Here is a 115343-nt window from a genome sequence, read left to right on the forward strand (position 1 = left end):
CGGTTTCGAGGCATTCCCTGGCCGGTCGCGGCTCAGGGCCAGGTCGGGTCGCCCGAGGGGTCGACGGGGCCGGGAATGACGTCGAGGCGCTGGAGGAGGATGAGAAAGGTGGAGGCGTAGGGGGAGTCGCGCACGACGGCGGCGACGCGGTCCCAGTCGACCTGCTCGCGCAGGGCACGGACCTGGGGCAGCAGGGACCCGTAGTCGCAGCTGTGCTCGGAGAGCGGCAGCAGCCACGAGATGACCAGGTCGGTCGCCTCCAGGACGGGCAGGATCACCGCCGAGGCCTTCATCGGCTCCGCGCGCTTCAGCAGCTCGGGGGTGACCGGGTGGTCGCAGATCGAGAAGATCAGATCCACCAGCCTGCCCTCGTCGAAGGCCTTGACCAGCCAGTCCTCCGGCGGCTGCCTGGACGTCTCGAATCCCAGCTTGCCCAGCGCCTCAAGCGCGAGCGGCACGTCCTCCTGGGGGAGGACGAAGTCGACGTCGTGGAGAGAGGGGGCGGCTCCGCGCGCGTAGGCCGCACAGCCCCCGGCGAGCGCGAACCTGACATCCGCGTCCTTCAGCCCGCTGCTCGCCCGCTTCAGCGTTTCCAGGATCGCGTCGGTGACCTCGTGACTGTGGCTTCCCATAGCCCACGCGTACCCCATAGCTTCCCAGGTAGGCATGTGAAACCTTTACCCGGGTAAACGGAACGCATGATTCAGCCCGAACACGTACAAAAAGACCATCCTGAACCCGGAGAGACGCGCAAGGAACGGGTGGACCGCGAGCTCGGCGAGTTGTTACAGGGCCTGCGCGTCGCGGTCACCGGCGTGCAGGTGCTGTTCGCCTTCCTGTTCAGCCTGCCGTTCGCGGCGGGCTTCAACAAAGTGGACACCCTGGGGCACTGGCTGTTCTTCATCGCCCTCCTGAGCGCGGCCATCGCGTCCGTCTGCTTCATCACCCCCGCCGCCCAGCACCGCCTGCTGTTCAGAACCGGGCTGAAGGAGAAGATGCTGCACCGTGCCAACGCGCTCGGCATCGCGGGGGCCGCCGGGCTCGCGGTCGCGATGACGAGTTCGGTCGCACTGGTCGCGGAGACGGTTCTCAACGCCTGGCCCGCGGCGGTGTTCGCCGGGGTCGTGGCCCTGCTGAGCGCCTGGCTGTGGTTCATCCAGCCCATCGTTGATCTGTACAGAAGCAAGGATGACGAGGATGTTAAGTCGTGAATTGTGAGGGCAGAGGCCGGTTATGGCTACCTTGCTTTGGATCATCGCAGTTGTCCTCGTCATCTCCGGGATCTACGTCATCCTGGCCCGTCGCGACCTCCTCTGGGGGATCGTCCTGATCGTCCTCGGCTTCCTCGTCGGCCCCGGGGGCGTGAGCATCTTCAATGTGTGACGCGAGCCTCGCGCTCGCGGCAGCACACGACCGGTGCGAGTCCAGCGCTCGCACACCGTTCAGGTGCGGGCCACCCGACCCGCACGCGGTTCCCGTACGGCCTGATGACCGTACGCCGTCCGGTGCGGGCCTGAGGCCGGCACACATCTCGACGCGGGTTTCACACCCGTGAGAACGTAGCGGGTTTCACACCCGTGAGAACGTAAGCGCCCCGAACTCCCACAGAAGCCTCGCGGGCCGGGTATCCCCCGGCCCGCTTCTTCTGTGTCCGGGACATGCGTCGAGGCACGCTCCCCTTCCCCGGACCACGCCCCTCTTCCGCCGGGCAAAACCGAGCCCGGCACCGAACTCCCGTTACCGGGCCTCCGCCGCCGGGCTCCCGAACCTCAGGTCCCGCCTCAGATTCCGCCTCAGATTCCGACTCAGGTCCCGCCTCAAGTTCCGCCTCAAGTTCCGCCTCAGAGGAGATACACGCCGTACGCCCGGCCCAGCACCGGCAACGCCACGTTGCGCACCCTGATGCCTCCCGGCGTCACGCCCTTCTCCGTACCGGAGTGGGCGTGCCCGTGGATGATCAGGTCGGCGCCCTCGGCGTCGACCGCCTCGGCCAGCAGGTAGCTGCCGAGGAAGGGATAGATCTCCAGTGGTTCCCCGGCGAGGGTGTCCTTGACCGGCGAGTAGTGGGACAGCACGACCCTGCGGTCGGCCTGCAGTTCCTTCAGCGCCACCCGCCAGCGGTCGGCGATCCGCTTGGTGTGCCCGACGAACGCCTTGATCTCCGGCTCGCCGAAGTCGCTGGCGCACTTGCCCGCGTACCCCCCGCCGAAGCCCTTGCCGCCGGCAACGCCGAGCCGCACCCCGTCGATGTCGAGCACCGTCGCGTCGTCGTGCAGGACCTCGATCCCGGTGTCGCGCAGCAGGGCGGCGATCTCGGCGGGCCTGTCGGAGTGGTGGTCGTGGTTGCCGAGCACAGCCACCACCGGGATCGGCAGGTCGCGGAACTCGTCCGCCACCACCCGCCCCTCCTCCATGGTGCCGTGCCGGGTCAGATCGCCGGCGAGCAGCAGGACATCGGCCTTCTCCCCGATGTCGTGGAGCCGCTCGCGATAGCTCCCCCTGCGGCTCTCGTCCAGGTGCACGTCCCCGACCGCCGCGATCCGCACGTCTCTCACAGCCTCTCCTCCCCCAGCGGGTCCCGTACGTCCACGATGTCGATCTCGTTGTGGACGGCCAGCCCCGGGGCCGCCTCACCGGCCACCTTCGCGATCAGCTCGCGGCGCTCGGGGCCGATGACCTGGCCGCGCAGGTAGAGCTGATCACCCCGGATGTCCACCCGGATGCCGAGTTCCGTGGTTCTCTCGTCCTCGGCGAGCGCGCGCTGCACGCGCGCCGCGACGTACTGAGGAGCCTCCATCGTCGAACTCCTTTCCGTCGAAAACTCCTCGCCTTCCCGCGAATCCCAAGGTCAAACACGTTTAAAGTCTCCGCTCAGGGCAGGGGAGGCGGTCATGCCCAGGACGCAGGCACGCCTGCCCCGTACACCCGGTGGAGTCGTGTCCATGAAGATCGCGATGGTGTCAGAGCATGCCAGCCCCCTCGCCGCCGTCGGCGGAGCCGACGCCGGGGGCCAGAACGTCCATGTCGCCGCCCTGTCCCTCGCGCTCGCCTCGCGCGGGCACGAGGTGACCGTCTACACCCGCAGGGAGTGCCCCTCCCAGCCCGAGGAGACCTCCCTCGCCCCCGGGGTCACCGTGGTCCACGTACCGGCGGGACCGGCCATGACCCTGTGCAAGGACGACCTGCTCCCCTGGATCCCGGACTTCGGCCGATGGCTCGCCAGGCGGTGGAGCGCCGCGCCACCCGACATGGTCCACAGCCACTTCTGGATGAGCGGCCTGGCCGCCCTCGCCGCCGCGAGGGACGCCGCCGTCCCCATCGTGCACACCTTCCACGCCCTCGGCACGGTCAAGCGCCGGCACCAGGGCACGGCCGACTCCAGCCCGCGCGAGCGCCTCAAGATCGAGGCGATGGTCGCCTCCCAGGTGGACGCGGTCGTCGCGACCTGCGCCGACGAAGTGGCGGAACTGCGCCGGATGCGCATCCCCCGGAGCCGGACGAGGGTCGTGCCCTGCGGCGTCGACGTGCGATCCTTCACCCCCTCCGGCCCGAGGAGGGATCTCGGCCCGGGGCCCGTCCTGCTCGCCATCGGCCGTCCCGTCCGCCGCAAGGGCGTGGACACCACGATCCACGCCCTCGCCCGCATCCCCGGCGCCACCCTGGTCGTCGCCGGCGGCGACCTGGACGACCCGGAGGCGGACCGGCTCTCGCGCGTGGCCGCCAGATGCGGCGTCGCGGACCGCGTCAGGTTCCTCGGCAGGGTGGACAGGGAGAACGTCCCCACCCTGATGCGCTCGGCGGACGTCGTGGTCAGCATGCCCTGGTACGAGCCGTTCGGCATCGTGCCGCTGGAGGCCATGGCCTGCGGCGTACCGGTGGTCGCGTCCGCGGTGGGCGGGCACCTGGACACCGTCGTCCCCGAGGTCACCGGCCTGCTGGTCCCGCCGTGTGAGCCACACGCGCTGGGCGGCGCGCTGCGCCGGCTGCTCGCCGCGCCGTCCCTGTTGGCGGCCTACGGCGCCGCGGCCGTCGCGCGGGCACGGTCTCGCTACGACTGGAACCGGGTCGCCGCCCAGACCACCGCCGTGTACACGGAGGTGCTCTCCTCCCGCGTCCCGGCGCGTGTCCCCGCGCGGGCGGACGGCCCCCGCGAAGCCCACTCATGCCCCGGAGCCGCCTGACGGCTCCTCCCCCGGGGGCCATCCCGTCCCGGACCGCCGGGGCGGGAGAACTCGTCGGCCCTTCCCGCCCGGACCCCGCCCGGACCCCGCCGGGGCTGGAGCACTCATGCGATCCGCGCGGCCCGTCCGGCTCCGAACGCGACCTCGGACGCGACTCTGGACACGACCTCGGACACGGCTCCGGACGCGCGGCGGCCCCCGGTTCCGTGGACGGGATTCGGGGGCCGCCGCGTACGAGGTCGGTCGCCGGTGGCGACCTCACGGCCTACTTGCCGGTGGCTCTGTGGATGCTCCGGGACGCGGAACGGTCGATCGCGGCCTTGACCACGCCGAAGATGGCGCCCTGGATGGCCGACGCCACGAGGATCTCGCCCCAGCCGTACTCGTCCGACGTCGCCTGGGGGGCGTCGTCCTTGCCCGACGCGAGCTTCCACACCTGCTTGAAGATGACCCCGGCGATCGCGCCGCCGAGCATTCCGCTCACGGCACTCGCACCGCGGGATACGACTCTGCTCACGTCCTGCCCCCTCCGTTCGCGTTCACTGAAAGTTCGCGTTCACTGAGACGACACGCCTACCCGCGGGAACCGGTCCCTAACGGATCCGGACCGGCGGGCGGCGCGGCTCCCCCACGGGAGAGGCCTGTGGGTCACACCGCCGGAGGGTCGTTGTAGTGACGCTCCTGGTAGGTGCGGCGGTGGGTGACCGGGTCCTCGATCACCGTAGTGGCCGTGGTGGCCGTGCTGTCCGTCACCGCCCGGCGGGCGAGGCTGAGCCGGTACACGGCGAACAGGAGCCACGCGAGACCGCCGATCATCAGGATGACACCGACGACGTTGATGTCGAATCCGGCGATGTCGAATTCGACCGCCCACGTGAGAATGGCGCCGAGCATAATGAGAACGATGCCGCCTGCGATGGTCATGGGATCTCCTCCTTCGAGCCAACGCATCACCATCTATCCCCCACGCGGATCTCAAACGTCACCGGCGGAGGTAGATGCGGACCTCGGCCTCCCACTCGTCGTCACAGGCCCGACGGCCCCGGGAAAACCGCCGGCCGCGCCTGCCCGTGAGACGGGCGGGGCGCGGCCGAGGGTGTGTCGATCCCTTTTCCCTGGGCGGGGTCACCGGACGGTCTACTCGGCGGGCAGGACCGCGCCCTTGTACTTGTCCTCGATGAACTTCTTGACCTCGGGCCCGGCGAGGAGTTCGGCGAGCTTCTTGATCCGGGGGTCCTCCACCTTGGCCGGGACGGTGACCAGGCCGTTGGCGTACGGGTTGCCCTCGCCCTTCTCCAGGAGCAGGGAGTCGGTCGCAGGCTGCAGCCCGGCCTCCAGGGCGTAGTTGCCGTTGACGATCGCGGCGTCCACGTCCTCCAGGGAGCGGGGCAGCTGGGCGGCCTCGAGGGGCTTGAACTCCAGCTTCTTGGGGTTGTCCGCGACGTCGCGCTCGGTGGCCTTGACGCCGACGCCCTCCTTGAGGGTGATCAGGCCGTTGTCGGCGAGGAGCTTGAGTGAGCGGCCGAGGTTGCTCGCGTCGTTGGGCAGCGCCACCTGGGCGCCCTCGGCGAGCTCGGAGACGTTCTTGATCTTCTTGGAGTACAGGCCGAGCGGCTCGATGTGCACCGGGGCGACCCAGCTGAGCTTGATGTCCTTGCCCTTGGAGAACTCCTCCAGGTACGGGATGTGCTGGAAGTAGTTCGCGTCCAGGTTGCCCTCGTCGAGCTGGGTGTTGGGCTGGACGTAGTCGGTGAACTCGACGATCTCCAGGTTCAGCCCGGCCTTGGCGGCGAGGTTGTCCTTGACGTACTTGAGCACCTCGCCGTGGGGCACGGGGTTGACCCCGACCCTGAGCGGGGCGTCGGCCTTCGGCGTGCCGCCGGCGGGCTGGGCCGTGTCTGTGGACGTCCCCCCGCACGCGGCCAGGGTTCCGGCCAGGATCAATCCGGCCACGACCCCAAAGATCTTGCGCATGACTCTCCCCTTAATTCCCCTTATATCAAGTAGGAAATATATCTCACAAAAGGGAGTGTAAGGACAAATCCTTACTGGCCCCGCAGGGCGAGCATCTGCGCGATCTGCGCCGTACGCGAGACGTCGACGCGCTTCGCCATCTCCGTGACCTTGGAGTGCAGGCCGGTCGCGACCTCCACCTTGGCCATCTGGGTGGCATCGTCCTGATGGGCGATCAACATGTCGAGGAACCTCCGCTCGAACTCGGCCGGTGGCGCGGCGATCAGCGCCGCCATCTCCTCGTCGCTCACCCCGGGCATCCCGCCGTGGGCGGTGTGCTCGTCCTCCTTCGCGGTGGCGGGCTGGCCCCAGGCGCTCAGCAGGCCGGACATCGAGGCGGACTCGCGCTCCTGGGTCACGCCGATCGCCTCGGCGAGTTCCTTGACCTCGGGACGTACCGGCCGCTCGCGCACCAGCCGCACCAGCCGTACCCCCTGGGTGTTGTGGGGCACCATCATCTGCAGGAACATCACGTCGGGGGGGTTGAAGGCGACTCCCGCGGCGGTCCCCATCGGCGGGGCGGGCGAGGGGGTGGGCAGTCCCGCCCCGGCGCCGTGCGCCGAGTGATCGGAACCGTGGTCGGCGCCCTGACCCGAGCCCTGACCCGGGCCGCTGTCCGCGCCCTGATCGGAGGCGGACGGCGTCGTCACCTGAACGGGGGCGCCGGCGACGCCGGCGGCGCTGTGCGCCCCGTGACCGGCCGGGCCTCCGCGGAGTTCCTGGATGCTGTCGGCACCGCAGCCGGAGAGCAGGAGGAGTCCCAGGACGACCACCGGGACCACCGGAACCGCACGCTTCATGACGAACCCCTCGATTCTCGGGAGAGCGACGATCCCGGCCGGGGTGGCGGCGGCCACCCCGGCCGGATTTCACCGGATCAGACGCGCTGCCACAGGGCCGCGACGTTCGGCGGCTCCCAGCCGGCCAGCGCGGTGTGCGCCTGCAGGCACCGGTAGGTCACGCCGTTGTAGGTCACCGTGGCGCCCACCGCGTAGGCGGTGCCCGCCCTCCAGGTGCCACCCGGCTGGCTCGTCGGAGTCGGGGTGGGCGTCGGGGTCGGGGGCACCGTCGGAGTCACCGTCGGAGTCGGCGTGGGGCTGGGGTTGGGGTTGCCCCCGCCGAAGTTCACGTCGGAACAGGTGTAGAAGGCCTCGGTGCTGCCCACGATGCGCTGCCAGATCGAGAAGATGAGCTGGCGGCCACTCCGCTGCGGGAGGTTGATCGTCCAGTTGGTGAACTGGGTGGGGTTCTGGTTGTTGAAGGTCCTGATGTGCTCCAGATCCGACCAGCGCAGCGGCTGGGTGGGGTTCCAGCTCTGCTTGGTGATGTAGAACTCGAAGTTGCTGTTCGCGTGCGGCGCGGTCGCGTGGTACGTGACCGTGAGCGGTCCCGGGGAGACCGAGGTGGCGGGCCAGTCGTTCCTGGTGAGGTTGAGGCCGCGATACTTGTCACGCCCGGCGCCGCACAGCTGGCCGTCGGGGATGATCTGGCGGTGGTTGCCGCCGGCCTCAAGGCGGGACACCTCGTGCCAGTCATAGAACGCCTGGGTGCCCCCCGCCGCGACGGCCGCCTTGCACGCTTCCGACTTGGGGGTCTCCGGGCCTTCGTTCTTGCAGACGTACGCCCGGCTGGGCGGGTTCGACATGGACCCGTGGGCGACCGCCGCGGTGGACGGCAGCAGGGCGAACAGGGACCCTACGCTGATCGCGGCGGCGGTACCGGTGGCCAGCTTGTGTCGCAGATGCACGTGGACTCCTCCTGGAGCGGGAAATGGGAGGCAGAACTGTCCAACGAGCCGACGGATAGCACGTTATTAACAAGAAACCTTACTAAGGATTACGGTCATAAGGCCAGTGATACGGCCATATCAGTCCATGACCAGCACGACCTTGCCCCGCCCGTGCCCGGTGGCGACCTCGCGGTGGGCGTCCGCGGCCCGCTCCAGCGGGTAGGTCCGGCGCACCGGGAAGACGAGCCTGCCCTCGGCGTACAGGGCCGCGAGCTCGGCGAGGCGGGACGCCAGCCGCACCCCCCTGGTCAGCTGCACCCCCAGCTCGGCGGCCCTGCCGTGCTCGACGAGCGTGACGACACGCTCGCCCTTCACCAACTTCAGGGAGACCTCCAGCGCCTCGCCGCCCGCGCCGTCCAGGACCATGTCCACCCCGCCGGGGGCGAGGGCGCGCACCCGCTCCAGCAGGCCCTCGCCGTACGTGACGGGGATCGCGCCGAGCTCGCGCAGGTAGTCGTGGTTCTCCTCGCGGGCGGTGCCGATCACCGTGGTCGCCCCCCAGAGCCGGGCGAGCTGGACCGCCGCGGTGCCGACCGCGCCCGCGGCGGCGTGGACCAGGACCGTGTCGCCCTCCCCCACCCCGAGCTGCCGCAGCGCGATGTGGGCGGTCTGGGTCCCGGCGGTGAAACCGCCCGCCACGTCCCAGGGCATGTTCGCGGGCTTGGGCGTGACGTTCTCCGCGGGCACGACCACGTACTCGGCGTGGGAGTTCAGCAGGTTGAAGCCCAGCACCTCGGCACCGACGGAGATCCCGTCCACCCCCGCACCCACTTGGTCGACGACCCCGGAGAACTCGTTGCCCGGCACCCGGGGCAGCTCACCGCTCACCCCCGGCGGGCTCCACCCCTCCCGGACGGCCAGGTCGAACGGCTGCACGCCCGCGGCCCTGATCCGTACCCGCACCTGCCCCTCGCCCGCCTCGGGCGTCGGAAGCTCCGTCACCCGCAGCACCTCGGGACCGCCGAACTCGAAAAAAGCAGCTGCCTTCACAGGATTCCCCTCGCTCGTGTACACCGCCGCCCAGCCTGCGACCTCAAGCGCGATTGAGGTCAAATCACGCGCTCCGAGTCCAGGCGCGGAGAAGGCGCCGCCCGCCAGAGTCGGTCCTGAGCCGGGCCGGACTTACGGCTTCTGCCCGGCCTCGTTGACGATGCCCACCCGGGTACGGGTGAACACGCGCCAGGTCGTCCCCTTCTCGATGCTCCACTCCACATGCGGGGCCATCGGGACTCGCTTGCCGTCCTTCATGGTGAACTTCTTGACGCCCGGCTGCGGATAGCGCTCCTCGTAATCCCTGATCGCGATCTCGCGCCTGCCCCGGTAGGCGTAGGTCGCCGGATCCAGCAGGATCTCGAAGTCTCGCCACCCCTCGACGACACGGGAGACCGACAGCACGGCACGGCCGTCGGCGTCGACCGCCGACCCGTTCACCGTCACGCCGGGCAGTTCGGCGATCGCCCGGAAGATGGCGGCCTCCAGGTCCGGAGGGACGATGTTCTGGGACAGGGTGACGGCGAACCGCTCGAAGAGCCAGTCGTCCTGGTCGACGCCCTCGACCTCGTGGAACTTACGGAACTCGGCCAGCAGCGCGTCGGGGTCGGTCGGCAGAGCGGCCAGCAGGGCGTAGGTGTTCTCCGGTGCCCGCGATCCCGGGTCGGAGATCTGCAGCTCGCCGTCCACCTTGTAGCCGACCTGCTTGCCGTCGGCTCGCGTCCAGAACTCCTCGACCGTGTTCAGCGGCCGCGTCCGCGGGGTGAGGTGCTTGCCCAAGTACTCCTTGCCGAAGCTCTGCATCCACTGCTCGGTGTAAATCCACTGATCGTCGCGGGGCGGCGTGAAGGTCTTGTTCTGTACGGCCGTCGCGATCCTGATGAGCATCACCTGCGCGTTGGCGGCGGGGATCGCGGGCTCCCCCTCGCCTGTCGTCCGCACCAGGGTCGTCACCGTCGCGATCGCCACCGCCGACGCGGCCACCGCCAGCGCCCGCACCACCCACCTGCGCCTCGGGCGCCGCCTCGTGGCTCGCGCCAGGAGGGCGTCCCTGGCCGCCGACCGGGCGGCGGGGCCGGGAGGCTCCGGCCGGTCCCACGCCTCGCGCAGCATCTCCACGTCGTTCATCGCTCGCCCTCCCCAAGAAAAGCCTGGATCTTCTTACGGGCCCGGTGCAGCCGCGACCGGGCCGTACCCGCCGGAATGCCCAGCGCCCTGCCCGTCTCCTCCGAGGTGAGATCGGCCCAGGCGACCAGGAGCAGCACGTCCCTGTCACCGTCGGCGATCTCGGCCAGGGCCCGGGCGAGCCGCGGCTTGCGGGCGCCCGCGTCCACCTCGCCCGCGACGCGGTCGGCGTGGTCCTCGGCGGGATCCTCCGTCCCGGCCTTGGCCAGCGCCCGGTACTGGCGTACCTCGGCGCGGCGGTGCCGGGCGATCAGGTTGGAAGCTATGCCGTACAGCCAGGGCCGGGCGTCATCGCGTGAGACGTCGTAGCCGGTGCGCTTGTCGAAGGCGATCAGGAACGTCTCCGCGGTCACATCGTCGGCCAGGCCGGCGCCCAACCTGCGGGTGGCGTAGCCGTGGATCTCCGTGTAATAGCGGTCGAAGATGGCGGCGAAGCGCTCAGGCTCCCGCCAGGACTGCTCGATGATCACGGCGTCCGCGGATTGCGCGGGCAACGCCCTTGTCATCGCGGTCACCTCTCGGTCCTAGGGTTCACGCCTCTCCTTCACCGATCCACCCGTAGGTGTTCACGCCGGAACATGGTCAGGTGGAGGAGGATCGGGTCGTAGTCAATCCGGTGTCGCGAGCGTTCCAGAGCCTCCAGACCGCCCAAGGGCCGCATCTGGGCACGGCGCGGCGAATCATGGCCGGGCGAGGAACAGGTCACCTCGTCGAGGCTCCCCTGAACCGGGTCCTGAGGATGTGCTGATCCGGACCGTTGTGACCAGCATCAATCCCGTCGCTGCGTCGTACGGTGCCTCTGACCAATCTGAACGTTCGATACGGTCTTTTTGTCATTATTTGTCGCAATGAAGCGAAGGAATTCGGACTGTGCGAAAAGCGCTACTCATCGCCATCCTGGTAACGATCCTCGCCGGTTGCGGTTTCTTGCCCGACCCCTTGGCCCACCTGTCCGCCCCATCGGATACGCCCTCCTCGCCTCGGGCGATTCCCCCGTCCGCGGTGGCCCCCATCCCCACCCCCACGCCTTCGGTCGACAGCATCCGGCTCACCATCGCCGACGCCAAGAAGGAAGCAGTGTCCTGGTTTACCAGGAACAACAGAACGATCAAGGATCGCGACTGGTGGGACGATCCCTCCAAGCGGGACGAACTGTTCGCAGAGGGCACCAGGCACGAGGTGGTCGTCGACCAGGGTCATGTGGAGGACGGAGACAAGAGCAGGATCCGCAAGCCGATCCTGCTGACCGGCAGGCAGACGTACTACGTGCCCCGTGAGCAGCCGTCCGGCGGAGAGTGGTTCATCCTCCAGGCGACCTACAGGGGGCAGGACCGGTCGCACGTCCTGGCCTTCTGGCGGGAAAAGGGCGAGTCCTTCAAGCTGGCCGCGAAGACCCCGCTGCACTACGGCCAGCGGGTGCCGGCGCCGCGCCTGGACGCCGAGGGTTACGTCACCGCCGTGTCGGACGGCGAGGGCGCGGGCAAGGAGTATTTGGCCTTCTGGGACTACCCCAACAACAAGGCGGGAAAGAACGGCTACCGGCTGGCCAAGGACAACTTCAGCCGCCTCGCCTACCCCAAGGTCTCCAAGGGCATTTACATGGGGTACGAGTCCCACACCTACCCCTACGGCTTCCGCGTCAGAGGCGGCGGCTCTTTCTACCTCTTCAGCCTGATCAACAACCCGAAGATGATCACGCAGGTCTACACCGTGGGCTTGTCCGTGAGTCCGGAGCACGGAGGAATCAAGGAGATCCAGGAGATCGCCGGGGACTGGTACGCCTAGCGCAACGTTTCCGAATGAGGGTGTATACCCTCGTTGAACTGGGGTGATGATGGTCTCAGGGGGATTGTCGCGCCGAAGTCGTTGTTCGCGCGTCCGCCGGTGGACGCCGAGGAGAAACGGCAGACCCGGACACCCCTGCCCGTCTTCGCCGTCGCATCCCGGTCAGGCATCGCCACCTCCGTCTGTCGTGGACGCCGCGATCTGCTGCCGGTCGTCCTGGGGGCCGAACCGCAAGCACCGGGCCGGAAGGGTTCCGACTGGCCCGGGTGGGGAGATAGTCACGACGATCGATAAACGAACAAGATCGCTGACTGGTGAGAGCCGAAAGCCACCGTTCCCCTCTCGAAGATCATCCGCGTCTCGCTGGGCGACGCAGGACGATCGAAGCCGCCTCCTGTCGAGGCAACGACTTGATACTCGTTCCCGCTATCGCCGCCGTGCAGGCAGCAAGCACCGATATTTACTCCGCGCGAGGCACTGACAGCGGTCCGGCACCGCGGGGAGCCTCAGGAGGAGGTGTGGGCCGCGTAGTAGCGCCGCGCTGGCCGGCATCGGGGCCGAGGTGTGGGACGTGCGGACGGTGTTCGCCGTCGCCACCGGGCTCGCGGTCGTCACCCTGGCCGTCTTCGTGCCGTTCGCCCTGCGTACCGACCTGTCGGCGGACGTCCAGCCTGTCGCGGACCACCGCGCCTGAGCAGCCGCGAAGGGGGCGGAGTATTGCGCCGTCACCGGCCACCACGCTCGCCGGTGCCGTGGCGGTCCGCGTGATGGCCGGGCGGATTCCGGGCCCGCCGGAAAGCGGGCCCGGTCGCCGAGCCTGCCGACGGGTCACTCCGTGGTGAGGGCGGCCAGGTTGTTGTAGCTGAGCTGGGCGAACTGCAGTGACTGGCCCGGGTTCGCCGCACCACCCGGAGCGGTGTCCTGCTCGTACATCGGGTAGTGGTGCTGGCTGATCAGACCCCGGAAGAACGTCGTGTAGTCGATGTCGCCCGTACCGAAGGGCACCATGTCGTAGCCGTTGCCGGTCGCGGTGTTGATCTTTCCGTCCTTGGCGTGGAACAGCGGGTACCGGCCCTCCTGCGCCTGGACAAGCGCGAGAGGGTTGAAAACGTTGGTCTGGACGGAGCCGTCGGGGGCGGTGTAGGTCTGGAACCTGTACTGGGCGACGTGCGCCCAGTAGATGTCCATCTCCAGGTTCACGAACTTGGGATCGGTGATGCCCAGGAAGTACTCCAGCCTCCGGATCCCCGAGGAGCGCGTCGGACGGCCCTGGGCGTCCAGCGGCCCGCTGTCGAGAAGGAAGTTGTAGGCGGCATCGTGGTTGTGGGTGTACAGCTTGACGTAGCCGGAGTTCCGGGCGATCTCCCCGAGAACGTTCCACTTCTCGGCGGCGATGTCCCAGTCGGCCTTGTAGCTGCTGCCGGTGGGGTCGTTACCGGTGCCCATGTGGTCCATGCCGAGGATGTTGGCGATCTCCAGGCTGACCTTGAACCGGTCGAGGTCGGCCTGGGTGAGCGGCCAGGATCCCGGGATGAACCCGTGGTTGCCCTCGGCCCGCAGCCCGTTCTCGTCCAGCCACCCGCGCAGCAGCGCCGCCCCGGCGACGTTCTCCAGATTCGGCCCGCCCTCGGCGTTGGCGTGCTGCGTGAAGCCGGCGAACTCGATGCGCTCGTAGCCGATGTCGCTGAGCGCCTTGAACACCTCCTTGAACCCCGACGGCAGGGTCGTGGTGTTGGGGTCGCGGGAGATGGCGTCGCGGACGGTGTAGAGGATGATGCCGCGCTTACTGTCACGGATCAGGGGGGCACCCAGGGCGGTGGCCGAAACGGCGGCCGAAGCCCTGCCCGGTAGTGCGGTGACGGCCGCCGCCGCGGCCATACCCGTGGTCGCCGCGAACAACTGCCGACGGGTCAGTCCCAGCTTGCGCCCGAGGGCACCGCCTTCGACCTGGTCGTCATCGTGGGCATGGAAAGTATTCACACATATCCGTTCGGGGGGAAGGACGCGTGCGCTGAGCGACGTCACAAACGAAAAATGAACTACCCGGGAGGCTTCAGCGTGCCACCGATGCCGACAGCCGACGATGGGGGCTTTTGACGTGCCACCGCCGTATATCGTGCACCGCCAGCAATTGTTAACGCCAGAGCGTCACTTCGTCAACGAAAGTACGGATCCTTCCGACATAAACCCCTCTGAGAAGTTCAAACCTTTTCGGGCGAATCGAAACCTGGGCCCCTGAGCAGCGGAAACAGGGCGCCGCCCCTGGTACGCCCGGCTCCGTCGACCAGCGCCGGCGGCGGAGGCAGGAAGGACATGTGGGAGGTGGCCCGGCTTCGCCGCGGCCGACGCGGGCGCACCTCGGATCGGGCCCGGTCGTCACCGGAGGGCGGCACACACGTGCGACGGCGCTGCGCGGGGCCGGTCACCTGCTCCAGGCCGAAGCCGAGGAACACGTACTTCTTCGTCGAGACGGCCGCCGTCCTGTCGGCCCGCGCCCTGGCGAAGTCACCGGCGCCCGCCGAGCTGGTCAGTCCGGGACCACACAGCCGCATACGGTGCTCCCTGCCGGTACCGCTCGACCCCGGCCGCTGTGTACGGGTAGGTGTTGGGCGGAAGCCGATCGAGGGGAAACCACTCGATGCGCGCGCACTTGTGCGGCTCCGCGTTGACCGGCTCCCCCTCCCACGACGTGGCCTCGAAGAAAACACCCATCCGAGCCTGCCCCTCGGGGCTGCGGAAGTGGCACAGGTGCACGAACCGCAGATCCTCGACGCCCAGATTGATACCGATCTCCTCCAGCGCCTCCCGGGCGACGGCCTCGTCGATCGTCTCGCCCTCCTCCAGATGCCCGGATGGGAGGTTCCACTGGCCGTCGGCATAGCCGGTGTTCTGACGCTGAGCCAGGAGCACCTTGCCGTCGCGAACCAGGATCAGCATGGCGTCCACAACCGTCCGATACCGCGTCGTCATGGTGTTCCTCCTTTGAGGGTTGGCCGGCCTTTTGGCTGGTCACATTAACGCCGGGAGCAGCTTCCTCTCGTTCAGTCGCGCGAGATCCACTCCAGCGGCCCTCTGCGTCGACTACCTGGCTCCGGTCCATAAGCCGGTGATGCCGTCTTGGTACTTGCCGTAGAAGGTGTGCAGGGTGGTTCGGAAGCCCCACTCCCTCAGCATGTCCTGGCTGATGGGGGTGAGGTGGGTGGGGTCCATGGCCAGGACGTCCCAGACCTCGGGGTTCGGAGTGGTGATGACGACACCGCAGGTGGCGTTGTCCTGGAGCGCCTTGACCAGGCGGCCGGGGTCGCGCAGGTGCTCCAGGACCTCCAGGCAGGCGAACCAGTCGAAGGCTCGCGGCGGCTGCCAGGTCTCCAGATCCACTCCGTCGAGCCACCCGTCGACGGGCACGTACCGGCCGCGCCAGCCGTAGTCGACCCGCAGGCACACGTCCAGCTCGGTCAGGCCCGCGCCGACGTCCACGAGGATGTCGCGGTTGGAGATACGCGCGGAGAACAGCCGGTCGACTGCCGCGTCGTAGCGGGCCTTACGCGCTCTGTACGGGGTGCGCGGCCGGTGGATGTACTCCTCACACTGTCGGATGCGGTCGCCTGCGGTCGTCACGTCTCCTCCAGTCGGTCGCTACTCGGTGGGGGTGGGCCAGAGCAGGTCAGGCTCACTCGGCGCGCCGTAGTTCACGCCGGGCACGTCGAAGCCGTACAGGCGGTGCACCTCGGAGGTGAACCAGCCGATGTCGGCCAGGTCGCCGATGGTGTCGGGGGCGACGGCCCTCCACCGCTCGGTTACCTTCTCCTGGATGAGCGGGTCCAACTCCCACCCGTCAAGGCGGATACGCCCCTGGTCGTCGAGGTCGAGCGCCTGGGTGCCGGTGAGCCGGTCCCACAGCTCGACGGACTGCTGGAGCGGGGACTGCATGGCCTCGCCGAGGACGCCGCGCAGGAGGCTGACGTACAGGGCGATGCCGGGGATCGCGGTGGATGCCTGGGTGACGGCGGCGCCGTTGACCGACGTCATGGCTCGCCCGCCGACCTCGGCCAGGTCGCCGTTCAGCGTGAGCGCGGTCTCCTCCAAGTGGGCCTTGGCGGCGCCGATGGTTCCGTCCCGGTAGATCGGCGCGGTCAGGTGCGAGCCGATGTAGGACAGGGCCACAGTGGTGAAACCCGGGCGCAGCAGGCCACGGTCGCTCAGGGCGTCGGCCCACAGGGCCCAGTCCTCGCCACCCATGACCTTGATGGTGTCGGCCCGCTCGGCGTCGCTACCCGGTTCGACCCAGATCTCCTTCAGCGCCGGTTCGTCTCCGCTGACGTCGAGGGTCTTGGTGCTGTACCCCGCCCCGAGAGGCTGGATCACCGACTGGTGCGTCTGCCCGGTGACGGGGTCGACCCGCCGAGGCGCGGCGACGCTGTAGATCAGGTAGTCGATGCCGCCGAACCGCTCAGCGAGCAGGGCGAGCACCTGGGCCTTGGTGGTGTCGGCGAAGGCGTCGCCGTTGACGAATGACCAGTCGCGGCCGGCCTTGGCCGCGAGTTCGGCGGTCGCGATGGTGCGGTACCAGCCCGCGGTGGCCGTACGCCGCTCTGTGGGCGGGCGCTCGAAGCACAGGCCGACGCCGTTGAGGCCGTAGCGGCGAATCCCGGCGATCGTGGTCGCCATCCCGTAACCGGCGCTGGAGCCGATGACCAAGGCGACCGGGCGGCGCTCGGCCTTCGTGCCGGGGAGCGCGGGGGCGACGCGATCCCACATGTCGCCGACGATCTTCTCGCATCCGGCGGGGTGGGAGTCGAACAGCAGGAACCCGCGCCCGCGAGGTTCGATAAGTCGTTCCGTCATCGTTTGCCTATCTGGTCGGGCCCGCGGACTGGTTGGAGCCCGCGAGGCGCTGAACGATCGTGACGAGGTCGCCGACCGTGTTGGCCTGGCCGGTGTCCTCATCCGGGATGGTCACCTGAAACCGCTTTTCGAGGTCTCGAATCAACTCCAGCAGCGAGAGGCTATCGATGCCCAGGTCATTCCACAGGTCCAGACCCGGATCGGCGCAGTCGCGTGGCGTGCGCCGGGCGGCGTGGGCGATGGCGGCCACCACCCCCTCTTGCGGCGGGAGCTCGTCATCCACGGCGGCCACCGGCCGCGCCGGTGCGTGACCACAGAGCGTCGGCGGGCACGAACGGCAACGCCGGACCTCCGGGGCCGGTTTCGCCGGTGCGTTGCTCGAACTCGTCGATCAGCAGAGAGCAGGAACCGCAAAAACTGCCGCACGTCATCTGCGCGGTCTCGGCGCGGGGAATCACGTCGTGCAACCCCTTCAGGCCTCCGCCAGCACGAACCTGGGCGACGTAGACCGAGCGGTTGGTGCGGGCGATGATGTCGCGCAGCCGTTCGCGGAACAGGTTGCCGAAGCCGAGCTTTTCGGGCACGTTGAACGCCGCGCAGGCGTACAGGTTGCCGTCTGCTTTCAGCAGCGCGGTGGGCAGCACATAGGAGCCGACCGTGGGGGCGAAGCAGTCGTAGCAGGTGTCCATCCACTTGGATACGGGCGTCTGGCCGGGCCGGTTGATCGGCGCCTGATCCTCCAGGCGCTCGTTGTCGAGGTAGACGCGCATCGTGGAGTGGACACGATCGTGCGGGAAGTCGCCGTACGTTGCCTCGTACAGCCGCATGAGGGGGTAGATCTTGTGCTCGCGGTCGGCGGGGTCGGCGAGGCTGCTGATCGCGATGTTCAGGTCCCGCTCGGTGAACTCGGTGACCGTGTGGTGGATGATCCGGGCCACGTTCTCCAGCCGCGTGGTCTGCTCTCCGATCGACACCATCAGCAGCGGCACGAACAGCTCGTTGTCCAGCAGCCCGGCCTTCACGAGCTGCTCGAAGGTGCGGCCACAGCGTTTGGCCGACCCCCAGACGCCGTTCGTGGTGAGCTTGTTGACCTCCACGCCCGCGCCGCGCGCCCGCGACATGAAGCCCAGCAGCGCACGCATCGCGACGAACGGCTCCCCGCCGGTGATGGCCACACACGGCAGGCCCACGCTGGCGAACTCCCCGGTCAGGTGGTCCAGCTGCCAGTCGCTCAGAGACCGACCCGCTTGCAGCGACAGGGCTCCCATGCCGCAGCTCGGGCAGGAGTCGTTGCACTTCGTTGTCAGCTCGAACTCGACCCGCAGCGGCCGGTACGGCGCCTCAGCCAGGCCAACCCGGGCCCAGCGGTCGCGGATGCGGTCAAACACGTCGGCGGTTTTCACCGCGTACTTCCCGGTATACGGGACAACCGGGTCACGGCCGTCGATGTAGGTGTGCGCACCTTCTTTAATCATTTCTAGCCCTCACTTTTCGTGCGGGTAGGTGGGGCGCCGCGTTCTTCACGCAGCGTTTTGGTGTGGAGTTCCCGATAGGGCACGGCAACTGGGCCCGAACCGTCCGGGGAAGGGATATGCCCTACCGAGGGAGTCTTAGGAGTCGCGCCAGGAGTCCCGGCGCCGTGGCCGCCACCCCTGGGCCAGCCCCTCGCGAAGGAGTTGACGACGGCGGCCACGATGGCCAGCAGGATGGTCACGATGATGGTGTCGGCGGTTCGCCTGGCTTCTCCGATGACCATGGCTCTCAGTCCTGGACCGCAGGCTGGAGGTCCGTGACCCGGACGATGAGCTGGGTGGCCAGCGCCCGGTTCAGCAGGTGGGGCTCGTCCAGGCCGACGGGGATCTGATGACCGGTCTCCACCACCCGGCCGCCGTCATCCTCGCCGTACAGGTTGGCCAGCACCCCGACCGGGGAGTAGTCGCCGACCGTGCAGACGACCGGCACTTCTCTACGCAGGTACGGGCAGGCGGTCAGCGCCTCGCCGACGTGCGCCTTGCACGTGGGCGGGTGAGCCGTCGGCCAGGGCGACCGGAAGTCACCGGCCAACGCGGCGGGCATGATCCAGCTGATACGCCCGGTGTCGGGGTCGGTGGCCGACTTCCCGCACACCCGGCACAGCCCTCTCAGCATGCACCGACGTTGGCGCAGCGTATGCACCAGGTGCCACAGGATCTTTCCCGCACGCGCGGTGCCGCAGCGAGCCCACAGCACCTTGAACATGCGCTCCTGTGGGAGCGCATCACGGTAGGTCAGCCGGGGGCCTTCGGCCGCCCACTCGAAAGCCAGCGGCAGATCCAGGCTCTCCTCGGCGTACGGCGTGACGTAGGGCTTGCGAAGCTGTGTCGACACAGCGCCCGTCATGACCTGCCGCCTGGTCGAGCGGTGAGGATCAGGTCCGCGACCTGCTGCGGTTCCCGCACCGTCTGCGGGTCGGGGTCCCCTCGCAGGGATATCAGGTAGCAGCCGGAACGCGCCCCCATGGTCACCGTGGCCACCCGTCCGGCGTTGCCGTGAACAACCAGCTCGGGGGCGTACAGCTTGGGCTTCCCCAGCGGGATCGGTCGGCCGTCGTCACCGGACAACTTCAGGGCGATGGTGTGAATGGCATACGAGCGAACCCCGTGGACCTTCAGCAACCGCTGCACGACGGCCAACGCCCTGTCATGCCTCTCCGCCGTTGTATCGCTGCACTCTTCGACCACTGTTCTCGACGCATGTGCGGCGGGCAGACGGGCTCCCGCGGTTTCACCAGCCATCGTGGGCCTCCAGCAGTTCGTCGTCGCTGTCGAAACTACGGAGACCGAGGCGCCTGGAGTGTGGGGTCAGGGCCCGGAGGGTGGTCAAAGTGGTCAAAGATCGCGTTTAGCGATTTCAGAGCAGCGAGCTTGCGGCTATTCACGTTAAGGGACTCAGACCGGCGACTATGGTTATTCATACGAGCGGTAACTGGCTGTAGCGGAAACGCCGGCCGGTCAAAGTGATCAAAGATCCTTTTGGCACGCGGAGGTACGCGATGGTGCGCGAACGAAATGAGCGGCTTGCCGTACTCCTCCAAGAGGCGGGCTGGTCACGGGCGCAAACAGCGAGTGCTTTCAACCGCGTCGCCCAGGAAAGTAACCTCCTCGACTACACGTGCATCGGCCGCTCCCACATCAGCATGTGGGTGGCCGGGACCAAGCCCTCGGGTGCAGCACCCATAATCTTGTGTCAGGCACTGTCCCGTCGTCTGAAGCGTGCCATCACGCCAGATGAACTCGGGTTCACAGTCCCCAATGCACCAGCTCAGGAGGCATTGGGGTGGTGCGTCGACCCGTTGATCGCGCTGACCGACCTGGGGAGAACGGACTTGGACACGGAGCGGAGAAGCCTCCTGACGGGCGCGGTGTATTCGGTAGCCGCCCTTGCGCTGCCCGATGAGGTCTGGTGGAAGACCATGGCTGAAGAACACCCCACACCGACGAAACATCAGCGTGTAGGCCGCGGTGACGTCGCCACCGTCCAGGAACTCACCTATGCCTTCTCGCGGGTCGATCAGCGCCGTGGCGGTGGCCACGGAAGAAAGGCGCTGGCGCAATACCTGCGATCCGACGTCACAACCTTTTTGCAGGGGACATTTCCCAACGAGCAGGTGCGAAATAATATGTTCTCCGCAGCCGCAGAGCTGGCCTACCTGTCGGGCTGGATGGCCTTTGACAACAACGAGCAGGCCACCGCACAGAAGTACTTTGTCCTCGCGCTGAAGCTTGCCGCTCGTGCCGGAAATCCACCATTGAGTGGTCACATTCTGCGCGCCATGGCGCATCAGGCTCTCGACCTCGGCCACCTCAAGAAGGGCCTTGAGCTGTCAACGGCCTCCATGCACGGACAGCGCTACGCCTCAGCCACCCCCCGAGAGAGGGCGTTGCTCGGTGTCGTCCATGCTCGCGCTCTGGCCTCCAGCGACCAGAAGCAGTCGGCGGTCCAGGCCCTGCTGAAAGCTGAGGACGACCTCACATCGGCCAGGGAGGGCATCGAAGAACCACACCGGACCTTCTTCTTCGCGGAAGCCTCACTGGCTCACGAGACGGCATGCACCTTGCGCGACTGCGGGGATCGTCAGGGGGCACTGCGGCAGTTCAGGCACAGCGTACGGACACGAGGAGACGCCTTCCGCCGCACGCACGTGGTGACGCTCGGATACCTGGGGGCGATGCAGATCGCTACCGGTGGCGTGGAAGAGGCATGTGCCACCTGGAGTACCGCGCTGGACGCGATGGAGGAGGGCATCTACTCGGGCCGGGCACGGCAGGCAGTCGTGGACATGCGCAACCTCCTCTCCCCCTACCGGCGCCGCCGGATACCGGCGGTCGCCGAACTGGACGCGCGAGCCGCCGCATATCTGACCAACGTAGATTGATCACGTCGGATCGAAGGGATGAGGGCAGGCATATGACGAAGTCACTGGAGATCAAATCCATCGGCACCGTTGTCGGTGGACGCACCGAACCCACTGACGACCAGTGGAGCGGCACGGCGATCATTCGCTTGAACGCGGACTTCCCCGCCGAGGTCGTCCAGGGCCTTGAGGAGTTCTCCCACCTGCTGGTCGTCTGGCACTTCCACCGGGCCTCGCCCGAAGATGTCGCCCTGCACGCTCGCAGCCCGCGCAACAACCCCGCCTGGCCGGCCACCGGCACGTTCGTCCACCGCAACCACCGCCGGCCGAACCAGCTCGCGCAGTCCTTCCCACAGCTTCTGAAGATCGACGGCCTGGACCTGCACGTGACCGACCTCGACGCGATCGACGGCAGCCCCGTCTACGATCTCGCGCCGTACTTCAGGGAGATGGGCCCACGCGGCGAGGTACGCGAGCCCGGTTGGCCCGGCGAGATGCTCAAGGACTACTGGGACGACTCGCAGGACTGAACACAGCCTGGGCTTCTCCAGAAGGGCAGCGATCGTCACCTCTTCTGTGCTCCGCTAGGTGACGACTATCCGCTTTGGGAGAAGAGCCAGGAGACGCATCAGAAGCGGCGTTAGCGTGACGTCATGCCGATAGAGATCGTGTTCGAGACGCATTCATGGAGCCAGGACAACGATCGGGGGATCGCCACCGGATGGCTGCCTGGCAGCCTGTCCGAGCGGGGACGGCACCTGGCCAGGGAACTGGGCGAGCGACGGCACGAGGACGGCCTGGCAGCCGTCTTCACCTCCGACCTCACCCGGGCGGTCGAGACCGCTTCCCTGGCATTCGCCGACACCGGCATCCCGATCTTGCACGACTGGCGGCTTCGGGAGTGCGACTACGGCGCCGGCAACGGCATGCCCGCGATTCGGCTGCACCAGAACCGGTCCGAGCACCTCGACAAGCCATATCCGGGAGGAGAGAGCTGGCGGCAGGCAGTGCGTCGCGTAGGCCGCTTTCTCGGTGACCTGTCCTTGCGATGGTCCGATACGCGGGTCCTGGTGATCGGCCACGTCGCGACACGGTGGGCGTTCGATCACCTCATCGACGGCGTCCCCTTGGAGAAGTTGGTGGACGCCGACTTCGGTTGGCGCGAGGGATGGGAGTACCGGCTGGCCTGAGGACGGTCGAACCACGACCGACCGGGGCTGCGGCCGAAGCCCTGGGGGCCCGCGCCTACGCGCTGGCCCTCATGGGTGACCACGCCGGTGCACGCGACAGCATGGAGCGACAAGCCGACGTTTTCACCACGCTTCCCGACACGGTGACCCGCAACAAGATGAGCGCCGAGGGATGGTCGGAGTCTCGGCTCCTGCACACCCGATCTCTCGTGCAGACCATGACAGGCAACCCGGCTGCGGCCTCTGCCCAGCAGGAGGCGCTCGACTCCTACCCTCCCGGACGCACGCGACAGAAAGCGCAGATCCGCCTGCACCAGGCAACTTCAGCCGTCCGGGACGGCTCTGTTGACGACGGGCTCCAAAACGCTGCCTCAACCTTGGAGGGTCTCGGGCCTGAGAATATAACGCGGTTTGTGCTACATGTCGCTTACGGTGTGGCTGACGCCGCGCCAGCAGGGCATAACGCACAAAGCGCCATTGCGGAGTACCGGGAACACCTCGCCCTGACGGCAGCGAAAGAGGACAAGTGACTGATATCGAATACCAGTGCCTGACCGGCGAGGATGCCACCGAAGTGCTCAGCGATGAGTACGTCCGCCTGTACCTGAAGAATTACGCCGAACCCCCTTATCTGTCTGGCCCGCTCTCCAGCCGTGAGCGATTCCTTGAACGCACAGGCCGGCAGGTGAAGAATGACAGCTTCGTCCTGGTGTCGGCCCGAGACGGGTCAGAACTCGTGGGATTTTCCTTCGGCCTCGCATTCGGGGTGGACCGGTGGTGGGCAGGGGAGGCCGCTCCCGCTCCCGCCGAGCTGGCGGGCTCGCCAAGGTTCGCGGTGATCGAGCTGGACGTCCGTGAGGACTACCGGCGGCGTGGCATCGGTCGGCAGCTCCTGGAGACGCTGCTGGCCCAGCAGGACGCGCCGTACGCAACGTTGCTGGCCGATCCGGACGCTCCCGCCCACGCCATGTACCAGCGCTGGGGGTGGCGGCTGGTGGGCGCCGTTCGGGCCGCTCCCGACGCCAGAGCCAGCGACGCCCTGGTACTCGACCTGTCCAAGAAGTAGATGAGTCGAGGGCCGCAATGTCCCCTCAGCCGTTGACAGACGAGGAGAGCACCCGTCGGCTCGCCGACGAAGCAGAGCCTGTGTGATACGAGCGTGTCCGCGCCAATCCGCGCATTCGCGTGTTTCCGCCTTCGAGGTCCTCCGAGCGGATCAGCCGATGGTCAGGGGAAATGGTTGAACGCGATGCCGTTGGTGAGGGATGTGCTCCCGCTCTGCACCCCGTCGATTTTGACCGTTTGCCCCGACACATGTTTCACGTACACCCGCATGAGGAACGTCCGGGTGCCGCAGGCGGAGTCGATCGGGATGCCGGACAGTGCGGAGTAGCCGACGGAATGATGCGCGTCGTCGGTGACGGTCCGGCGGGCGGACGTGCTGTGGGTGCGACAGGTGTGTCCGGTCGTGTCGAGCTGGATGAACTCCAAGCGCGTGTCCACGACCGCGTTCCTGCCGCGCGGGTAGGCCTCCATCTCGTCGATACAGGAGGAGGTTCCCTGGTAGCACGTGGTCAGTTCGACGTTCGCCCGAGCCGAGACGGTGGCCGCGCCCGGGTGGGCCTGCCACTTGTGGACCGGGGTGCCGTCGTCGTAGAAGACCCAGGCGTCCCGGCGGGCCGGGCCGCCGCCGACATAGGTGCAGGAGCCGGTGGGGTCGGCGCTCTCGCAGGCGGGGTTCTGCCACCAGTGCGCGCCGGTCTGGCCGGTGTCGTCGGCCTCCAGCCAGGTGCTGCCCGCGACCGCCGTCAGGTGGTAGGTGCCCGGCAGGGTCGAGTAGGCCGTGCCCTGGAGCACGCAGGTGTAGAGGCCCGCCGCCGGGGCGGTGAGGAGCAGGTCGGCGTAGAGCGGCAGATGGCCCGGGATCGCGTACGCGGCGGTGTCGCTGCCCTCGTGGTTGCGGGCCGACGCCGCGACGACGGGCACCGTGGCCCCCGCCGCGTTCAGGCATCTGACGCGCTGGGTCAGGCCGACGATGCCGGTCGTGGTGCTGGTGGCTTCCAGCCGGCCCCGCAGATGCCGTTTCTCCCCGGCGGCCAGCGTCATCGTCCGCCGGACCAGGTCGACCGTGACGCCCCGGGGAATGTCCTTGTCAGCCGCCAGGGTGACACGGGTGACGCTCCCCGCCCCCGTACCACCCGTGCCGGCCGCGCCAGCCGGAGCGGACCCGAGCAGCGCCGGCGCCATCGCCAGAGCGGCCACGAGTACCCCGCGGAAGAAAGTCGTCGTGGTCATGGTCATACGCGCAGCGGCCCCCGCCTGTTCTGGGCGCCGCCCAGGACGGTCGGCGCGGTGGTGTGCGCCGGTCTGCTCACCCGGCACCCGGAGCCGTGCCCCCGCATGGAAACCGGGAGCACGGCGAGGAGAGAACGCGGACGCCCGGTCGGGAAACGCCCGCCGGGCGTCACTAGAGCGGGGACGCGTTCCCCATGCACAGCTTGGAACTGTAGCCCGCGCCCAGTCCGGAGACGCCGATGTTGCTGCTGAACCCGCCCTTCACCAGCGTGCGCGCCTCGTACCAGTTCCCGGTGGCTGCGCCAGTGTGCCAGACGATCGCGTTCACCGACAGGTTGTTGTCGTATGACTGGATCACGTCGAACGGGCCGTGAAATCTCAGCGTGAAACAGGCATTGGTGCTTCCGCTGATGATCCGGTCGCCGCCGAAGCCAGGCTGGTCCCAGATGCAGAGCCGGTTCGCCGGGCAAGGGCCGTCGGCGGCGGCGGGCGACGCCGTCACCAGCATGCCCCCCGCCGCGAAGAGCAGTGCCGATGCGGCGGTCGCTGCTTTCTTCGTCCACGTCACGTAGATTCTCCCCGTGTTTGTGATCTTGATGTGGTCGATCACTATTGCTGGTGGACAGTTCAGCCGTCAACCGCCGGTTTTCGGCGCCGAGCCGGCCACCGGTGGTGGTGATCCTGGTGTCGTCCACGTTGTCGGCGGGCGCTTCGACCTCCTCATGGGAAGCACCTCGACGCTCGTCCTGCCAGCGGTAGAAACAGTCCGTCATCGTCGTCACTTCGGACGCGCACCGTCATCTCGTTCGCTATGTGCAGCCTGGTCCCGTCGGAGTAGCTGATGGACGGGTAGATCCGGTGTCGATGCAGGACTTCGCGCAGGTGGTTGAGTGCGTCACCGGCCCGCCATGGTGTCCGACACCCTGGCGCTGGACCTGTCCAAGAAGTAGGTGATTGCCGGTGCATACCTGCTACACAAGCGGCGTTGATTCGGCGGAGCCGGAAGGATCACCTGTTGTTGTGATGTTATGTAGCCGACTGTCCGGAATGTACGGGCACCTCGGCCTGCCTGACATCAACCATGGCCATATGTTGGCGGTGATCTTACGGAGTCGCATCCGTCTCAGGGAAGCCGGCCGATCTCGAAGTCGTCGAAGTACACCCGGGTCTCCGTGGAATTCCCTGGAAACTTTCCCGCGGTGAGCCCGAACCGGGGTCTGCCTTTGGCCCCTCCCGCGTCCTCGTCCACGACCTCGGCCACGAGACGGTCGTCCACCCAGAGCGCCAGGCGCACCTCGCCCCCGTCCCGGGAGCACTCGGCCCGGAGCGTCGCCTTCTCCTTGGAGAAGGCGGGCGTAAGGAGGTCGGACGTCATGTCCCACGCGGTCGCGCTGGTGGTCTTGCGGATCCTCGCACGCCCGTCGGGACGGATCTCCAGGGTGTAGTAGTGAAGGTGCTCGTCGTCGAGTTTGTAGTCACAGGTGACCCCGGTCCAGGCGCCCCAGGACGTTCCGCCGGTGATGTTGATCCGGACGGTGACCAGCGCGCGCTCGGGAGGCTCCGCGTTGACAGGCGCATCAACCCAGCGGTTGCCGTTGGAGGTGTCGGTGGCCAGCGTGTAGCGGCCGTCCCCGGTGTAACCGCGGGACGTGTCCACCCGCGTTCCCTCGTTGAACCAGCCGGACCTGTCGTTGCCGAAGTCGTCCCGGTACAGCACGTCGGTGCTCACGGGCGGACCCTGGGGGAGCGTACGGATCCCGATCACGGCGGCCACCGCCAGCAGGAGAGCTCCGGCCGCCGCGCCGCCCACGACCACTGGACGCCGCCGGAACCACGGCGGCGTCCGGCCCGCTTCCCGCTCCGCCGGGTCCGTCACCCGCACGGTCGGCGGGAGCAGGCCGAAGAGGTTCAGCCGCAGCGTGTCCACCAGTTTGGCGGTGTCCTCCGCGTTGTTCCGTCCGGCCAGGCCGGACACCAGGTTCTGGGCGGTTGGCCGGGCCGCGGGGTCCTTGTCGAGCGCGGCCCTCACCAGATCACGCAGGCCCGGTTCGAGGTCCTCCAGGTCCGGGGTGTGGTTCATGACCCGGAAGAGCACCTCGGGCATGCTCCGGGCGGCGAAGGGGGATTTCCCCGTCGCGGCGGCGACCACCACGCAACCCCAGGCGAAGATGTCGGCGGGCGGGCCCGACGTTCCTCCGGAGAACCGCTCGGGAGCCATGTAGTCGGGGGTACCGATGACGCGGCCCGTCGAGGTCTGTCCGCCGTTCGCGTCCAGGGCACGGGCGATGCCGAAGTCGATCACCCTGGGGCCCAGCGGTGACAGCAGCACGTTGGCGGGCTTGAGGTCCCGGTGCACGATTCCCGCGCCGTGGATCGCGGTGAGCGCGAGCGCCACCCCGACGGCCAGCCCCTCCAGGTTGGCCCCGCTCAGCGTGCCGTGGTCGCGCAGCATGCGAGCGAGGTCGGGCCCGGCGACGTACTCCGTCACGACCCAGAGCGGTTCACCCTCCAGCCGGGCGTCCAGGACCGGAGCGGTGCAGAACCGGCTGACCTTCCGCGCCGCGGCCACCTCGTTCTTGAACCGCGCCACGAACTCCGGGTCGGCGGCCAGATTCGTGTTGATCACCTTGATCGCTACCGGCCCTGACGCCCCCTCGGCGAGGTAGACCGTGCCCATCCCGCCCTTGCCCAGGCGCCCGGCGATGCGATAGGGACCGAGCACGGTCGGGTCGGAGGGTTCGAGACCGAGCACGGGGGGAAGTCCGTATGCCGTCACAGCGAATGATCCTAGATCGCACGCGTTACCAGCGGAATATGATGTCCGGTCAGAACAATCGAAACCGGTCGGCTCGAAGGTCACCGGAGGACGCCGCGGCCGATCAGGTGATCGCCTTCCGGCCGTTCGCCCGGCGGGCGATCAGCACACCGGGGTTGAGAACGGCGCGCGGGTCGTGCTCCCACGAACCAAAGCCATCAGGTGAGCTCTCAGCGCATTGAGATGAACGCGGCTCCCACCTGGACCTGATGGCGAGACCAAATTGCCGGACTCCAGACTGTGAAGCCTTTTCGACATACTCAGGGACTGCTGGGACGACCCGCGGAGCTGAACGCGGCTGCGTGAACGACGTCGGCGGGACGCGCGGAGGCCGGGCGCCACGTGCGTGACGCCCGGCCTCACGATCCGATTACCGGTGGGACGACCCGGTTACCCGACCAGGTACTTCATGATCTTCTTGATGGTGGCGGCGCGCTCGGCCGGGTTGGCCACCTGCTCCAGGCCGAAGCCGAGGAACACGGAGTCCTTCGTCGAGACGGCCGCCGTCTTGTCGGCCTGGGCCCTGGCGAAGTCACCGGCGCCCGCCGGGCTGCCCGGGGGCGGTCCGGGGATCGCCCAGGCGCCGAGACCGGACTCGAAGCCCTCGGCGGCGAGCTGGCCACCGGTGGTGGTGATCCTGGTGTCGTCCACGAACGCGCCGACGCCGCCGGTACCGGGGTCGGTCACGTAGCTGATCGACACCTCGACCTGCTGGCCCGCGTACGCGGACAGGTCGAAGGCCACCTGCTGCCAGCCGTCGGAGTCGCCGGTGAAGGCGTTCCAGGCACCGGTGGTCCCGGTCGGCGTGCAGGGGTTGCCCGGCGTCAGGTAGCGCAGCAGCCACGGGTGCTCGTCCAGCAGGAAGCCGACCTCGCACTCGGCCGGGACGTCGGTCGCGGTGCCGCCGTTGAGGTCGGGCAGGGTCGTCCAGTTGTCCTGGCCGACCGTGTGCGCCTCGACGATGACGTTGTCATAGCTCTGCTCGGTGTTGTACGAGAGCTGGAACTGCAGCTTGGGCTGCTGCGCGGCGGGGACGGCCGCCAGGTCGATCGTGCGCGTCAGCCTCTTGTACGCGTCGTCGGTGTGCGGGCCCGCCACGTACCAGTCGCCCTCGGCCGGGTCGAACGGACCGGTCGCCCCGATGTAGTCGGCCGAGGCCTCGCTCCTGAACTGCGGGAACTGCGCGGGTGGCAGCGTGTCGCTGGTCACTTGCAGGGTGCCCGCCTCGTCCAGCGGGTTGTCGGCGAGCGCCTGGCCGCCGAAGGTGCCGCTCGTGCCGTTCATCGCGGAACCGCTGCCGGTGAACCCGGTCGGCCCGACGCGCGGGTTGCGGCCGTAGACGCCGAGGTAGTACTGGGCGAAGTCGTCGGCGAGGATGAGGCACTCCTCGAAGAAGCCGTCCTGGCTGGTGATGACGCAGTCGGAGTCCGGTGCGCCGTCCAGGCCGTAGTAGATGCCGCCGAGGCTGGTGCCGAAGAAACCGTAGTATCCGGCGGTCTCCCCGGTGTAGAGCAGTTTGCCTCCCTCGTTGAGGTAGTCGCGGACGGAGATGGTCAGGTCCTGCTGCTGCCGCTTGACGTCCATGTCGGGAAGCGGGCCGAACGGGGTGTCGGTCTCCACGTCCTGGGCGTCCATCGCGAGCCGGTCGTCACCGAGGTACCAGGCCACCGCCTTGAAGTGGCTGAGCACCCCGAGGTGGTGCGGCACGCCCTGGGCGTCGACGTCCCACGTCTCCGAGGAGTATCCGGCGGTCTGCAGCGCCTGCCTGTACTGCGCGGCGTACTTCGGCGCGGTCACCGACGCCGGGTAGTCGGGGTTGAAGCCGGTGTAGTCCTCGTTCGCCACGACGAGCACCTTGGCGTTGGACTTCTTCTCCAGCTTGTACGTGAAGCGCTGGCTCTCCACGGTCCCGGTGCCGGGTTTGTGGCCGGTGAACCAGACCTCGACCCTGTCCCCCGGTTTGGCGCCCTCGACCTTGGAGCGGTACTCGGCGAAGTACAGGTCGTTCTCGTCGCCGTACCGCTCGCCGCCGTCCCACTCCTTGAGGTCGCGCACGCGCACGGGGCCGCCGTTGATCCGGAAGCGCAGTTGCTTGGCCGACAGGGAGCGTCGCATGGTCACGGCCACCGGCTGCGGGTCGCCGTACGAGACGGTGAAGCTGTCGGGCCGGAAGTCGGGAACCGTGCGGTTCACCGGGGAGACCGGGCTGTCGGGGTTCTTCACGGACTTGGCGAGGTCGACCGCGAGCGGGACGTTCTTGGCGAACTCCGCCTGGATCAGGGCCTCGCTGTCGGGGAAGGTGAAGCCCGAGCCGCCCGCGCAGTCGGCGAGCGTCCACTCGTCGTCCGGCACGCTCTCGACCGCCACCTCGCAGGTGGTCATCTCCGGCGTGATCGTCAGTGCGCCGCGCTTGTTGGTCATGTGACCGTCGGTCTCGCCGTTGGTCGTGTAGAGCTCGGCGCCGATGTCGGGGTCGTAGCCGGGCACGGCGGGCGTCGCGTCGTCGCCGAGCAGCGCCTCGAAGATGAGGTCGTCGGGAGAGGGGGTGGCCTGCTGCCAGCCGACGCCGTACAGCAGCAGCTGGGCGGCCGAGTGGTAGTTGAGGATGTAGGTGAAGTCGACCTTCTTGGCGAGGGTGTCGACGGCCATGGTCTCCGGCTCGGACTGCGCCTTCGGGCCCCGGTAGGTCTGGCTGGCCGGGTTGTCGGAGGAGCCCTCGTTGTCGTAGCCCCACTTGTAGTCGAAGTTACGGTTCAGGTCGACGCCGTCGGCGCTGGTGAGCTGGCCGTCGCCGTTGTTGTCGCGGAGGTTCTTGCGCCAGAGGCGGTTGTCGCCGGTGAAGCTGTGGTCGTAGCCGTCGGGGTTGGACACCGGGATGAACCAGAGCTCGACGTTGTCGACCAGCTGGGTGATCTCGGGGTTGGTGCCGTAGCCGTTCAGATAGTGGAGCAGGAGCCTCCGGTTCATCTCCGGGGTGATCCACTCACGGGCGTGCTGGGCGGACATGTAGAGCACGGCCTTGCGCGCCCCGTCCCTGAGCTGCCGCGCGTTCTTGGTCACCTTGATCGCGGTGAGCGGCTGCCCCTTGACCGTGGTGCCGAGGTCGACGACCTTGGCGATGTTCGGCTTGGCGTTCGCCGCGTTGACGATCTGCTCGCGGATGCCTCCCGCGCCGCCGTACGGCTTGAAGACGCCGTCCCCCTTGGCCGCCTGCCTGCTGGCCGCCGCGGACCGCTGGACCTTCAGACCGAGTCCCACCTTGCGGAGCTGCTCCGCCTGGGCCGCGCCGAGGATCGCCTCGACGGTGACCTTCTTGCCGTCCGCGGACTTGGTGAACCGCAGTTCCTCGCGGTCGACGCCCGACTTCAGCAGCGCGTCCAGCTGCTGCGGGGTGAGCTCGCCGACGTAGACGCGTACTCCGTCGTCACCGGCGGGTGGATCGGGTACCGCCGCCGCGGGTGTGCTCACGATCAAGCCCAAGAGCAGGACCGCGATTGCGAGAATGGCTAATCTCGCACGTTTCATTGCAACCTCCGTACATCCCCCGAGAGACAGGAATGCCCGAAATCTGGGGGATAGACGGATCTGAGTCAACGTCAATCCTCGCCAGCATTTCGCGCTGACCGCATGTGGTCAGCGCGAGCCCCGGGCCTGCCGGAACCAGGAGGGGCTGCAGGGCGCGAGCGACCCGTCGTCCGTACAGCGCGTCACCGACGTGCCGGGCCGGTCGAGCGACCGCGTGGTGTGCGGCTTTACGGCCTTGAGCGGCAATGGCTGGACTAAGGTGATGGCGCCCATATCGCACAACCGACCCGCGGCATGAGGCGCTCCCCCCTCGTGGTGTGCAGGACAAGCTCGGGGAGAGGCCCATGTTCCGTCGACGTGCCGTTACCGCGGCATGCGTTCCAATGATCACCGTACTCAGCCTGACGGCCCACCCGGCTGTCGCCGACCGCCGGCCGTCGGACACCCCGGCGACTCCGCCCGGCTCGCAGCCACCGCCGCCGGGCATGATCCAGGCACTTCGGCGTGACCTCGGGCTCAGCCAGGAGCAGGCCGAGGCCCGCCTGCTCAACGAGGTCCGTCTGGCACCGATCGAGGCCAGGCTCCGCGGTGAGCTCGGGAACCGCTTCGCCGGTTCCTGGCTGTCGGGAACCATCGCGCAGACCCTCGTGGTGGCCACCACCAGCGCCGCGGACATCCCCTCGATCCTCGCCGCGGGCGCCCGTCCCGAGGTCGTCGTCCGATCGCTGGCGCAGCTCACTCCGATCAAGCAGAAGCTCGATCAGGCGCTGCCCGCCCGCCCGCGCGCGGGAAACGTGCGCTACATCGACGTGCGGAACAACATCGTCGTGGTGCTGTCCGCGGCACCCAAACAGGCCGAAACGATCATCGACGCCGTCGGGGTGGACAAGGCCTCGGTGAGCGTGGTGCCCTCCTCCGAGCCCCCGCGACTCCTCGGCGACGTGCGAGGCGGCGACGCCTACTACATCGGCGCCGCGAACCGCTGCTCGGTCGGTTTCGCCGTGACCAGGGGAGCCCGGAGGGGATTCGTCACCGCCGGTCACTGCGGCGAGCGGGGTGCCGCCACCAGTGGCGCCGACCTGACCCCTCAGGGCGTCTTCCAGGGATCGGCCTTCCCCGGCGGCGACCACGCCTGGATCGCGGTGAATCCCAGGTGGACGCTCACGCCGACGGTGAGCAACGGCGGCACCGGAGCCGCCGGCGCCGTACCCGTCGTCGGCGCCCGGGTCGCCATCGAGGGGGCCTCGGTCTGCCGGTCCGGCTCCACCACCGGCTGGCGCTGCGGCCTCGTCCAGCAGCGCGACGCCAGCGTCACCTACCCCCAGGGCACCGTCTTCGGGCTGACCCGCACCAACGTCTGCGGCGAACCCGGCGACTCCGGCGGCTCCTTCATCTCCATCGACCAGGCCCAGGGCGTCACCTCCGGTGGCTCCGGCGACTGCAGCCTGGGCGGCACCACCTACTTCCAGCCGGTCAACGAGATCCTCTCCGCCTACCGCCTGATCCTGCTGACCACCGCCCGCACGCCGTAGCCGCCGGTCACGGGCACAACCGCGACGTACCTGCCCCGAGCACCCGCGCCCAGGCCGTTCCGCGGCGGCGCACCGGCCCCCGTGGCCGCGACCCGGCGACAACCCCCCGGAGACGCCAAGAATCCCAGGCCGGCGCACCGGCCTGGGATTCTCGTCACTGAGAACCGCGGAACCTTCGGGGCCCTTGTCGCGGCCCCGATGGCCTATCTGCCGTAGACCTCCAGCTCCCACAGGGAGTAGCCGTACGGGGTCGCGCGCTGGGTGCCGTACACCCGCACGTATCGAGCACTGGTCGCGGTGAAGGTCACGTCGTCCACCCCGCCGTCACCGGCGGCCGTGGCGTGCGCCTGCGTCCAGGTAGTGCCGTTGGCCGAGGTCTCGATCCGGTACGCCCTGCCGTACGCGGCCTCCCACTGCAGCCTCACCCGGCTGACCAGCTTGGCCGAACCCAGGTCCACCGAGATCCACTGCGGGTCCGAGAACGCCGACGACCAGCGCGTGCCGCCGTTGCCGTCCACCGCGTTGGCCCCGACGAACCCTCCGTTCTCCGTGGAGGAGGTCGTGACCGGACGCCCGGACGACAGCAGCACGACACCCGGGCCCGGCGTGGGAGTGGGCGTCGGGGTGGGCGTCGGGTTCGGGGTGGTCCCGCAGTTGCCCGCGACGACCCCGGCCGCGTAGCGGAGCCCGCCGTACAGGTGCGCCCGGAAGTTCGACTCGGTGTAGGACGCGATGGTGTGACCGAGGCCGGTGTACCAGGACCGGCCGCCCTGGTACGCCTTGCACCAGGAGATCGGGTGGTCGGCTCCCATCGACCCGCCGGAGTAGGTCGACTCGTCCAGCGTGGCGAGCACGTGGGCGGTGGAGCGGGGGTTGGTGCGATAGTTGTAAAGCTCGTCGGTGCGCACCCAGGCCGCCGGGAGGTGGGCCGTCGAGGGGTGCGTGCGGTCCTCCACCCGTACGGTCACCTGCTGGATGGCGGGGTGGGAGGCGAAGTAGGCGCCGACGAGGCCGCCGTACCAGGGCCAGTCGTACTCGGTGTCGGCCGCGGCGTGGACGCCCACGTATCCGCCGCCGCCCGCGATGTACGACTGGAACGCGGTCTGCTGCGTGGCGTTGAGCACGTCGCCGGTGGTCAGCAGGAAGACGACCGCCTGGTACTGGGCGAGGTTGGCCGTGGTGAAGGCGCCGGCGTCCTCGGTGGCGTCGACGGTGAAGCCGTTCTCGGTCGCCAGCCCGCGCAGCGCGGTGATGCCGGCGGGGATGGCGTCGTGCCGGAACCCGGCCGTCTTGGAGAAGACCAGGACCTTGTACGCCGGATCAGCTGCCAAGGCCGGAGCACCCAGACCAATCATGACGACGAACAACGCGGTGACAACCGCGATGACATTACGCACCGTAGACCTCCATTTCCCATAGGGAGTAGCCGTACGCGGTCGCGCGCTGGGTGCCGTACACCCGCACGTATCGAGCACTGGTCGCGGTGAAGGTCACGTCGTCCACGCCGCCGTCACCGGCGGTCGTGGCGTGCACCTGCGTCCAGGTAGTGCCATTGGTCGAGGTCTCGATCCGGTACGCCGTACCGTACGCAGCCTCCCACTGCAGCCTCACCCGGTTCACCTGCCTGGCCGAACCCAGGTCCACCGAGATCCACTGCGGATCGGAGAACGCGGACGACCAGCGCGTGCCGAGGTTGCCGTCCACCGCGTAGGACCCCGCGGAGGCGGCGTTCTCCGTCGAGGACGCGGTGACCGGGCGGCCCGCCGACAGCAGCGTGCCGGTGGGCGGCGGGCCCGTCCCGGTGGTGAGGGTGAAGTCGTCAACGTCGAAGAGCGGGCCCGCCCCTCCGGCGAAGACCAGGAAGAGCTTGGTGGTCCCGGCCGGGGCGTTCGTCAGGGTGGCGGAGACGTCGACGAACGTCTCCCACCCGCCGGTCGGTGCCACGGTGGCGGTGCCCAGCAGGGTCCCGGTCGCCGAACCCGCCCTGACCTGGATCGTCCCGCCGGCCCCGGCGGAGGAGACCCGGGCGGTGAGCCTGGTGGCGCCGCTCAGGACGTAGGGGTCGAAGGAGATCCAGTCACCGTTCTCGATGCTGCCCACCGTCTTCGCGCCGTGCGCGGTCGGCTTGTCGTAGACGGTGACGCCCTGGGAGGTGGTGTAGTGCTCGGCCTGCCGGTTTCTCGGCTGGGTGACGTGCTGGGTGTGGGTGGTGAGCCCGCCCGCGTCGGTGTACTCGGCGTCCCAGACCCCGAACAGGTTGGCGGCCCCGTCGTGCTCACCGTTGCCGGGCGTCTGGATCGTGCCCGAACAGCCGTTGGCGGTGGTCATCGGGTGCCCGTGGGTGTCGTGACCGAGGATGTAGGTCATCTTCACCTTCGCGCAGTCGATCGTCGTGTCCTCCGCGTCGGTGACGGTGATCCGGTACGGCACGGCGTCGTTGAAGCCGAACACCTGCCCGTTGAGCGGGAGATCGATCTTCACGACGGGCGCGGTGTTACCGACGTTGATCTCGATGTTGGCCGTCGCGGTGTTGCCGGTGCCGTCCCGCACGGTCAGCGTGACGATCCGCCTGCCGTCGGTGGTGTAGGTGTGGGTGGGGTTGGCCGCCGTGGAGGTGCCGCCGTCACCGAACGCCCAGGAGTAGGTGAGCGCGTCGCCGTCCGGGTCGGAGCTGCCCGCGGAGGAGAACGCCACGGTCAGCGGCGCCTTCCCGGAGACCTTGTCGGAGGTGGCCTGGGCGATGGGCGCCCGCCCGCCGGCCCCGATGTGCTCGATGCGGTACAGCGCCGAGTCCTGGTTGCCGTTGAACCAGCCGGTGCCGTAGTCGAGCACGTAGAGGGCGCCGTCGGGGCCGAACGCCATGTCCATCACCAGCTTGCCCGACCAGGGGAAGGGCTGGATGGTGCCCCGGGTGCCGTTGGCGTTGACCTCGATGTCCTTGATCCACTGACGCTGGAGCTCACCGGCGAGGAAGTGCCCGTCGAGCGACTGCGGGAACTTGACCGGCGAGTTCAGCGCCGCGGAGTAGCGGTAGACGACGCCGCCCATCGGCGACTCGGCGCCGCAGCCGAACTCCGGCAGCAGGGTGCAGCCGTCGTAGGTGATCCAGGCGGCCTTGGCCGCGGGCAGCTTGACCAGACCGGTGTTCTTGCGCGAGGTGTTCTCGGGACCGCCCGCGCAGTCGTACTTCGCGCCGATCGTCGAGGTGGCGTAGTCGTAGCGGGCGTAGGTCTCGGCCGGGGTGTTGTTGCCGGTGCAGTACGGCCAGCCGAAGAAGCCCGGCTCGGTGATCCGGTTGAACTCGACCTGCCCGCCGGGCCCGCGCGGACCGGCGGTGCCGGCGTCGGGACCGTAGTCGCCGAGGTAGACGACGCCGGTGGCCTTGTCGACGCTCATGCGGAACGGGTTGCGGAAGCCCATCGCGTATATCTCCGGGCGGGTGTTCGCGGTGCCCGGGGCGAACATGTTCCCGGCCGGGATCGAGTACGACCCGTCGGCGTTGACCTTGATGCGGAGCACCTTGCCGCGCAGGTCGTTGGTGTTGGCGGCGCCGCGCTGCGCGTCGAGCGCGGGGTTGCGGTTCGGCCTGTCGTCCAGCGGGGCGTAGCCGTCGTTGAACCCGGGCTCGGTGTCGTCGCCGGTGGTCAGGTAGAGGTTGCCCGCGGCGTCGAAGTCGATGTCACCGCCGACGTGGCAGCAGGCGCCGCGGCTGGCCCTGACCTCCAGGACGCTCTTCTCGCTCGTGAGGTCGAGCGTGCCGTCGGTGTTCAGCCTGAAGCGCGAGAGGCGGTTGACGCCGTCGAAACGCGCGAAGTCCGCCGCGGTCCCGTCGGGCGGGGAACCGTACGGCGGCGTGGACAGCGGCGGCGCGTAGTAGAGGTAGACGAACCGGTTGGTGGCGAAGCCGGGGTCGACGCCGACGCCCTGCATGCCCTCCTCGTCGTTGAAGTAGACGGAGAGCTTGCCCGACACCTTGGTGTTTCCGGCGGCGTCGGTGATCCGGACCGTGCCGTCGCGGGCGGTGTGCAGGACGGAGCGGTCGGGCAGCACCGCCATCGTCATGGGCTCTCCCACCTCGGCGACACCCTTGGCCAGCGTGACCTGCTGGAACTTGGTGGGGTCGACGGGCGGGGCGGCGACACGCGCCGAAGCGGAGGCGGTGGCCGGGGCCGCGGCGGTGGCCGGGAGCGGGTACAGGAGAGCGGTCAGGGTGAGGAGAGCGGTGAGGGGTGGTAACCATCGGCGGAGCGAGGCCATGGGCGAAAACTCCAGGTCTCTGTGGGGGGGTGGACCGGTGGTCAGGGTCTCTGGGCGGGGGGTCGGAGTCTCTGGCGGGGGACACCGGGGAAATACCGAGGGAGCGCTCTCCCAACCCGAGATTGCTCTTGCTCGACAATCCTTGTCAAGAGGCTGCTTAACCTGACGGAAACAGCCCGCACACTCCGAGCGAACACCGGTGCGTTCCAGGGAGCGCTCCCCCACGGCCATATTGCACCGTGACAAGCGCCTTTGAGCTGGCCAAACCGGGGGCTCCCCGAGGAAGCGCTTTCCCTCTCCCGTCCGGCCGATCGCCGGTTCCGCGGCGCCCCGTCATTGACAGGAAACGCGAACGCAACCACCCTTTGGCAGGGAGCGCTCTCTTCATGATCACTAACTTGCCACCGCCCGGCAGGCCCGCCGGGCGGTGGCCGAGGCCGCGAACCCCCGGCCACCCGCTCGCGGATGATCTCCCGAGCCGAGACCCGGAAGCCCGCCACCGCGCGACTCCTCCCCGCGGCCGGACCGGGAAGTGGACCGGCGGCTCCGGCCACGTCTCCATGACTGTCGGCCTCGGCGAACGAGGGCCCGCGCGAGCCGGTTTCGAATGGGGCGTGGGCGCCGGGATCGTCGTGAACGGGGGAATCCCCGCGGTCGCCCGTGGAGCCCACCGGTCCCGCGAGTCAGGAAATGAATGACAGATCCTGACGCGAAAGAACAGGATTCCAAAGAAAGACCGCTCCGGACGGGGCGGGCTTTCCCATCACGCACCGGCAGAGCTGGGACGGGCTTTCCCGTCACACACCGACGGAGTCCACCCGGGCTTTCCGGTCGCGCATCGGCGGAGCCGGGACGAGCTTTCCAATCACGCACCGGCAGAGCCGGGACGGGCTTTCCCGTCACACACCGACAGATCGGGGACGGGCTTTCCCGTCACGCGCCGACGGAGTCCACCCGGGCTTTCCGGTCGCGCATCGGCGGAGCCGGGACGGGCTTTCCGGTTATCCGCCGGCGGAACCCGGAGGGACGGCAGAGGGGCGAGGGGCGGCCGTTCCACGGGCCCCTCGGACACCAACCAGAGTTAGGATGATATTTCGTACTATTTCCCCTAAATGCCCTTATAGATCTCCGTGAGCCCGCCCTCGCGCGGAGCCCGCCCACCCGGGCGAGGATCCCGGAACACTGGCAGGACCTCGGACCTCTCCCCCAATGAACGGATCATGAAAGCCTCTCGGGCGGCCCGAGACCTTTCACGACCCACGACGACGCAGGACACCCGCCCCGCCCCGCCGAATGCGAGATGTTTCATTCGAGACCCGTCGGCAGCAGAATCCACCACGTCGCATTCCAAAGAGCACATCACCGGATATGGTGACGCGCGCCGGTATCTACGGCAGAATCGGTGACCTGCCACGCGGTACAGAGAAGAACATCAATCTTCGGTGAGGTTTCATGGTTGTGGTGGCGGTCCCGAGTGCGTCCGGTCATGGGGCCATCCAAATCGAGCTCGACGAATTAGCGACGAATGACCACTCCTCGATCTACGACGGCGACACCCGGGGACCACTGGAAAAGCCGCTGGTGATCAGCCGTCACCTGTTCAGCGAGGCGATCCAGATGGTGACGACCTGCGCCTACGAGGTGAGGGACCAGATCGAGGCCATGGCGGAGAAGGCACGTCCCGACGAGTTCGAGATGCAACTCGCCGTGAAGGTCGACGGCAAGGTCGGCGCGAAGATCGTGGAGTTGAGCTCAGGGGCGCAGATCCTGGTGACGCTGCGCTGGAGGAAACCGACTCCATGACCGAGGTACGGATTCTGCCCTACAGCCACGTCGTCGGGCAGACGGATCTGCGCCGGTGCCTGGAGCTGGCCTTCATCGCGCCGGGCATCGGCGGCGTGCTCGTCAGCGGCGAGCGCGGCACGGCCAAGTCGACCACGGTGCGGTCCTTCAGCCTCATGGCCTACGGCGGGCTCCCGATCACGTTGCCCATCAACGCCACCGAGGACCGCGTGCTGGGCGGCTGGAGCATCGACGCGCTGATGACGGGCAGGACCGAGTGGCAGGCGGGTCTGCTGGAGGCCGCCGACAAGCAGGGCCTCCTCTACATCGACGAGGTCAACCTCCTCGACGACCACCTGGTCAACATCATCCTGGACGTCACCTCGACCAATGTGCTCGTGGTCCATCGCGAAGGGCTCGACCGGCCGGCGATCGCCGTCAAGTTCACACTCGTCGGCACCATGAACCCCGAGGAGGGGTGGTTGCGCCCGCAGCTTCTCGACCGGTTCGGCCTGCTGGTGCCGGTCAGCGCCGAGACTGCGGTCGAGCAGCGGCACGAGATCCTCCGCACGGTCCTGCGGTTCGAGGAGGAGATCACCAAGCCGGCCTCCTCGTGGCTGGAGCAGGGGGCCGCGCGGGATCGGGAGATACGCAAGCGTCTTGAACAGGCCAGGGCGAGGGTGGGCGAGGTGAGGACGCCGGACGAGATCCTCGGCCTCTGCTCCCGGATCGCGGCGAGGTTCGAGGTGGCCGGGCACCGCGGCGAGAAGGTGATGGCACTGGCCGCCAGGGCGCAGGCGGCACTGAACGGGCACAGGGTCGTCACCTCCGACGACGTCGGCGCGGTGGCCGAGTTCGCTCTGGCGCACCGCCTTCCCGAGGCGGTGTACGGAGAGTCGATCAAGTGGACCACCAAGGAGCGGGACCAGCTGAACGAGATCATCTCGGGGTGACCATGGCCATGCCGACCGCATCGCGAGTGAGGTACGCCCTGGCGTGCGCCGCGCTCGACCCACGGCTCCGCGGGGTGCTCCTGTTCGACCTGGAGCCCGCTCTGCTCCTCGGCGTCGGGCACTGGCTCGGCTCGCTGCTCGGAAACCCCCACCCGTACGTGCTGGGAGCGTCGACCGTCGCGAACAACGCGTGGACCGGCCTGGCCTCCAGGCCCACGCTCGGCGTCTCGCCGGGACCCCTCGTCGACAAACGCGGCGCTCCTCCCCTCACCGTCCTCGTCTCCGATCTCGCGAGGCTCTCGCTCACCGGGCAGCGGGCCGCGATCACCCTGCTGGACGCCGACGTGGCCCACCTGGAGCGCGAGGGACTGAGCGTGACCTGGGCTCCGCGAAGCCGGTGGGTGGCCACCTGCGCCCGCGCCGACGTCGGCCGGATCCCACCCCATCTGCTCGACCGCTTCCCCCTGCGCGTCAACGCCTCCGGGCTGCACGCGGACCTGGAACCACCGGCGGAGAGGTGGCGTCGCGCGCTGGCCCGGGGCCGGCCGGCGACCGTGCCCGACGAGGTCGCCCGAGAGGTTCTCGACCGTGTCCCGGCAGGCACCGCCGGTGCGCGCCGTGACCTCGCCCTCGCCAGGATCAGCCGGGCGCTGGCGACCCTCGACGGCCGTACGCGGACCACGAGCGCCGACGTCGGGCAGGCGGCGTCCCTCCTGCGCCTCCCCGCACCGCGCGACCGGGGGCACGACGCCGGCGACGGCGTCGCCTACGGGCGGCATGACCTCGAAGGGGGCCAGGTGGCGGGGCGGCCCGGCGGGGAGGAACCCCCCCTCCCGGCGGGGGCGGACGGGTTCGGCGTCGCGGCCCCGGCCTCCGCCCAGCCGCTCGCTCCGGGACCCGTCTCTCCCGCCGACCCCGGCGACCCCTACCCCGAGGACGACACCGAACCCGAACGAGAACCGGGGTCGCTTCGCTCGCCGACCACGCGGCACTCCTCGTCGCGGCCGAGCCACGGCAGGTCCATCGGGTCGCGGCCGGGCGCCTTCGGCGACCTGGCCCTCGTCGCCACCATCCTCGGCGCCGCCCCCATGCAGGCACGGCGGTGCGAGGACCACCACTCCCGTCCACCGCACCCCCTGCACCTGATCCCGCCGGACCTGAGGGTTCATCGCCGCGGCGCCGCCCCGGCCAGGCTCCTCGTCCTCGTCCTCGACCACACGTGCCGGACCGGCTGGAACTGGCTCGACGCCCTCGCCCCCTACCTGCAGTGGGCCTACACCGGCAGGGCCGGTGTCTCCGTGATAGAGGTCGGCGCGGCGGATGTCGCCAACGAACTCCGCGCCCAGCGGTTCAGCGCGTCCAGCCTGCTCGACCCCCGGGTCGTACGAGCCCTGGAACGGCCGGTGGGCCGCTGTACCCCACTCGCGCACGGCCTCGACCTGGCCGTCGAGACGCTGCGCCACCGACTCCACGTGGGGAGGGTTCCGGCCGACGACGTGCTGCTCGTCATCGTCACCGACGGACGCGGCAACGTCCCGTTGCGCGCGAGCGCGACGGGCGAGCTGCCCGACCGCGTCGGCAGCGAGGGAGTGGCGGACGCGCTGGCGATGGCACGGGAGCTGAGCAGGATGAAACGAATCCACGCCGTGGTCCTCGATCCAGGACCCCGGCCGGGCGCGGCCCTGACCCGCGCGCTGGCCGAGGCCTGCGGCGCCCGGCTTCAGCAGGGTGGTGAGCCCAGGTGACCGGCCTGCCGAACAGGCTGCGCAGGGCACTGCTCGGCGGCGGGCGTCCCTTCAACCCGCGTGCCGCCGAGAACGCGCGAGGACGGGGAGTCCCGCAGGGAGGTGCCGGGGCGGAGAGGGCGGGGATTCCGCCGGTCGGCTCCGCCGGCGCGGAAGCCGCCGAACCACCCCCCCTTCCCCCGACCCCCGTCGAACTCAACGCCGGTCTGCCCCCGGGGACCGCGATCCTGAAGGTGTGGAAGGACAGCGACGCCGGCAGGGAGAGCTATGGCCTTCAGGGAGTCTGCTGCTGCGGCATCGCGCTCGCCTACCAGCGGCAGCCGCAACAGGTGAGACCTTCCAGGCTCACCCTGGGAGACCTCATCCACCGCGGCGACGACGGGGAATCCCCCACCAAGACGTTGATACGCCTCAGAACCTGGTCCAAGGACGCCAGCGAGGGCCTCAAGGGCTTTCTCTCCGAGATCCGCCGGGCGCACGGCGACGACGTCCATATGATCATCGAGGATGTCACGGGCTACGGCCTCCCCTGGGAACTCCTGCGACACCGCGACAAGGGCCTGGCCGAGGCGTGGCTGGGCGCGCTGTTCCCGATCGCCCGCTCGGTGGGAACGCCGACCACGGTGGTGACCAGATGCACCGGCGAGATCCTCACCTATGTCGCTCCCGACATGGCGGGCGACCGTGCCCTGCTGGACCGGTTCCGGACGACCACCAGGGATGTCCCCCTCAAGACCCTGGTGAACGTCCTGGACACGGAGGGCGATCCCGTCTCACTGGTCTATGTGGCCTGCCACGGGGAGTACGAGAAGACCGACACCCCGCGTTCCAAGGCCGACATGAGACTCATCGAGGGTCCTCGCGGCTCGGAGCACGGGATCAGTCTCCGCGAGATCCACGCGCACGACCTGCTCCGTCTGGAGCAGGCCGGCGGGCTCGTCTTCCTCAACGCCTGCCACTCCGCCAGGGAAAGGGTCGATCCCGACCTCGACAACACCACGCTGCGCAGCTTCGCCAAGGTCTTCCTCGACGCGGGGGCCTCCGGGTTCATCGGGACCATGGGAGAGGTCGGCCGGGAGCACGGGTACGACCTGGCGAAGGCCCTGCTCGAAACGCTCACCGACAACCCCGACATCCCCGTGGCCGTGGCCCTGCGCGACTATCGGAGAAGAGCCGCGGCACCGGTCGTGGGCGTCCCCCGTGAGGACGACAATGAGGCCGGCGCGCGGCTGCTCCCGTTCTTCTACGCCTTCATGTACGCGTACTTCGGGAACCCGAAGACCACCCTGAGGCCGCGTGAGGAGATCCGGTGAGCCCGCCCACCGTCCAGCTGGAACCGCTGGTCAGCTGGCCCCGGACCATGACGGTGGGCCAGGAGTACCTGGTCACGGTGGATCTCAGGCTCGCGCGGCCCGGCGACGAGTGGCCCTACCGGGAGGAGGAGTTCGCCTTCAGCTGCATGCTCGACGGCGGGGAGCGAATCGCCGTCGAGTCGGTGGACGACATCTCGGTGATCCTGCACCGGTTCGGCGGCACGTACGGACCCGCCCGGTTCGTCGTGACCGCGCGGGGGGAGGCCGGGGATGACGAGCTCCGGCTCAGCCTCAGCACCCAGCGGGGCGCCACCGTCAGGATCGACATCCTGCCCGTGCGCGTCACCACGCTCGCGCTCGAAGAGGAGGATCACCACCCCGATCCCCGGAGCGTGCCCGGGGAACCCCGGCAGGGGAGGCGGCCGGGCGAGGAGGGGACCTGGGTCGCCGCGATCTACCTGGAAGACGACCCGGCGCCGGTGGGTACCGGGGTGCTCATCGACGACGGCCGGGTGCTGACCTGCGTCCACGTCCTGCTGGCCGGCAGCCCGCCCACGGGCCGGCTGTGGGTCACCTTCCCCAGGGCGAACCGGTACGGCGCCTCGGTGGCCCCGAGGACGGAGGCGAGGCTGGAGATATCCCGGGGCGACCTGGCGATCCTGGTTCTCCGGGAGCCTCCCCCGCCCGAGGTGGCCGCGGCGCCCGTACGGCTGGACGAGGTGGACGACCTGGTCGGACGGCGGTGGTCGGCGGCGGGGCTGCCCGATCGCGAGGGCCGGAGCGTGGTCGTCAAGGGGGTCATGGACCCCGCTCCCGCCCACGGGAACGTCACGCTGACCACCGACCCCGGCCATCGGCTGGATCCCGGCCTCAGCGGCGCCGCGGTGTGGTCCCCGGGCTACGGGGCCGTCATCGGAATGATCCTGTGGGCCGACGGGCCGGGAAGCGGCGTGGCGATCACGATGCGAGAGGTGGACGCGCTGCTTCCCGGACGGCTGCGCGCGGGTCGCGAAAGGAGACCCGACGTACTGGACCGGGAGGACCGCCCGGCCCCGGCGCGCGCCACGGTCCCGCCGGATCACGACGCCGGGCCGCCGGACGGCCCGCTGGACGATCAGGCCGCACGAGACGCCGTCCCCCGGCGGGAGCGGGCAGACGTGATCCTCGCCATCGAGATGTCCGGCAGGAGCGAAGCCGTCCTGCGGCGCCGACAGCTGGCGGCGGCCACGATCGAACAGCTGGCGGCCAGATACCCCGGCGAGGTGAACGTGGCGATCGTCGGCTACACCTACCACGACTTCAGCCGCGGAGGCGACGGGCACCGGCCCGTGGTCACCGGCTCCTGGCTGGAGCCCGCGGAGAACGCCCTGGCGTCACTGGCGAATCTGAAGTCGACGTCGGAAAGGTTCCCGGGGGCGGCCCCGCTGGAAGACGCCCTGCACTACATCGACCGCCGTCTCCCCTCCGGCGATCCGGGCCATCCCGTCGTCCTGCTGGTGCTGGCGAGGCAGCCGCCCCATCCGGCCAGGGCCAGCCGAGGGACGGCGCTCCCGTGCCCGCACCGCTACGACCACCAGAGTCTGACCAGGCGGCTCGCCGAGCGCGGGGTGCGTCTCATGACCGTCATCGACGACGCGCCGGATCGGGCGTCCCCGCACCTGCGACGGCTCGGCGCCGACCATTCCGTGGAACTCCAGCGGGCCGACCCGGCCTCCCTCGTGGACGCGATGGCCATCCAGCACGTCGCCCCCGCCAGGAGGCCGGCCACCACGCGCAGGATCACGGCCGAGCACGGTCCGGCGCCCGAACCCGGCCAGCGCGTGCGACGCATCGGGCTGCTGGGTCCCGTGGGCAGCGGTAAGGCGACCTTTCTCGCCGCGCTCAACGTGGCGATCCTGCGCCAGGACTCCGGCCTGTCGCTGCTGGGTGCCAACCGTGCGGCGGCCGATCAGCTCGTCGCGCTCACCGGCGCACTCGTACAGGAACGCGGGTTCCCCCCGCCGGGCACCGTCCTGGACGACACGGAGTTGACGATCTGGGCGAGCCGGCCGTCCCGGGGTTTCTTGGGGTTGGGCCGCCGCGAGACCGGCGTCCGTCTCCATCTCGGTGTCATGGACACCTCCGGCGGGCCGCACGAGGACATGACGCGATGGCTGGCCGCCTGCGATGACCTGGTCTATCTCTTCGACCCCCTCCGTGAGCCGGAGGGGGACGACACCTACGGCTTCTTCCTGAGCACGCTGCCACAGCTCGGCCGGGACCTCGACGCGGCCGGCCGCCTGCCGCAACGCCTCGCGGTCTGCGTCACCAAGTTCGACGACTTCAGGGTCCTGGAGACGGCGAGACAACTGAGGTTGCTGAGCGTCGACCCCGAGGATCCCCACGGGCTTCCCCGGGTGGTCGGCGAGGACGCGAAGGAGCTGTTCCAGCAGCTGTGCCGGATATCGCCCGGCGAGGACACGGACATCGTGCCGAACGCCGTCTCCCGTTTCTTCCACGAGGACCGGACCAGATACTTCGTGACCTCGTCGATCGGCTTCTACGTCAACCCCGAGAGCGGGCTCTTCGACATGGAGGACTACCAGAACCTCATCCCGGCGAGGCCCGCGGGCGGCCGGTCGGCCCGCTCCGCGCAATCCGGCGACGAGATCCGGATACGCGGCGAGGTGCGTCCGATCAACGTGCTGGAGCCGTTCCTCTGGCTGGCGCGGTCCTGAGACGGGCCCGCTCGCCCCAGCCTGCCCGCCCTAGACGCGTTTGCGGTACGTGAACCCGAGGCGGCTCAGGAGTGAGGGGTCGGTGCCGGACTCCTGCGGCCGGGTGGCGCGCGCCCGCGACGGGTGGGGCTCCGGGGTGTCGTGCTCGGTCTGGAACTTCTCGAAGGTCTTTGAAGTGATGCCTCCCTGGCCGAGAAGCTCGTGGAAGACGAGTTGCGGGAGCAACCGGCGGGCGGGGACGTCGCACAGCAGCGCAAGCGCGGCGAGCAGCGGCACCGACAACACCTCGGCATGAGAGGTGAAGGCCTCCCGTACCTTCTCCGGGTCGAGGGACGGGCCGTAGTCGATCACCAGCAGGACGAGGTACTTCTCGAACTGACCGTCCGCGTCGGCCTCGTCGAGCCGCTCGACCGCGGCCATGAGCCGCCCGCGACCTCGCAGGGCCGCGCCGATACCGGTCCGCCGGCCGGGATCGGCCCAGCGGGCCGCGAGCTCCGAGCACACGAGCCGCACGACGGGCGGGTCGACCGGCTCCCGCTCCCCCGCGGCGACCAGTTCCTCGACGGACAGCAGCGTGAGGGCCGTCGCGGACTGGTGCGGGTCGAGACGGCCGGCGAGCCTCAACGTGACGGTCGAGTCGGCCGCCGGCATCCGGGCCAGCGCGGCCAGCAGTCGCGCGGAGATCGGATTCACGTCCTTGAGGATCTGGTCGAGCCCGTCGACGGTGAGCTCGGGCCCGTAGGCCACGCTCAGCACCAGATCGTAGAGATGCTCCTGAACCGCCGGGACCAGGGCCGCGCTCGGGGTCAGGAGGCGGCGGTCACTGACGATGTTGCGCCGGCGGCGCACACTGCCGTTCACCGCGGCCGAACCCCGCAGCGTGTCGAGCCGGGCCAGATGCCCGGGGAGCAGGCCCGCCCGCCCGTCCTCGATGCTGTCGGCACAGGCGATCAGCAGGTCGTCGATCGACGTGGGGGAGGGCTCCGCTGCGGACTCGGCGGCCGGGAGGACGGCCGCCAGGGTCTCCGCGGAGAACTTCCGCTGCTCGGTCTCGCGGGAGAACCGCGCGATCAGCTCCGCGAGCCCGTTCTTCTTCCTGTCCGTCAGCAGCTTGTAATAGCGGTGGGCGACGTCGTGGCTCTCGGGAACGCTCACCTCCCGCCTCCAGACGATGTTGAACGCGTTCTCCGACGGGTGCTCGGCGAAGAACAGCCTGCTGCGGTGCTCGGCCGCGGACGGAGCCCACGTCGAGGCGATCAGCTTGGTCCTGAAGCCGTACGGGAGCAGCGCGGCCACCGTGTCCAGGAACCGGAGCCGGTCGAGCAGCGACGCTCCGCCGCCTTCGACGACGCAGACCCGTTCGCCGGTGAGCAGGAGGGCCGCCGCGCCCATCGCGGTCTGACCGACGGCCTCGGCGACGGCGTCGGCGTCCAGCTCCGGTGGGGCGACGACGAGCGGGCCACCGTCGGACGGCACCGCCTGACCGTCCAGCGCCTGGTACAGCCCCTCGTAGGAGACGGGGCCGAAGACGGCCTGCGCGTAGGGCACGCAGAAGCAGTGGGTGACCGCTATCCCGCGCCCCAGCCCGTCGAACGCGCCGGACCACTTCTGGACGGCGAGGAAGAGGTGCGCGCCCTCGTCTGCGCCCGCCCTGGCGATCGTCACCTGCGGAAGTTTCCTGGGGGTCACCCTGGCGTACCGGTCGACGAGCGCGGAGAAACCCGAGCGGCCGATCCGTCCTCGGCTGCAGGACAGGACATCGTGCGCGTCCTTGCTTCCCGGGGGTACGCCCCACAGTGCCCACTCGGCTTCTATCAGCATGGCCGGCCTCCCGCTCAGGGCTTCAGGGCGAGCAGCAGGAAGAACTCCACCAGCGCGATGATGACAAATATGATCGTCAAGAAGTACATGGTCAGGGGAGGTATGAGAGGTCTGTCCCGGCGGTTCCGGTGCCTACCCCCGAACCACCTCCTCCCCGACGGCTCGGCGGAGGTCAGGTGGCTCACGCCGGACTCGGATTCGAGCAGCAGCCTCTCAACCCTCTCGACGATCTCGTGATCGAGCCCCGAGCCGCGCACGAGATTGATGACGGACTTCTTCACGGCCTCCCCCGCGCCCACGCCGAACAGCGTCACCGCGGCGGCGGCCAGCACCCCCGACCGCCCGCCCGAGGAGAGGAAGACCTCCTCGAACTCCTTGGGGTGGAGTTCCGGCCCGTAGGCCGCCCGCAACAGATCGCGGAGCACGTCGAACTGGGCCCGGTCACCGGCCGGATGAAGTGCGCCGATCACGTCGGTGAGATAGCCGTACTCGCGCAGGGCCTCGGCGATCTCCGGATCCTCGTCGCGGCCGCCGCCCCGCCTGACGAGCTCGTCACGGACGATCTGCACCACCCGCATGTCGGGGGGCCGCCGCGCGGCCATCGCGACCAGCTCCCTGGTCTGCAGCGGCCTGAGCGTCGCCTCCAGCTCCTCCCGTCCCCGCTGGTAGGCCGCTTTCATGGAGGCGACCGGATCGGGAGGGGGGTGGCGGACGATCGCCGTCGCCGACACCCTGGCCGGCTGGACCACTTCCCGGGTGGTCTGGCCCGGCTGCGCGGGCGTGGCCGCCACACCGTGTCCGGCCATCCGGACCACCTCGTGCAGAAGGGTCTCCAGCTCCTCGGGCAGGCCATCTTTCGGCAACAGCAGCCGCCGGTCCCTGATGATCTTCTGGTAGCGGGCCCGCTCGTCATCCGAGATCAGCTGCCCGCGGCTCGTGACGATGGCGTCCAGCCTGCCGAGAACGTCCCTGATCTCGGCCGTCCCCCCGCGTTCGAGGACGTCGGCGCACTCGGTCAGCAGCCCCTCCAGCGACTCCTGGGCGAGCGGCCGCGCGGACGTGGGCGGGGGCATGAGTGCCGGCACCGACGAAGGGTTGAACCCGCGGAGCAGGTCCAGCGCGCGGGACTTGCCGTTCCTGCCGAACGTGAGCGGTTCGGTGCGCGCGGCGAGCCAGTCGACCAGCTTGGCGTCCGGATCGTGACGTCCCAGCAGGGCGAGGTAGCGGTACGCGTCCTCCTCGTGGGCGGGGATCTCCGCCGGCTGCCCCCAGGTGATCGGATACGTCCTGGCCGGGACGTGCTGGGTGAACGCGAGCCTGATCTTGTGCTCCGCGGTGCTGCTGGCCCAGGTGGACACCGCCAGCCTCGCGCGCATGCCGTAGGGGAGCAGCGCGGCCACCGTGTCGAGGAACCGCAGGCGCTCGACCATCGGAACGGCCTCGCCTCCCAGGACGCAGACGTGCTGACCGGTCATGAGCAGCGCGGCCGTATTCATGGCCATCCCGTTCACCTTCGCCGCCACCGCACCGGAGTCGAGCATGGGAACGTGGACGACGAGCTGCCCGTCCATGGGCAGCGGGCACCCCTTGAGCGCGTGATAGAGGTCTTCGTAGGACACCGGGCGGGGAGACTGGGCGATCCGGGCGTACGGCACGCAGAAGTAGCGGGTGCGGGCGATCTTTCGGTGCCGCCTGTCCTCCTCGTCCGACCAGGTCTGGATGGCCAGGACCAGGTGCGCGTCGTCGCCGCTGCCCACCCACGCGATCATGACCTGGGGCAGCGTCTCCGGGGTGCCGATCGTGTAGACCGTTCTGATCTCCTCGAAGTCGTCGCGGCTGAGCAGCCCCTGGCTGCAGGCGAGAATCCTGTAGTCGTCACCGCTGCCTGGGAGCTTTCCTCCCACCGCCCACTCGAACGGCAGCTGCACCGTGCTCATCGGCCAGTCCTCCTGATCGGGGCTACGGCGCGGAAATCCGCTGCCCGAGCCAGAGCATCGGCTCCATCACATTGATCGGCCGCACTTCGCCGCGTATCAGAATCTCGGTGTTGCGCCTGGTGTCGGAGGACGGTTGACCGTCCGCCGGCTTGGACACCGTCGGAACAAGGTTCTGATAGTCGTCCATGTCGAAAGTCCTGCTCTTGGGGCCGACGTAAAAACCGATTGATGAGGTGACAAAGTACCTAATTCGGTCTTCACGGAAAAATCGCCCAATAGCATTCAGCACCATATCGGCGTTCCCGCTCGCCGACACCCTGCAGAGATGCTGGAACAGCTCTTTCGCGTCCTCGTTGGCCACCCGGGGAAACCCGAAGGGATCCTCGGGGTCGATCGTCAGCAGCCTCAGCCGCCTCGCCGTCTCCAGCACCTTGAAGTCGTCGAACTTGGTGATGCAGACCGCGAGGTAGTGCGGCAGCGTGCCGTCCGTCACCTCGGACCCGGCGATCACCTGCTCGGCGAGCTGGGCCAGCGCCCCGTAGAAGTACTCGAACGCGTCACCGTCCTCGTTCTCCCTGATGGGATCGAAGAGGAAGACGACGCCCCTGCTGTGCACCAGGTTGCGGAGCAGGTCCTGCTGGGCGACCCCCCGGTTGTTGCCGAAGGCCCCGCCGGGCGGGTCGAGCAGGTTGATGCCGATCTTGAGGGCACGGGCCGCCCTCGCTCTGCGAAACCAGCGGGCACGCCGCCGCTCGTGCCCGACCAGGAACCAGTTGTAGTTGTCCAGCCCCTGCGTCCCCTCGGGGAACACCTTGTCCCGCGACAGCGCCGTGGTCTTCTCCGTCAGGAAGCTGGTGGACTGCCCGTTCGCGCCCACGACGCGCCAGTTGCCCTCCTGGCGGAGCAGGGCGATGTTGAGCGCGGCGAGAAAGGTGGTCTTACCACTGCCTGGAGCGCCCCACATCGTGATGTTGGGCTGCGGAAGTCCGGATCCACTGTCGGGAGCCGTACGCTGCCCGCTCCACATGTTCGTCATGGCACCTCGATGAGGGGGAAGGGGATCGATCGGTCTTGGGACGCCGACAGGCCGAGCTCGGCGCCGAACTCACGGATGTCCAGGGCGTCCAGCCAGGTCAACGCCGTCGCGCCCAGACGGGACCAGACGGGGTCGGCCTCCCCGACGTCCCGGTCGCAGATCGCTCCGAACGCCATGCCCGGATACTGTTCGAGCCGGCCCAGCAGCATGCGCCAGTCGTACCGGTGCGGGCAGGGCAGGATCGTCCCGTCCACCCTGGCCGGATGCGGCGACCGGTCGCCGACCGTGAGCAGCACCGTCCGCTCGGCCCCGCCGACGGTGAGCCGGCCGACCACCGCGGCCAGCATGTCCTCCAGCTGCGCGCCGTGCGGGTGGCCCTCCGGCGCCGGGGGGCGCCCCTCCAGGCCGGTCAGCGAGGCCAGCGCGTGTCCGGGAGAGACCAGCCAGTCCACGACCTCCACCTCCCCCTCGGGGACCCTCCGGTCGTAGGAGTGCGCGCCGTAGGTGACCAGTGACACCTCAAGAAGGCCGGGGGCACCCGCGGACATCGTCGCGACCATCTGGTGGAGGCGCTCCAGGCGCTTCGCGACGTCACCCGGGGCCCCGCTGATCTCGACCGCGCAGATCAGGTGCTGCGAGTCGGTCCGGGTGTCGAGCCCGCGCGGCACCGCGGCGACCAGGTCGGCCCAGCTGCGATCGTCTCTCACCAGGCCGGGCAGGCCGGTGAGACGAACCCTGCCCGGCCTCTCCAGCTCGACCGTGAAGTCGTAGTGGCCCGGGACGAGCCTCGCCGACTGGAGCGACAGCAGCAGCGGCCTCCGGCCCCAGGCCACCACGGCGAAGGCGGTGCCCCGCTCGTCACCCGCCTCGCAGCGCGCGGTGACCCTGGCGACCTCGCCGGCCCGAGCCCCGATCGTGAACAGCTGGTGGGCGGCGAGCTCGAACCGGCCCGTCGCGACGCTCCGCTTCAGCACGACCAGCTCGTACGGGCGGTCCAGCGGGTCGTTCACGACGACGTCGCGAAGCAGCGCGTCGACCCGCACGTCCGCCTGGACGAAGGCCGCCGCCTCCGGGAACGCGGCGTGCAGCCAGGCCAGCGCCTGGCCGGCCAGGGGGCTGTCGGGGAAGGAGCACACGAGGATCAGCGCGGCATGGGAGGGGACTCCCGCGGCGCGGATGACGGCCTCCTCGGTGGGGTCCTGCCGCGTGAGGTCGTGCCCGGCGCCGTCCCACCCGCGACCGGCCGCCAGGGAGGTCCACGGAACCACCGGATCGAACCTGCAGCGCGGCCTGCCCAGCTCGTCGCGGCGCAGGTCGAAAGTGGTGATGCCGTCGGCGGCCACCTCCACCACGGTCAGCCGCCTGGACTCGTCGAGACCCGCGACCGCCCCGGCGAGGGCCTTGCGGAGCAGATCCTCACCCGGATCGGGCACCTGGAAGCCTCCGTAACGCGTCTAAGGAAAGGCGTGGACTACTGTCGGCGCGGCGGCCCCGCCCGCCCCGGAATCCTCTCGGCGAGTTCCGAACACCCGCGGTGTAATTGTCTTTCTGTCCTTTGTCAGCGTCGCGCCGCCCCCACCAAAGATCACTTCCGGCGCTTCCCACGGACTTGATTTCCCTGCGGTATAAGGAATCACACCTTACAGAATTATAATAGTGTCCAAGTCATGGCGACGCTCCCAGCCCATGATCTAAGTTCATAACCGCGAGCCCGGTCGCCATTCGGAAGGGGAATAGATGAGGACACTTCTGATTACCCTGTCCGGCGCGCGTCCAGAGATCTTGAAACTCTGCCCTACCGAGCAGGGGAAATTCGAGGGCATCGGCGGGGCGGTGCTCACCACCAGCGTGCTGGCGGTCGTGTCGATGACGTTCGCCCTGAACTCCGCGCTCGGCGTCTCCCTCTTCCTCGCCATCCCGGCCAGCCTCGTCTGGGGTCTGGCCATCATGAGCCTCGACCGCTGGCTGGTCAGCACCATGCAGGCCGACGGGCCGCGGCGCTGGCGGGTGGCCCTGCCCCGGATCCTCATGGCCGTGCTGCTCGGCCTCGTCATCTCGACCCCGCTGGTGCTGCAGATCTTCAAGTCCGAGATCGACGCGCAGATCGTCCAGATCAAGCAGCAGCGCGCCAACGAGTTCTCCACGCGGCAGAACACCGGCAGCGTCGCCCAGGAGGTCACCCGCCTCCGCAAGGAGACGACGGCCCTGCAGAACGTGATCACCTCCGAGGGCGACGTCCCGCTGGATCCCGCCAAGGACCCGAAGGTCGTGTCACTGACCGCCGACCGCGACGCCCAGCAGGTGCAGACCAGGAAGCTCTACGACGAGTGGCAGTGCCAGCTCTACGGCGGGAAGACGTGCCCGCGCAAGGGCAACGGCCCCCTGGCCCAGGCCAGCAAGAGCAACTACGAGAAGGCCAAGAGCCGGGTCGACCTGCTCAACCGGCAGATCGAGGAGCGCAAGTCCGAGCTCACCGCCACGGACGCGAGCAGCAAGAAGGAGCGCCTCGCCCAGGCGACGCAGGCGCTGCCCAAGACCCAGGAGTTGCTCGACGCGGCGGTGCGGCGCCAGAGCGACCTGCAGAACGCGTTCGACGCGGAGAACAGGACCACCGACGGGTTGCTGATCCGGCTGCAGGCCCTCAACGAGGTGTCGGGCGAGGACACCACCCTCAGATCGACCCACCTCCTGCTGTTCCTGCTGTTCCTGCTCATCGAGTGCTTGCCGGTGGCGGTCAAGCTGATGCAGAAGCCCGGCAACTACGAGAGGATCCTCAACCTCGCGGCGAAGCAGGAGTTCCGCGACGCGCGAGACAGCTACAGTTCCCAGTTCGGCTCCCACCCCCCGGCCGCGGGTTCCGCGCCGCAGCAGAAGATCCACGACGACTCCGCCTCGATATGGGACATCTGGGAAGAACCAGACCCCCTGCGTGCCACCCGCAGGACACAGGCCCCGGCCGAACCGTCGAAGACCGCGCATCTGACCGACCCGCAGGCCCCGGACAACGACCACTACTCCGTCGAGGAGGACATGCTGCGCACGATGCAGGGCACCCGGGTGTTCCACAGATCCGACTCCACCGGCCCGGTGTCCGAGCGTCACGGCAAGATCGAGCTGTTCCCCGATGACGACGACTGACCCTGCGTGACCCCCGAGATGAACGGCCGCGTGGTCAACGGCCGCTACCGGCTCCTGTCCATGATCGGCAGCGGCGGGATGGGCAACGTGTGGCTGGCCGAGGACGAGTTGCTCGGGCGCCGCGTCGCGCTCAAGGAGCTCATCCTGTTCCCGAACGGGGAGCACCTGTCCGTGCGCCGCCAGCGCGTGCTGCGCGAGGCGCGGGCCGCGGCGCGGATCAGGCACTCCGGCATCGTCGAGGTCTACGACATGTTCGTGGAGGACGACCTCTCCTGGATCGTCATGGCCTACGTCAGGGGCCGCTCGCTCCAGGACCTGATCGAGCACGGTCCCCTCGGCGAGCGCCGGATCGCCGAGATCGGCGGGCGGGTGCTGGCCGCGCTGACCGCCGCGCACCGGGCCGACGTGCTGCACCGCGACGTGAAGCCCGCCAACATCCTGGTCGGCGAGGGCGGAGAGGTGTTCCTCGTCGACTTCGGCATCGCCCACATCGTCGGCGAGAGCCGCCTCACCTCGCAGAACGCCTTCGCGGGCACGCTGGAGTACATGGCGCCCGAACGGATCAACGGCCTTTCTCCGGGACCGCCCGCCGACCTGTGGTCTCTGGGGGCGACCTTCTTCCACGCCCTGGAGGGATACTCCCCGTTCTTCCGCGGCAACGTGCCGGCCACCATGAAGGCCATCACCTTCGACGATCCGCCCCGCCTCGCCCGCGAGGGGCCACTGACCGACGCGATCGTCAGGTTGCTCCGCAAGGACCCCGGCCGGCGGATGGACGCGCGGGGACTGGAGGGGGTCCTGAGGTCGATCGTCACCGATTCCCCGCCCTCCCCCGCGCCGCGCCGCCCCGAACCTTCCTCCTCGCCGCCCTCTCCCGGCCGCTCCCCCGCACCACGTCCGGCCGGGGCCGCGCCCTCACCGCACCCACCGCTCCCACCGCGTCCGCCCAGGGCCGCACCCTCACCGCACCACCCCGAGGCACACCACCCGGAGGCCGTGCCCGCACCGCGCCCGGCCGAGGCCTCGCCCGCACCGCGCCCGGCCGGGGTCGCGGAACGCGCGCGGGAGAGAGCCGGGGCCGCCGACCGTGCACGGGAGCGAACCGTGGATCTCGGCAGAATGGACCCGGCCGAGACCGCCCGGATCCTCGGCGCGATGGCGGCCTCACCCGCCGCGCGACTGCTCGACCGTCTCCCCGCCGAGACCGTCCAGCGGGTGCTGGTCCGGATGGAGCCGGAGACCGCGGCGGCGATCCTGCTGGAGCTGTCCACGGACAGGACCGCCTCGATCCTCGACGCCATCCCGGCGAGAACCGCCGGCCCCGTGCTGAACGTGATGGCGACCAGGCGGCGGGAGACCGCCGCGGTGCTGCGGGCGATGGGAACGACCCGCGCGGGCCAGGCTCTGAGCCACATCGATCCCGGGCGGAGCGGCGCGCTGCTGGGCGCCATACCCCCCGGCGAGGTCGCGAAGATCCTCGCCTGCACCACCGCCCGGACCACGGCCGGCATCGTCCGCGTCCTCGCGACGACCCCGCTCGCCATCCGCCTGATCGAGACGATGCCGGCGAAAAGAGCGTGCGGCGTGCTCGACTACGTGCCCCCCGTCATCGTCGCCGGACTGCTCAAGGCATCCTCCGACGGCCGCGCCGACCGCCTGCTCAACGGTCTCGACGACGCCGTACGCGCTCAGGTGCTGCGCCACATGCGCGGTCTCTGAGCATCCGTACGGGAGGGGGCTGACCGGGTGGGAGGAGCCCGCGCCAGGCCGGAAAAGACTGAGGGCACCTCCGCGATGCGGAAGGTGCCCAGGTCGTCGGCCTCAGCCGGTGGTGCGCCGCCAGGGACTCGAACCCCGGACCCGCTGATTAAGAGTCAGCTGCTCTAACCAACTGAGCTAGCGGCGCTTGCAACGGAGGTAACTCTAGCAGCAGCCTCAGCGCGCTCGCACCCCGGTTGATCCCGTTCGGCCCTGTACGGCCCTGTACGGTTCTGTCCGGTCCCAGGTGAACCGCGCCGGATTATCAGGACCGTCGGGACACCGTCCGGCCCGACACAGACTCGGGGCCGGACAGTCCCCCAACTGTCCGGCCCCGGCCTCTTCGCGGGCTTTGCCGTCATCTCCCCCAAGACTTCGGCGGCTCCGCTCAGGAACGCGATCCCCCTCGCGTTCTTATCCGGTGAAAAGTCTCTGCAACGCTCCCCCCGGGCTTCGCAGACCCCTCGACCTGCAATAACACTACCTAGTCAAATGTAACGGGCGCGTCATCCAAAGGTTGATTTTGCGCCTACACCCAACCTTGACCCGGTATCACCGAAGCGCCGTCAGCCCCCTGCGGGCACGCGAAAACCCGCCGTCAAGGGGTCGATCGCATTGGTTCGGGATCGCGGGCGCATTGGTTCCCGGCGCCGGCCGAGGGCCTCGACCTCGGGCGCGGGCACGGACACGACCTCGGGCGCGGGCACGGACACGACCTCGGGCGCGGGCACGGACACGACCTCGGGCGCGGGCACGGACACGACCTCGGGCGCGGGCACGGACACGACCTCGGGCGTGGGCACGGACACGACCTCGGGCGTGGGCACGGACACGACCTCGGGCGTGGGCACGGACACGACCTCGGGCGTGGGCCGGAAGCCCGTCGGCCGTTCCGGCTCGGACCGCCGCGATCATCGGGTTTCCGGCCGGCGCCGTCGCGGTGCCCGGCGAAGCGGTTCCGCGGGTTCCCGGCGAGGCCGTCAGGGGAGTTCGAGGTTGATCTCGAGGTTGTCCTTCAGGGCCTGGCTCACCGTGCAGTACTTCTCCTCGACGCGGTGGGCCACGGCACGGAGGACCTCGGCGGCCTTCTCGTCGCCCTCGGGCAGCTCCACGTCGTAGGTGATGGTGATCGGCCCCAGCCTGGCGGCCTCGACCTTCTCGGCCCGGACAGTCATCGCCAGGCGGACCATGCGGTGGCCGCGCTGGGCCGTCAGCGGCTCCACGGTGACGATGTTGCAGCCGCCGAGTGCCGCGAGCAGCAACTCCACGGGGGTGAACACTCCCTGCTCGTCACCGCCGCCCATGGCCACCTCGGCTCCACGGTCGTTGCGCGCCACGAACCCGTCCTCGGTCCGCTCCACTCTCACCTGTGCCATGGCGTTCCTCCCCTGAAAACCTGCCGATCACCCTACAGAGGCCCGCAGATGGAGGAACGCCCGGGTTACGGCGGGAACGGGACCCGCCTCAGGCCTCGGGATGTTTGGACAGGTATTCGATGTAGAACGGCCGCAGCGCCTCGCCCAGTTCCCCGTGGCCCGAGGCCATCGCGTCGCTGAGCAGGGCCGAGACCCGGCTGAGGTCGTTGGTTGTCTGGTCCTCGTTGCCCGCGGACGCCTCCGCCGCGGGGATCAACGTGAGCAGCTCCCACAGGAAGCCGAGATCTCCGTGGTGCACGGCGTAGTGGACCGCGCGATCATGCAGTTCCTGGGCCGACAGCGACTCAAGCTCGTCCGTTTCCAACAGACCCACCCCCTCACGCCCCTTCTGCCCCGAGAATATGACCATCATGCGCAATTGACGGTATGCACCATCAGCGCGCCGACCGGATCGGCGTCTTTCCGGTGTCGGCGCCGCTGGGCATGTCGATGAACGCCTGCCGGGCGTTCTCCAGGCCGTCGACGACGGTTTCGGGGAAGGTGAGCCCGCCCTCGCGGAGCCGGCTGCCCACCTCCGCGATCAGGTCGGGCACGCGATCCTCGTGGCCGAACGCGATGAATCCGCGCGAGGTGAGCCGTTTTCCCACGGTCAGGCCGATGTCACTCGGGCCCGGGGCCGGACTGCTTCCGATTCCGGCTTGGTCCCCGGGCCGGGCCTGGGCGGAGGGGCGGGCCTGGGCGGCGGACCGGGCTTGGGCGGAGGGCTGGGCTCGGGTAGCGGACCGGGCTTGGGCGGAGGGCCGGGCTTGGGAACGGGGCCGGGCTCGGGTGGCGGTCCGGGCTTGGGAACGGGACCGGGTTCAGGCAGGGGACCGGGTTCAGGCAGAGGGCCAGGCTCAGGCAGAGGGCCAGGCTCAGGCAAGGGGCCAGGCTTGGGAACGGGACCGGGCTCAGGCGGGGGACCGGGCTTGGGGACGGGGCCAGGTTTGGGGACGGAACCGGGCTCAGGTGACGGTCCAGGCTCAGGCGGGGGACCGGGTTTGGGGACGGGACCGGGCTTGGGGACGGGACCAGGTTTGGGGACGGGACCAGGTTTGGGGACGGGGGTGGGTTTGGGGACGGGGCCGGGTTCCGTCCCGGTTCCCGCGGACGGCTTTCCCTGTCGGCCAGTGGACGATCGGTCATCGGACATGATGAGGCCCCCTCGGCGATTCGTGCTCCTCACCTGGGACCTTCCCACCCGGTGGCGCTTCTCCCCGCCGGGGAGCGGCGCCCCTGACAGGATCTCGCCACTTTCATGACCGCATACGGTCACGGATGCGAAACTTTCCACGGGCGCCGGGGCCGGCTCGCCGTCCCCGGCGACGGTGGGACCGCGTCGCTCGCGGTGATCGGAACCGCGGGCGCCGAACCGACCAGCGAAATCCCTGCTATGCGTATATATCCACTCTCAGGGTGCAGATCTATCGCCCGTCCGACTATCCATGCGAGGATCCCAAAACGTGAAAATAATCATCAAAATACTGGTTGTAGCAGCCGCTCTGTGGGCGGCGACCCAGTTCGTGGACGGCATCACGGTGTCCGCGAAGACCCCGCTCAAGGAGATCGGCACACTCGTCGCCGTCGCCCTCGTCTTCGGGATCGTCAACGCGGTCCTGAAGCCGATCATCGCGACGCTCGGCTGCGCCTTCTACATCCTCACGCTCGGCCTGTTCGCCCTGGTGGTCAACGCCGGGCTGCTGCTGCTGACCAGCTGGATCGCCGAGCAGCTCCGGCTGCCCTTCCACGTCGAGGGCTTCTGGGCCGCGTTCTGGGGCGCGATCATCATCGGCCTGGTCAGCTGGCTGCTCGACCTGATCCTCGACGCGATCGTCGGCGACTGAGCCGATGACCCTCGTCCTTGACGGCGCCCACCTGACCTGCGAACAGGTCTACCGGGCGGCCCACGGCTCCGGGATCTCGCTGGGCTCCACCGGCCGTGCGGAGGCGGCATGGCAGATGGCCGGCCTGCTCCACGGGCCCGTGTACGGCCGGACCACCGGCGTGGGCGCCAACAAGGACGTGCGGGCCGAGGACACCGGCCTGGACCTGCTCCGCAGCCACGCGGGCGGCGCCGGACCGGCGATCGAGGAGTTCCGCGCCCGTGCCACCCTCGTGGTCCGCCTCAACCAACTGCTGGCCGGCGGCTCGGGGGTCGACCCGGCCCTCCTGCCCGTCCTCGCCGCCGCCGTCAACCGGGGCCTCACCCCGCCGATCCGCACCTACGGCGCCATCGGCACCGGCGACCTCACCGCCCTGGCCACCACCGCACTCTGCCTCCTGGGCGAGCTTCCCTGGACCCCGCCCGCGGAGGACGTACGGGCCGGGGACACAGCGTCCTGGAAACGGGCCGGGGGCGGCCCCTCCGGGACGCGAGCGGGGGATCCCGTACCCCGGTTCGCGCTCGCCTCGGGTGACGCGCTGCCGTTCATCAGCTCGGGCGCGGCGACCCTGGCGGACGCGGCGCTGGCCTGTCACCGCCTGAGGATCCTCCTGGCCGCCGCCACCGCGGTCGCGGCCCGCTCCTTCCGGGCGATCGACGCCTCGCTCGAACCGCTCTCCCCCGTCGTGCAACGCGGCCCCGAACAGACCGAGGTCGCGGCCGGGCTGCGCGCCATGGTCGGCTCCACCAGCCCGCGCCGCGTCCAGGACCCGTACGGCTACCGAGCCTTCCCGCAGGTCCACGGGGCCGTCCTCGACGCTCTCGGCCGGGCGGAGCGGACGATCACCGAGGAGATGAACGCGGCTCCCGAGAACCCGCTGATCGCCGATGGCCGGGCCTGGCACAACGGCAACTTCCACTCGGCGCGGGTCGCGCTCGCCCTCGACGCCCTGCGGGCCGCGCTCGTGCAGACCGCGACACTGAGCGCCGCCAGGCTCGCCACCCTGAACGATCCGGCCCACACGGGCCTGCTGCCCTTCCTCGCCGAGCGTCCCGGGCTGTCCGGGGTCATGATCCTCGAATACGTCGCGCACTCCGCGCTGGCCGAGCTGCGCCACCTGGCCGCCCCTGTCACCCTGGGCGGAGCCGTGCTCTCCCTGGGCACCGAGGACCACGCGAGCTTCACCCCGCAGGCGGCCCGTTCCGCGCTCGCCGCCGCCGAACCACTGGAGATCGTCCTGGCGTGCGAGCTGGTGGCCTCCGTACGGGCCCTGCGGCTGCGCGGCCTGCCCTGCGACCTGCCGCTCGATCCCGCGATGGAGGACCGCCCCCTGGACGCCGACCTCGACGCGGCGCGCGGGCTGCTGCCCGGCCTCGCCCCCTGAGCCCCCTGAGGCCCCTGAGGCCCCCGGGCCGGGTCAGCCCACCGAGCCGCGCTCGCGGAGCTGGGGGGCCTGGACGATGCGGCGACGGCGCGTGTTGCCGTCGGCGGCGGCCACGACGATGCGGACGGCGGCGCGGACGATGCCGTCGATGTCCCAGTCGACCGTGGTCAGGCCGGGGGTGAGCAGGCCCGACATGGGATGGTCGTCGTAACCCATCACGGACACCTCGAACGGGATGCCCAGCTTCCGCTCGGCGGAGGCCGCGTAGACGCCGTAGGCGATCGAGTCGGCGAAACAGAAGAACGCCCGGTGGCCGGCGTCGAGCATCTCGCCCGCGACCCGGGTGGCGGGTCCCAGTGACTGCGAGGCGGTGACCAGGTCGATGTCCAGGCCCAGCCGCCCTGCCTCGGCCATGACGTGCACGTCGGCGGGCCGGTCGGGGGTGCTGGCCCGGGTCGAGGTGAGGACGGCCAGGCGCCGGTGGCCCCGCTGGCGCAGGTGCTCCAGGGCGAGGGTCACCCCGGCCCGGTTGTCGAAGACGACCTCGCCCGCGGCGCGCGTCCCGGCCAGGGCGTCGCCGATCGACACCACCGGCAGCCCCTCGCACAGCTCGGCCCAGAGCGGCGCCGCGGGATCGACCGGCTGCACGATGAGCGCGTCCACCCGCTGGTCGCGGAGTTGCCTGGCGAGCGTGTGCTCCCTGGCGGGGTCTCCCGCGGCGTCCAGGATCAGGGCGTAGCGGTCGTTGTCCTTGAGCGCGCGGCCGATGCCGACGGCCAGCGCCTGCTGCCAGAGGTCCTCCAGGGAGCCGCAGAGCAGGCCGATCATGCCGGTCCGGCCGCTGGCCAGGGCGCGGGCGATGGGGTCGGCCTCGTAACCGAGCTCGGCCGCGGCCTGGCGCACCCGCTCGATGGTCTCCTCCGACACCTGCATGCCGCGCAGGGCGTAGGAGACGGCGGCGGGCGACAGGCCGGTGGCCTTCGCCACCTCACGGATGGTCGCTCGTTTCCGGGGCTGGGGCATCGGACCAGCCTATTCCTCGAGGCCTCCGAGGGCGCGCTCCCCGCGCGATCGGGGCCGCCGGGTGGCAGTCGAGAGGCGCTGGGAGGTATTGACACGATGCGGGGTGAAGCGGTTCACTGAAACGGTTCACTGAACCGTGTCACTGTTGGATGTGGCGAGGTGGAGGCGTTTACCCCTATTCTAGGTAGGGAATACCTCGAAGCGTGGGAGGAGGAGATCCGTCGTGACCGTCGACGTTCACCAGCATCTGTGGACGCCCGCGTTCGTGGACGCGCTCAGAAGCCGCACCACCGCGCCCCGGCTCGACGGCTGGACCCTCCACCTGGACGGCGAACCCGCCTACGAGGTCGACCCCGCCGACCACGACCTCGCCGGGCGCCTCGCGCTGAACGCGGGCCTCGACCTGGCCCTCGTGTCGCTGTCCAGCCCGCTCGGCATCGAGTCGCTGCCTCCCGAGGACGCCTGGCCGATCATCGACGCCTACCACGAGGACGCCCTCGCCCTGCCCGCGCCCTTCGGCGCCTGGGCGGCGACCTGCCTCAGCGAGATCGATCCCGCCAGGCTCGCCAAGACCCTCGACGCCGGAGACGGCGCCCGGGGCCGCGTACGGAACGCGGCGGGCGACCTCGCCCGGGACGGCATGGGGAGCGACGCGGGAGACGGCGTACGGAACGACGCGAAGGGTGGCGGCGCGGCGGACGGCGCGCGAGGAGTGCGGCCGGGACTCGTCGGGCTCCAGCTGCCCGCGACCGCCGTGCGCGACGCCGCGGGCCTGGCCAGGGTCGCCCCGCTGCTCGACGTGCTCACCGAGCGCGACCTGCCACTCTTCGTGCACCCCGGCCCCGCCACCGAGCCCGAGGGGCCCGGCTGGTGGCCCGCCGTCGTGCCGTACGTGCAGCAGATGCACGCCGCGTGGTACGCCTTCGCCGCCTTCGGGCGGTCCCGCCACCCCCATCTGCGGGTCTGCTTCTCGCTGCTCGCCGGACTGGCCCCGCTCCACTCCGAGCGCCTGGCCAACCGGGGCGGCGAGGGCCGGGGACAGGTCGATCCCGACCTGTTCCTGGAGACCTCCTCCTACGGCCCGCGCGCCATCGACGCGATCGTCCGCGAACTCGGCGTCGACATCGTGGTGAGCGGTTCCGACCAGCCCTACGCCATCGCACCGGACCCCGCGCTCGGCGACGCCGCCTGGCACGCCATCGCGGTCACCAACCCGAACCGCCTGCTGAACGGAAAGGAGTCGCGCAAGTGAACCAGTACCAGGGCCGCGAGAGCTGTGCGCTCCCGGCGAACAGAACCACGCGCCCGCGGCGCGCACGAGTCGCCGGGCCCGCCGACCGCGCCGGTCACGCCGGACGAGTGGACAACGCGGGCTCCGGGCCGTTCGGCGGTGAGACCTCATGAGCTACGAGGCCCTGCCCGCCCGCGCCCTCGACCGGCGCGAGCTCCTCGACCTGGTCAACGAGCTGGCCGCCGATCCGTCCCGGTGGGAGGAGCAGGTGGAGTTCCCCGAGGAGGGCGGGCGCCACTTCGCCTCCCTCTACCGCGACTCCCACGTGGACGTCTGGCTGCTGTGCTGGCGGCCCGAGGACGACACCGGCTGGCACGACCACGACACCTCCTCCGGGGCGGTCCGCGTGGTGGCCGGGACGCTCCTGGAGTGCAACCCCCGCATCGGCGGCGAGCACCTGGAGACCGTGATCTCGGAGGGCGAGTCCTTCTCCTTCGGCCCCGACCACATCCACCGGCTGACCGGTGCGGTGCACGGCAGCGTCTCGATCCACGCGTACTCGCCGCCGCTGTGGCGCCTGGGCCAGTACTCCATCAGCGACAGCGGCGTGATGCGCCGCGTCTCGGTCAGCTACGCCGACGAGCTGCGCCCCATGGACGACGCCGAGCAGATGGTCGAGGTCGCCTGAGAGACGCGGGTTCCGTTGAGAATTTGACAAGAAGGTAATCCCGGACCGTTGCCGGATTTGATCAAAAACGCTTTGATCAAATCTGGTAACGGAAGGGGAACCGTGAATATCCCGACCATCCTCCGCAGCTCGCTGGCGGCCCTGTGCGTCCTGGTCACCGGCGCGTGCGCGAGCACCGACACCGGCACCTCCGCGACGGGCTCCGGCGCGTCCTCCGCGCCTCCGGCGGCCACGAAGATCACCTACCTGACCTCGTTCAACGTCTTCGGGCGGGACTCCTACGCCTACGTCGCCCTGGAGAAGGGGTATTTCAGGGACGCGGGGTTCGATGTCACCATCAGGCCCGGCAGCGGTACGGCCGACTCCCTCAAACTGATCGCGAGCGGCCAGGCCGACTTCGGGATCACCGACCTCACCGGCTCCATCGTCACCCTGGCGGCGCAGAAGCTACCGGTCACCGGCGTGGCGGCGATCCAGCAGCGGTCGCTCACCGCCGTCATCGCCCTTGAGGACTCGGGCATAACCGTGCCCAAGGACCTTGAGGGCAAGAAGATCGCCGATCCGGCGGGCTCCGCGGTCAAGCTCGTCTTCCCCGCCTACGCCAAGGCCGCCGGGATCGACCCGGCCAAGGTCACCTTCGTTCCCGCGCCGCCGCCGTCGCTCCCGCAGCTGCTGGCCTCGGGCAAGGTCGACGCCATCGGCCAATTCGTGGTGGGCAGGCCGACCATCGAGCAGGCGGCCCAGGGGCGCAAGGCCGTGGTCCTGCCGTACAGCGACCACGTCAAGGAGATGTACGGCAACATCCTCACGACCACCGCGAAGTTGGCGGCCGAGAAGCCCGTCGTGGTGACGAAGTTCAGGGACGCCCTGCTCAAGGGGCTGGAGTACGCCGTCGACAACCCCGACGAGTCAGGAAAAATCCTGAACAAGTATCACCCGACCCAGAACCCGGTCACCGCGGCCGCGGAGCTGAGGGAGATGGCCGCCTTCGTACGGCCGTCGGAGGCCGGGGTGCCCGTGGGAGCCCTGGACGAGAGCCGCCTGGCCGCCGTCATCGCCATCCTTGAGGACGCGAAGGTGATCCAGCCCGGTTTCAAGCCCTCCGACATCGTCACCTTCGGCCTGGCCCCCGGGTCCTGACGTGATCGAGATCTCGGATCTGTCCTGTGTGTTCCCCGGCAGGGCCGGGCCGGTGGCCGCGCTGGAGGGCATCGGCCTGCGGGTGCGCGAGCACGAGTTCGTGGCCGTGATCGGGCGCTCGGGCTGCGGGAAGTCGACGCTCCTGCGGCTGGTCGCCGGTCTCATCCCGGCCACCGGCGGGGAGGTGCGGATCGCGGGAGAGCCGGTGACCGGGCCGCGCCCCGACGTCAGCCTCATGTTCCAGCGGCCCGCCCTGCTCCCGTGGCGGACGGTCCTCGGCAACGTGCTGCTGCCCGTGGAGTTCCTCGGCCGGTCGAAGGCCTCCCATCTCGGCCGCGCGCGCGAGCTGCTGCGCGTGGCCGGGCTGGCGGGCTTCGAGAGGCGGCTCCCGCACGAGCTGTCGGGCGGCATGCAGCAGCGGGTGGCGCTGTGCCGGTCGCTGATCTGCGAGCCGAAGGTCATGCTCATGGACGAGCCGTTCTCCGCGCTGGACGCGCTCACCCGCGAGGAGCTCTCCGCCGAGCTCCAGCGGATCCGGACGGAGAGCGCCGCCACGGTCGTCCTCGTCACCCACTCCATCGAGGAGGCGGTACTGCTCGCGGACCGGGTCGTGGTGCTCAGCCCACGACCCGGCCGGGTCCGGGAGATCGTGGAGATCGACGTACCCCGGCCGCGTTCCCTGGGCCGCGACGCCCACGCGGAGCGGCTCGCCGGGTACGGCGCGGAGCTGCGCTCGCTGCTCGCGGAGCCGCTCGGCGAACGGCCCTCCGAGCGGGCCGCCGGTGAGCGGGCCGGTGAGCCGCACGTGACGTCGTACGAGGAGCCTGTCGAGGAGTCGTCCGCGAAGCCTGGCGGGGAGTCCGCGGGCTCGCCCGGGGAGTCGACGGGGGGAACCCCCCGGTGAGGGTCTGGGTGCTTCCCGCGGTCGGCGCGGCACTGACCGTGGCGGCCTGGTGGCTGGCCACGGTCGCCTTCGACATCGCGCCGTACGTCCTGCCCGCGCCTCCGGACGTGCTCGCGGTCTTCGGCCGGCACGGCGGCTATCTGCTCGACCAGACCTGGGTGACGCTGGTGGAGACGCTGCAGGGGTACGCGCTCGCCGTGGTGGCGGGCGTGCTGATCGCGGTCCTGATCGCCACGTTCCGGATCGTCGAGGAGAGCGTCTACCCGCTGCTGATCGCCGTCAACGCGGTGCCCAAGGTCGCCGTCGCGCCGATCCTGGTCGTGTGGATGGGGTTCGGCCAGCTCCCCAAGGTGGTCATGGTCTTCCTGGTCTGCTTCTTCCCCATCGTGATCTCCACCGCCACCGGCCTGCGGTCCACCCCTGCGGAGTTCGTCGAGCTGAGCAGGTCGCTCCGGGCGAGCTGGTGGCGCCTGTTCCTCCAGGTGCGCTTCCCCCACGCACTGCCACAGATCTTCGTCGGGCTGAAGGTCGCGATCTCGCTGGCCGTCATCGGCGCGGTGATCGGCGAGTTCGTCGGCGCCCAGGCGGGACTCGGCTACGTCATCGTCCAGTCCGGGGCGAGCGCGGACACCGCGCTGGCGTTCGCCGCGATGGCCCTGCTCGGTGCGATGAGCATCGCGCTGTTCTACGTCCTGGTCGCGATCGAGCGCCTCCTGCTGCCGTGGGCGCGGGAGACCACCGGCTGAACCCGGCTCCCCCGAAAGGCACCCACCACATCATCCGAGTCGACACGGAGGTATCCGATGACTGATCCAGAAGTGGGCGAGACCGGGCTTGGCCCGGTGGGCCAGCACGTCGTCTTCGAGAACGAGCTGGTCAGGGTCTGGCAGATCGAGCTGGAACCGGGCCAGACCCAGCCCCTGCACCGGCACGACCACCCGTACCTCGTCATCGCGATCGAGGAGGCTCTCAACGTCATCGAGACCGCCGACGGGCAGCTGATCGACGCGCCGGAGCCGCGCGGCTCGGTGGTCTTCAGAGATCCGGGCGCGGTGCACAAGCTGACGAATGTGGGAGAAACGAGATACGTCTCGCGCCTGGTGGAGCTGAAGAATGGCTGATCACCCGGCCGCCGGCGAGCGACCCGTCCCGGCCTCCGGCGAGCGACCCACGACAGCGCCCGGCGAGCGGCCCGCCCCGGCGCCCGGTGAGCGGCCCACGACGACCACCGCCGAGACGCCCGCACCGGCACCCGGTGAGCGGCCCACGTCGGCCGTCGGCGAGCGGCCCGCCCCGATCGTCGTGGCCGGCGCGGGTCCGGTGGGGCTCATCACCGCGCTCGGGCTGGCCCACCACGGCCTCCCGGTCGTGGTGCTCGAGGAGGACGAACGGCTGTCGCCGGACACCAAGGCGGGTTCGCTGCTCACCCGCAGCCTGGAGATCCTGCACCGGTACGGGGCGCTGCCCCCGGTGCTCCGCGCCGCACTGCGCGTCGACGAGATCGGCGAGTTCGAGCGCTCCACGAACCTGCCCAGATTCCGGGTGCGTACGGACGCGCTGGCCGGGGACACACGGTTCCCGTTCATCGCGAACATCCCGCAGCACCACCTGGAGCCGGTGCTCCGCGACGAGCTGGAGCGCACGGCACCCGGCGCCCTGCGCATGGGGCACCGCGTGACCGGTTTCCGGCAGGACTCCGCGGGAGTGGAGGTGACCGCCGAGACGGCGTCGGGGCCGCGGGTGATCCGGGGGTCGTTCCTGCTGGGCTGCGACGGCGGGCGGTCGTCCGTCCGGGGAACGCTCGGCGTGACCGTCGAGGGCCGGACCCTGGACGAGCGGTACGTGCTCGTCGACCTGGAGGTCGACCTCGACATCGACACCCCGCGCGACTATCCCTACCTGGCCTACTTCTCCGACCCGGAGGAGTGGGTGGTCGTGGTGCGCCTGCCGCACTGCTGGCGCTTCGTCTACGCGCTCAAGCCGGGCACGCCGGAACCGGAGGAGACGGAGCTGCGGGACAGGGCGCTGCGCTTCCTCGGGGACGTGGGGCCCTCGCGGCTGGTCGGCTGCAACGTCTACCGCGTCCACCACCGGATCGCGAGCCGCTGGCGTGACCACCGGGTCTTCCTGCTCGGGGACGCCGCCCACCTGATCACGCCGATGTGGGCCCTCGGCCTCAACACCGGGGCCCTGGACACCTCCAACCTGGTGTGGCGCCTGGCGTGGGTGCTGCGGGGGTGGGCGGACGACCGGCTGCTCGACGGGTACGAGAGCGAGCAGCTCCCGGTCGCCTCCCTGGGCTCGGGCAAGATGGCCGAGGCGGCCCGCGCCGTCATGGCCCACCGCGGTGAGGGCGTCGCGGCCATGACGGAGGGAGGCTGGGGAACGGCCCAGACGCGCACGCTGCTGGGAGTACGGCTCGACGTGGACAACACCGGCGACTGGGCCATGGTCAAGACCGGTGACACCCCCGCGCCGGTGCGGTGCGGTGACCGCGTCCCGGACCTGCCGCTGTTCGGTCACGCCGGAGAGGTCCACGTGCACGACCTGTGCGCGGACTCCTTCGTCGCGCTCCACTTCACCGACGCCCGGCGGGCTCCCCTGCTTCCTCCCCCCGACTCGCCCGCGCTGCGGCAGTACGTGGTCAGCAGGTGGGACGTGCCGCCGGACTCGGACCTGCGCGACCGGCTCCTGCTCGATCCCGGCGAGCGGGTCCGCCTCCGGTTCGGCGTTCCCGACGACACGCTGGTGCTGCTGCGGCCCGACGGGCACATCACCGCGATCAGGCCGTTCGCCCCTCGGGGAGACGAGGGCCTGGCCGAGGGCCTCTACACGGCCGTCACGGACAGACCGCCCCCGGCTCCCCTCTCCTACCTCGAGGAGCCGTTCTCGGAGTAGTTCCGGAGCGGTTGACGAGATCCCCGTCCGATCGGCCTGGTCGAACGGTGTCTCGCCGTTCTCCGGGTTGGTGAGCGACCGCTCGGCCCGCGGGTCAGAGCCCGGCCAGGACCCGGTCCAGTCCCCAGCGGAACTGGTCGGTGGAGACGTAGGCGGCGATCGCGTCGGCCGCGGCGTGGGTTCGGGGGAACTCCTCGGGGTCGACGGCGAGGGCGGCCCGGCGGGCGGCGATCCGCTCGGCCTCGGGCAGGGGGGCGCCCCCCTCACCCCTGCTTTCCGCGTCGTTCAGCTCGGCCGCCTCCAGGGCGATGGCGCCCAGCACGTAGACCATCACGGTGTAGGACGCGCGTGGGTCGGGCAGCACGCCGAGCAGGCTCTCGCCGACCCGCAGCGCGACCGGCCCGCTGAAGGCGGCACCGAGGATCGCGGGAACGGCGGCGGGGTGACGCAGCAGCACCTCGCGCAGCGCCAGGGCGAAGTCCTCGATCCGCCGGTGCGGCGGACTGGAGGTGTCCTCCAGCAGGCCGCGGTGCTGCTCGGCCGCCGCCTGCCGGACGGACCGGCCGCGGCGCTGTCGACGCGGATCGGGGTGCTGGCCGGGCTGGTGCAGGTACTCGGCCTGATCCGCTGGCCGTTCGCGGTACCCGCGCTGGCCCACGCGAGCGACCCGGCCGCGGCCGAGACCGTCTTCGCCGCCCTGCATGGCTACCTCGGTACCGGTGTCGGCGAGACCCTCGGCTACCTGTTCACCGCGAGCTGGACCATCCTGCTTCTGGTCGCCCTGCCCTCGCCCCCGCGCTGGTTCACGATCCTCGGCGCGAGCTCGGCGCTGGCCATCCTGGCCGGGCTGCTGGTCCCGCTCGGTCTGCCCGGCGCGGACCTGACCAACTTCGTCGGCTACGTGGCCTGGAGCGGCTGGGTGCTCTGCCTGGCCCTGCTCGCCAACCGGCTGCTCCGTCCCGCGCCGGTTCCGGCTCCTGCTCTGGCCGGGGGCGGAGAGGCGAAAGCACGGTGAGAACGGCGAGGGCACGCCGTCCGCGAACGAAGAAGCACGGGGGTCTCGCCGTCGCGAGGCCCCCGTGCGGGTCGCCGTGCCCGGATGGCCGGGGCCCTGGGGTGTTAGAAGACGCGCTCCCTGACGGCGTTGGCCATGCCGGGGTCGTCGGCGAAGACGCCGTCGACGCCGAGGGAGTAGAGCTTCTCCAGCCAGCCCATCACGTTGCCGGTGGCGCGCGGGTAGGCCGCGCTCGCCGGGTTCCCGAACCGGAAGTCCACCGGGAGCTGCGAGTTCTCGTTCCTGATGGTCCAGGTGTGGACCTTCAGACCGGCCCGGTGGGCGTCCCGGATGAGCGGGGTGGGCTGCAGAAGGCGGCCGTCGGGGCCGACGGGCACGATCCGCTTGGTGTCGACGCCGACGCCGTCCGCGTAGCTCGCCACGTCACGGAGCCCCGCGGGGGTGACCATGCTGTCGTAGGTGCGCGGGTCTCCGGCGGCGATCCAGTCGTACGGGGCACCGGCGGCGTTGATCAGCTGGGCCAGCGGCAGCTTGGTCTTCTTGCTCAGCTCGCGCAGGTTGGCGGTCTCGAAGGACTGGATGAAGACCGGGTCCCGGCTCCCGCGCCAGCCGTGGCGGCCGAGCACGTCGAGCAGCGGCTCCTCCAGGGAGAGCCCGATGGAGTCGAAGTAGCTGGGGTGCTTGGTCTCGGGGTAGACGCCGACCCCGCTCCGCTTGGCGAGCGCGACGACCTCGTCGAAGGTCGGGATCTCCGCGAGGCCGTTGAAGGCGGTGTTGTCCGGACGCAGGTCGGGGATGCGCTCCTCGGCCCTGAGCGTCTTCAGCTCGGCGAGCGTGAAGTCCTCGGTGAACCAGCCGGTGATCGAGGTGCCGTCGATGGTCTTGGTCGTCCGGCGCCCCGCGAACTCGGGGTGGCTCTCGACGTCCGTGGTGCCGCCGATCTCGTTCTCGTGCCTGGCCACCAGCACGTGGTCCTTCGTCGAGACCAGGTCGGGCTCGATGTAGTCGGCACCGAGCGCGATCGCGGTCTCGTACGAGAGCAGGGTGTGCTCGGGCCGGTGCGCGCTGGCACCCCGGTGGCCGACGATGATGGGTTCGCGGCCGCGGGGCTCGGCGGTCGCGGGTTCGGGTTGTTGCAGCACAACGGCGACGGTACCGGTCGCGAGGACCGCCAGCGCCGCGGCCAGAAGCCTACGGATCATGTTCAGGACCGTAGAAGGCCCAGATGACCAGCGGAACAACGACTCGCAAAGGAAACGGGTCACGCAGACAGCGACTCATAAAGGGCACGGGTCTCGAAGGGGAACGCGGGGCTCGGGACGCGTGTCGGCTGCCGGCCCGGGGTGCCCGGCACCGTCCGGGTCGTCCGTGAAGGGGAACACGGGGGAGCGGGGACGCCCGTCAGGCCAGGGAGGGGGACTCCTCGACCGCGCGGGGTTCGGCCGGGCGGGTGACCTCGACCGGGCGTCCCGCCAGGAGGCCGGTCGCCAGTTGCAGGACGCACACGCCGAGCCCGGTCAGCAGCGGCACCGTCCAGCCGCCGGAGAACTGGTAGAGCACGCCGATCAGAAGCGGCCCAAGCGCGGCCAGCGTGTATCCGGCGGACTGGGCGACGGCCGACAGCGCGGTCACCGAGACCGGGTCCGGCGCGCGGAGCGCGATGATGAGCAGGGCCAGCGCGATCGAGGCGCCCTGTCCCAGGCCAAGGATGATCATCCAGAGCCACGGGAAGTCGGCCGGAGCTATCAGCACGCCGAGGTATCCGGCGGTCGTGAGAATGGTCGCGGCGGTGACGTACGGCACCTGCGACCGGGCCCGCCCGGCGAGCACCGGGACGGTCAGCGTGGCCGCCACCTGGGCCAGGCTGGTGAGGCTGAGCATGTATCCGGCCTGGTCTGCGGGGAGTCCCGCGTCCTTGAAGATCGTCGGTATCCAGGCCAGCATGATGTAGAAGGTCATCGACTGCACGCCCATGTAGACGGTGACGTACCAGGTCACCCGGCTGCGGAGCAGCAGGGCGAACGGCCTGGGCCCGACCTCGGGGCGGGCCGGGCGGCGCAGCGCCTGGGGCAGCCAGAGCGCCGCCGCCGCCAGGGCCGGGATCGCGGTCATCGCGGTCACCTCGCGCCAGCCGAGCCCCGTGGCCCGCTCGATCGGGACCACCGAACCGGACGCCATGGCGGCGCCCATCACCAGGCCGGAGACGTAGATCGCGGTGAACGGCCCGACCTTCGAGGGGAAGTGCTGTTTGACCACGCCGGGCATCGCGACGTTCATCACCGCGATGGCCGTACCGGCGACGGCCGCGCCCGCATAGAGGGCGGGGACGCTTCCCGTGCTGCGCAGCACCACGCCCACGGCCAAAATCAGCAGCCCGGCCATGAGCGTGCGGTCCAGGCCGAAGCGGCTGGCGAGCAGAGGGGCGAGCGGGCCCAGCACGCCAAGGCAGACCACCATGACCGTGGTGATCGCCCCTCCCCCGGCGGCGCTCAGCCCGAGATCCTCCATGATCTCGTCCAGTACGGGGGAGAAACCCGCCAGCGCGGGCCGCAAATTGAGGGCGGCGAGAACGAACCCGGCAATGAGCAACATCCGCGACACTCGCGACATACTGACTCCCCGCTCGAACACAGCTCAACTGTCCCATAAACGGCCTGGTTAACCACCGTGTAAATAGGCCACATTTCCGCCCGTTCGCCCCTCCCCGCGCACATTGGCCATGGGTTTCGCCTCTCTCAGCACACCCGCCTCTCCCGGCACACATCGGTCACGGATTCCGGTCCGGCCGGTGTCCGCCGAGAACAAATCCCGGCCATGCGGGTGTCCAGATCCCGGCCATGCGGATGTCCAGATCGCGATCTGGACTTCAGCGGGGATACGTCGGTTCTCAGAAGGGATACGTCGCGATATTTCCTTGCATCGTCACCCAGCGGGTCTCGGTGAAGGCCTCGATGTTGGCCCGTCCCCCGCCGAAGCGCGAGCCGGTCCCCGACGCCCCGACCCCGCCGAACGGAGCCACCGCCTCGTCGTCCACCGTCTGGTCGTTGATGTGCACGATCCCGGTGGGAACGAGGTCGGCCAGCGCCAGGCCCCGCATCGCGTCGCGCGTCAGGATGCCCAGCGACAGGCCGTACTCGCTGTCGGACGCCAGCGCGGCGGCCTCCTCGACCGTGGAGAACGGCATGACGGGCGCCACCGGGCCGAACACCTCCTGGGCGTACGCGGGAGCGCGCGCGGGCAGGTCGGCCAGGACCGTGGGCCGGTAGAAGAGTCCCTCGTAGGTGCCGCCCGCCGCCAGCCGTGCCCCGGCGTCGACGCTCGCGGTGACCAGGCCGTGGACCTTGTCCCGCTGACCGGCGTCGATCAGCGGGCCGAGCGCGACCTGCCCGCCCGCCGGGTCGCCGACCGGCAGGTGGTCGGCCTTCTCCGCGAGCCGGGCCACGTACTCCTCCGCGATCGAGGAGTGCACCAGATGGCGTCCGGTGGTCATGCAGATCTGCCCCTGGTGCAGGAACGAGCCCCACGCGCCCGCCGAGACCGCGAGGTCCAGGTCGGCGTCGTCCAGGACGATCAGCGCGCTGTTGCCGCCGAGTTCCAGGTGTGCCCGCTTGAGCAGCCGCCCGCACGCCTCACCGACCGCGCGCCCGGCCGAGGTCGAGCCGGTGAAGGAGATCACCCGTACCAGCGGGTCGCCGACCAGCGCCTGCCCCACCGCCACCCCTCCCGGCAGCACGTGGAGCAGGCCGGACGGCAGTCCCGCCTCCTCGAAGACGCGGGCGATGGCGACACCCCCGGAGACGGCGGTGCGCGGGTCGGGCTTGAGGATCACCGCGTTCCCCAGGGCGAGCGCCGGGGCGACCGAGCGGATGGCGAGGACCAGCGGGAAGTTGAACGGGGAGATCACGCCGACCACCCCGGCGGGTACCCGCCGGGCCAGGCTGAGCCGCCGCTTGACGGTCGGCAGGATCTCCCCCAACGGCTGGGACGCCAGCGCGGCGGCCTCGTGGCACTCCTGCGCCGCGACGTGCGTCTCCACACCAGCCTTGGGCCGGATCGATCCGGCCTCGCGGACCAGCCAGTCCTGAATCTCCTCCGCGTGCTCCTCGAACAGCCTCCCGGCCCGCCGCAGCACGGCCGCCCGCTCCTCGAACGAGGTCGCCGCCCACTCCCGCTGTGCCCGTACGGCGCGCACGGCCGCCGCCGCCACGTCCTCGACCCCGGCCACGCCGACCCGGCCGAGCTCCGCGCCGGTGGCGGGCTCGACCACGGCCACGTCGCCCGCGCGCGAGGTGACCCAGCCGTTCCCGAAGACCTGCCCGGTCCATGTCTTGGCGTCCATGAGCGTCATAGTGTCTCCTCTGTCATGGTCAGGATCACAGCTGTCACGGCTGTCGTGGCTGTCACGGCTGGAAGTCCGGGTCGGGCACGACCGCCACGTCGAGCAGCAGCGGTTCGCGCCGCCCCGCGAGTCCCGGGACCACCTCGTCCAGCACGTCGGCCAGCTCGTAGTAGGCCTCCACCCGCCGCGCCGGGCAGCCCAGCGACCTCGCCATGCCCGCCATGCGCACCTCGGTGAACGGCGGCCAGGGCGCCTTGCCCGCGTCGGCCCGCTCCGCCAGCCGGTCCATGACCGCGTACCGGCCGTTGGCGAGCACCACGAACAGGGCGCCCACCCCGTAGTGCGCCGCGCTCCACAGCGCCTGGATCCCGTACAGGGCGGAGCCGTCGCCCACGACCGCCACCACCGGACGGTCCGGCGCGGCCATCCGCAGGCCGACCGCGGCGGGCAGCGCGAAGCCGAGCCCGCCCATGGCGGCCGACAGGAAGCCCAGCGGTCGCCGGGCGGGGAGCAGGCGGTGCAGGTCGGGACGGGAGGACGGCGTCTCCTCGACGACCACGGTCTCGGGCGCCAGACGCAGGGCCAGCTCGTGCAGGACGTGCGCGGCACGCAGCGGCTCGTCGCGTAGGGGCGGATCGGGCGGCAGCGCGCGCGGCGGCAGCGGCGGCACCGCGGTGGAACGGGCGGGCAGCAGCGCGGCGAGGCGGGCGCAGACGACCGCGGGCGAGGCCAGCAGGGCCAGGTCGGCGGGGCTGCGGTGCGCCTCGGCCGGGTCGTCGGTGACGACGGCCACGGCGGTACCCGGCGCGACCAGCGGACCGGGCTCGTAGGGGTACTGGCGGAACACCGGCGCCCCGGCGGTGAGGACCGCGTCATGCCCGGCCAGGACCTCCCTCAGCCGCGACCGGCCCGCGGGCAGGATCCCGGCGAACTGCGGGTGGTCCTGCGGGAACCCGGCGCGGGCGCCGAACGACTCCTGCCAGACCGGGCAGCGCAGCCGCTCGGCGAGCGCGGTCAGCGCCCGCCACGCCTCGGCCGAGTCCGCTCCGGCACCGACGACCAGCACGGGCGAGCGGGCCTCTGCCAGCAGGGCGACGAGGGGTTCCAGGTCGGAGTCGGCGACGGCGGTGGGCCGGATGACCCGCAGCGGCGCCGCGAGCATCCCGCCCCCCGCACGACCGGTGCCCCGCGACGACGCCGCGGTCCCGCCTCCCGCGCGACCGGCACCCGCGCCATCCTCCGGCGGGAGTGACCAGTCGTCGTCGGCGGGCGCGGACCAGTCGTCCATCGGGACCACGACCAGCGCGGGGCCGCGTGAGGTGACCGCCTCGTGGCAGGCCCTGGCCACCGCCCCCGGTACGTCCTGGGCGCGGGCCGGCTGGTCGACCCGGACCGGGTAGTCACCGGCGAGACCGGCGAGGCGCCCGGTCAGGAAGGGCTCCAGCGCGAGGTGCCTGCGGTCCTGCTGCCCGACCAGCACCACCAGCGGCGCCCGGTTCACCCTGGCGGTCGCGATCGCGCCGACCGCGTTGCCCAGCCCCGCCGTGGTGTGCAGCAGCGCCAGCGCGGGCCGTTCGCGCGCGATGGCCCAGCCGGTGGCCATGCCGACGACCGAGCCCTCGTGCAGGGCGAGGACGAACTCCAGGTCGTCGGGGAACCCGGCCAGCAGGGAGACCTCGGTGGACCCGGGGTTGGCGAAGATCGTGGTCATGCCGGTGCGGCGGAGCACGTCGAAGGTCGCGTCCCTCACGGTCCTCACCGGCCGGGCCTCCGCCGGACTCATCGCTCACCCCTCGCCCGCTGGATCTGGGCGTACAGGTGGCCGCGCGCCGCCGGCGCGCGGAGGATCTCCGACGCGGGCGGCAGATGGCGCGGGTCGACCGGTCCCAGCCGGGGAACGGCCTCCAGGACGAGCAGCAGCGCGCCCAGCCCCGCCGCGCTGTACGCGATCCGCGAGAACGGGCGGGCGCCGCCCCGGACCGCACGCGGACAGCGGGGAGAGCGCGACCGCGCCGGTCAGGAAGCCGGTCAGGAAGCCGGTGGGACGGCGCACGGGACCTCCCGAGGGGAAGAAGTGAGGGGATGATGTTCGTTATGCGAACAATGATTCTCTGAACGAACGAGGCGTATCGCGGAAGCTACGCCGCCGATATCGGGTGTGTCAAGGAACGCCGATCGCCGAATTGACCATCCGGACAGCGAGTCAGTATCTTCCCTTAGAGAACATCCGTTCGCATAGCGAACATACGCTGACTCGGGTGGCGAGAACGCCTGAAGGGGGTGCGATGACCACGACGGTTCCGCTCGCCGGGACGGTGGCCCACCCGTGCGCGACGGCGTGACGACGGAGGGTCCCACCCGCCCCGTCCCCCACGCGCCGCGATCTCACACCCCCGGGAGCTCCCCGCGTGAAGCGCGAGGCACCGGGTAGGCCGCACACCACCCGGCACCGGTGTCCCCCGGCCGGAGGGTCCCCGGCGACCGCGACACCCGACCACCCCGCGGACAGGAGTCCCCGATCGTGAATGACGTCTACATCCTCGACGCGGTCCGCACACCCATCGGCCGGTACGGCGGGGCGCTGTCGGGCGTCCGCCCCGACGACCTGGCCGCGCACGTCGTCCGCGCGCTGGCCGACCGCGCGCCCGCCCTCGACCCCGCCGCGATCGAGGACGTGTTCCTCGGCGCGGCCAACGGCGCGGGCGAGGACAACCGGGACGTCGCGCGGATGGCCGTGCTCCTGGCCGGACTGCCGGTGACGGTGCCCGGAACGACCCTCAACCGGCTGTGCGGCTCCGGCCTGGAGGCGGCGATCGCCGCCTCCCGCGCGGTGGCCGTGGGCGACGCGTCCCTGGTGGTCGCCGGAGGTTCCGAGTCGATGAGCCGGGCGCCGTGGGTGATGCCCAAGCCCGCGCGGGGCTTCGACCGGGGAGAGCGGACCCTGCACGACACGGCCCTCGGCTGGCGCATGGTCAACCCCCGGATGCCCGCCGAGTGGACGGTCGCCCTGGGCGAGGGCGCCGAGCTCCTCGCCGACCGCTACGGCATCGGCCGCGAGACCCAGGACCGGTTCGCGCTGCGCAGCCACCGGCGCGCGGCGGCGGCCTGGGAGCGCGGCGTCTTCGACCGCGAGGTGGTCCCGCTCGACGCCCTCGGCCACGACGAGTCGGTCAGGGCCGACTCGACCGAGGAGTCCCTGGCCGGTCTGAAACCGGTCTTCCGCCCCGGCGGCACCGTCACCGCGGGAAACGCCTCCCCCCTCAACGACGGCGCCGCCGCACTGCTCGTCGGCGACGAGGCGGGGGCCGCCCGGTCCGGACGAGCCCCGCTGGCCAGGATCGTCTCCCGCGCGGTGATCGGCGTGGAGCCGCACCTGTTCGGCATCGGACCGGTCGACGCGGCCCGTACGGCCCTCAAACGGGCGGGCATCGGCTGGTCCGACCTGAGCGTGGTCGAGCTCAACGAGGCGTTCGCCGCCCAGTCGCTGGCGTGCCTCGCCGAGTGGCCCGACCTCGACCCCGAGATCGTCAACGTCAACGGCGGCGCCATCGCCCTCGGCCACCCCCTCGGCTCCTCGGGGGCGCGCATCCTCGGTACCCTCGCCCACGAGCTGCACCACCGGGGCGGCGGGTACGGCCTGGCCGCCATCTGCGTCGGCGTGGGCCAAGGGCTCGCCGTCGTCCTTGAGGGAACCGGCTCCTGAGCGGCGTCCGAACCACCCGGAGGTGGACATGACCTCTCCCGCGACCGGCGGGCCGTTCCCCGGCCTGTTCTCCGGGATGTTCGCCAGGGGCGGGGCCTCGGCGGAGGTGTCGGACGTCGCGTGGCTGGCCGCCATGCTGGACGTCGAGGCCGCGCTGGCCGGCGCGCAGGCCGGGCTCGGCCTGGTCCCCGCCGAGGTGCCCGCCGCGCTGGCGGAGGCCTGCCGCCCCGAGCTCTACAACATCGCCGAGCTGGGCGGGAGGGCCGCGCTGACCGGCAACCCCGTCATCCCGCTGGTCGCCGCCCTGCGGGAACGGATCGAGCCCGGCCTGCGGCGGTTCGTCCACTACGGCGCCACCAGCCAGGACATCAATGACACGGCCGCCATGCTGGTCGCCCGCCGCGCCCTGGCACCGGTCCTGGCCGATCTGTCCGCCTGCGCGGACGCCTGCGCACGGCTGGCGTCCGAACACCGCGGCACCGTCATGGCCGGGCGCACCGTGCTGCAGCACGCCGTACCCGTCACGTTCGGGCTGAAGGCGGCGGGCTGGCTGAGCGCGCTGGACCGCGCGCGGGCCGGGCTGGCGGAGGTGCCGCTGCCGGTCCAGTACGGCGGGGCGGCGGGCACCCTGTCGGTCCTCGGCGAGCGGGGCCACGAGGTGCCGCCACTCCTGGCGGCCGGGCTGGGACTGGCCGAGCCTGTCGTCCCCTGGCACACCGACCGGACCCCGGTGGCCCGGCTGGCCTGCGCGCTCGGCACCGCCGCGGGGACGCTCGGCAAGATGGCGAACGACGTGAAGCTGCTGGCCCAGACCGAGGTGGCGGAGGTCGCCGAGCCGACGGGGCCCGGCCGGGGCACCTCCAGCGCGATGCCGCACAAGCGCAACCCGGTGGGCTCGATGTCCGTACTCGCCTGCGTCCAGCGCGTCCCCGGCCTGGTCGCCTCGATCCTGGACGGCATGGTCCAGGAGCACGAGCGCGCGGCGGGCCCCTGGCAGGCGGAGTGGGAGACGCTGGGCGAGCTGCTCCGGCTCACCGGCAGCGCCGCCTCCTGGCTCCGCGAGGTGCTGGAGGGCCTGACCGTGGACACCGCCAGGATGCGCGCCAACCTCGGGGCGACCCGCGGGCTGCTGATGGCCGAGCAGGTCGTCGTGCGGCTCGGCGGCACCCCGGAGGCCCGGCGGCTGGTGGACGCCGCCTGCGCCCGCGCCGTCGAGGGGTGCTCGGAGCTGCGGGAGGTCCTGCTCGCCGACCCCGGCGTCTCCCTGACCGCCGAGGAGATCGACGCGGCCCTCGACCCGGCGGGCGCCCTCGGCTCCGCCGCCACCTTCGTCGACCGGGCGCTCGCCGCCCACGAGAACCTCACGGGAGCCGACACATGAGCGAACGGAACCCCGGAGAGACGAGCGGCACGAACGGACGGGAGGGCAGGGGTATGAGCGGCGCGAACGAACGGGAGGGCAGGGGTATGAGCGGCACGAACGAACGGGAGGGTGGAAACACGAACGGGAAGACCCGGTGGGAGGCCGGGGACGCGACGCGCCGGGCCGTACTCGGCGACGAGCACGTGGACCGCGCCGTCGCGAGCACCACCCCGTTCACCGCGGACTTCCAGGAGTTCATCACCAGGTACGCGTGGGGTGAGATCTGGACCCGCCCCGGCCTGGACCGGCGCACCCGCAGCTGCGTCACGCTGGCCGTGCTCGCCGCGCTGGGGCACGAGCACGAGCTGGCCCTGCACGTGCGGGCGGCGCTCCGCGTCGGCCTGACCGAGGAGGAGATCAAGGAGGTGCTCCTGCAGACCGCGATCTACGCGGGCGTGCCCGCCGCCAACCGGGCGTTCGCGGTGGCACGGGCGGCGCTAGAGTTCGACCGGAACGAGGAGGGCGGGGATGATCGAACCGGTTGACCGGGGCTCGGACCACGTGCAGTCGCTGGCACGAGGGCTCTCGGTGATCAAGGCGTTCAGCGCGACGAGCCCCGAGCTGACGCTCAGCGAGGTGGCCCGCGCGACCGGCCTCACCAGAGCCGCGGCCCGGCGCTTCCTGCTGACGCTCGTCGACCTCGGCTACGTCAGGACCGACGGGCGGCTGTTCGCGCTCTCCCCCCGCATCCTCGATCTCGGGTACGCCTACCTGTCCAGTCTCTCGCTGCCCGAGGTGGCCGAGCCGCACCTCGAACGCCTCGTCGCCGAGGTGCACGAGTCGGCGTCGGTGGCGGTGCTCGACGGCGAGGACGTCGTCTACGTGGCCCGGGTGGCGACCAGCAGGATCATGCGGGTGACCATCAACATCGGCACCCGGTTCCCGGCCCACTGCACCTCGATGGGCAGGGTGTTGCTGGCCTGGCTGCCTCCCGACGACCTCGACGTCTACCTCGCGAACGTCGAGCTCCACCGGTTCACCCCCAAGACGGTCACCTCCCCCGCCGCTCTCAGGGCCGAGCTCGACAGGGTCCGCGCCCAGGGGTGGGCCATGGTCGACCAGGAGCTGGAGGAGGGCCTGCGCTCGATCGCCGTCCCCGTCAGGGAACGCTCGGGGCGGGTGACCGCCGCGATCAACATCTCCTCCCACGCGAGCCGTACGACCCCCGAGTCCGCCCGCCGCCACCTGCTCCCGCCGCTGCTCGCCACCGCCGCCCGGGTGGAGGCCGACCTGCACGCGTCGGGTGTCAAGGGCAGCGCCCTGTCCCACCGCTGACCCTGACCGTCACCCCTCCGGCGCTGGCCGCCGTCCCCGCTCGCCCCTGCCCGCCGCCCTTCTGTCGGCCTTGACCGACGCCGGCTGACGCATCACTTCGATGACAACGTTGTCAACGTGGCTGAACCTGGGCGATGATCGGGCCGTGACAGAGAGTTCGCGGGGACGTCCCACCATGAAGGACGTCGCGACGGCGGCCGGGGTGGCGCTGAAGACCGTCTCCCGAGTCGTCAACGGCGAGCCGGGGGTCAACCCCGCCACCGCCGGACGGGTCACGGCCGCCATAGAGCGGCTCGGCTACCGGCGCAACGAGAGCGCCCGCGTCCTGCGCCGGGGCAGGACCGCGAGCATCGGCCTGGTGATCGAGGACGTGGCCGACCCCTTCTACGCGGGGCTCAGCCGCGCGGTCGAGGACGTGGCGCTCCGGCACGGCTCGCTGGTGTTCAGCGGCTCCTCCTGGGAGGATCCCCGGCGCGAACGGGAACTGGTCCTCGCCTTCTGCTCCCGAGGGGTCGACGGCCTGATCATCGTGCCCACCGGGACCGACCACGACTACCTGCGGCCCGAGCTTGACGCGGGGGTCGTCGCGGTCTTCGCCGACCGGCCGGGCGGGCTGGACGCCGACACGGTGCTCTGCGACAACTCCGGGGGCGCGCACGCGGGGGTGGCCCACCTGATCCGGCACGGCCATCGCCGGGTCGCCTTCGTCGGCGACAGCGTGTCCATCTTCACCACCGGCGAACGCCTGAGCGGCTACCGCCGCGCCCTCCGAGAGGCGGGCCTGGCCTTCGACCCCTCCCTGGTCGCGACCGGCCCCGCCGAGCAGGCGGACGCCGCGCTGACCCGGATGTTCTCCGGCGACGACCCGCCCACGGCGGTGTTCACCGGCACCGGCAGGATCACCGTGGCCGCGCTGCGCGCGGGACACCGCCCCGCCCTGGTGGGCTTCGACGACTTCGAGCTGGCCGACCTGCTGGACCCCGGGGTGACCGTGGTGGCCCAGGACCCGGTCCGGCTCGGCGGCACCGCCGCCGAACTGCTCTTCCGCCGCCTCTCCGGCGACCTCGGCCCTTCCGAGCGGATCGAGCTGCCGACCCGGCTCATCCCCCGGGGGTCGGGAGAGCTCCCGCCGTGACCGGCTTCCGTGCGACCCGTACGCTCAGGCGACGTGGGCGGCCAGGGTGACGCCGGTGAGGCGCTCGGCCTCGGCCCACAGCCGGGCGTTGACCACGGGATCCAGAGCCCTGCGGGGCGGCCGGGCGGTGACGGTGGGGCCGACCATGCCGAATCGCCCGCCGGGGCCGTAGTAGCCGCCCGCGACGGCATCGGGGCTGGTCGCGGCGTACAGCAGCGGCTCGGTGCCCGGCTCGACGTCCTGCGAGGGCAGGAAGTTGACGCTGTTGAGCAGGGTTTGCAGGCGTGACGGCCTGTCGCGTCCGAGGCTCGCGCCCGCCGTCTGCAGGTTCGTGCGGGTGTAGCCGGGGTGGGCGGCGGTGCTCAGCAGGTTCCAGTTCCGCTGGACGGCGAGGGCGGCGAGGTGCCGGGTCAGCATGAGGTCGGCGAGCTTGGACTGGGCGTAGGCGAGGACGGGGCTGTAGCGGCGCTCACGCTGCAGGTCGTGGAAGTGGATCCGGCCGAAGTTGGCGGTACCGCTGCTCATGGTGGTCACGCGCGGCGCCTCGGCGGCGAGCACCGTCGGCAGGAGCCGGACCGTCAGGGCGAAGGGGCCGAGATAGTTACTGCCGAACTGCAGCTCGAAGCCGTCGGCCGTGGTCATGCGGGTGGGCGGGGCCATCACCCCGGCGTTGTTGACCAGCAGGTCCAGCGGGGTGCCTTCGGCGATGATCCCGTCGGCGAACTCCTTGACCGACGCCAGGTCGGCCAGGTCGATCCTGCGCACCTCAAGCCGGGCGTGCGGGTGCCGGGCCAGGATCTCGGCGCGGGCCCGCTCGCCCTTGGCGACCGTGCGGACGGCCATCACGACACGCGCCCCGGCGTCGGCGAGGCGCCGGGCGGCCTCCCTGCCCGTGCCGCTGTTGGCGCCGGTGACGACGGCGAATTTCCCGCTCTGGTCAGGGACGGCGTACATGGCGACTCCTTGGGATCTCGCTTAAAGACTGGCGGTCTGTTGATGTGAAAACTAGCAGACTGACGGTCTCTTAACAAGGGACCGCCGGTCTGTAGACTGCGGGGATGACGACGTTCCAACGCGCGCGCAGCGAGGAGCAGCGCGCGGTGCGCAGGCGGGCCATCCTGGACACCGCGGCCGCGATGCTGGCCGAGATGCCGGTGGCACAGATAAGCCTCAACGAGCTGAGCCGGCGCGTCGGCCTGGCCAAGTCGAACGTGCTGCGCTACTTCGAGTCCCGCGAGGCCGTGCTGCTCGAACTGCTCGACGTCGCCTCACAGGAGTGGCTGGGGCGGCTCGGCGACGCGCTCGCCACCTCGGTCGACGCCGGCACACCGTACGAGCGCGGCGACCAGGTGGCTGCCACGCTCGCGACCTCGCTGGCCGACCGCCCGGCCCTGTGCGACCTGCTCGCCTCCCAGGCGGCGGTGCTGGAGCACAACGTCTCCCCGCAGGTCGCCGCGCAGTACAAGCGCACCGCCATCGCCAACGCCACCACTTTGGGCGGGCTGATCGGCGAACACCTCCGCGAGCTCGGCGAGCACGACACGATCAGGCTCGCCGGCGCCACCTTCATGGTGACCGGCGCCGTATGGACCCACTCGCGCCCGGCGGCCGCGATGCTGGCCGCCTACGAGGCCGACCCGTCGCTGGCCTCCATGCGGCTGGACTTCACCACGGCCCTCCGCGAGACCCTCGAGATCCTGATCGCGGGCCTGCTCGCACGCCCATCGCACCGAGACGAGAAATAGCCCACTCCCCCGACACCGAGGCCGAAGCCGGACCGGCCCGCGACTGCTTTTCTACGGTGTAGAATCGCTCTACACCGTAGAAAGTGGGTTTCATGCGCATCCACACAGAGTTGGACGTCCCCTACCCCAGGACACAGGTGTGGGACTTCTCCGTCGACCCCATGAACCAGTTGAAGTGGGACCGGAGCGTGGCCGAGGTCGTGCTAACCAGCGACGGGCCGGTGAGAGCGGGCTACACGTTCGACACCGTCGGCCCGAAGAGATCAGGAGACCGGCGGGCGGGCATCACGACGTCGTACCGGGTGGCCGAGTACGAGCCGGAGCGGCACGCGCGGATCGAGGTGACGAACTCGCCGACCTTCAGACGCGCGGTGTGGGATTTCCGGTTCGAGCAGGTCCCGGGAGGCACGCGCGTCGTGTGGAACGTCGAGCTCACCGCGAAGGCGAGATATCCGCTGCTGACGCTGATCATGCGCCTGAACCGGCACCAGCTGGTGCGGGACATGAGGTGGTTCGAGGAGGCCCTCGCGGAGGAGTGCTCGACGGACAAGCCATCCGGCGGCCGGTCGCACTGACCTGAGAGGTCAGGTAAGTCGTTGAAACGCGTCCGCCTGACCCATGGGACCCTCCACCTTCACCTCGGCTTCATCCTGCCACCGGCACGACCACCGTCGTTCCGGTGTCGGCACGTCCTGCCGGCGAGGCCGCCTGTTGAGGCCGACCTCGCCCTGCACCTGGTGATGCGCGGATACGGCCGCGGTCAGCGGATGAGTCCCGGCACCACGATCGAGTCACCGTCACGCAGCGCGAACAGCTCCCGGCTCTCGCCCGTCCGCACGTTCACCGCGTACACCACCGACGCCGGCTCGTTCCCCCCCTGAAATCCGGCGAGCACGGTCAGTTCCGTGTCGTTCAGCCAGCTCCCGAGCTTTGAGGGAACGACCCCTTCCGGAAGGCCGGCTATCGGAACACGGGTCCCCCCGCCGCCACGAATCGCGTCGAAGACGACGATCGAGCCGTCCAGCTGAATCATCGGCTCTCGATTCCGATCGAAGGTCTGCCCCAGCCTGGCGAGCGTCCGCCCGTCGGGTGCGAGGGCGCTGTAGTAGTACGTGAAGTCTTGGATGGTGATCGGATCGTGGCCGAGCACCCACACCCGGCTGGTCATGTCATACGGCTTGGCCAGCACGACGGGTCCGGACCCGTCCGACACGCTCACCGGCCACCATCCCCGGGCGAGGTCGGTCACGGTCTTGCGCTCCACGTCCACCAGCTTGTTCGGCTCTCGACGCCCACCCCACCCCGACACGATGAACCGTAGCCCGCTGGGCGACAGTCGCAGCGTGTACTCGACCGCGAAGTCCTCCTCGGGCTGTTTCAGCGGTGACTTCCAGACCCGGCCGCTCGCCAGGTCGCGTACCACGATCCCGCGCTGCTTCGAGCTGTAGTACGCGACCCTGCGGCCGTCCGCCGTGACCGCCAGCGGCCCCGTCGCCGCCTCGGCCAGCTCGTAGGTGTCGCCTTCACGCGTCACGATCCGCCAGGCGTCCTTGGCGCACGACCCGCTGTTGCCTCGGCAACTGGGCCGGTACGCCTGCTCGACCGGTCCGATTCCCTTCCCCGGCAGTGGGAGCACCGTGGTCTCCGGAGGCGCGAGCAGGATCTGGGGTGCGGGGGACACCTGCTGGAGCAGCGCGACGCCGCCACCGGAGATCACGCACAGCACGACGGCCGTGACCACGGCCATGCGGTTCGCTCGCCTTCTGCGGGCGCCCTGAACCGCCCGAGCCGCCAGATCGACGGTGGGCGCCTGCTCGGCCAGCGTCCGCAGATCCTCGCGTAGCGTTTTCATCGATACACCTCCTGAGGGGCGAGCGCGCGCAGTTTCGACAGCGCGTAGTTGGTCTGGCTCTTGACGGTGCCGACTGAGACGCCCATGAGCTGCGCGGTCTCGTGCTCGGTACGATCCTCGTAGAAGCGCAGCACGATCACGGCCCGCTGCTTAGGCGTGAGCTGGGCCAGCGCGTGGCGCAGGGCGATGCGGCGCACGGTCGCCTCGTCATGCGACTGCCCGGACTCGGCCCGCTCGGGCAGTTCGGCCCCGGGCAGCTCGACCTGCTTGCGCCGACGCCACGAGATGGTCTGGTTCACCAGGGCTTTGCGGGCGTACGCCTCGGGATTACCGTCGGCGATCTTGGCCCAGTGCGCGGCGACACGGACAAGGACCGTCTGCAGCAGATCCTCGGCGAGATGGGCGTTCCCGGTGAGCAGGTACGCCGTCCGCATCAGCGATTGCTGACGAACGCGTACGAACTCCTGGAACCCCTCGTAACGGTCCATGTATCTGAACAACTCTGCCGAAGGGTTCCAGGTTGGAACGTCAGCGTATCGGTCGGGTAACGCGGCGGCGGGACCAGGCGTCGGTCAGGAGCTTGTACCGGCATAACCGACAGGCGCTTCCAGCACTCATCTCCAGAACCAGCCGGCTGCTCGCCGTACCCGTCCTCGGCTCGATTCATCGAGGATATTTCGCGATGGTCACGGTGGCGACGTCGTCATCAAGCCCAGGTTCGCCGACGCCACTACCGGCATAGATCCCAAAGCGCCGCTGGAGCACTATGGCGGCATCGTCTGCTCGAAGCCCGCGATCAGGGCTTCGATCCCCAGCTCGAACTGCTCGTCGGCGTCGTAGCCCTCGGCTATGGCGAGTGCCAGGTGGGGAAACGTCTCCGCGTCCATCGCCGACCGGGCCTCTTCCGACTCCAGGGTCGGGCCGCCGACGGGATCGGAGACCTCCGCCAGCAACCGGCCGATCGTGAAGCCCCTGAGACAGTTGACCAGGATCAGCGCCTGCCGGGCGGACAGGCCGGATCGCATGACGACCCCGAGTGCCCGGTCACCGCTCCGCAGCGTGGACGGGGCGTACGAGGGGCGGGTGGCGAAAGTGCCGATCGCGTGCGGATGACGTCTGAGCACCGAGCGCATCCGCGAGAAGAACCAGACCAGGTATTCGCGCCACGACAGGCTCTCCGGTGCGGGCTCCCGCTCCATCTCCGCGTACAACGCCTCGACGACCGCGTCGAACACCGCGGCCTTGTTGGGGAGGTAGTAGTAGACGGCCATGGGATCGACGCCGAGTTCGGTGCCGAGCCGGCGCATCGACAGCCGGTCCACTCCGTCGCGATCGATCAGGGTGAGGGCCGCCTCGACGAACAGCTCACGGCTGAGCCGCCCGTGCGTGTTCCCGCGCTCCCCCGCACTCACTTTTCTCCCCGCGTCCGAATCACTGTTCTACATCGTAGACCTCCGGGGGCACGTGTCCGGTGCGAGATTGGTCATGACGGCGGCGGGCATATCGACCTCACTGCCGACTCGGGGGAGAACGCATGTCACAGGGACGGAACACGGTCGTGCGGCGGCGACACCCGGCGGCGCGGACCGGCGGCGAGACCATCGCGGGACCTAGACGCCCGCAGACGCCGACCCGCGGCGAGACCACCGCGAGACCGGGACGCGTCCACGATCCGGTCGTACCGCTCCGGTCCGGTGACGCCGCACCGACGTCCGGTGGTACCGCACCGGCGGGGAGGCGGCGGCCGTGAGCCTGACGGCGGGAATCCTCGCGGGTGCGGCGGGCACCACCGCGCTGGACCTCGCGGGTTATTTGGACATGACCGTACGCGGCCGTCCGGCGAGTGGGTTACCGGCCCAGGCAGCGGGCAAGCTGGCCGACCGTGCCGGTACCGACCTCGGTTCGGGAGAGACCGCCGACAGCAGGCGCGAGGGCCTGGGCGCGCTGCTCGGGTACGCGACGGGTCTGGGAGTCGGCGCCCTCTACGGGCTGCTCGCCGAAGACCGGCGTGTTCCGCTGCCGGTGGCCGCCCTGGGGTTGTCGGCGATGGCGATGACCGCGAGCGTCGTCCCGCTCGCCGCGCTCGGCCTGACCGACCCGCGCGACTGGAGCGCGTCGTCATGGGTCTCCGACATCGTCCCGCACCTGGCCTACGGCCTGACGGCCGCTGTGGTCTACGACCGCCTGACCCATCCCTGACCTGGCCACGACTTACCGTCCGCGATCACTTCGAATGCTCGGATCCGGCCGTGAAGGACATCAGTTGGAAAGGTGAGAACCGGGTCCCGAGGCATGATCGTTCGCGAGCTGGAACCAGACCGCTCCGCCGCCTTCGTCCTGGCTGCTGCCCCAGACGCTCGCCAGCAGGTTCACCCAGCCCAGGCCGCGCCCGCTGAGGCTCTCGCCGTCGGTCGCCCGTACCTCGGGAACGTTGACGGCCGAGCCGTCGTCAATCACCTCGACGTGGATCAGGTCGCGGCCGAGGCCCACGCAGACCGTCACCAGCCCCTCGGGCCCGGCCGAGTCGCTGTGCAGCACGGCGTTCGTCACCACCTCGCTGACCAGCAGCTCGACCGTCTCCAGCAGTTCGGCGGGCGCGTGGCCGCCCAGCAGTTCCACCACCCACCTGCGAGCGGCCCCCGCCGACTGCGCGACTCCTCGAAAATCACGCTGCCCTACGATGCGCAGCCCGTCCCAGCGCCTGATCACCGCGACCATCGCGCCGTGGCCGGTCCGCTCCGGCGCGCTCACGCGGCCACCGCCGACGCGATCATGTCGGCCGCGTTGTCGGCCCCCGCTGAGACCCACTCACCGCGCCGCCAGATCACCGACCACCACGGCCGCCAGACGAAGGCCCACCCACACGCGCGGCGGGTCACCTGTACACGCACCCGTACCCCATCAGTGGTCATGACCTCCAGCAGCGGCGCCCCGGCGGCCGGAACGACCAACGAGCTGGAAACCCCGAGAACCCGCAGGTCCCAACCGAGTCGTACCAGGTGGATGTACTGCTCTTGCTGCGGATCGCGCACTTCGCCTCACTCCCCGCTGGACAGCCCGAAATCGTCGACAGGTAACCGTCTGATGACTTTCCGTGCTTGTGATTGCCAAGCCTGGAAACCTCGACACAAGTTTGCATGCGCTGCCTTACTTTCGCAACACTGCGAACTCATCTTTACCTAAGTTGTCTTGCGACGAGATCACCGGCAAACTCGGGTTGCGCCATCCAGCCAGAAGGGGACCCCGTGTCCGGCCGTCGCCACGTCTCAACCGTTCGGCTCCGCCGCCTCGCCGCTGAGCTGCGGCAACTCCGCGACTCTGCGCAGATGACGCGAGAGGACGTGACAGCTCGCACGTCCATCAACACCGTCACCCTGTACCGGATCGAGACCGCCAAAGCCCGTCCGCAGGCCCGCACCCTTCAGACACTTCTCGATCTTTACGGCGTCCCGGAGCCCCATCGCACGGAACTCATAGCGCTGTCTCGGGAAGCCGCACAGCGCGGATGGCTACACTCCTTCCCCTCCGAACTGCCTGAGCACTACACGACCTACATCGGGTTCGAGTCAGAAGCGGAATCCGTACGAAACTACGAGTCGCTTTACATGCCCGGCCTTCTCCAAACCCAGGAGTACGCCGAGGCACTCGTCAGGGGCGTACTACCTGCCATCAGCGGTGACGACGTTGACAGCCGGGTGCAAGCGCGGATGGAACGCCAGAAGCTTCTAACGAGCAGCACTCCTCTTCAACTGTCGGCCATCGTCTCCGAAGCTTCCCTGCACTGTCGCGTCGGCGGCGCGAAGATCATGCGGAAGCAGCTTGAGCACCTGATCGAAGTGAGTGCCATACCTAACGTGACCTTCCAGGTCATCCCGTTCGATGTCGGTGCCCACCCTGGTATACAAGGTTCGTTCGCCGTCCTTCACTTCCCGGCACCTGACCCAGATATCGTGTACCTCGAAAGCATGGCCGGTGATCTTTTCCTGGAGGCAGAGGTCGAGATTAACCGGTATAACCTGGTCTTTGACTATCTTCGCGGCCTGGCACTCAGCCCCGAAGCCTCACGTAAGCTGACTGCCGACTTCGCGCAGAAAACCTGATGTTAGGAGGCGGGATGACCGCACCAGATCTGTCCCGCGCCGAGTGGCGTAAGAGCAGCCGCAGCGGTGGCAACGGCCAGTGCGTCGAGGTCGCCGGTAACCTCACCGGCATCGTGGCTGTTCGCGACAGCAAGAACCCACACGGTCCCGCGTTGATCTTCTCTCCCGGTGACTGGCAGACCTTCGTCAACGGTGTCAAGGTCGGCGCTTTCGACCTAGATTGAAGACCTGATGTCAGGAGGCATGATGTCCGCGTCAGAACCGGCCGGCGAAGTGTGGCGCAAGAGCTCGCGAAGCGGAAACGGACAAAATTGCGTCGAGGTCGCGGTGATCTCGAAGGTCGGGAACGAGCGGCACGACCGCGCGTACGCGGTGCGTGACTCGAAGAACCCCGACGGCCCCCGCCTGGCCTTCACTCCCGGCGAGTGGCGAGCCTTCATCGGCGGCGTCAAGAGCGGCGAGTTCGACACCCTGGCTTGAATTCCAGGCATCACCAGCACCCGAACAGTCCACCAATCGGGTGCTGGGACGCCAGCGGAGCCTCACATCACGTCCTCGTCACTCCCTGCGAGGGGTCGCAACAGGTCATCTTGCGTTGGCTGGGGAACCGTTCTGTGGCGATGGTCCGACAAAGGCGGCGATGTGCTGAATATCGGGGCTGTAGCCGTTCGCGGTGTCCACTATCAGCGTGGGGACGTTCAGAGAGATCGGCGCGAAGGACTCGATTGAGTGTTGTCCCGCCGCGATGGCTTTGAGGAGATCGTGATCAGCGTGTGCCGCCCGGTGTTTGCTGTGCTCGGCGCGCTGAGCGATCCGCCCCTGGGCGATCTCTGCCGGAACCGTGCAGCGGATGACCCGGATATGTGCGAGATCAGCGAGCTGTTCCAGGTTCGGGCGCCACAGCCGGTCCTGGAAAGCGGCCTCGGCGACCACTGTCACGCCAGCACGGAGCAGGACCTGCAGCACGGTGAAGAACGCGGTCAACGTGGGAAGATTAAGCGGGTCTTCTGAGCTGGGCGTGAATCCCGGGGTGGCCAGGACCATCCCTTGTTTGATTTCATCCCGGATGATCGCAGGGCACCCGAGCTGATGGGCGAGCTCGTGTGCGAGCGTCGTCTTGCCCGTTCCGGGTGGACCGCTCACGACGGCCAGCGTCGGCAATGTCATAGTGTATTTTTGCAGTTCAGCACAGCTGTTCTGTCTACTTCTCGGTCAGCATGGGGCTTGGGTAGGGCGCTTGACGAGACGGAAAGCGATGAATCCGGGCTCGCGGGAGAGTTTGATGTATTCGGCTGGGTGCCGGTGCGCCATTTTCGGTACGGGCCGGTGTTCCACCAGGTGTTCGATGGTGAAGTTCGCGGCGGTGAACTCCTCGACCCAGCGCTGGAGGGGCTGACGCCAGTATCTGTGGAGCAGGCCACAGGACCAGGTCTCTTCGACGTGTCGGGCGTCGAAGTAGCTGCCGCCGTCGGCAAGCCAGTCAGCAGCCGGGTGGCTGGTGGACAGGACAAGCCGTCCCCACGGGCGCAGGACACGATGTAGTTCGCGCAGGGCGGCAACGCGGTCGCGGACGTAGTGGATGACCAACGTCGCGAGGATGAGGTCAACAGTGGCGTCGGGCATCCGGTCAAGGGGGTCATCAAGGTCGTGTTGGTATACGGATACGCCGGGGCCAAGGCGTCGGCGGGCGTACCGGACCATGTCGGCGCTTTGGTCGAATCCGATGGCATCGGCGCCTCGCGCGACTAGTTCGGCCAGGTACAGACCGGGCCCACACCCGGCGTCCAGAACGCGTTGGCCGTTGACGTCACCGATGAGATCGAGGACGGTGGGCCGGTCGTAGAAGGCGTTGTAAGCGCTGCCGGATGCTTCGTCGGCGAAGGTCTCGGCGAAGCCATCGTAGGGTGCTGCCACGCTGTCACCGCGAGACATGGGCTGCCGCGCGCAAGTGACCATCGGTCTCGGGAGAAGAGGATCCAGGGACGCTTGGGGCGAGGGAAGTTTCGGGCAAGAGAGCGTCTAGCAGGGCCGCGCTGGGCGGGACGGCGAAGGTGAAGTCGGTGTGGAGCGCGCGGACAGCATGTTCGTAGCTGTGCGCGGGGATGGGGTGTTCGAGCTCGATGCAGGTGTCGAGGCGGTCGTCGAACTGCCGGAACCAATCGCGGTGGGCGGCGACGAGCGGGTTTGCGGTCGGCCATTTGTCGTACAGGCGGGCGCGGGCGAGGGTGAAGGGGGTGGGACTGGTTCGGTATGCCGCAGAGACCGCGCTGGTGGCCTGTGGGACCTGGTGGTAGACGCAGGTGATCTCGCCAAGGAACGCGAAGCGGTGGCCAAGGGTCCGCCGCAGTGATAGCCACATGTCCCAGTCCTCACAATGCGTCATCTGCTCGTCGAAGCGGACCGTCGTGGGGGTGAAGTTGCGGGTGACGACCGAGCCGGTGTGGATGAAGTTGGCGACCAGGAGGAACAGGTCGTCGAAGGGATAGTCCTTGCGAGGCAGTGTGTGCGGGGAGCGGGGAATGGCCTCGATCCAGCGGGGGCTGACCAGCGCTCCGCCGTAGACGGTGTCGGCGTCGCCCCGGCGCAGGATCCGGTGGGCCACCTCCAGGTGGCCGGGCAGGTAGATGTCGTCATCGTCGAGGAAGGCGACGTACTCCCCCGAGGCTGCGGCCAGGCCAACGTTGCGGGCGTGGGAGACACCCTGGCGAGGATCGACGTCGCGCAGTGTCAGCCGCAGCTCAAACCTCCAGCTGTCCACGACTGGACGCGACGATCGGCCGCCGTCGCGTACGACGATGACCTCGAAGTCGCGGAACCTCTGGCGCGACAGGCTGCGTAGTGCCCGGTGCAGTGGCCCCGGACGGTCGGCGGTAGGGATGATCACACTGATCACGGAGCGCTCCTGAGATCGAGACGGACATCGTCGCCGAGCTCGCACCGCACCCGTTCGTGAGCCAGACGCCGGGCCGCCTCGTCGCCACCGTACAGGGTCGTGACGACCGGGGCGGGGACCGCTGAGATGCGGTAGAGCTCTGTGCGGGAGACGGCGGACGACGATCGGATAGTGCGGATCTGGACGGCCCATACGGTTCTCCCATCGCGGGTCACTTCGATGGCCCGGCCGGCTTGGGCGTCGCTGATCAGGATGTTGCCGTTCGGGAGCCTTTCGCAGCCGCCGGCCATCGCGCAGAACAGACTTTCCGGTGGGTCGGCTGTGTACTGCCACACGATCGAGTTACTGCTCGGGTCGATCTCCAGCCCTCGGGAGCGGCCCACCCCGTGACCGTTGTCGAAGACGAGTACGGTGCCGCCGGGCAGGACGGAGGGCTGATGCTGGCCCGACAGCTCACCAGGCCCCCACCACCACCGCACCGACCGGGCCGCCAGGTCAAGCACCGCGATCAGGTTGAGATCTCGCAAGGAGACCAGCACATCGCCGTGTCCCCATATCCCAGCAGGATGGGCGTCAAGGATCTCGACCGTGTTGGCGTGCAGCACATCGGCGGGCGAGCCAGGCAGGTCCCGTAGAAGCCGGGAAACCTCTCGTCCCCGGTGATAGCCGCTCGACCGGTTCAGGATGTAGGAGCGTGCTACGGCGTCGAGATCCGGTGAACTCGCTCTGCGGCGCCCGATCTCGTCGTCGATCAGCGACCGCAGGGTGGGGTGGGAGATGAGTACGTCGTACAGTGAATGGGCTACGAGGAAGTCACCGTCGCGGCTGAGAATCGTCACCGTGTTGTCCAGCAGGACGTGGGTGCCGCCGCGCCATGGGATCAACCGAGGCTCCTCGGTGAGCACATGGACACCGGTCAAGCCGATGTCCAGGTCGTGATGCACCGGCAGCTGGGCCCTCCAGGCGAGAGTGGAGTCCGGGCGGAGTTTCAGCAACGAATGAAGCGGAACCAGGGCATACAGGTTTCCCTCGCCGTCCAGTTCCACATGATTCCAGCCCCGCAGGTAGGTCGGCGGGTCGAGCGCGGGGTCGGGCTGTTCGAGCGCGCTGCTCCAGGCGTGCACGATCCGGGCGCGACGGTCGATCAGACAGGCGAAAGGCTGTGGGTAGGAAGCAGACGGGGAGAACAAGAAGAACACGCCGCTGTCTTTGGTGTCCTCGCCGGTTTGTGATCGTCTCATGGGATGGCTCCTTGCCTGTCCGCGAGCGGGGCCTGGTGGCTCTGGTCGTGGTCGGCAAACTCCCGGCGAACCGCGGCCCTCATCTGCGTAGCGACCTGTTCGGCGACTCGCTCGCCGATGCCAGCACTGGCCTTGTCCGCGATGTAGACGATGCCGGAGTCGGTCGTGGCATCTGCTGGCAGGGGGAAAACGTGATAGCGCATCCTGCGCGGTGCCCGCTCGGAGGGGGAGGCGCTGGAGAGCTGGTCAGGCTGAACAGAGTCGGGGGCGATGTGCATGACCAGGCTCGACTCGACCAGCGCCGCGTGGTGATCGTTGTCACGGGCAACGCCGGTCTCGTCGGCCAGGTCGTCACGGAACTGTTCGCCGACGACGTCCCACCAGTTGACGATCATGACGCGGGCGTGGGGGACACCGGCGGTCAGCAGCCGCGCTGCCTCGCACAGGAAACTCACGTTGTCGATCGCGGAGTTGACGATGACGAACCTGCGGACGCCGTCGCGGGCGAGTGCCACCAACACGTCGCCAATGAGGTTCATGAACGTCGATCCGCTGATGCTGATGACACCGGGAAAGGTTCCTCCGAGACGGAACGGCGGGGTGGCGACGCCGTAGCCGATCGAGGGCGTGACATACCCGCCGTCCAGGTCGGCCGCGAGCCGCCTGGCGAAGTACTCGCTGATCATTGTGTCGGTCGCGAGCGGCAGATGAGGGCCGTGGGGTTCCACGGCTCCGACGGGCACGATGGCGTAGCCGTCGTGGGCCCGGGACTCAAAGTCCGGCCAAGACAGGTCACCGAGCAGCATGGGTTCCTCCACAAGGGGTTATCGGTGCTCAGGCGTCGGTCCAGCCGAGACTGGGAATGCCGTCTCTTCGTAGACCGTCAGCTGCCTGAAGGTTCAGGAAATCCTCTTTGTTGCAGCAGCCGCTGGCCGCCTCGCACGGCGCCCACCGCTCGGGGCGCAGGCTCAGCTCGAACGCCGGGTCCAAGATGTTGCCATCGGAGTTCCGGTCCATGACCGCGTATCGCGAACACCGGTAGATCTGACCGTGGATGTCGATGAACAGGTAGTCGTGGCCGGCGCGGCAGGGACGGCCCAGCGGGGAGGTCAGACCCAGTAGGGCAACCTCGGTGAGCGCGCCGTCGCCGCCGCAGGCGACCACAGCGCTCAGCGCATCCGCGGTCCGCATCAGCGGGACCGCCGCTGCGGCGTCGCCGGTGTGCTCGAAGGACTCAGACGGGGCGAAGGGGTCGTAGCCGAGGTCGGCGTTGAACCGCAGTCCAGCCTCCAGCGCCGCGATCTTCACCCGGTCGACCGTCGCGGTGTCGTTGAACAGCAGAGCGTTCACCACGACGAAGCAGCCGTACTCCTCTTGCGCGAAGCGGGCGGCGCCGATGAACTTCTCCAGACTCATCTGGTCCTCGTGCCAGGTGAGCCACAGCGACAGCTTCCCGAGGTTGGCCGCAGATTCGATGGTGGGCAGCCGCTGCTTCAACAAGGAGGCGTTGGACAGCAGTTCCACATACCGCACGCCCGGTCGTTGGGTGAGCCAGCCCGCCCTTTCCAGGAAGAACGGCGAGGCAAAAGGCTCGCCCAGACTGCCTAGGCGCACCTCGACCTCGAAGGGCCGCGACCCGAGCCAGGCCGTGATCGCAGTGAACGTCTCCCGGTCGCCGGGGTCTTTCCAGTCATAGCGGCGGCTCTTGGCCCAGGACCCGATGGACACGCAGTATGGGCAGTCGAAGTTGCATAGCCGCTGGGCGGCGACGTACCAGACCCGCACTGGCTGCGACATGATGCCTCTTATCCGATTATCCGAAGGTCGCGATGGGCCGGAAGTCCCGGCCGGGAAAGTCGAGTTTCTGGTTGTGGCAGCGTCGGCACAGGAAATCGTCGGCGGCCTCGGCCACCCCAAAAACACGCCTTCGCAGGCGCACCGCGTCGTCATTGCTCATGAGGTCGTCGATCGAGCCGTCGCGGATGTTCCCGAACACCTCGCGCTGGTAGTAGTCGTTGCAGCACAAGAACAGGTCACCGCGAACGCTGACGTTGGCGTGGTGGACCGGCCACCCGCATCCAGTGAGTCGGCCGCCCATCCGCACATCCTGGAAGTACTCCGCCCCCACTTCGCCTACCCGGTCGCACGTCAGACTCGGGGAGACCTCAACCCCGAGTGGCTCATACCGGCGAGCCACTTCGGTGAGGTTGCGCACCAGGCGTTCACCGACACCGTTTACCACGATCTGGACGCGGAATCCGGCGCGGATCGCCTGCTCTAGGTTCTGCACGGTACGCCGGTAACTGCGTGATCCGGTGAGCTCCGCGAACTCCTGTGGGTCGGTGCTGGGCAGGTTGACGATGAGATGCCGGAGAACGCCGTGGCGGCTCAGAGCGTCGATTTTGTCGCGGTTGAGTCCTGAGGCGTTGGTGTAGAGCGCGAGCTGAAGGCCGTACCGGGCCAGCACCGCGACACGGTCGGTGAAGTACTTGTCCAAGGTGGGTTCGTTGAAGAACTGGAAGGTCACGTAGTCGATCGTTTCGACCTCGGCCAACTTGGCGATGATCTCCTCGAACAGGTCCATCGGCATGGTCTGACGGGGCTTCGGGTCATTGGCGACGGGGCAGAAACGACAACCCCAGTTGCAATGGGCGGTGACCTCGATCTCCCCTGACACCAGCCGATACTCCCGGCACAGATCGTCGGGCCTCTGCAGCCAGGTGCGGCCAACAGCCGCGCCGACCCGATCGGCCCCGAATCGTCCCACCAGCTGCTGGACACTGTAGGGCTGCGGCGCGCACGTCGTGAGCAGCTCCAGCACCCGCTGGTCGTTTTGCCACACAATCTGGCGGTCGAGCCCGATGATCCCGAAAACTACGTCGGCCGCCGGAGGATCCCCCTGGGGAAAGGTCGGTCCGAAGGTGTCGGTCAGGTAGATGACCGATGGATCGGTACCCGGCGCGACATGAGTGAGGTAAGGCGACGTTTGAAGCAGGTCCGGCGGCATGATCCTCCTCGCGGTTAGGAGATCCAGGCAACAAAACTCCTGTCGAGCTCAGTCCCACAGGGCAAGCGGTCCGATACTCCTCGCCGCTCACGGGTCTGATCACGGCGGCACGGAGAGAGTCTGCTTTCTCCGTGTCACGACCGGCTTAGGGCGTGAGAACTTTCATGGGGTGATCTAGCCATATCCGCTGGCCATCGAGGCTCACGGTCATGCCGAACCTGTCTCGGCCGGGCTGACCAGCACGACCCCAGGCCATGTAGGCGGCCTGCAACTCGTCCCACAGATCCCGATCCCCGTACTGGGTGACCTCTAACTCCGCCGCCCCAGGCGTGACCGCGCACACCGCTGAGGCGGTGCTGGCCAGGTCGCGTAACCGTACAGTGTGTCGCCACTGGCTGCCGTGCTGTTCTCGTCCGGCGTCGGTGAGGATGCCCGGGCACAAAGCGGCGAGCATCAGCATCGCGCCATCCCGCCGTCCGGTCAGGTCCTTCAGGGTGCGAGGGTCGAACCGGGTCACCAAAGGGCGCCCCGCCTCCTCCGCTTCGGCGTGCTCAGCTCGACGTTGGGAGCGGAGCATCATGAACCCCGCCCCGCCGTGGAAGCGCCCGGCCGCTGTTCCGTCGTCCAGCACGGTCAGCGCGAGCTGCTGCGGGACGCCTCCCCGGAAGGAAAACCGGTGGTGCGTCCCAGGGCCATCTGGGAACGGCAGGCCTCTACGATGCCCCACCGAGGGGACAGCAAAGGCGCCGTACTGGGTCGAAGCTGTGGCGAGGCGCAGAGCCAATCGCATCTCGGCGGCCAGCGATTCCGTAGAGATCATTGCCAGGTCGGGCATCACGGTTACGCCTCCGCATGCGATCGGAATCCGTCTTGCAGCGTCCCTCTACACCATGACCGCACGGAGAGTGACAACACGACGACATAAGGGCGTCATCTTTCGACGCTTGGACGACATACCGCGTCGATGCCATAGCGCTCTAACTGAATCTCGGCATTACTAGAGAAGCGCGCCGGCCATGCCGCCCCGTCTAAGGAGAAAGCAGAAAAGAATGGGCTATCCCACACTGCTCGCGTCGCTGGCAGCGCGACGCCACTGGACATCGGCCGACGCCATTGCTGCCTTCGGAGAGGCGTCCCGAAGCATGAACAGCACGTACGTAGTCAGTGAACGGCAGTGGGAACGCTGGCGCGCCGGAGAGATCAAGAGGCTTCCTCGCCCCTTATGCTGCCGCATTCTGGAGCACCTGTTCGAACATTCCGTTAATGAGCTGTTCGCGCCTCCACCGCTTATGACGCCTATGCCACCCCGGGCAGTTCCTAGCGAAGGTGACCACGCATACTGGAGAGAACCATACGAAACCAGGCCAGGCCCCACAGCCCATGAGGAGATAGTCACGGTCGCTGACGACTCGGCCCAATTCACCCGGCGCATCCGCCGGGTGGACGAGCATACCCTTGACCAATTCGACGCCGACGTGGGCCAGCTCGCGGTGGAGTACCTGCGCCGCCCGCCATACGTCGCATTCCGCCACGTCGCCGAGCTGCGCAACGAAGTCTTCACCGTGCTGGACAGCCGCCACCCACTCGATCAGGAACGACGCCTATACCTCGTGGTGGGTAAGTTGTGCGCGCTGCTCGCCCACATCAGCGCCGACCTGAATCACCCGTACGAGGCGGAGACACACATCCGTACCGCCCTCGTATGCGCCGAGCTCACCGAAGACAACCGCCTGCGCAGCTACGCTCGGTGGGTGCAGTCCAACGTCGCCTACTGGCGAGGCGACTACCGTCGCGCCGCTGACATTGCCAACACGGCGCGCGAGACCGCCACGGCCGGATCAGACATGCTGCGGCTGGTGAGCCAGCAGGCCCGCGCCGTCGCGGCGATGCAAGATCGTTCCGAGTTCTCTCGGGTCATCGCAGCCGCCATTGATGTCCGGGAGGCCGGGACTGAGACAGAGCTCATCGAAGAGCCGGGCGTATTTCGCTTTTCAACCGGCAAGGCTGCGTACTACGCGAGCGAGGCATACCACGCAATGGGGAGTCGCGAGGACCTGCAGCACGCCCAAGAGCATGCGCGGGAGTCGGTGTATCTGCTGTCCACCGATCCCAATGACCAGGGGCCAAGCCTGCTCGCCGCGGTGACTCTCGACCTGGTGGCAGCACAGCTGACAGCTGGCGAACTGGATGGAGCAGCCGAGTCGCTTCGAGGTGTACTCGACACCCGGCCGGAGTTGCGGACAGTCCCAGTCGTACAGCGGGTTCAGCGTATCGACAAGCAACTGGCCCTTACCGAGTCCACGCCCCTCATCCTCGACCTGCGCGAGCAGACCATGTTGTTCATTGCTCACCCTGCGGTCACTCCGGAGATCCCTGGCCGGTAGTTATTACCTGCTGGCAAGATCTCACCGTGACGATTCAGGTATCAGTCTGTGGTCCGCGCGACTGCACAGACGAAGACAGGTTCAACGCCCGCGAGGTCGGTCGGCTACTGGCGGAGCGCGGCGCGGTGGTGATCTGCGGTGGCTACACGGGGGTGATGGCCGCCGTGGCGTCCGGTGCCCGCTCGGCGGGCGGGACAGTGGTCGGCATCCCGTCCCGGGCAGACAAAGAGCACGCCAACCCGGACCTCTCGATCGTGATTCCGACCGGCGTTGGGGAGGCACGGAACAACATCATCGTCAACTCGGGTGATGCCGTGATCGTCGTCGGCGGATCGTGGGGCACACTGTCGGAGCTGGCGCTCGCGATGCGTCGCGGCCGGATCCCCGTGGTCCAGCTCGGCGGCTGGAGGCTCCTCGATCGCGAGGGGCATCCAGTTGCCGGTGTCAGGCACGTTTCCTCCCCGGCGGAGGCGCTGGCGGTCACAGGGCTCTGGTCCGACCACTGACCTTTCTGATTCTTCTCGTTCCCGCGCCGCGAGAAATTCCGCTTCCCGCTCGCGGGAGATATCGAGTTTCGCCGACCGTTGGAGGAGACCACAGCGATCCTCATCACCTATGCGAGGGGTCGCAACACCTGGTCGTACACCCCGTCGCTCGTCAGCGGCACCGTTCTCGTCAACCCCTACGAGGGGTCACGGCTACTCACCCAGGACGACGCCTGAGGCACCTGGGCCGATCTTCCTCCAAGACACCGGCCGACCGGTGAGAAGACGCGACATAACGCGAAATTCCTAAAGAGTCTTGCCGTGCACCTCACTCTATACGTAGGCTTATACGTATACGGGATGAGGATGGAACGATGCCCAATAAAACGATCTACGTCTCGGACGAGGATCTGCCGCTGTTCCAGCGGGCACAGGAGCTCGCCGGAGGCAAGCTGTCGACGGCGATCAGCGTGGCGTTGCGGCGCTACGTCGAGATGGAGGAGGGCCGCCGGGAGGGCTACGAGGAGATCATCGTGCAGGTCGGCCAGGGCGGCACGGGCCGCAAGCAACGCTTCTCCGGGGTGCTGCTCGGCGAATGGGGACGCACGACGGGCAGCCGGGTGGAGATGTTCCGGGTGTACCGCTCCCGTAAGGACAAATACGTCCTGCACGTGGACCGCTCGCCCGACTGGACGGACAGTCTGACGTCGGGGTCCGACAACTGGCTGGAGGGTCTCCTCTCTCGCGGCGCGTGGCGGAGCTATCTCGGCCTGGCCGACTCAAGCTGGGGCTTCGTCCAGGGCGAGGCCACGCTTGAGGTCGTGAACACCTTCCAGGAGCTGCGCGGCAGGATCCCGGACGAGTTCTACGACCTGATCGCCGACATGGCCGAGCGTCCCGTCGTGGAGGACCTCGACATCTAACTCCACCAACTCCATCTGACACACGCGGCCGGACGGTCCACAGGCGACCGCCCGCTACCCCGTCACGCCCTCATCCCCCTCGATACAAGCGAACGCGAACGAAGGAGAAAGCCGCATGCCCCCCGCGATCATGGCCGAAGGGCTGGTCAAGAAGTACGGCGACGTCGTCGCCCTCGACGGGCTGGACCTGTCCGTCCCCCAGGGCACGGTGTTCGGCCTGCTCGGCCCCAACGGCGCAGGCAAGACCACGACCGTGCGAATCCTGACCACCCTCCTGAAACCGGACTCCGGCCGCGCCACGGTCGCCGGGTTCGACGTCGTCGCCGACGCGCACCGGTTGCGCGCCCACATCGGCGCCTCCGGCCAGTACGCCGCCGTCGACGACCACCTCACCGGTGCCGAGAACCTGGAGATGGTCGGCCGCCTCTACCACCTCGGCGTCAAGCGCAGCAGGCAGCGGGCCCGCGAGCTGCTGGAACGCTTCGGCCTGGCCGAGGCGGCCGACCGCCCCGTACAGGGCTACTCCGGCGGCATGCGGCGCCGCCTCGACCTGGCCGGAGCGCTGGTCGCCGACCCGCCGGTGCTGTTCCTCGACGAGCCCACCACCGGCCTCGACCCCCGAGCCCGCGCGAGCCTGTGGGACGTCATCTCCGAGCTCGTCGCCGACGGCACCACCGTGCTGCTCACCACGCAGTATCTGGAGGAGGCCGACCGGCTGGCCAGGACGATCGCGGTGGTCGACCACGGCCGCGTGATCGCGCTCGGCACCGCCGACGAGCTCAAGGACCAGGTCGGCGGCGACCGCATCGAGCTGACCATGACCAGCGCCGCCGACCTGGACGTCGTGCGGCGCACCCTGGCCCCGCTGGCCGTCGGGGAGATGCGGACCGACGCCACCGCACTCCAGCTGACGATCCCGGTCAGCGACGGCACGGCCTCACTCACCACGGCCCTGGGCCACCTGGCCGCCGAACGCGTCGCCGTACGCGACGCCGGACTGCGGCGGCCGACGCTGGACGAGGTGTTCCTCACCCTCACCGGACACCAGACCGGCGAACTCACCACGACGAAGACGAAGGAGCACACCCGATGAACGCCCTCCAGATGGCGGTCGCCGACGGCATGACGATCACCAAACGCAACGTCCTCAAGATCAAGCGAGCGCCCGACCTGCTGGGCGGCGTGATCATTCTCCCGATCGTGTTCGTGCTGCTGTTCGCGTACGTCTTCGGCAGCATGATGAGCCTGCCGGGCATGTCGTACCAGGAGTACATGATTCCCGGGATCTTCGTCCAGACGATCGTGACGAGCGCGCAGATCACCGGCTACACGCTCACCCTGGACCTGCAGAAAGGCATCTTCGACCGGTTCCGCACGCTGCCCATGTCCCCGTCGGCGGTGCTGACCGGCCAGACCTCCAGCGATGTCCTCATGAACGCGAGCAGCGTCATCGCGATGACCCTCGTCGGGCTCGTCGTCGGCTGGCGCATCCACTCGGAACCGTACCGGGCGGTGCTGGGCTTCCTGCTGCTCCTGTTGTTCGCGTACGCGTTCTCGTGGGTGACCGCGGCGGTCGCGCTCGCCCTGCGCAAGCCCGAGGTCTTCAACAACATCGCCACCATCGTGTCGATGCCGCTGGTCTTCCTGTCCAACGCCTTCGTCGACAGCACCCGCCTGCCAGGACCGCTGCAGGTCGTCGCCGAGTGGAATCCCGTCTCCACGGTCGTCCAGGCCGCCCGCGAGCTCTTCGGCAACACCAACGCGGCCATGCCGACGCCCAGCGCCTGGCCGCTCCAGCACGCGGTTCCGGCGACGCTGCTCTGGTCGGCACTGCTCCTGGTCGTGTTCGTGCCCCTGTCCATCCGGCTGTACAAGAGGGCGGTCAGCCAGTGACCCGGGTCGGCGAGGAAAGGCAGATGAGGACGCAGATGGAACCACGGATACGCGTCTCCGACGGAGAACGCGACAGGGTCGTGCGACAGCTCCAGCAGGCGTTCGCCGACGGACGCCTCGGCCCCGGCGAGATGGAGGAACGGCTCGAACTCGCGCTCACGGCGAAATCCCACGGCGATCTGCTGCCGCTGATCGCCGACCTGCCGGACGGCACGGACGGCACGGACGCCCCGGACGACGTACTCCGACTGATGTCCACGGGCGGGCGTATCAGGCGGTCGGGCGACTGGCAGGTCCCGCGCCTGCTGCGCGTCGAGTCCGAGTACGGCGGGGTGCGGCTCGACCTGTCCCAGGCCCTCGTCCGGCATCCCGAGATCGACATCGAGCTCCGGCTCCCCTACGGCTCCGCCACGATCATCCTGCCGCCCGGGGCGACCGCGAACGTCGACGGGGTACGCACCGGATGGGGCAGCGTGACCTGCGCACTGCCCGGCCACGCGCGTCCGGGCGAGCTGCACGTCCGGATCACCGGAGAGCTCGAATACGGCCGCCTGCGCGTCCGTACCTCGCGCGAATGGTCCGGCACCCGCCGATGAGCCCGCCACGCTCACCCAGGTCCGGTCCGGAAGGGAGCCGGGCCTGGGTGAGCGTGACGTGGTCGTCGGTCAGCCGACGGCGTAGGCGCGAGTGATCGTCTGGGTCAGGCCGCTGCCCGCCGTGTCGGTCACCACCGCGCGGAGGGAGACGAATCCGGCCGTACGCGGGTTCGGCACCGCGGCGGTCCAGCCCGAGCCGGTGCGGACGACCGGGATCCGGCGCCAGTTCGCGCCGTCGTCGGTGGACATCTCCAGCTGGACCGACTTCACCTCGGCCTCGGTGGACCCGGGGTTGCGCTCGATCCACAGGGGCAGGCGGGTCGTGCCGCCCGGCTTGGCGCGGTTCGACTCATCCAGGCCCTCGGGGCTGTAACGGACCGCCATCAGCGGCAGTGGCCGCTCCTTCGCCGTGGTCTCGGACCCGAATCTCCATACGGACTCCACGCCGGTGGAGAGCGTCGAGTACGGGACCTGCCTGCGCGTCGACGCGGTCAGTGTGTAGGCACCGGGCCCGGCGGGAAGGTCGGCGTGGAGCTCGCACCCTTCCTTCTGGTAGACCTCACAGTTGGCGATGTCGGCCTTCGCCAGCACCTCCCCGTCCTTGGCGAGGGTGGCGGTGCCGGTGGCGGCGGTGTCCGAGCCCGTCCTGCCCGGCCCCCCGTCGGCGAACAGCCCCACCCCGGAGAAGGTCAGCCTGTCGCCGGTACGGCTGCCGCCCGGCAGCAGGAACGACGGCCCGGTGACCGCGGGGTTCCAGACTTCACTGGTCTGTCCGCGCTTCGTGAGCCTGCCACCGTCGAAGGTCAGGGAGGTACCGACCTGGAGCCCGCTTTCGTAGGTCAGCCCGGAGGTCCGGTAGTGGATGAGCGTGCTGGGAAGGGGGAGGTCACCGACCAGCCAGCCCATTGACCCGCCGGGGAAATCACCGAAGAGCGGTCCTGCCATCGGCGTCCCCGTGGCTGCCACTCCCGAGGCTCGGTAGGTCGTGGAGACCTTCGCCAGATCCTTCCGCCTGGCGTTGTAGGTGGGATTTTCCGGAATACCGTCGGTGCGACGGTCGACGAGGTCGTAGACATATGGGCTGGGAGACACGTCCTTGCTCAGCCATGTGGTTCTCAACGTGTAGGTCAGACCTGGCTGGTGAGCGGAAACGACGAAGAACTGGCTGTTGACGTCCCAGCTCGTCAACGTCGACATGTTCCATGCGCCATGGGCCAGCCCGAACTCGAAACCAGGCTCAAGCTCGGCACCCGGATCGTCGATTGTGATCTTGGTCGCCTTGCCCTGGCGTGCGTCCACCGTCAACCGGCGGTCGCCGTCATCGACCAGCAGCGGGGAGTTGGCGACGGTATGGTTCAGCTTCCCGTCGACCCTTTCCATGACCTCGGTGTGGAGATTCCAGTCGCCTCTGGGAAGCCGTACCGTGGCCACGCCGTTCCGGAACACCGGCTTGATGACGGTCTCGGTCTTCGCGTCGTAGATCTCAGCGACCCAGGGGTCGGCCGGTTGGCCCTGCCTGCCGATGACGTTGATGGTGACGTCGTAGGACTCGGGTTCGACGTACGCGCCGGCCACGGTGCGGATCGCGGCGTCGCCCGAGGTGGCGGTGACGGTTCCGGGATAGTCGCCGGGGGCCTTGCCGCTCGCGTCGATGGTGAGCGTGACCGACGCCTGTCCTCCGGCGGGCACGTCGAGCCGCCGGGTGCCGAGTTCGAGCACTTCTCCCTCGGCGGTCAGGTCGAGGCTGATAGGGGCGTCGCCGGAGTTGGTGTAGGTGATGGTCCCGGTCTTCGTGCGTTCGTCCGGGCCGTCCCAGGGGAAGGCGGCCCAGGTGTCCGTCATCTGGGCCACGACCTGCTGCTTCAGGGCGCGGACCAGGTCCACCCGCCCGGCGCCCTGCTGGTACGGCGTGGTGCCGGGTGAAGGAGCGGCGCTGCCGGTGAGCGCGGCCTTGAGCTGCTCGCCGGTCCACTCGGGGTGGCGCTGGGCGAGGATGGCCGCGGCTCCGACCACATGCGGGGTCGCCATGGAGGTGCCGCTCATCGCGACGTGGGCGCCGTCGGCGGTGCCTGCCGCCGCCGCCGCGACGATGTCGACCCCCGGTGCGGTGAGGTCCGGTTTGACGGCGTGGTCGCCCTCGCGCGGGCCTGTGCTGGAGAACGAGGCCACCTGGTCCAGCCGGTCGACGGCGCCGACCGTGAGGGCGGCGTCGGCGCTGCCGGGGCTGTTCACCTGCCTACTGCCATCGTTGCCCGCGGCGGCGACGAACAGCGTGCCGGTCTGGGCCGACAGAGTGTTCACCGCCTGCTCCACGGGGTCGATCTCCACCATGTCCGGCGCACCGAAGCTCATGTTGACGACCTTGGCCTTGACCTCGACGGCGGCCCATTCCATTCCGGCCAGGATGGCGGAGTCGGTCGGGCCGAAGGCGTCGCCCACCTTGCCCACGGCGATCTTCGCGTCCGGCGCCACCCCCCGGTACCTCTCCCCGGCACCGGCGACGATCGAGGCGACGTGGGTGCCGTGGCCGACGGTGTCGCGGATGTCGGGGTCCTCGCTGAAGTTGCGTTCCTGCGTGACCACGCCTTTCAGATCGGGATGGTCGGGATCGTAGCCGGAGTCGAGCACGGCGACCGTGACACCCTTACCGGTCATCCCCTGCTTCCACGCCTCGGGGGCGCCGATCTGCTTGGTGCTCTGGTCGAGGATGAAGGACCGGCGGCCGTCCAGCCAGATCTTCGTCCCCGCGGCCGAGGTGCGGACGCCGCCCACCATCTCCTTCCACGTCTGAGCCGCGCCGCTCTTGGGCAGACGAAGCGTGGTCATACCGAGGCCGGCGAGCTGCCGGGCATCCCGCGCGCCCCTGAGCGCGGGAACCGGACCCGCGGCCGACTGCGTGATCAAGGGGATGTCCCCCCTGTCGGCGTCGCCGTAGTGCCACCGCAGCAGTTGGGTGACGTCGAACAGCCGCCGGTCCAGCACTCCCTGAGCGATCAGTGACTGCGCGTCGGACGGGATCACATACAGGTGCCCTTCGCGTATCTGGCTCGTGAAGCCGACTTCCTGCCGGCCGGGGCCGGGCTCCACCCGGTGCCTGCGGCCGGTGACCACGACACGGTCACCGGTGATCAGGGTCACCCCGTTCGCCTGCTGAGAGGGAGCCTGCGGTGCCGGTGCCGGTGTGCTGCCGACGATCGTCGCCGCCATGGCAGCGGCGAGGAGCGACTTACCTAAAATCATGATCCGCCTTGCGTGTAAGGGGAAATGGTGTTTTTCCGCGTTCGCCCAGGGCCACGACCACGCGCCCCCGAGGCTCGAAACCCCGCCGGGCCGCCGCGCGCTCGAACTCCATCCCCGAGCGCGGCGGCGACCCACACGGCCACGGTCGGTCTTCGTGGGGGGTAGCCGCCGTCACAGAGGCCCTACTGAGGGGGCTGGTCCGTCCAGCCGGTGGTCACCCGGATGAATCCATTGCTGCTCGCCACGCCTCCCTCGGCGGTGATGAGAAAGTTGGTGCGACTCACCTGAGCGGTCTCGGGGTCGACAACCAGTTTGGTCTCATCCCCCTCTTCAGAACCGGGGATCAGCAGTTCCTGCCCGCCTTCGACCGCGCCCGTATTCTCGACCCCCGGCGTCGCGGCGAGTGCCCGGAACGCCGCGGAACGGACCTCCGGAGGCGTCGGCAGCTCCGAGATCAGCGCCATCAGCGGGAAGAGAGAGTCATCTCGCTGTTCAGATTCGCTCATGTCGCTGTCAGGCCCCTTGATCTCGGCGATCCGCGCTTTCAACGCCTCCGGATCCGCCGGCAGCCTTTCGAGGTCCTCGAAGCTCACCTCGGCCCCCTTGAGCATGAGCGTGGTCCGCGCTGGTACGACGACGTCGGGAGAGTCGCCCGGCTCGCCCTTGGTCCAGCGCCGGCCGTCGCGCCCGGTCCAGCTCTCCACCCGTGGAATCTCCACGTTCGACCACTCCCGTTCGACGTGCCAGTAGGTCCCGGAACCTTGAGGCGTACGTTCCGCGCTGGCAGCGGCCATGAGCAGGACCTCCCGGCCCGAGGCCGGGGCGCCGGCGGGCGTGACCACGCCCGTGGCGATCACGGCGACGGCCGCCGCGGCGGCGGTGGCCAGACCGAGTCCCGGCACGAGCCACCCGATCCGCCGTCGCGCGCGGCCTCGCGCCCTGTCCTGGAGCCGCTCCCTGCTGCGGGTGATCGCCTCACTGGACGGCTCGGGCTTGGTCAGCAGGGTGGCGAGCGTGTTCAGGTCATCCATGGACTGTCTCCTTGTCGATGAGGGCGTGGATCTTCGCGCGCGCCCGGCTGAGCCTGGAGCCCACCGTGCCGGTGGCGATGCCGAGCGCCTGGGCCACCTCGTCGTAGTCGAGCTGGCCCAGGGCCACGAGCAGCAGGACGTCACGCTCGCCGCCGGACAGGGTGGCGAGCGCCTTGGCCAGGTACGGCCGCATGCGCTGAGCGGCGACGGAGGTGACGACCCGGTTCTCGTGGCCTTCCACCACGGACTCCGGATCCAGCCGGGCCAGCGCCCTGTAGTGGCGTGACTCCTTGCGCCGATGCCTGGCGACCAGGTTGGTGGCGAAACCGAACAACCAGGGCCGTAGGCCACCGCGTTCCGGGTCGAACCGGTCACGCCGGTCGAAGGCCAGCAGGAACGTCTCGGCCGTGATGTCCTCGGCGATCTGCGTGTCCAGCCGACCGGTCACGTACCGGTAGATGTCGCGGTAGTAGCGGTCGTGCACGGCGGTGAACAGCTCGGGGTTCTGCCGGTACCCGGCGACGAGTTCGGCGTCGGTCACCTGTTCGCCCACTTCGGCGATCATGGTCTTGTCTCCGGCATAAGCCTGCTTTCTGGGTGGTGGTTACGATCACCCGTACTTCGCCGCAAGCCAGGATCTTCTTCCCGCGAGTGCGCCACGCCCGGCGCGAGGACGTCGACGCACCCGCTGGGCGGCGGCTGACCAATGGTCAGGGGACACAGAAGTTCGTACGCGATCAAGCCCGGTCAAGAGGGCTCCGGCCTTAGGGATCGGTGCAGAGCGAGCGCGCAGATGACGGTCGCGGCTCCCGTGATGACGATGGCCGTGTGCGGGGAGGTCAGCTCGGCGGCGACGCCGACCAGGGCGCCGCCCACGGCCTGGCCGGTCATCATTCCCGCCGAGGCCAGGCCGAAAGCCTGACCCCTGACTGGTTCCGGCACCGCGTCCACGAACCACCGCTGCAACCCGAGCTGGCAGGCGGTCGACGCCGCGGTGGCGAGCAGCACGATCAGCGCGGCTCCGGCGAGCCCCGGCTGAACGGCGAAGGCGAGCAGCGGAACACCCGACACGACCGCGAAGGGAAACGCCAGCCGTTCCCTGCCGGTGGGCGAGACGAACCGGCCGACGACGAAGTTTCCGGCCGCCAGGCCGACGGAGGCGGCGGCGAGGGCGAGCCCGGCGGTGTTCCCCAGGTAGGGGATCATCATCGCCTCGGCACCCACCACGAGCGAGACCGGCAGCCACTGCGCGAGCAGCAGGCCGCGTATCCGGGGGTTCGCCAGCAGGGCCCGGTTGACCCGCAGCGTCTCCCGTACGGCGCCGTCACTCGTCGGGTTTCCGGCACTCGCGTTCCTCGTCCCCCCGGCGGGGGAATCACCGTCGCCGGGAAGGCCTTCACCAGGGAGACCATCGTCGGGAAGGCCGTCACCGGGAAGGCCGCCGTCCTCCGTACCGGCGCCGGGAACACCGGCGTCCTCCGTGTTCCTGGCGGGGAAGTCGGGCAGGCCGTAGCGCAGTATCACGGCCGCCAGGGCGGACAGCGCGGCGGTGACGGCCAGTGCCCCCGCGGGTCCCGCGAGGGCGAGGATGGCGCCGCCCGCCGCCAGGCCGCCGATCTGGGCCCCGGCGGCCGTCACGTTCAGTACGGACCTGGCCAGGACGAACGCGTCGCCCGGCAACAGGTCGGGCAGGAGAGCGCTGCGCGCCGCCCCGAAGACCGGCGAGAACAGCCCGGTGGCCAGGACCAGGACGAGCATCGCCCAGACGGGCATCCCGGCGAAGGCCAGGAGCAGACAGGTCACCACCCGCAGCAGCTCACCGGCGACCATCAGCGCACGCGGCCGGATCCGGTCGGCCAGCGAGAGCAGGAACGTGCCGCCGACGATGTAGGGGAGGAAACCCGCCATGTACGTCGCCGCCGACAACCCCGCCGAGCCGGTCCGCGCGTAGACCAGCGCCGACAGGGCCAGCATCTTGACCTGGTCCCCCGCCACCAGGAGGGCGAAGCTTCCGAACAGGACACGAAACTCCCGGCTCGCGAAGACCTCCGTGTAGGTCGCGCCGCGCTCTTGTGTGGTCATGGACACGATGCTGGAAGGCGCTCGGACGGCTGGCTAAGCTTTCGGATATATCCGAAAGGTCGCCCAATGGTCTTCCGCATAGAGGTCACCCCGCACGACATCATGGCCAGCAGGTTCGCCATCTCCCCGCTCATCGTGACCCATCACACGCTCTGGATCCTCTCCGGCATGCGGGAGGCCGGGGAGTGGCGGGCGTGGGCCGGCAGGATGCGGGAGCCGTACCGGAAACTGCTGCTCGCGCACCCCGGGCTGGGCCCCATGGTGGCGCTGTTCCGCGAACGGGACTACAACGCCGACTTCCCCGCGCCACCGCCGACCGGGGTGAACACCCCGTTCGAGGCGGAGATCGCGGTGGTGCGCGCCACCCCGATGGCGCGGGCGCACGCCGAGATCGTCAGGAACCTGAAGGGGATGCCGCACCCCACGGAGCCCGTCAGGGACGTGCTGTTCTCACCGGACGTCGTACGGCTGTTCGCCGAGGCACTGACCGCGACCTGGAGGGAGATCGTCTCCCCCGCGTGGCCGCGCTTCCACGCGATCCTGGAGCGGGACGTGGTCCAGCGGGCGGGCCGCCTGGCGACCTACGGCTGGGCCGCGGCACTCGACGATCTCAACCCCCGGGTCCGCTGGCGTCCCGACGGTGTCATCGAGGTGCTCTCCAGAAGCCCGGACGAGACAACCTACCGGCTCGGCGGGCGCGGGCTGCTCTTCATCCCGACCGTCTTCCCCACCGGGGTCGGTTCCTACCTGGAGACCCACTGGCCGTACGCGATCAGCTATCCGGCCCGGGGCACCGGCATCCCGCCCGAGACGCCGGACGGCCTGGCCGGGCTGATCGGCAGGACCAGGACCCGCCTCCTGCTGGAGCTGGCGACCCCGGCGACCACCACCCAGCTCGTGACCCTGCTGGAGCTGAGCCTGGGGACCGTGGGCGGTCACGTCTCCGCCCTGCGCAGGGCGGGCCTGGTCACCGGAAGCCGCACCGGCCGCGGTGTCCTGTACCACCGCACCGCGCTGGGCGACTCCCTGGTCAGCCCCTCGGGCCTCCGGTCCTGAGAAGCCGGAACATCAAGACCGGGTTCAGGGAGTGGTACCGCGATACCCGGCTGCGCGCAGCCGCGTGACGATGCCGTCCAGACCGCAGGGATCGACCCAGCGGGAGTCCGGATCGATCTCCTCCGTGCCCCCTATCACCTTCAGGCCACTGCCGAGGAGCACCCCCTGCGGGTGGGCCGCGTAGATCGGCGTCCGGGCCGGAAGGGCCGTGCGATTCCTGATCACGGTTCCCTCGCGGGTGTCCGGATAGGCGAACAGCAGGATCCGGGTGCCCTCGGGCACCGCCCGCCGGAAGTCGGCCACCGAGTAGATCGGTTTCCCGTCCCTCAGCCCGCCCTGGAAGAATTTCACGTGGACCAGCCCCGCCGCCTTCCCCTTGAACCGCTCGGTCACCCGCACCGGCATCAGCACGTAGTGCGTGCGGTCGCCGGGGATGCCCTCCTCGACGACCGGCCCCGGTACGAAGTCCTTGACGGTTCCCGCGACGACCAGCGGGGCCTTCGCCGCGAGTTCCTCCGGGGAGTGGAAGGGGTCGTAGTCGAAGGCGACCTGCCGGAGCGGCCTGACGTTCAGCTTCCTGGAGGGGGCCGGAGCACACTCGGATCCCGACTCCGTCTTCATCGGGGCCGGAGCCGAGGTCAGGGCGGAAGCGGGAGCAGCCGACGCGTCCGTACTTCGAGCCGCGGTCGCGGGCGCGCCGCAGGCGGTCAGCGCGAGGAGAAGCGGGAGGACAACCAGTCGCATGATGATGAGACGTCGGCAGGCTCTGTCAGGTTCAGCCTTTCAACGGCCGGATCGTGGAGCCGCGCGAAAAACCCGGCCCGCGAGGGCGTGCGCGACCGTGGTGGGAAGGACATGGACGACCGCCGCGGGAACGGGAACGGGCCGAAGACCCGTGGCACCACCGGTTCCGTCCGCGCCGACGCGCTCACGCCGCGTGCGACGGGAGCGAGACGCCGGTCAGCTTGGCGCACTCGTCCAGGAGGCCGTCCTGCACCTCGGGCGACCGCGCGGCGGGATGGGCGAAACACGGTTCCTGGTGATGGAAGTAGCCGCCGGTCACGGTGGCCTCGGGGTCCTGGCTCGTGGCCAGCCATGCCTGCGTCACGGGCCCGAGGGAGAGGTCGTCGGGCGCGCCCGGACCCCCCATCTTCGTCGGGACCCAGCCGGGTTCGAGCGCGTTGGACAGCACGTCCGGCCATCGGCGGGCGACCGCGAACGCCAGGACGACGTCCAGCAGCTTGCTGTCGGCGTACGCCCGCGAACCGTCCCAGGGCCGGGCGGTCCACTGAAGATCGTCCAGCCTGGGGTCCCCGCCGCGATGCATACCGGAGCTCAGGTAGACCAGCCGGGCGGGCGGGGTGATGAGTGCCGTGAGCAGGTACGGGGCGAGCACGTTGACCGCGAAGACGTGGGCCAGGCCGTCTGCGGTCTCGATCCTGCCCGGTTCCCGGTATCCGACGGCGGCGTTGTGGATGACCGCGTCGTAGCGATCGAGCTTGTTCGCCTGAACGGCCACGGACCGCATTCCCTCGATGGTGGTCAAGTCGCCGATGAGGACGGCCTCCGCCTCCGGCAGCGCGTCGCGCGCGTCACCGGCGCGGGCGTCGTCGCGCGCGTGCAGGGTGACTCCGTGGCCGTCGTGAGCCAGCAGCCGGGCGGCCATGAGCCCGAGGCCGTCGGTGGAGCCGGTGATCAGAATGCGCGCCATGAAAACGATCCCCTTTTTCAGAACATGCTTGTCGTTAACTACCCACGGGACGGGAGCACACGCCGCCGGACGGGCATCGGGCCAGGTCGGACCCCTGACAGGCCGTTTTCTGAAGCCCAGGAACCACCGCCGGCCCGGCGCGGGGACACGCCTCCGAGACGTCCGCCGACGCGACAGGCATGATCGTCTCTTACCGCCACACGAAGGGGACATCGTGGCGACGAAAGGGGCTCCGGATGGACAAAAACGGACACACTGGCGGCCCGGACAGCACCTACGAACACACCCGGGGACCCGGACGGCACCACGGACGCGCCGGGAACCCGGACGGCATCTACGGAAATATCTGGACCGGACACACCACGGACGCGCTGGACGCTCCGGGTGACGCCTCAGACACGACGCCTCAGACACACTGGCCGCCCCGGGCAGAGGTCTCAGACGCGCTGAATGGCCCCGTCGGACAGTGCCACGACGGTGACGCCGAAGTCGTGGATTGTCGCCGACAGCTCGTCGGGCGAGAGGCCGGGGGCCACGACGACCAGGGAGCCGCGCATCAGCGCCAGCCCGAGCAGCGTCGTCATGGCCAGGCTGCACCTCAGGGGCCAGGTCACCAGGAGGACGTCGGACTTCCCCAGCTCGACGCCCTCGTCGAGCGCGTTCATCCGTGTGATCAGGTCGTGGTGGGTGAGCACGCCCCCGTCGTCGATCAGAAGGGCGGGCTGCACCGCCGGATCGAGGAAGGGCAGCGGGACGGGCTCGAGGAGCAGCAGGTCGGCGAAGTCGACAGTGTCACGGGCCTGGCCGAACGCGATCACCTGCCGGACCCGTGAGTCCTCCACGGCCCGCAGCGACGCGTCCGCCAGGCGCGGGGTGGTGATGAGCAGCCGCGCGTCCCACTCGGCCAGCAGGTCGGCCATCTCCTCGCATCCGGAGGTGATCGGCGCCGCCACCCCTCCCGCCGCGATGACCGTGTGCACCGCCAGCGTCTGGGCCACCGCGCTGTCCACGTGGATCCCGGCCACCTGGCGCCGCCTGGCCCCCCGCCTCACCAGGCCCGACGCTCCCCGCGTCACCTCCGCGGCCAGACGGCGGTAGCCGTACACCACCCCGGCACCGAGGTCGATGAGTGCGGGTCGATCACCTCGACCGTGTGCGTAGCCGAACACCGCTTCGGTGAGGGTGCAGCTGGTTGACGGGGAGGTGGGTCTCATTCCGCCGACGGTAGGGCCGTTCCATCCGCGCGGGCATCCGCAGATGTATGTAGATGACTGTGTATTCGATCCCCTGCCCCGTGACGGGCGCCCGCTCCGTGGATTCCGAGGCCGCGGCCAAAAGGAGGAGCCAGGAGAAGGACCTGAAAAAGCGATGGGCGGGCCCGAGCCCTGCGCGACTCGAGCCCGCTGTCGCATGACCCATGGCCCAGGTCCCCACCCCTCCGAGGAGACCTCGGCCATCAAGCAGGGACACGCGACGTCCGCAGCGTGCTCGACCGAGACGCCCGGGATGGTGTGGACCTGCCGTTCCGGACCGGAACTGTGACCGGCACGGTGCGGAAGGCTGGACGTCATCGGTCGAACACCAGGAAAACGTACGGCGCGCGGCGGGCACGACACATGCTCCGGACTGCGTATCCCGAGATGTATCTTCACACCCCCGAATGTGTAGTCCGGAGTATGTAGAACTCACACACGCCGGACGAGACGCGTGAACGCGTCGACCGGTCGCGCGGGGCCGACGGGCTAGGAGCGGTTCTGCTCGATGACCCAGGTGGCCACCTGGGTGCGGGAGGAGAAGCCGAGCTTGGCCAGGATGTTGGCGACGTGCCGGGCCGCGGTGGCGGGGCTGATCACCAGATCGTCGGCGATGGCCTTGTTGCTCATTCCCCTCGCGATCAGCTCGGCGATCTCCCATTCCCGGCAGGTCAGCGTGGTCAGCGGGGCCACGACCGGATGCTTGCCGAGCATGGGCGTCTCGTACGGCTCGTCGAACTGCAGCGCGTAGCGGACCGCCTGCTCCTGGGACATCTCCTGGCCGTGCGCCCACAGCTGGGCGACCAGCGCGTCACCGAGGCGCACCCGGGCGGGCTGGAGCAGCTCCTCCATCCGCGCCCCGAACCCGGGCGGCAGCACGGCGCCGCTCATCGCGCTCCTGATCGCGGCGGAGGCCCCGGCCAGGCGCACCGCCCGGCGGTCGTCCTCCTCGGCGAGCGCGAGCTGCGCGAGCGTCTCGATGCGACGGGCCACGCCGAGCCGCTGGCCGGTCCCGATGCAGAGTCGCAGGCTCTCGACCAGCCTGATCCGCGCGGTGGCGAGGTCTCCCTGGGCCAGCGCGATCCGGCCCAGCCCCGACAGGCAGGTGATGGCCTGCCAGTGCGCGGTGATGTCCTGGAGCATGTCGAGGGCGCGCTCGTAGTGGGCGCGGGCCTCGGCCAGGTCGCCGCGGAGCCAGGCGACCTGGGCCAGGCCGATGAGGGCGACCGGCGCGGCCCAGTGGTTGTCGAGCTCGTGGGCGATGGCGAGCGCGGCCTCGAAGGATCGCTGTGACTCCTTCGCCCTGCCCTCGGACAGCGCGAACGTGCCCTCCATGGAGCGGATGACCGTCTCGTGCCAGGGGTCGTCGACCGTGCCCACGGCCTCCAGTGCGTCGTCCAGCAGGGACCTGGCCCTCTCGGGGCGCCGCTGGTAGATGGCCACCCAGGCGAGGATGGCCAGCGCACCGCTGAGCGGCCCGTACAGGCCGGCCTCGCGGCACAGGTCGACCGCGGCGGTGCAGGCGATCTGCGCGGTGTCGGGGTCGCCCTGCCCGAAGGCCACCTGCCCGCGCAGCGCGAGGGCGTCGCCGCGTACGCACGACGTCAGCTCCTCGGGGGCGGCGTCGAGCAGGCGGTCGAGCCACTTGTCGGCCGGGGTGAACCTCCCCCCGGCGATGATCGGCCAGCGCAGCAGGACGAGGAGGCGCAGCGCGCTCTCGGGGTCGCCCGCGGACTCGACCGACCAGCGCACCGCCGCCCACACGTTGGCCTGGAGCTCGTCCAGCATGACCAGCATCGGGCAGATCTCCGGCCAGGTCGGGCGGGGGCGCCGGACGATCGTCTGGTGGATCCGGGCGGCGACCTCGATCATGTGGTCGCGGTGCAGCCGCCGGAACTCGGGCTCCTCGCCCGAGGCGTCGAGCTGCTCGGTGGCGTACTCGCGGATCGTCTCCAGCATGCGGTAGCGCGTCTCGCCCGCCACCTCTGCGTCGGCCAGGACCAGCGACTTGTCGACCAGGTCGCAGAGCACCCCCAGGACGTCCTCCGCCCACAGCGCGTTGCCCGCGCAGACCTGCTCGGCCATGTCGAGCGTCCACCCGCCGGTGAAGACCGCCAGCCGGCGCAGGAGGATCCGCTCGGGCTCGTTGAGCTGCTGGTAGCTCCAGTCGACGGTGGCCCTGAGCGTCTGCTGCCTGGCCGGGGCCGTCCTGTCGCCCGCGGACAGCAGCCGGAACCTGTCCCTGATCCTGGCGTTGATCTGCTCGACGGTCAGCACCCTGCACAGGGCGGCGGCGAGCTCGATGGCGAGCGGCATCCCGTCGAGTGCCTCGCAGAGCCCGGCGATGTCGGCCGCGTTCTGCTCGGTGACGGAGAAGGCCCGCGAGGCGGCGGCGGCGCGGTCGGCGAACAGGCGCACCGCCTCGCTGGTGCCCAGGAAGAGCCGCACCGCCTCGCCGGTGCCGAGGTCGTGCTCGCCACTCCTGGGCAGGGTGAGCGGCGGCACCCGCCACACGGTCTCCCCCGCCACCCGGAGCGGCTCGCGGCTGGTCGTGAGGACGCGCACGTGGGGACAGACGGTGAGCACGGCGCGGCAGAATCTCGCGGACTCCTCGATGAGCGACTCGCAGTTGTCCATGACCAGCAGCAGCCGCCGGTCGCCGAGCGCGTCGATCAGGGTGTCGGCCAGCGCGCGGGACGGCTCGGCCTTGACCCCGAGCACGGCGGCCACCCGGGGCTCGATCTGGTCGCCGCGCACCGCGTCGGCCAGCTCGACCAGCCAGACACCGCCGGGGAACTCCCCCGCCACCTGGCTCGCGACCCGGACCGCCAGCCTGCTCTTGCCGATGCCGCCCGCCCCGCAGAGCGTCACCACCCGGGCGACGCCCAGCAGGTCGGTGAGCTCTTCCACGTCGGCTTCACGCCCCACGAAGCCGTTGGGTTCGAGGGGAAGGTTGCCTCCGGTGAGGGAGGCGTGTGCGGTGTCCTGGGTCATCGGCTCTTAACAGGTAGCGGACAGAACCGTCACAGAAAGTGTGACATCAATTACCGAACCATGCCCAGTCTTAGACCTTTTCCGGCCTGTGACTCCTCCGCTTCCTGAAGGGAGCGGCTTCTCGTTAAGCCGCTTGCGCGACGTCGCGAAGGGCAAGCCCTGCCCTGAGGATGTTGATCGCCGCGTTGACGTCGGCGTGCGCCGCATGAGCGCACCGCTGACAGTGGAACTCGGCTTGGGTGAGGCGGTGCCGTGACCGCCCATGGCCATCCGATGGCCATCACCGGTACGGCGACTCACACTGCTCCCATGACAGACTCCCCCGCCGCCCCGGCCCCCGAGCTTGGCGAGCTCAGCCTCTCCGAGTGGTACGCGCACACCGACAAGATGACGAAGGTCGGCTTCC

General features: G+C 69.6%; 110 protein-coding genes, 1 tRNA gene and 1 pseudogene (1 of these 112 only partly in view). 48 read left to right on the forward strand and 64 right to left on the reverse strand.

Features of this window, described 5'->3' with window-relative positions; genetic code table 11:
- Positions 1-32 precede the first annotated feature (32 nt).
- Positions 33-632 (reverse strand): nucleotidyltransferase family protein, encoded by a 600-nt coding sequence (locus OG587_RS44570; RefSeq protein ID WP_329084936.1) that lies wholly within the window; start codon positions 630-632, stop codon positions 33-35.
- Positions 633-698: 66 nt separating this feature from the next.
- Here OG587_RS44570 and OG587_RS44575 point away from each other — a divergent pair, with 66 nt between their 5' ends.
- The gene (locus tag OG587_RS44575) at positions 699-1211 is read left to right on the forward strand and encodes a DUF6328 family protein (protein WP_329084938.1); all 513 of its coding nucleotides are present in this window, start codon (positions 699-701) and stop codon (positions 1209-1211) included.
- Positions 1212-1233: 22 nt separating this feature from the next.
- On the forward strand, positions 1234-1383 hold the full coding sequence (locus tag OG587_RS44580) for a GPGG-motif small membrane protein (protein WP_184719841.1): 150 nt from the start codon (positions 1234-1236) through the stop codon (positions 1381-1383).
- 458 nt (positions 1384-1841) lie between these two features.
- On the opposite strand, the gene OG587_RS44585 is transcribed toward OG587_RS44580, so the two are convergent.
- Positions 1842-2555 carry a metallophosphoesterase family protein gene (locus OG587_RS44585; RefSeq protein ID WP_329084943.1) on the reverse strand — a complete coding sequence of 238 codons (714 nt, stop codon included), beginning with the start codon at positions 2553-2555 and terminating at the stop codon, positions 1842-1844.
- Positions 2552-2797, reverse strand: coding sequence for a BON domain-containing protein (locus OG587_RS44590; protein WP_329084945.1), 246 nt, complete (start codon positions 2795-2797; stop codon positions 2552-2554). The genes OG587_RS44585 and OG587_RS44590 overlap by 4 nt, the downstream gene beginning before the upstream one ends.
- Before the next feature lie 145 nt (positions 2798-2942).
- Between OG587_RS44590 and OG587_RS44595 the strand changes: the two genes are divergently transcribed.
- Complete coding sequence (locus OG587_RS44595) at positions 2943-4181, forward strand: glycosyltransferase (protein ID WP_443075651.1); 1239 nt, start codon at positions 2943-2945, stop codon at positions 4179-4181.
- A 265-nt stretch (positions 4182-4446) separates the two neighbouring features.
- Here the strand turns inward: OG587_RS44595 and OG587_RS44600 are convergent, their stop codons facing one another.
- The 8 genes from OG587_RS44600 to OG587_RS44635 all read right to left on the reverse strand — a co-directional run bounded on the left by OG587_RS44600 (position 4447) and on the right by OG587_RS44635 (position 10664).
- Positions 4447-4698 carry a DUF4235 domain-containing protein gene (locus OG587_RS44600; protein WP_329084950.1) on the reverse strand — a complete coding sequence of 84 codons (252 nt, stop codon included), beginning with the start codon at positions 4696-4698 and terminating at the stop codon, positions 4447-4449.
- Positions 4699-4829: 131 nt separating this feature from the next.
- A complete protein-coding gene (locus OG587_RS44605) occupies positions 4830-5105 on the reverse strand; it encodes a DUF6458 family protein (protein WP_329084952.1) in 276 nt (91 codons plus the stop codon).
- A 213-nt stretch (positions 5106-5318) separates the two neighbouring features.
- Positions 5319-6155: a MetQ/NlpA family ABC transporter substrate-binding protein gene (locus tag OG587_RS44610; RefSeq protein WP_329084953.1), complete on the reverse strand. Its 837-nt coding sequence runs from the start codon at positions 6153-6155 to the stop codon at positions 5319-5321.
- Between the two features lie 71 nt (positions 6156-6226).
- The gene (locus tag OG587_RS44615; RefSeq protein ID WP_329084954.1) at positions 6227-6994 is read right to left on the reverse strand and encodes a DUF305 domain-containing protein; all 768 of its coding nucleotides are present in this window, start codon (positions 6992-6994) and stop codon (positions 6227-6229) included.
- Positions 6995-7071: 77 nt separating this feature from the next.
- Positions 7072-7941, reverse strand: coding sequence for a lytic polysaccharide monooxygenase auxiliary activity family 9 protein (locus OG587_RS44620; protein WP_329084956.1), 870 nt, complete (start codon positions 7939-7941; stop codon positions 7072-7074).
- 120 nt (positions 7942-8061) lie between these two features.
- Positions 8062-8973, reverse strand: coding sequence for an NADP-dependent oxidoreductase (locus tag OG587_RS44625; RefSeq protein ID WP_329084958.1), 912 nt, complete (start codon positions 8971-8973; stop codon positions 8062-8064).
- 132 nt (positions 8974-9105) lie between these two features.
- Positions 9106-10101, reverse strand: coding sequence for a CU044_5270 family protein (locus tag OG587_RS44630; protein WP_329084960.1), 996 nt, complete (start codon positions 10099-10101; stop codon positions 9106-9108).
- Positions 10098-10664, reverse strand: coding sequence for an RNA polymerase sigma factor (locus OG587_RS44635; RefSeq protein ID WP_329084962.1), 567 nt, complete (start codon positions 10662-10664; stop codon positions 10098-10100). Before OG587_RS44635 ends, OG587_RS44630 begins: the two co-directional genes overlap by 4 nt.
- 364 nt (positions 10665-11028) lie before the next feature.
- Here OG587_RS44635 and OG587_RS44640 point away from each other — a divergent pair, with 364 nt between their 5' ends.
- Positions 11029-11943 (forward strand): hypothetical protein, encoded by a 915-nt coding sequence (locus OG587_RS44640; protein WP_329084964.1) that lies wholly within the window; start codon positions 11029-11031, stop codon positions 11941-11943.
- 571 nt (positions 11944-12514) lie between these two features.
- A complete protein-coding gene (locus tag OG587_RS44645; protein WP_329084965.1) occupies positions 12515-12637 on the forward strand; it encodes a hypothetical protein in 123 nt (40 codons plus the stop codon).
- Between the two features lie 134 nt (positions 12638-12771).
- Here OG587_RS44645 and OG587_RS44650 read toward each other — a convergent pair whose 3' ends face one another.
- The 9 genes from OG587_RS44650 to OG587_RS44690 form a co-directional block, all read right to left on the reverse strand.
- Entirely contained in the window at positions 12772-13923 is a 1152-nt protein-coding gene (locus OG587_RS44650) for a sugar phosphate isomerase/epimerase family protein (RefSeq protein ID WP_329084967.1), read from the reverse strand.
- A 221-nt stretch (positions 13924-14144) separates the two neighbouring features.
- Positions 14145-14495, reverse strand: a complete 351-nt coding sequence (locus OG587_RS44655) for a hypothetical protein (protein WP_329084968.1) — start codon at positions 14493-14495, stop codon at positions 14145-14147.
- Positions 14449-14913 (reverse strand): NUDIX hydrolase, encoded by a 465-nt coding sequence (locus tag OG587_RS44660; protein ID WP_329084969.1) that lies wholly within the window; start codon positions 14911-14913, stop codon positions 14449-14451. The genes OG587_RS44655 and OG587_RS44660 overlap by 47 nt, the downstream gene beginning before the upstream one ends.
- Before the next feature lie 111 nt (positions 14914-15024).
- A complete protein-coding gene (locus tag OG587_RS44665; protein ID WP_329084971.1) occupies positions 15025-15561 on the reverse strand; it encodes a hypothetical protein in 537 nt (178 codons plus the stop codon).
- A gap of 18 nt (positions 15562-15579) precedes the next feature.
- The gene (gene fabV, locus OG587_RS44670; protein ID WP_329084972.1) at positions 15580-16788 is read right to left on the reverse strand and encodes an enoyl-[acyl-carrier-protein] reductase FabV; all 1209 of its coding nucleotides are present in this window, start codon (positions 16786-16788) and stop codon (positions 15580-15582) included.
- A 7-nt stretch (positions 16789-16795) separates the two neighbouring features.
- Positions 16796-17071 (reverse strand): acyl carrier protein, encoded by a 276-nt coding sequence (locus OG587_RS44675; RefSeq protein ID WP_329084973.1) that lies wholly within the window; start codon positions 17069-17071, stop codon positions 16796-16798.
- Positions 17064-18263, reverse strand: coding sequence for a hypothetical protein (locus OG587_RS44680; protein WP_329084974.1), 1200 nt, complete (start codon positions 18261-18263; stop codon positions 17064-17066). Before OG587_RS44680 ends, OG587_RS44675 begins: the two co-directional genes overlap by 8 nt.
- 286 nt (positions 18264-18549) lie before the next feature.
- Positions 18550-19155: a hypothetical protein gene (locus tag OG587_RS44685; RefSeq protein WP_329084975.1), complete on the reverse strand. Its 606-nt coding sequence runs from the start codon at positions 19153-19155 to the stop codon at positions 18550-18552.
- Positions 19156-19163: 8 nt separating this feature from the next.
- On the reverse strand, positions 19164-19460 hold the full coding sequence (locus tag OG587_RS44690) for a hypothetical protein (RefSeq protein ID WP_329084976.1): 297 nt from the start codon (positions 19458-19460) through the stop codon (positions 19164-19166).
- Between the two features lie 359 nt (positions 19461-19819).
- Here OG587_RS44690 and OG587_RS44695 point away from each other — a divergent pair, with 359 nt between their 5' ends.
- From OG587_RS44695 to OG587_RS44715, 5 genes are all read left to right on the forward strand, one after another.
- The gene (locus OG587_RS44695; RefSeq protein WP_329084977.1) at positions 19820-21202 is read left to right on the forward strand and encodes a hypothetical protein; all 1383 of its coding nucleotides are present in this window, start codon (positions 19820-19822) and stop codon (positions 21200-21202) included.
- 32 nt (positions 21203-21234) lie between these two features.
- Positions 21235-21711 (forward strand): SAM-dependent methyltransferase, encoded by a 477-nt coding sequence (locus OG587_RS44700; protein WP_329084979.1) that lies wholly within the window; start codon positions 21235-21237, stop codon positions 21709-21711.
- A 123-nt stretch (positions 21712-21834) separates the two neighbouring features.
- A complete protein-coding gene (locus OG587_RS44705) occupies positions 21835-22371 on the forward strand; it encodes a histidine phosphatase family protein (RefSeq protein WP_329084980.1) in 537 nt (178 codons plus the stop codon).
- A gap of 71 nt (positions 22372-22442) precedes the next feature.
- On the forward strand, positions 22443-22901 hold the full coding sequence (locus tag OG587_RS44710) for a hypothetical protein (protein ID WP_329084982.1): 459 nt from the start codon (positions 22443-22445) through the stop codon (positions 22899-22901).
- Positions 22898-23437, forward strand: a complete 540-nt coding sequence (locus OG587_RS44715; protein ID WP_329084984.1) for a GNAT family N-acetyltransferase — start codon at positions 22898-22900, stop codon at positions 23435-23437. The genes OG587_RS44710 and OG587_RS44715 overlap by 4 nt, the downstream gene beginning before the upstream one ends.
- 161 nt (positions 23438-23598) lie before the next feature.
- On the opposite strand, the gene OG587_RS44720 is transcribed toward OG587_RS44715, so the two are convergent.
- The 4 genes from OG587_RS44720 to OG587_RS44735 all read right to left on the reverse strand — a co-directional run bounded on the left by OG587_RS44720 (position 23599) and on the right by OG587_RS44735 (position 30949).
- Positions 23599-24666 (reverse strand): hypothetical protein, encoded by a 1068-nt coding sequence (locus OG587_RS44720; protein WP_329084986.1) that lies wholly within the window; start codon positions 24664-24666, stop codon positions 23599-23601.
- Between the two features lie 172 nt (positions 24667-24838).
- Positions 24839-25234: a peptidase inhibitor family I36 protein gene (locus OG587_RS44725; RefSeq protein ID WP_329084987.1), complete on the reverse strand. Its 396-nt coding sequence runs from the start codon at positions 25232-25234 to the stop codon at positions 24839-24841.
- A 555-nt stretch (positions 25235-25789) separates the two neighbouring features.
- Positions 25790-27442, reverse strand: a complete 1653-nt coding sequence (locus OG587_RS44730) for a serine/threonine-protein kinase (protein ID WP_329084988.1) — start codon at positions 27440-27442, stop codon at positions 25790-25792.
- 429 nt (positions 27443-27871) lie between these two features.
- Positions 27872-30949 (reverse strand): M14 family metallopeptidase, encoded by a 3078-nt coding sequence (locus OG587_RS44735; RefSeq protein WP_329084989.1) that lies wholly within the window; start codon positions 30947-30949, stop codon positions 27872-27874.
- 440 nt (positions 30950-31389) lie between these two features.
- On the opposite strand from OG587_RS44735, the gene OG587_RS44740 reads away from it, so the two are divergent.
- Positions 31390-32538 carry a S1 family peptidase gene (locus OG587_RS44740; protein WP_329084990.1) on the forward strand — a complete coding sequence of 383 codons (1149 nt, stop codon included), beginning with the start codon at positions 31390-31392 and terminating at the stop codon, positions 32536-32538.
- Between the two features lie 203 nt (positions 32539-32741).
- Here OG587_RS44740 and OG587_RS44745 read toward each other — a convergent pair whose 3' ends face one another.
- The gene (locus tag OG587_RS44745; RefSeq protein ID WP_329084991.1) at positions 32742-33935 is read right to left on the reverse strand and encodes a ThuA domain-containing protein; all 1194 of its coding nucleotides are present in this window, start codon (positions 33933-33935) and stop codon (positions 32742-32744) included.
- Positions 33928-36795: a PQQ-dependent sugar dehydrogenase gene (locus OG587_RS44750; protein WP_329084993.1), complete on the reverse strand. Its 2868-nt coding sequence runs from the start codon at positions 36793-36795 to the stop codon at positions 33928-33930. Before OG587_RS44750 ends, OG587_RS44745 begins: the two co-directional genes overlap by 8 nt.
- A gap of 1461 nt (positions 36796-38256) precedes the next feature.
- On the opposite strand from OG587_RS44750, the gene OG587_RS44755 reads away from it, so the two are divergent.
- Genes OG587_RS44755 through OG587_RS44775 form a run of 5 tightly spaced genes read left to right on the forward strand, consistent with a single transcriptional unit; the run spans position 38257 to position 45305 of the window.
- A complete protein-coding gene (locus OG587_RS44755) occupies positions 38257-38598 on the forward strand; it encodes a CU044_2847 family protein (protein ID WP_329084995.1) in 342 nt (113 codons plus the stop codon).
- Positions 38595-39530 (forward strand): AAA family ATPase, encoded by a 936-nt coding sequence (locus tag OG587_RS44760; RefSeq protein ID WP_329084996.1) that lies wholly within the window; start codon positions 38595-38597, stop codon positions 39528-39530. Before OG587_RS44755 ends, OG587_RS44760 begins: the two co-directional genes overlap by 4 nt.
- Positions 39527-41275: a hypothetical protein gene (locus OG587_RS44765; RefSeq protein ID WP_329084998.1), complete on the forward strand. Its 1749-nt coding sequence runs from the start codon at positions 39527-39529 to the stop codon at positions 41273-41275. Before OG587_RS44760 ends, OG587_RS44765 begins: the two co-directional genes overlap by 4 nt.
- A complete protein-coding gene (locus OG587_RS44770) occupies positions 41272-42588 on the forward strand; it encodes a CHAT domain-containing protein (RefSeq protein ID WP_329084999.1) in 1317 nt (438 codons plus the stop codon). Before OG587_RS44765 ends, OG587_RS44770 begins: the two co-directional genes overlap by 4 nt.
- Entirely contained in the window at positions 42585-45305 is a 2721-nt protein-coding gene (locus OG587_RS44775; RefSeq protein ID WP_329085001.1) for a S1 family peptidase, read from the forward strand. Before OG587_RS44770 ends, OG587_RS44775 begins: the two co-directional genes overlap by 4 nt.
- A gap of 30 nt (positions 45306-45335) precedes the next feature.
- Here OG587_RS44775 and OG587_RS44780 read toward each other — a convergent pair whose 3' ends face one another.
- From OG587_RS44780 to OG587_RS44795, 4 genes are read right to left on the reverse strand one after another with little or no spacing between them, the layout of a single operon-like run.
- The gene (locus OG587_RS44780; protein WP_329085003.1) at positions 45336-47126 is read right to left on the reverse strand and encodes a hypothetical protein; all 1791 of its coding nucleotides are present in this window, start codon (positions 47124-47126) and stop codon (positions 45336-45338) included.
- 14 nt (positions 47127-47140) lie between these two features.
- Positions 47141-49063: a hypothetical protein gene (locus tag OG587_RS44785; protein WP_329085004.1), complete on the reverse strand. Its 1923-nt coding sequence runs from the start codon at positions 49061-49063 to the stop codon at positions 47141-47143.
- Positions 49064-49085: 22 nt separating this feature from the next.
- The gene (locus tag OG587_RS44790) at positions 49086-50099 is read right to left on the reverse strand and encodes a hypothetical protein (RefSeq protein WP_329085006.1); all 1014 of its coding nucleotides are present in this window, start codon (positions 50097-50099) and stop codon (positions 49086-49088) included.
- Positions 50096-51532 carry a hypothetical protein gene (locus OG587_RS44795; protein ID WP_329085008.1) on the reverse strand — a complete coding sequence of 479 codons (1437 nt, stop codon included), beginning with the start codon at positions 51530-51532 and terminating at the stop codon, positions 50096-50098. Before OG587_RS44795 ends, OG587_RS44790 begins: the two co-directional genes overlap by 4 nt.
- Before the next feature lie 304 nt (positions 51533-51836).
- Here OG587_RS44795 and OG587_RS44800 point away from each other — a divergent pair, with 304 nt between their 5' ends.
- Together OG587_RS44800 and OG587_RS44805 are read left to right on the forward strand one after the other, a co-directional pair.
- The gene (locus tag OG587_RS44800) at positions 51837-53237 is read left to right on the forward strand and encodes a DUF4407 domain-containing protein (RefSeq protein ID WP_329085009.1); all 1401 of its coding nucleotides are present in this window, start codon (positions 51837-51839) and stop codon (positions 53235-53237) included.
- A 6-nt stretch (positions 53238-53243) separates the two neighbouring features.
- Positions 53244-54956, forward strand: coding sequence for a protein kinase domain-containing protein (locus OG587_RS44805; protein ID WP_329085011.1), 1713 nt, complete (start codon positions 53244-53246; stop codon positions 54954-54956).
- Positions 54957-55066: 110 nt separating this feature from the next.
- On the opposite strand, the gene OG587_RS44810 is transcribed toward OG587_RS44805, so the two are convergent.
- From OG587_RS44810 to OG587_RS44830, 5 genes are all read right to left on the reverse strand, one after another.
- Positions 55067-55143, reverse strand: a tRNA-Lys gene (locus OG587_RS44810).
- Between the two features lie 418 nt (positions 55144-55561).
- Positions 55562-55846: a hypothetical protein gene (locus OG587_RS44815; RefSeq protein WP_329085013.1), complete on the reverse strand. Its 285-nt coding sequence runs from the start codon at positions 55844-55846 to the stop codon at positions 55562-55564.
- Between the two features lie 129 nt (positions 55847-55975).
- Positions 55976-56371, reverse strand: a complete 396-nt coding sequence (locus OG587_RS44820) for an OsmC family protein (RefSeq protein ID WP_329085015.1) — start codon at positions 56369-56371, stop codon at positions 55976-55978.
- Positions 56372-56459: 88 nt separating this feature from the next.
- Positions 56460-56744 (reverse strand): hypothetical protein, encoded by a 285-nt coding sequence (locus OG587_RS44825; RefSeq protein ID WP_329085017.1) that lies wholly within the window; start codon positions 56742-56744, stop codon positions 56460-56462.
- Positions 56745-56805: 61 nt separating this feature from the next.
- Complete coding sequence (locus tag OG587_RS44830) at positions 56806-57018, reverse strand: hypothetical protein (protein WP_329085019.1); 213 nt, start codon at positions 57016-57018, stop codon at positions 56806-56808.
- A gap of 855 nt (positions 57019-57873) precedes the next feature.
- Between OG587_RS44830 and OG587_RS44835 the strand changes: the two genes are divergently transcribed.
- Both OG587_RS44835 and OG587_RS44840 read left to right on the forward strand, forming a co-directional pair.
- Positions 57874-58254: a phage holin family protein gene (locus OG587_RS44835; protein WP_329085021.1), complete on the forward strand. Its 381-nt coding sequence runs from the start codon at positions 57874-57876 to the stop codon at positions 58252-58254.
- 4 nt (positions 58255-58258) lie between these two features.
- Positions 58259-59677 carry an aromatic amino acid lyase gene (locus OG587_RS44840; RefSeq protein WP_329085023.1) on the forward strand — a complete coding sequence of 473 codons (1419 nt, stop codon included), beginning with the start codon at positions 58259-58261 and terminating at the stop codon, positions 59675-59677.
- A gap of 33 nt (positions 59678-59710) precedes the next feature.
- Here OG587_RS44840 and OG587_RS44845 read toward each other — a convergent pair whose 3' ends face one another.
- Positions 59711-60700, reverse strand: coding sequence for a LacI family DNA-binding transcriptional regulator (locus tag OG587_RS44845; RefSeq protein WP_329085025.1), 990 nt, complete (start codon positions 60698-60700; stop codon positions 59711-59713).
- A gap of 223 nt (positions 60701-60923) precedes the next feature.
- On the opposite strand from OG587_RS44845, the gene OG587_RS44850 reads away from it, so the two are divergent.
- The 7 genes from OG587_RS44850 to OG587_RS44880 all read left to right on the forward strand — a co-directional run bounded on the left by OG587_RS44850 (position 60924) and on the right by OG587_RS44880 (position 67561).
- Positions 60924-61952, forward strand: coding sequence for an amidohydrolase (locus OG587_RS44850; protein ID WP_329085027.1), 1029 nt, complete (start codon positions 60924-60926; stop codon positions 61950-61952).
- Positions 61953-62100: 148 nt separating this feature from the next.
- Entirely contained in the window at positions 62101-62619 is a 519-nt protein-coding gene (locus tag OG587_RS44855; RefSeq protein WP_329085029.1) for a cysteine dioxygenase, read from the forward strand.
- A gap of 102 nt (positions 62620-62721) precedes the next feature.
- Positions 62722-63759, forward strand: coding sequence for an ABC transporter substrate-binding protein (locus OG587_RS44860; protein ID WP_329085031.1), 1038 nt, complete (start codon positions 62722-62724; stop codon positions 63757-63759).
- 1 nt (position 63760) lies between these two features.
- On the forward strand, positions 63761-64663 hold the full coding sequence (locus OG587_RS44865) for an ABC transporter ATP-binding protein (RefSeq protein ID WP_329085032.1): 903 nt from the start codon (positions 63761-63763) through the stop codon (positions 64661-64663).
- Positions 64660-65409, forward strand: a complete 750-nt coding sequence (locus OG587_RS44870) for an ABC transporter permease (RefSeq protein WP_329085036.1) — start codon at positions 64660-64662, stop codon at positions 65407-65409. Before OG587_RS44865 ends, OG587_RS44870 begins: the two co-directional genes overlap by 4 nt.
- Before the next feature lie 57 nt (positions 65410-65466).
- Positions 65467-65784 (forward strand): hypothetical protein, encoded by a 318-nt coding sequence (locus tag OG587_RS44875; RefSeq protein ID WP_329085038.1) that lies wholly within the window; start codon positions 65467-65469, stop codon positions 65782-65784.
- Positions 65777-67561 (forward strand): FAD-dependent monooxygenase, encoded by a 1785-nt coding sequence (locus OG587_RS44880; RefSeq protein WP_329085040.1) that lies wholly within the window; start codon positions 65777-65779, stop codon positions 67559-67561. Before OG587_RS44875 ends, OG587_RS44880 begins: the two co-directional genes overlap by 8 nt.
- A 94-nt stretch (positions 67562-67655) precedes the next feature.
- Here OG587_RS44880 and OG587_RS44885 read toward each other — a convergent pair whose 3' ends face one another.
- Positions 67656-68018, reverse strand: a complete 363-nt coding sequence (locus OG587_RS44885; protein ID WP_329085042.1) for a TetR/AcrR family transcriptional regulator C-terminal domain-containing protein — start codon at positions 68016-68018, stop codon at positions 67656-67658.
- On the opposite strand from OG587_RS44885, the gene OG587_RS44890 reads away from it, so the two are divergent.
- On the forward strand, positions 68004-68576 hold the full coding sequence (locus tag OG587_RS44890) for a DUF4386 family protein (protein WP_329085043.1): 573 nt from the start codon (positions 68004-68006) through the stop codon (positions 68574-68576). The genes OG587_RS44885 and OG587_RS44890 overlap by 15 nt on opposite strands.
- A gap of 104 nt (positions 68577-68680) precedes the next feature.
- Here the strand turns inward: OG587_RS44890 and OG587_RS44895 are convergent, their stop codons facing one another.
- The 4 genes from OG587_RS44895 to OG587_RS44910 all read right to left on the reverse strand — a co-directional run bounded on the left by OG587_RS44895 (position 68681) and on the right by OG587_RS44910 (position 74698).
- A complete protein-coding gene (locus tag OG587_RS44895; protein WP_329085044.1) occupies positions 68681-69778 on the reverse strand; it encodes a glycerophosphodiester phosphodiesterase in 1098 nt (365 codons plus the stop codon).
- Positions 69779-69977: 199 nt separating this feature from the next.
- Complete coding sequence (locus tag OG587_RS44900) at positions 69978-71186, reverse strand: CynX/NimT family MFS transporter (RefSeq protein ID WP_329085045.1); 1209 nt, start codon at positions 71184-71186, stop codon at positions 69978-69980.
- Between the two features lie 277 nt (positions 71187-71463).
- Positions 71464-72924, reverse strand: coding sequence for a benzaldehyde dehydrogenase (locus OG587_RS44905; RefSeq protein ID WP_329085047.1), 1461 nt, complete (start codon positions 72922-72924; stop codon positions 71464-71466).
- A gap of 52 nt (positions 72925-72976) precedes the next feature.
- The gene (locus tag OG587_RS44910) at positions 72977-74698 is read right to left on the reverse strand and encodes a thiamine pyrophosphate-dependent enzyme (protein WP_329085048.1); all 1722 of its coding nucleotides are present in this window, start codon (positions 74696-74698) and stop codon (positions 72977-72979) included.
- 738 nt (positions 74699-75436) lie between these two features.
- Between OG587_RS44910 and OG587_RS44915 the strand changes: the two genes are divergently transcribed.
- The 5 genes from OG587_RS44915 (at position 75437) to OG587_RS44935 (ending at position 80451) form a co-directional block, all read left to right on the forward strand.
- Complete coding sequence (locus OG587_RS44915; protein WP_329085050.1) at positions 75437-76618, forward strand: thiolase family protein; 1182 nt, start codon at positions 75437-75439, stop codon at positions 76616-76618.
- A gap of 28 nt (positions 76619-76646) precedes the next feature.
- Positions 76647-77999: a 3-carboxy-cis,cis-muconate cycloisomerase gene (gene pcaB / locus OG587_RS44920; protein ID WP_329085052.1), complete on the forward strand. Its 1353-nt coding sequence runs from the start codon at positions 76647-76649 to the stop codon at positions 77997-77999.
- Positions 77996-78526 (forward strand): 4-carboxymuconolactone decarboxylase, encoded by a 531-nt coding sequence (gene pcaC, locus OG587_RS44925; RefSeq protein ID WP_329085054.1) that lies wholly within the window; start codon positions 77996-77998, stop codon positions 78524-78526. Before pcaB ends, pcaC begins: the two co-directional genes overlap by 4 nt.
- Positions 78510-79316 (forward strand): IclR family transcriptional regulator, encoded by an 807-nt coding sequence (locus OG587_RS44930; RefSeq protein WP_329085056.1) that lies wholly within the window; start codon positions 78510-78512, stop codon positions 79314-79316. Before pcaC ends, OG587_RS44930 begins: the two co-directional genes overlap by 17 nt.
- 145 nt (positions 79317-79461) lie before the next feature.
- Positions 79462-80451 carry a LacI family DNA-binding transcriptional regulator gene (locus OG587_RS44935; RefSeq protein ID WP_443075362.1) on the forward strand — a complete coding sequence of 330 codons (990 nt, stop codon included), beginning with the start codon at positions 79462-79464 and terminating at the stop codon, positions 80449-80451.
- Between the two features lie 24 nt (positions 80452-80475).
- Here the strand turns inward: OG587_RS44935 and OG587_RS44940 are convergent, their stop codons facing one another.
- Positions 80476-81405, reverse strand: coding sequence for an SDR family oxidoreductase (locus tag OG587_RS44940; protein WP_329085057.1), 930 nt, complete (start codon positions 81403-81405; stop codon positions 80476-80478).
- 104 nt (positions 81406-81509) lie between these two features.
- Here OG587_RS44940 and OG587_RS44945 point away from each other — a divergent pair, with 104 nt between their 5' ends.
- Positions 81510-82196 (forward strand): TetR/AcrR family transcriptional regulator, encoded by a 687-nt coding sequence (locus OG587_RS44945; protein ID WP_329085059.1) that lies wholly within the window; start codon positions 81510-81512, stop codon positions 82194-82196.
- A 92-nt stretch (positions 82197-82288) separates the two neighbouring features.
- Entirely contained in the window at positions 82289-82771 is a 483-nt protein-coding gene (locus tag OG587_RS44950) for an SRPBCC family protein (protein ID WP_329085060.1), read from the forward strand.
- 185 nt (positions 82772-82956) lie between these two features.
- On the opposite strand, the gene OG587_RS44955 is transcribed toward OG587_RS44950, so the two are convergent.
- From OG587_RS44955 to OG587_RS44965, 3 genes are all read right to left on the reverse strand, one after another.
- Positions 82957-84048, reverse strand: coding sequence for a hypothetical protein (locus OG587_RS44955; protein WP_329085061.1), 1092 nt, complete (start codon positions 84046-84048; stop codon positions 82957-82959).
- Entirely contained in the window at positions 84045-84536 is a 492-nt protein-coding gene (locus OG587_RS44960) for a SigE family RNA polymerase sigma factor (RefSeq protein ID WP_329085063.1), read from the reverse strand. Before OG587_RS44960 ends, OG587_RS44955 begins: the two co-directional genes overlap by 4 nt.
- 276 nt (positions 84537-84812) lie before the next feature.
- The gene (locus OG587_RS44965) at positions 84813-85460 is read right to left on the reverse strand and encodes a TetR/AcrR family transcriptional regulator C-terminal domain-containing protein (protein WP_329085065.1); all 648 of its coding nucleotides are present in this window, start codon (positions 85458-85460) and stop codon (positions 84813-84815) included.
- Between the two features lie 334 nt (positions 85461-85794).
- Here OG587_RS44965 and OG587_RS44970 point away from each other — a divergent pair, with 334 nt between their 5' ends.
- Positions 85795-86247 (forward strand): hypothetical protein, encoded by a 453-nt coding sequence (locus OG587_RS44970; protein ID WP_329085066.1) that lies wholly within the window; start codon positions 85795-85797, stop codon positions 86245-86247.
- Positions 86248-86307: 60 nt separating this feature from the next.
- On the opposite strand, the gene OG587_RS44975 is transcribed toward OG587_RS44970, so the two are convergent.
- Positions 86308-86799 carry an ATP-binding protein gene (locus OG587_RS44975; protein ID WP_329085068.1) on the reverse strand — a complete coding sequence of 164 codons (492 nt, stop codon included), beginning with the start codon at positions 86797-86799 and terminating at the stop codon, positions 86308-86310.
- Positions 86796-87080: a hypothetical protein gene (locus OG587_RS44980; RefSeq protein ID WP_329085070.1), complete on the reverse strand. Its 285-nt coding sequence runs from the start codon at positions 87078-87080 to the stop codon at positions 86796-86798. Before OG587_RS44980 ends, OG587_RS44975 begins: the two co-directional genes overlap by 4 nt.
- Before the next feature lie 213 nt (positions 87081-87293).
- Here OG587_RS44980 and OG587_RS44985 point away from each other — a divergent pair, with 213 nt between their 5' ends.
- Genes OG587_RS44985 through OG587_RS44995 form a run of 3 tightly spaced genes read left to right on the forward strand, consistent with a single transcriptional unit; the run spans position 87294 to position 88628 of the window.
- On the forward strand, positions 87294-88148 hold the full coding sequence (locus OG587_RS44985) for a helix-turn-helix domain-containing protein (RefSeq protein ID WP_329085071.1): 855 nt from the start codon (positions 87294-87296) through the stop codon (positions 88146-88148).
- Between the two features lie 14 nt (positions 88149-88162).
- The gene (locus OG587_RS44990; protein ID WP_329085073.1) at positions 88163-88372 is read left to right on the forward strand and encodes a DUF397 domain-containing protein; all 210 of its coding nucleotides are present in this window, start codon (positions 88163-88165) and stop codon (positions 88370-88372) included.
- A 22-nt stretch (positions 88373-88394) separates the two neighbouring features.
- Positions 88395-88628 (forward strand): DUF397 domain-containing protein, encoded by a 234-nt coding sequence (locus OG587_RS44995; RefSeq protein ID WP_329094210.1) that lies wholly within the window; start codon positions 88395-88397, stop codon positions 88626-88628.
- 105 nt (positions 88629-88733) lie between these two features.
- Here the strand turns inward: OG587_RS44995 and OG587_RS45000 are convergent, their stop codons facing one another.
- From OG587_RS45000 to OG587_RS45035, 8 genes are all read right to left on the reverse strand, one after another.
- Entirely contained in the window at positions 88734-89309 is a 576-nt protein-coding gene (locus tag OG587_RS45000; protein ID WP_329085075.1) for an AAA family ATPase, read from the reverse strand.
- Between the two features lie 51 nt (positions 89310-89360).
- Complete coding sequence (locus OG587_RS45005) at positions 89361-90062, reverse strand: class I SAM-dependent methyltransferase (protein ID WP_329085077.1); 702 nt, start codon at positions 90060-90062, stop codon at positions 89361-89363.
- A gap of 4 nt (positions 90063-90066) precedes the next feature.
- Positions 90067-91041: a glycosyltransferase family 2 protein gene (locus OG587_RS45010; RefSeq protein WP_329085079.1), complete on the reverse strand. Its 975-nt coding sequence runs from the start codon at positions 91039-91041 to the stop codon at positions 90067-90069.
- Entirely contained in the window at positions 91038-92282 is a 1245-nt protein-coding gene (locus OG587_RS45015) for an arylsulfotransferase family protein (RefSeq protein WP_329085081.1), read from the reverse strand. Before OG587_RS45015 ends, OG587_RS45010 begins: the two co-directional genes overlap by 4 nt.
- Complete coding sequence (locus OG587_RS45020) at positions 92279-93088, reverse strand: creatininase family protein (protein ID WP_329085083.1); 810 nt, start codon at positions 93086-93088, stop codon at positions 92279-92281. The genes OG587_RS45015 and OG587_RS45020 overlap by 4 nt, the downstream gene beginning before the upstream one ends.
- Positions 93089-93116: 28 nt before the next feature.
- Positions 93117-94079, reverse strand: coding sequence for a radical SAM protein (locus tag OG587_RS45025; RefSeq protein WP_329085085.1), 963 nt, complete (start codon positions 94077-94079; stop codon positions 93117-93119).
- A 16-nt stretch (positions 94080-94095) separates the two neighbouring features.
- Positions 94096-95289, reverse strand: coding sequence for a radical SAM/SPASM domain-containing protein (locus tag OG587_RS45030; protein WP_329085087.1), 1194 nt, complete (start codon positions 95287-95289; stop codon positions 94096-94098).
- A gap of 145 nt (positions 95290-95434) precedes the next feature.
- Positions 95435-96127, reverse strand: coding sequence for a hypothetical protein (locus tag OG587_RS45035; RefSeq protein ID WP_329085089.1), 693 nt, complete (start codon positions 96125-96127; stop codon positions 95435-95437).
- Between the two features lie 601 nt (positions 96128-96728).
- Between OG587_RS45035 and OG587_RS45040 the strand changes: the two genes are divergently transcribed.
- The 7 genes from OG587_RS45040 (at position 96729) to OG587_RS45070 (ending at position 101570) form a co-directional block, all read left to right on the forward strand.
- Complete coding sequence (locus OG587_RS45040; protein ID WP_329085091.1) at positions 96729-97673, forward strand: hypothetical protein; 945 nt, start codon at positions 96729-96731, stop codon at positions 97671-97673.
- Between the two features lie 26 nt (positions 97674-97699).
- The gene (locus tag OG587_RS45045; protein ID WP_329085093.1) at positions 97700-98179 is read left to right on the forward strand and encodes a TIGR00725 family protein; all 480 of its coding nucleotides are present in this window, start codon (positions 97700-97702) and stop codon (positions 98177-98179) included.
- A 78-nt stretch (positions 98180-98257) separates the two neighbouring features.
- Positions 98258-98395 carry a hypothetical protein gene (locus tag OG587_RS45050; protein ID WP_329085095.1) on the forward strand — a complete coding sequence of 46 codons (138 nt, stop codon included), beginning with the start codon at positions 98258-98260 and terminating at the stop codon, positions 98393-98395.
- Positions 98396-98532: 137 nt separating this feature from the next.
- Positions 98533-99081 (forward strand): EXLDI protein, encoded by a 549-nt coding sequence (locus OG587_RS45055; protein ID WP_329085097.1) that lies wholly within the window; start codon positions 98533-98535, stop codon positions 99079-99081.
- Positions 99082-99196: 115 nt separating this feature from the next.
- Positions 99197-100174, forward strand: coding sequence for an ATP-binding cassette domain-containing protein (locus OG587_RS45060; protein ID WP_329085099.1), 978 nt, complete (start codon positions 99197-99199; stop codon positions 100172-100174).
- Complete coding sequence (locus OG587_RS45065) at positions 100171-100974, forward strand: ABC transporter permease (protein ID WP_329085101.1); 804 nt, start codon at positions 100171-100173, stop codon at positions 100972-100974. The genes OG587_RS45060 and OG587_RS45065 overlap by 4 nt, the downstream gene beginning before the upstream one ends.
- Positions 100975-100997: 23 nt before the next feature.
- Positions 100998-101570, forward strand: coding sequence for a DUF1707 SHOCT-like domain-containing protein (locus OG587_RS45070; protein ID WP_329085102.1), 573 nt, complete (start codon positions 100998-101000; stop codon positions 101568-101570).
- A 69-nt stretch (positions 101571-101639) separates the two neighbouring features.
- Here the strand turns inward: OG587_RS45070 and OG587_RS45075 are convergent, their stop codons facing one another.
- The 4 genes from OG587_RS45075 to OG587_RS45090 form a co-directional block, all read right to left on the reverse strand.
- Positions 101640-104810 (reverse strand): S8 family serine peptidase, encoded by a 3171-nt coding sequence (locus OG587_RS45075; RefSeq protein WP_329085104.1) that lies wholly within the window; start codon positions 104808-104810, stop codon positions 101640-101642.
- Positions 104811-104992: 182 nt separating this feature from the next.
- Complete coding sequence (locus OG587_RS45080) at positions 104993-105841, reverse strand: CU044_5270 family protein (protein ID WP_329085106.1); 849 nt, start codon at positions 105839-105841, stop codon at positions 104993-104995.
- Complete coding sequence (locus tag OG587_RS45085; protein ID WP_329085108.1) at positions 105834-106406, reverse strand: RNA polymerase sigma factor; 573 nt, start codon at positions 106404-106406, stop codon at positions 105834-105836. The genes OG587_RS45080 and OG587_RS45085 overlap by 8 nt, the downstream gene beginning before the upstream one ends.
- 182 nt (positions 106407-106588) lie before the next feature.
- On the reverse strand, positions 106589-107923 hold the full coding sequence (locus tag OG587_RS45090) for an MFS transporter (protein ID WP_329085111.1): 1335 nt from the start codon (positions 107921-107923) through the stop codon (positions 106589-106591).
- Positions 107924-107989: 66 nt separating this feature from the next.
- Between OG587_RS45090 and OG587_RS45095 the strand changes: the two genes are divergently transcribed.
- Positions 107990-108979 carry an ArsR/SmtB family transcription factor gene (locus OG587_RS45095; protein ID WP_329085112.1) on the forward strand — a complete coding sequence of 330 codons (990 nt, stop codon included), beginning with the start codon at positions 107990-107992 and terminating at the stop codon, positions 108977-108979.
- 24 nt (positions 108980-109003) lie between these two features.
- Here the strand turns inward: OG587_RS45095 and OG587_RS45100 are convergent, their stop codons facing one another.
- From OG587_RS45100 to OG587_RS45120, 5 genes and pseudogenes are all read right to left on the reverse strand, one after another.
- Entirely contained in the window at positions 109004-109723 is a 720-nt protein-coding gene (locus OG587_RS45100; protein ID WP_329085114.1) for a hypothetical protein, read from the reverse strand.
- Positions 109724-109907: 184 nt separating this feature from the next.
- Positions 109908-110690 (reverse strand): SDR family NAD(P)-dependent oxidoreductase, encoded by a 783-nt coding sequence (locus OG587_RS45105; protein WP_329085116.1) that lies wholly within the window; start codon positions 110688-110690, stop codon positions 109908-109910.
- Between the two features lie 437 nt (positions 110691-111127).
- On the reverse strand, positions 111128-111904 hold the full coding sequence (locus OG587_RS45110; RefSeq protein WP_329085118.1) for an AMP-binding protein: 777 nt from the start codon (positions 111902-111904) through the stop codon (positions 111128-111130).
- A 528-nt stretch (positions 111905-112432) separates the two neighbouring features.
- The gene (locus tag OG587_RS45115) at positions 112433-114937 is read right to left on the reverse strand and encodes a tetratricopeptide repeat protein (RefSeq protein WP_329085120.1); all 2505 of its coding nucleotides are present in this window, start codon (positions 114935-114937) and stop codon (positions 112433-112435) included.
- Between the two features lie 124 nt (positions 114938-115061).
- Positions 115062-115151: pseudogene (locus tag OG587_RS45120) on the reverse strand (hypothetical protein); the annotation flags it as partial.
- Positions 115152-115246: 95 nt separating this feature from the next.
- Here OG587_RS45120 and OG587_RS45125 point away from each other — a divergent pair.
- Positions 115247-115343 carry the 5' end (the start) of an ABC transporter ATP-binding protein gene (locus tag OG587_RS45125; protein ID WP_329085122.1) on the forward strand. Its footprint extends 1781 nt past the window's final position, so only the first 97 of its 1878 coding nucleotides appear in the window; its start codon is at positions 115247-115249; the stop codon falls past the right edge of the window.

This window comes from Streptosporangium sp. NBC_01469, assembly GCF_036227305.1.
Taxonomy (GTDB): domain Bacteria; phylum Actinomycetota; class Actinomycetes; order Streptosporangiales; family Streptosporangiaceae; genus Streptosporangium.

Coding starts and splice junctions, on each gene's coding strand:
- OG587_RS44905 (WP_329085047.1), bottom strand. CDS start 72,924: ATGACGCTCATGGACGCCAAGACATGGACCGGGCAGGTCTTCGGGAAC.
- OG587_RS44695 (WP_329084977.1), top strand. CDS start 19,820: ATGGTGCGCGAACGAAATGAGCGGCTTGCCGTACTCCTCCAAGAGGCG.
- OG587_RS44595 (WP_443075651.1), top strand. CDS start 2,943: ATGAAGATCGCGATGGTGTCAGAGCATGCCAGCCCCCTCGCCGCCGTC.
- pcaC (WP_329085054.1), top strand. CDS start 77,996: ATGAGCGAACGGAACCCCGGAGAGACGAGCGGCACGAACGGACGGGAG.
- OG587_RS44940 (WP_329085057.1), bottom strand. CDS start 81,405: ATGTACGCCGTCCCTGACCAGAGCGGGAAATTCGCCGTCGTCACCGGC.
- OG587_RS44630 (WP_329084960.1), bottom strand. CDS start 10,101: ATGAACGACGTGGAGATGCTGCGCGAGGCGTGGGACCGGCCGGAGCCT.
- OG587_RS44605 (WP_329084952.1), bottom strand. CDS start 5,105: ATGACCATCGCAGGCGGCATCGTTCTCATTATGCTCGGCGCCATTCTC.
- OG587_RS44995 (WP_329094210.1), top strand. CDS start 88,395: ATGTCCGCGTCAGAACCGGCCGGCGAAGTGTGGCGCAAGAGCTCGCGA.
- OG587_RS44840 (WP_329085023.1), top strand. CDS start 58,259: ATGACCCTCGTCCTTGACGGCGCCCACCTGACCTGCGAACAGGTCTAC.
- OG587_RS44780 (WP_329085003.1), bottom strand. CDS start 47,126: ATGCTGATAGAAGCCGAGTGGGCACTGTGGGGCGTACCCCCGGGAAGC.
- OG587_RS45080 (WP_329085106.1), bottom strand. CDS start 105,841: ATGGATGACCTGAACACGCTCGCCACCCTGCTGACCAAGCCCGAGCCG.
- OG587_RS44880 (WP_329085040.1), top strand. CDS start 65,777: ATGGCTGATCACCCGGCCGCCGGCGAGCGACCCGTCCCGGCCTCCGGC.
- OG587_RS44945 (WP_329085059.1), top strand. CDS start 81,510: ATGACGACGTTCCAACGCGCGCGCAGCGAGGAGCAGCGCGCGGTGCGC.
- OG587_RS45085 (WP_329085108.1), bottom strand. CDS start 106,406: ATGATCGCCGAAGTGGGCGAACAGGTGACCGACGCCGAACTCGTCGCC.
- OG587_RS44785 (WP_329085004.1), bottom strand. CDS start 49,063: ATGAGCACGGTGCAGCTGCCGTTCGAGTGGGCGGTGGGAGGAAAGCTC.
- OG587_RS44990 (WP_329085073.1), top strand. CDS start 88,163: ATGACCGCACCAGATCTGTCCCGCGCCGAGTGGCGTAAGAGCAGCCGC.
- OG587_RS45060 (WP_329085099.1), top strand. CDS start 99,197: ATGCCCCCCGCGATCATGGCCGAAGGGCTGGTCAAGAAGTACGGCGAC.
- OG587_RS44950 (WP_329085060.1), top strand. CDS start 82,289: ATGCGCATCCACACAGAGTTGGACGTCCCCTACCCCAGGACACAGGTG.
- OG587_RS44895 (WP_329085044.1), bottom strand. CDS start 69,778: ATGATCCGTAGGCTTCTGGCCGCGGCGCTGGCGGTCCTCGCGACCGGT.
- OG587_RS45075 (WP_329085104.1), bottom strand. CDS start 104,810: ATGATTTTAGGTAAGTCGCTCCTCGCCGCTGCCATGGCGGCGACGATC.
- OG587_RS44930 (WP_329085056.1), top strand. CDS start 78,510: ATGATCGAACCGGTTGACCGGGGCTCGGACCACGTGCAGTCGCTGGCA.
- OG587_RS44955 (WP_329085061.1), bottom strand. CDS start 84,048: ATGAAAACGCTACGCGAGGATCTGCGGACGCTGGCCGAGCAGGCGCCC.
- OG587_RS44845 (WP_329085025.1), bottom strand. CDS start 60,700: ATGCCCCAGCCCCGGAAACGAGCGACCATCCGTGAGGTGGCGAAGGCC.
- OG587_RS44615 (WP_329084954.1), bottom strand. CDS start 6,994: ATGAAGCGTGCGGTTCCGGTGGTCCCGGTGGTCGTCCTGGGACTCCTC.
- fabV (WP_329084972.1), bottom strand. CDS start 16,788: ATGACGGAACGACTTATCGAACCTCGCGGGCGCGGGTTCCTGCTGTTC.
- OG587_RS44655 (WP_329084968.1), bottom strand. CDS start 14,495: ATGCGGCTGTGTGGTCCCGGACTGACCAGCTCGGCGGGCGCCGGTGAC.
- OG587_RS45095 (WP_329085112.1), top strand. CDS start 107,990: ATGGTCTTCCGCATAGAGGTCACCCCGCACGACATCATGGCCAGCAGG.
- OG587_RS44635 (WP_329084962.1), bottom strand. CDS start 10,664: ATGACAAGGGCGTTGCCCGCGCAATCCGCGGACGCCGTGATCATCGAG.
- OG587_RS44820 (WP_329085015.1), bottom strand. CDS start 56,371: ATGGCACAGGTGAGAGTGGAGCGGACCGAGGACGGGTTCGTGGCGCGC.
- OG587_RS45105 (WP_329085116.1), bottom strand. CDS start 110,690: ATGGCGCGCATTCTGATCACCGGCTCCACCGACGGCCTCGGGCTCATG.
- OG587_RS45115 (WP_329085120.1), bottom strand. CDS start 114,937: ATGACCCAGGACACCGCACACGCCTCCCTCACCGGAGGCAACCTTCCC.
- OG587_RS44660 (WP_329084969.1), bottom strand. CDS start 14,913: ATGACGACGCGGTATCGGACGGTTGTGGACGCCATGCTGATCCTGGTT.
- OG587_RS44750 (WP_329084993.1), bottom strand. CDS start 36,795: ATGGCCTCGCTCCGCCGATGGTTACCACCCCTCACCGCTCTCCTCACC.
- OG587_RS45090 (WP_329085111.1), bottom strand. CDS start 107,923: ATGACCACACAAGAGCGCGGCGCGACCTACACGGAGGTCTTCGCGAGC.
- OG587_RS44800 (WP_329085009.1), top strand. CDS start 51,837: ATGAGGACACTTCTGATTACCCTGTCCGGCGCGCGTCCAGAGATCTTG.
- OG587_RS45030 (WP_329085087.1), bottom strand. CDS start 95,289: ATGCCGCCGGACCTGCTTCAAACGTCGCCTTACCTCACTCATGTCGCG.
- OG587_RS44855 (WP_329085029.1), top strand. CDS start 62,101: ATGAGCTACGAGGCCCTGCCCGCCCGCGCCCTCGACCGGCGCGAGCTC.
- OG587_RS44580 (WP_184719841.1), top strand. CDS start 1,234: ATGGCTACCTTGCTTTGGATCATCGCAGTTGTCCTCGTCATCTCCGGG.
- OG587_RS45100 (WP_329085114.1), bottom strand. CDS start 109,723: ATGCGACTGGTTGTCCTCCCGCTTCTCCTCGCGCTGACCGCCTGCGGC.
- OG587_RS44590 (WP_329084945.1), bottom strand. CDS start 2,797: ATGGAGGCTCCTCAGTACGTCGCGGCGCGCGTGCAGCGCGCGCTCGCC.
- OG587_RS45020 (WP_329085083.1), bottom strand. CDS start 93,088: ATGCTGCTCGGTGACCTGTCTTGGCCGGACTTTGAGTCCCGGGCCCAC.
- OG587_RS44760 (WP_329084996.1), top strand. CDS start 38,595: ATGACCGAGGTACGGATTCTGCCCTACAGCCACGTCGTCGGGCAGACG.
- OG587_RS44720 (WP_329084986.1), bottom strand. CDS start 24,666: ATGACCACGACGACTTTCTTCCGCGGGGTACTCGTGGCCGCTCTGGCG.
- OG587_RS45110 (WP_329085118.1), bottom strand. CDS start 111,904: ATGAGACCCACCTCCCCGTCAACCAGCTGCACCCTCACCGAAGCGGTG.
- pcaB (WP_329085052.1), top strand. CDS start 76,647: ATGACCTCTCCCGCGACCGGCGGGCCGTTCCCCGGCCTGTTCTCCGGG.
- OG587_RS44875 (WP_329085038.1), top strand. CDS start 65,467: ATGACTGATCCAGAAGTGGGCGAGACCGGGCTTGGCCCGGTGGGCCAG.
- OG587_RS44740 (WP_329084990.1), top strand. CDS start 31,390: ATGATCACCGTACTCAGCCTGACGGCCCACCCGGCTGTCGCCGACCGC.
- OG587_RS45055 (WP_329085097.1), top strand. CDS start 98,533: ATGCCCAATAAAACGATCTACGTCTCGGACGAGGATCTGCCGCTGTTC.
- OG587_RS44900 (WP_329085045.1), bottom strand. CDS start 71,186: ATGTCGCGAGTGTCGCGGATGTTGCTCATTGCCGGGTTCGTTCTCGCC.
- OG587_RS45070 (WP_329085102.1), top strand. CDS start 100,998: ATGAGGACGCAGATGGAACCACGGATACGCGTCTCCGACGGAGAACGC.
- OG587_RS44680 (WP_329084974.1), bottom strand. CDS start 18,263: ATGATTAAAGAAGGTGCGCACACCTACATCGACGGCCGTGACCCGGTT.
- OG587_RS45015 (WP_329085081.1), bottom strand. CDS start 92,282: ATGAGACGATCACAAACCGGCGAGGACACCAAAGACAGCGGCGTGTTC.
- OG587_RS44700 (WP_329084979.1), top strand. CDS start 21,235: ATGACGAAGTCACTGGAGATCAAATCCATCGGCACCGTTGTCGGTGGA.
- OG587_RS44610 (WP_329084953.1), bottom strand. CDS start 6,155: ATGCGCAAGATCTTTGGGGTCGTGGCCGGATTGATCCTGGCCGGAACC.
- OG587_RS45025 (WP_329085085.1), bottom strand. CDS start 94,079: ATGTCGCAGCCAGTGCGGGTCTGGTACGTCGCCGCCCAGCGGCTATGC.
- OG587_RS44910 (WP_329085048.1), bottom strand. CDS start 74,698: ATGAGTCCGGCGGAGGCCCGGCCGGTGAGGACCGTGAGGGACGCGACC.
- OG587_RS44705 (WP_329084980.1), top strand. CDS start 21,835: ATGCCGATAGAGATCGTGTTCGAGACGCATTCATGGAGCCAGGACAAC.
- OG587_RS44710 (WP_329084982.1), top strand. CDS start 22,443: ATGGGTGACCACGCCGGTGCACGCGACAGCATGGAGCGACAAGCCGAC.
- OG587_RS44790 (WP_329085006.1), bottom strand. CDS start 50,099: ATGACGAACATGTGGAGCGGGCAGCGTACGGCTCCCGACAGTGGATCC.
- OG587_RS44960 (WP_329085063.1), bottom strand. CDS start 84,536: ATGGACCGTTACGAGGGGTTCCAGGAGTTCGTACGCGTTCGTCAGCAA.
- OG587_RS45065 (WP_329085101.1), top strand. CDS start 100,171: ATGAACGCCCTCCAGATGGCGGTCGCCGACGGCATGACGATCACCAAA.
- OG587_RS44570 (WP_329084936.1), bottom strand. CDS start 632: ATGGGAAGCCACAGTCACGAGGTCACCGACGCGATCCTGGAAACGCTG.
- OG587_RS44575 (WP_329084938.1), top strand. CDS start 699: ATGATTCAGCCCGAACACGTACAAAAAGACCATCCTGAACCCGGAGAG.